The 110,036-nt window shown below is 65.3% G+C and carries 119 protein-coding genes, 2 tRNA genes and 1 pseudogene (2 of these 122 only partly in view); 62 read left to right on the top strand and 60 right to left on the bottom strand.

Annotated features, from left to right (window positions below; genetic code table 11):
* The 7 genes from AC07U1_RS18260 to AC07U1_RS18230 form a co-directional block, all read right to left on the bottom strand.
* On the bottom strand, positions 1–115 hold the 5' portion of the coding sequence (locus AC07U1_RS18260) for a PRC-barrel domain-containing protein (protein ID WP_495178030.1). The gene continues 509 nt to the left of window position 1, outside the view; the window shows 115 of its 624 coding nt (coding positions 1–115); the start codon lies at positions 113–115; its stop codon lies off the left edge, out of view.
* A gap of 79 nt (positions 116–194) precedes the next feature.
* Complete coding sequence (locus AC07U1_RS18255) at positions 195–692, bottom strand: hypothetical protein (RefSeq protein ID WP_495178031.1); 498 nt, start codon at positions 690–692, stop codon at positions 195–197.
* Positions 685–879: a hypothetical protein gene (locus AC07U1_RS18250; RefSeq protein WP_084758192.1), complete on the bottom strand. Its 195-nt coding sequence runs from the start codon at positions 877–879 to the stop codon at positions 685–687. The genes AC07U1_RS18255 and AC07U1_RS18250 overlap by 8 nt, the downstream gene beginning before the upstream one ends.
* The gene (locus tag AC07U1_RS18245) at positions 876–1,625 is read right to left on the bottom strand and encodes a Crp/Fnr family transcriptional regulator (RefSeq protein WP_495178032.1); all 750 of its coding nucleotides are present in this window, start codon (positions 1,623–1,625) and stop codon (positions 876–878) included. The genes AC07U1_RS18250 and AC07U1_RS18245 overlap by 4 nt, the downstream gene beginning before the upstream one ends.
* Positions 1,626–1,811: 186 nt before the next feature.
* Positions 1,812–2,369, bottom strand: coding sequence for a hemerythrin domain-containing protein (locus AC07U1_RS18240; RefSeq protein ID WP_495178033.1), 558 nt, complete (start codon positions 2,367–2,369; stop codon positions 1,812–1,814).
* Positions 2,370–2,654: 285 nt separating this feature from the next.
* On the bottom strand, positions 2,655–3,374 hold the full coding sequence (gntA, locus tag AC07U1_RS18235; protein ID WP_495178034.1) for a guanitoxin biosynthesis heme-dependent pre-guanitoxin N-hydroxylase GntA: 720 nt from the start codon (positions 3,372–3,374) through the stop codon (positions 2,655–2,657).
* 96 nt (positions 3,375–3,470) lie between these two features.
* A complete protein-coding gene (locus tag AC07U1_RS18230) occupies positions 3,471–4,430 on the bottom strand; it encodes a cation diffusion facilitator family transporter (protein ID WP_495178035.1) in 960 nt (319 codons plus the stop codon).
* Positions 4,431–4,589: 159 nt separating this feature from the next.
* On the opposite strand from AC07U1_RS18230, the gene AC07U1_RS18225 reads away from it, so the two are divergent.
* The 5 genes from AC07U1_RS18225 (at position 4,590) to AC07U1_RS18205 (ending at position 6,740) form a co-directional block, all read left to right on the top strand.
* Positions 4,590–4,880, top strand: coding sequence for a hypothetical protein (locus tag AC07U1_RS18225; protein ID WP_495178036.1), 291 nt, complete (start codon positions 4,590–4,592; stop codon positions 4,878–4,880).
* 35 nt (positions 4,881–4,915) lie between these two features.
* Complete coding sequence (locus tag AC07U1_RS18220) at positions 4,916–5,233, top strand: hypothetical protein (RefSeq protein WP_495178037.1); 318 nt, start codon at positions 4,916–4,918, stop codon at positions 5,231–5,233.
* 386 nt (positions 5,234–5,619) lie between these two features.
* Positions 5,620–6,141: a lipocalin family protein gene (locus tag AC07U1_RS18215; RefSeq protein WP_495178038.1), complete on the top strand. Its 522-nt coding sequence runs from the start codon at positions 5,620–5,622 to the stop codon at positions 6,139–6,141.
* 164 nt (positions 6,142–6,305) lie between these two features.
* Positions 6,306–6,458, top strand: coding sequence for a hypothetical protein (locus tag AC07U1_RS18210; RefSeq protein ID WP_166939471.1), 153 nt, complete (start codon positions 6,306–6,308; stop codon positions 6,456–6,458).
* A gap of 87 nt (positions 6,459–6,545) precedes the next feature.
* Positions 6,546–6,740: a DUF3606 domain-containing protein gene (locus AC07U1_RS18205; protein ID WP_495178039.1), complete on the top strand. Its 195-nt coding sequence runs from the start codon at positions 6,546–6,548 to the stop codon at positions 6,738–6,740.
* Positions 6,741–6,899: 159 nt separating this feature from the next.
* Here AC07U1_RS18205 and AC07U1_RS18200 read toward each other — a convergent pair whose 3' ends face one another.
* Positions 6,900–8,237, bottom strand: a complete 1,338-nt coding sequence (locus tag AC07U1_RS18200; RefSeq protein ID WP_495178040.1) for a glycine zipper 2TM domain-containing protein — start codon at positions 8,235–8,237, stop codon at positions 6,900–6,902.
* A gap of 352 nt (positions 8,238–8,589) precedes the next feature.
* On the opposite strand from AC07U1_RS18200, the gene AC07U1_RS18195 reads away from it, so the two are divergent.
* A complete protein-coding gene (locus AC07U1_RS18195; protein WP_331135568.1) occupies positions 8,590–8,796 on the top strand; it encodes a cold-shock protein in 207 nt (68 codons plus the stop codon).
* 107 nt (positions 8,797–8,903) lie between these two features.
* Here the strand turns inward: AC07U1_RS18195 and AC07U1_RS18190 are convergent, their stop codons facing one another.
* The gene (locus tag AC07U1_RS18190) at positions 8,904–9,362 is read right to left on the bottom strand and encodes a hypothetical protein (RefSeq protein ID WP_495197770.1); all 459 of its coding nucleotides are present in this window, start codon (positions 9,360–9,362) and stop codon (positions 8,904–8,906) included.
* Positions 9,359–9,718, bottom strand: a complete 360-nt coding sequence (locus AC07U1_RS18185) for a hypothetical protein (RefSeq protein ID WP_495178043.1) — start codon at positions 9,716–9,718, stop codon at positions 9,359–9,361. The genes AC07U1_RS18190 and AC07U1_RS18185 overlap by 4 nt, the downstream gene beginning before the upstream one ends.
* A gap of 322 nt (positions 9,719–10,040) precedes the next feature.
* Between AC07U1_RS18185 and AC07U1_RS18180 the strand changes: the two genes are divergently transcribed.
* The 9 genes from AC07U1_RS18180 to AC07U1_RS18140 all read left to right on the top strand — a co-directional run bounded on the left by AC07U1_RS18180 (position 10,041) and on the right by AC07U1_RS18140 (position 14,030).
* Positions 10,041–10,496 carry a PA2169 family four-helix-bundle protein gene (locus tag AC07U1_RS18180; RefSeq protein WP_495178044.1) on the top strand — a complete coding sequence of 152 codons (456 nt, stop codon included), beginning with the start codon at positions 10,041–10,043 and terminating at the stop codon, positions 10,494–10,496.
* 127 nt (positions 10,497–10,623) lie between these two features.
* Positions 10,624–10,887 carry a DksA/TraR family C4-type zinc finger protein gene (locus AC07U1_RS18175; protein ID WP_166939459.1) on the top strand — a complete coding sequence of 88 codons (264 nt, stop codon included), beginning with the start codon at positions 10,624–10,626 and terminating at the stop codon, positions 10,885–10,887.
* 259 nt (positions 10,888–11,146) lie between these two features.
* Entirely contained in the window at positions 11,147–11,317 is a 171-nt protein-coding gene (locus AC07U1_RS18170; protein ID WP_084758191.1) for a DUF1328 family protein, read from the top strand.
* A 138-nt stretch (positions 11,318–11,455) separates the two neighbouring features.
* Complete coding sequence (locus AC07U1_RS18165; RefSeq protein ID WP_495178045.1) at positions 11,456–11,635, top strand: hypothetical protein; 180 nt, start codon at positions 11,456–11,458, stop codon at positions 11,633–11,635.
* Between the two features lie 361 nt (positions 11,636–11,996).
* The gene (locus tag AC07U1_RS18160) at positions 11,997–12,401 is read left to right on the top strand and encodes a PRC-barrel domain-containing protein (RefSeq protein WP_495178046.1); all 405 of its coding nucleotides are present in this window, start codon (positions 11,997–11,999) and stop codon (positions 12,399–12,401) included.
* A 6-nt stretch (positions 12,402–12,407) separates the two neighbouring features.
* Positions 12,408–12,737: a hypothetical protein gene (locus AC07U1_RS18155; protein WP_495178047.1), complete on the top strand. Its 330-nt coding sequence runs from the start codon at positions 12,408–12,410 to the stop codon at positions 12,735–12,737.
* A complete protein-coding gene (locus AC07U1_RS18150; protein ID WP_495178048.1) occupies positions 12,737–13,234 on the top strand; it encodes a GFA family protein in 498 nt (165 codons plus the stop codon). Before AC07U1_RS18155 ends, AC07U1_RS18150 begins: the two co-directional genes overlap by 1 nt.
* Before the next feature lie 192 nt (positions 13,235–13,426).
* Entirely contained in the window at positions 13,427–13,558 is a 132-nt protein-coding gene (locus AC07U1_RS18145; RefSeq protein WP_495197769.1) for a hypothetical protein, read from the top strand.
* Entirely contained in the window at positions 13,551–14,030 is a 480-nt protein-coding gene (locus AC07U1_RS18140; protein WP_495178049.1) for a hypothetical protein, read from the top strand. Before AC07U1_RS18145 ends, AC07U1_RS18140 begins: the two co-directional genes overlap by 8 nt.
* Before the next feature lie 24 nt (positions 14,031–14,054).
* Here the strand turns inward: AC07U1_RS18140 and AC07U1_RS18135 are convergent, their stop codons facing one another.
* The 3 genes from AC07U1_RS18135 to AC07U1_RS18125 are packed head-to-tail and all read right to left on the bottom strand — an operon-like array spanning position 14,055 to position 16,730.
* Positions 14,055–14,942 (bottom strand): ATP-grasp fold amidoligase family protein, encoded by an 888-nt coding sequence (locus tag AC07U1_RS18135; RefSeq protein ID WP_495178050.1) that lies wholly within the window; start codon positions 14,940–14,942, stop codon positions 14,055–14,057.
* A gap of 28 nt (positions 14,943–14,970) precedes the next feature.
* Positions 14,971–15,795, bottom strand: coding sequence for a transglutaminase-like domain-containing protein (locus AC07U1_RS18130; protein WP_495178051.1), 825 nt, complete (start codon positions 15,793–15,795; stop codon positions 14,971–14,973).
* Positions 15,789–16,730, bottom strand: coding sequence for a transglutaminase family protein (locus tag AC07U1_RS18125; RefSeq protein WP_495178052.1), 942 nt, complete (start codon positions 16,728–16,730; stop codon positions 15,789–15,791). The genes AC07U1_RS18130 and AC07U1_RS18125 overlap by 7 nt, the downstream gene beginning before the upstream one ends.
* Positions 16,731–16,744: 14 nt before the next feature.
* On the opposite strand from AC07U1_RS18125, the gene AC07U1_RS18120 reads away from it, so the two are divergent.
* Both AC07U1_RS18120 and AC07U1_RS18115 read left to right on the top strand, forming a co-directional pair.
* Positions 16,745–17,521, top strand: coding sequence for an N-formylglutamate amidohydrolase (locus tag AC07U1_RS18120; protein WP_495178471.1), 777 nt, complete (start codon positions 16,745–16,747; stop codon positions 17,519–17,521).
* Positions 17,522–17,614: 93 nt separating this feature from the next.
* The gene (locus AC07U1_RS18115; RefSeq protein ID WP_331136186.1) at positions 17,615–17,854 is read left to right on the top strand and encodes a DUF3606 domain-containing protein; all 240 of its coding nucleotides are present in this window, start codon (positions 17,615–17,617) and stop codon (positions 17,852–17,854) included.
* Between the two features lie 200 nt (positions 17,855–18,054).
* On the opposite strand, the gene AC07U1_RS18110 is transcribed toward AC07U1_RS18115, so the two are convergent.
* On the bottom strand, positions 18,055–18,618 hold the full coding sequence (locus AC07U1_RS18110; RefSeq protein ID WP_495178053.1) for a type 1 glutamine amidotransferase domain-containing protein: 564 nt from the start codon (positions 18,616–18,618) through the stop codon (positions 18,055–18,057).
* Between the two features lie 133 nt (positions 18,619–18,751).
* Here AC07U1_RS18110 and AC07U1_RS18105 point away from each other — a divergent pair, with 133 nt between their 5' ends.
* The 3 genes from AC07U1_RS18105 to AC07U1_RS18095 all read left to right on the top strand — a co-directional run bounded on the left by AC07U1_RS18105 (position 18,752) and on the right by AC07U1_RS18095 (position 20,072).
* Entirely contained in the window at positions 18,752–19,123 is a 372-nt protein-coding gene (locus tag AC07U1_RS18105) for a PRC-barrel domain-containing protein (RefSeq protein WP_166939438.1), read from the top strand.
* Positions 19,124–19,214: 91 nt separating this feature from the next.
* Positions 19,215–19,439: a pepsin/retropepsin-like aspartic protease family protein gene (locus AC07U1_RS18100; protein WP_495197768.1), complete on the top strand. Its 225-nt coding sequence runs from the start codon at positions 19,215–19,217 to the stop codon at positions 19,437–19,439.
* Positions 19,440–19,463: 24 nt separating this feature from the next.
* Positions 19,464–20,072, top strand: coding sequence for a flavodoxin family protein (locus AC07U1_RS18095; RefSeq protein ID WP_495178054.1), 609 nt, complete (start codon positions 19,464–19,466; stop codon positions 20,070–20,072).
* Here the strand turns inward: AC07U1_RS18095 and AC07U1_RS18090 are convergent.
* The gene (locus AC07U1_RS18090) at positions 20,047–20,352 is read right to left on the bottom strand and encodes a hypothetical protein (RefSeq protein ID WP_495197767.1); all 306 of its coding nucleotides are present in this window, start codon (positions 20,350–20,352) and stop codon (positions 20,047–20,049) included. The two genes, AC07U1_RS18095 and AC07U1_RS18090, sit on opposite strands and share 26 nt — an antisense overlap.
* A 17-nt stretch (positions 20,353–20,369) precedes the next feature.
* Between AC07U1_RS18090 and AC07U1_RS18085 the strand changes: the two genes are divergently transcribed.
* Positions 20,370–20,546 carry a hypothetical protein gene (locus tag AC07U1_RS18085; RefSeq protein WP_167346272.1) on the top strand — a complete coding sequence of 59 codons (177 nt, stop codon included), beginning with the start codon at positions 20,370–20,372 and terminating at the stop codon, positions 20,544–20,546.
* A gap of 92 nt (positions 20,547–20,638) precedes the next feature.
* Here AC07U1_RS18085 and AC07U1_RS18080 read toward each other — a convergent pair whose 3' ends face one another.
* On the bottom strand, positions 20,639–20,776 hold the full coding sequence (locus AC07U1_RS18080) for a hypothetical protein (RefSeq protein ID WP_166939429.1): 138 nt from the start codon (positions 20,774–20,776) through the stop codon (positions 20,639–20,641).
* 110 nt (positions 20,777–20,886) lie between these two features.
* On the opposite strand from AC07U1_RS18080, the gene AC07U1_RS18075 reads away from it, so the two are divergent.
* Positions 20,887–21,474: an alpha-ketoglutarate-dependent dioxygenase AlkB gene (locus AC07U1_RS18075; protein WP_495178055.1), complete on the top strand. Its 588-nt coding sequence runs from the start codon at positions 20,887–20,889 to the stop codon at positions 21,472–21,474.
* A gap of 34 nt (positions 21,475–21,508) precedes the next feature.
* Here the strand turns inward: AC07U1_RS18075 and AC07U1_RS18070 are convergent, their stop codons facing one another.
* Together AC07U1_RS18070 and AC07U1_RS18065 are read right to left on the bottom strand one after the other, a co-directional pair.
* On the bottom strand, positions 21,509–21,781 hold the full coding sequence (locus tag AC07U1_RS18070) for a hypothetical protein (RefSeq protein WP_166939424.1): 273 nt from the start codon (positions 21,779–21,781) through the stop codon (positions 21,509–21,511).
* Positions 21,781–21,960, bottom strand: a complete 180-nt coding sequence (locus AC07U1_RS18065; RefSeq protein WP_495178056.1) for a DUF3606 domain-containing protein — start codon at positions 21,958–21,960, stop codon at positions 21,781–21,783. Before AC07U1_RS18065 ends, AC07U1_RS18070 begins: the two co-directional genes overlap by 1 nt.
* A 313-nt stretch (positions 21,961–22,273) precedes the next feature.
* Between AC07U1_RS18065 and xth the strand changes: the two genes are divergently transcribed.
* Positions 22,274–23,080 carry an exodeoxyribonuclease III gene (gene xth / locus AC07U1_RS18060; protein ID WP_495178472.1) on the top strand — a complete coding sequence of 269 codons (807 nt, stop codon included), beginning with the start codon at positions 22,274–22,276 and terminating at the stop codon, positions 23,078–23,080.
* Positions 23,081–23,364: 284 nt separating this feature from the next.
* Entirely contained in the window at positions 23,365–24,159 is a 795-nt protein-coding gene (locus tag AC07U1_RS18055; RefSeq protein WP_495178057.1) for a BON domain-containing protein, read from the top strand.
* 311 nt (positions 24,160–24,470) lie between these two features.
* Here the strand turns inward: AC07U1_RS18055 and AC07U1_RS18050 are convergent, their stop codons facing one another.
* Positions 24,471–25,049, bottom strand: coding sequence for a DUF4142 domain-containing protein (locus AC07U1_RS18050; protein ID WP_495178058.1), 579 nt, complete (start codon positions 25,047–25,049; stop codon positions 24,471–24,473).
* 216 nt (positions 25,050–25,265) lie between these two features.
* Here AC07U1_RS18050 and AC07U1_RS18045 point away from each other — a divergent pair, with 216 nt between their 5' ends.
* From AC07U1_RS18045 to AC07U1_RS18030, 4 genes are all read left to right on the top strand, one after another.
* Positions 25,266–25,910 (top strand): murein L,D-transpeptidase catalytic domain family protein, encoded by a 645-nt coding sequence (locus tag AC07U1_RS18045; RefSeq protein ID WP_495178059.1) that lies wholly within the window; start codon positions 25,266–25,268, stop codon positions 25,908–25,910.
* A 122-nt stretch (positions 25,911–26,032) separates the two neighbouring features.
* Positions 26,033–27,433: a L,D-transpeptidase family protein gene (locus tag AC07U1_RS18040; protein ID WP_495197766.1), complete on the top strand. Its 1,401-nt coding sequence runs from the start codon at positions 26,033–26,035 to the stop codon at positions 27,431–27,433.
* A gap of 364 nt (positions 27,434–27,797) precedes the next feature.
* Entirely contained in the window at positions 27,798–28,589 is a 792-nt protein-coding gene (locus tag AC07U1_RS18035; protein WP_158500048.1) for a Crp/Fnr family transcriptional regulator, read from the top strand.
* A 33-nt stretch (positions 28,590–28,622) separates the two neighbouring features.
* Positions 28,623–28,874 carry a DUF6894 family protein gene (locus AC07U1_RS18030; protein WP_495178061.1) on the top strand — a complete coding sequence of 84 codons (252 nt, stop codon included), beginning with the start codon at positions 28,623–28,625 and terminating at the stop codon, positions 28,872–28,874.
* Between the two features lie 14 nt (positions 28,875–28,888).
* On the opposite strand, the gene AC07U1_RS18025 is transcribed toward AC07U1_RS18030, so the two are convergent.
* Positions 28,889–31,420: an HWE histidine kinase domain-containing protein gene (locus AC07U1_RS18025; RefSeq protein ID WP_495178062.1), complete on the bottom strand. Its 2,532-nt coding sequence runs from the start codon at positions 31,418–31,420 to the stop codon at positions 28,889–28,891.
* On the bottom strand, positions 31,417–31,890 hold the full coding sequence (locus tag AC07U1_RS18020) for a biliverdin-producing heme oxygenase (protein ID WP_495178063.1): 474 nt from the start codon (positions 31,888–31,890) through the stop codon (positions 31,417–31,419). The genes AC07U1_RS18025 and AC07U1_RS18020 overlap by 4 nt, the downstream gene beginning before the upstream one ends.
* A 263-nt stretch (positions 31,891–32,153) precedes the next feature.
* Between AC07U1_RS18020 and AC07U1_RS18015 the strand changes: the two genes are divergently transcribed.
* Entirely contained in the window at positions 32,154–34,172 is a 2,019-nt protein-coding gene (locus AC07U1_RS18015; RefSeq protein WP_495178064.1) for a PAS domain-containing protein, read from the top strand.
* Positions 34,173–34,190: 18 nt separating this feature from the next.
* Here the strand turns inward: AC07U1_RS18015 and AC07U1_RS18010 are convergent, their stop codons facing one another.
* The 6 genes from AC07U1_RS18010 to AC07U1_RS17985 all read right to left on the bottom strand — a co-directional run bounded on the left by AC07U1_RS18010 (position 34,191) and on the right by AC07U1_RS17985 (position 40,169).
* A complete protein-coding gene (locus tag AC07U1_RS18010; protein ID WP_495178065.1) occupies positions 34,191–34,571 on the bottom strand; it encodes a nuclear transport factor 2 family protein in 381 nt (126 codons plus the stop codon).
* A gap of 79 nt (positions 34,572–34,650) precedes the next feature.
* Positions 34,651–34,890, bottom strand: a complete 240-nt coding sequence (locus tag AC07U1_RS18005) for a hypothetical protein (RefSeq protein ID WP_495197765.1) — start codon at positions 34,888–34,890, stop codon at positions 34,651–34,653.
* Between the two features lie 190 nt (positions 34,891–35,080).
* Positions 35,081–36,787 carry a class I adenylate-forming enzyme family protein gene (locus AC07U1_RS18000; protein ID WP_495178473.1) on the bottom strand — a complete coding sequence of 569 codons (1,707 nt, stop codon included), beginning with the start codon at positions 36,785–36,787 and terminating at the stop codon, positions 35,081–35,083.
* Between the two features lie 235 nt (positions 36,788–37,022).
* On the bottom strand, positions 37,023–38,537 hold the full coding sequence (locus tag AC07U1_RS17995; protein ID WP_495178066.1) for an NAD(P)(+) transhydrogenase (Re/Si-specific) subunit beta: 1,515 nt from the start codon (positions 38,535–38,537) through the stop codon (positions 37,023–37,025).
* Between the two features lies 1 nt (position 38,538).
* Positions 38,539–38,820 (bottom strand): proton-translocating transhydrogenase family protein, encoded by a 282-nt coding sequence (locus AC07U1_RS17990; RefSeq protein WP_058803547.1) that lies wholly within the window; start codon positions 38,818–38,820, stop codon positions 38,539–38,541.
* Positions 38,821–39,047: 227 nt separating this feature from the next.
* Positions 39,048–40,169: an NAD(P) transhydrogenase subunit alpha gene (locus AC07U1_RS17985; RefSeq protein ID WP_495178067.1), complete on the bottom strand. Its 1,122-nt coding sequence runs from the start codon at positions 40,167–40,169 to the stop codon at positions 39,048–39,050.
* A 416-nt stretch (positions 40,170–40,585) separates the two neighbouring features.
* Here AC07U1_RS17985 and AC07U1_RS17980 point away from each other — a divergent pair, with 416 nt between their 5' ends.
* From AC07U1_RS17980 to acuI, 3 genes are read left to right on the top strand one after another with little or no spacing between them, the layout of a single operon-like run.
* A complete protein-coding gene (locus AC07U1_RS17980; protein WP_495197764.1) occupies positions 40,586–41,002 on the top strand; it encodes a Rid family hydrolase in 417 nt (138 codons plus the stop codon).
* Positions 40,999–42,027 (top strand): phosphotransferase family protein, encoded by a 1,029-nt coding sequence (locus AC07U1_RS17975; RefSeq protein WP_495178069.1) that lies wholly within the window; start codon positions 40,999–41,001, stop codon positions 42,025–42,027. Before AC07U1_RS17980 ends, AC07U1_RS17975 begins: the two co-directional genes overlap by 4 nt.
* Before the next feature lie 2 nt (positions 42,028–42,029).
* Positions 42,030–43,088: an acrylyl-CoA reductase (NADPH) gene (gene acuI / locus AC07U1_RS17970; protein ID WP_495197763.1), complete on the top strand. Its 1,059-nt coding sequence runs from the start codon at positions 42,030–42,032 to the stop codon at positions 43,086–43,088.
* A 74-nt stretch (positions 43,089–43,162) separates the two neighbouring features.
* Here the strand turns inward: acuI and AC07U1_RS17965 are convergent, their stop codons facing one another.
* The gene (locus AC07U1_RS17965) at positions 43,163–43,522 is read right to left on the bottom strand and encodes a DUF2285 domain-containing protein (protein WP_495197811.1); all 360 of its coding nucleotides are present in this window, start codon (positions 43,520–43,522) and stop codon (positions 43,163–43,165) included.
* A 151-nt stretch (positions 43,523–43,673) separates the two neighbouring features.
* Positions 43,674–43,886, bottom strand: a complete 213-nt coding sequence (locus tag AC07U1_RS17960; RefSeq protein WP_495178072.1) for a transcriptional regulator domain-containing protein — start codon at positions 43,884–43,886, stop codon at positions 43,674–43,676.
* 288 nt (positions 43,887–44,174) lie between these two features.
* On the opposite strand from AC07U1_RS17960, the gene AC07U1_RS17955 reads away from it, so the two are divergent.
* From AC07U1_RS17955 to AC07U1_RS17925, 7 genes are all read left to right on the top strand, one after another.
* On the top strand, positions 44,175–44,927 hold the full coding sequence (locus tag AC07U1_RS17955) for a helix-turn-helix transcriptional regulator (RefSeq protein WP_495178073.1): 753 nt from the start codon (positions 44,175–44,177) through the stop codon (positions 44,925–44,927).
* Positions 44,928–45,005: 78 nt separating this feature from the next.
* The gene (locus tag AC07U1_RS17950) at positions 45,006–45,623 is read left to right on the top strand and encodes an acyl-homoserine-lactone synthase (protein ID WP_495178074.1); all 618 of its coding nucleotides are present in this window, start codon (positions 45,006–45,008) and stop codon (positions 45,621–45,623) included.
* Positions 45,613–46,500: a phytanoyl-CoA dioxygenase family protein gene (locus AC07U1_RS17945; RefSeq protein ID WP_495178075.1), complete on the top strand. Its 888-nt coding sequence runs from the start codon at positions 45,613–45,615 to the stop codon at positions 46,498–46,500. The genes AC07U1_RS17950 and AC07U1_RS17945 overlap by 11 nt, the downstream gene beginning before the upstream one ends.
* Positions 46,497–47,099 carry a GntR family transcriptional regulator gene (locus tag AC07U1_RS17940; protein ID WP_495178076.1) on the top strand — a complete coding sequence of 201 codons (603 nt, stop codon included), beginning with the start codon at positions 46,497–46,499 and terminating at the stop codon, positions 47,097–47,099. Before AC07U1_RS17945 ends, AC07U1_RS17940 begins: the two co-directional genes overlap by 4 nt.
* A gap of 117 nt (positions 47,100–47,216) precedes the next feature.
* Positions 47,217–47,342, top strand: coding sequence for a benenodin family lasso peptide (locus AC07U1_RS17935; protein WP_495178077.1), 126 nt, complete (start codon positions 47,217–47,219; stop codon positions 47,340–47,342).
* Positions 47,343–47,391: 49 nt separating this feature from the next.
* Positions 47,392–48,054 (top strand): lasso peptide biosynthesis B2 protein, encoded by a 663-nt coding sequence (locus AC07U1_RS17930; RefSeq protein ID WP_495178078.1) that lies wholly within the window; start codon positions 47,392–47,394, stop codon positions 48,052–48,054.
* A 113-nt stretch (positions 48,055–48,167) separates the two neighbouring features.
* Complete coding sequence (locus AC07U1_RS17925) at positions 48,168–49,793, top strand: asparagine synthase-related protein (protein ID WP_495178079.1); 1,626 nt, start codon at positions 48,168–48,170, stop codon at positions 49,791–49,793.
* On the opposite strand, the gene AC07U1_RS17920 is transcribed toward AC07U1_RS17925, so the two are convergent.
* From AC07U1_RS17920 to AC07U1_RS17895, 6 genes and pseudogenes are all read right to left on the bottom strand, one after another.
* The gene (locus tag AC07U1_RS17920) at positions 49,785–51,806 is read right to left on the bottom strand and encodes an Atxe2 family lasso peptide isopeptidase (protein ID WP_495178080.1); all 2,022 of its coding nucleotides are present in this window, start codon (positions 51,804–51,806) and stop codon (positions 49,785–49,787) included. The two genes, AC07U1_RS17925 and AC07U1_RS17920, sit on opposite strands and share 9 nt — an antisense overlap.
* The gene (locus AC07U1_RS17915; protein ID WP_495197810.1) at positions 51,800–54,361 is read right to left on the bottom strand and encodes a TonB-dependent receptor plug domain-containing protein; all 2,562 of its coding nucleotides are present in this window, start codon (positions 54,359–54,361) and stop codon (positions 51,800–51,802) included. Before AC07U1_RS17915 ends, AC07U1_RS17920 begins: the two co-directional genes overlap by 7 nt.
* A gap of 69 nt (positions 54,362–54,430) precedes the next feature.
* Positions 54,431–54,556, bottom strand: a pseudogene (locus tag AC07U1_RS17910) (STN domain-containing protein); the annotation flags it as partial.
* Positions 54,557–54,815: 259 nt separating this feature from the next.
* Positions 54,816–55,754, bottom strand: a complete 939-nt coding sequence (locus AC07U1_RS17905) for a FecR family protein (protein ID WP_495178082.1) — start codon at positions 55,752–55,754, stop codon at positions 54,816–54,818.
* A 53-nt stretch (positions 55,755–55,807) separates the two neighbouring features.
* Positions 55,808–56,392, bottom strand: coding sequence for an RNA polymerase sigma factor (locus AC07U1_RS17900; RefSeq protein WP_495178083.1), 585 nt, complete (start codon positions 56,390–56,392; stop codon positions 55,808–55,810).
* A 544-nt stretch (positions 56,393–56,936) separates the two neighbouring features.
* A complete protein-coding gene (locus tag AC07U1_RS17895; protein WP_495178084.1) occupies positions 56,937–58,199 on the bottom strand; it encodes an MFS transporter in 1,263 nt (420 codons plus the stop codon).
* A gap of 360 nt (positions 58,200–58,559) precedes the next feature.
* Here AC07U1_RS17895 and AC07U1_RS17890 point away from each other — a divergent pair, with 360 nt between their 5' ends.
* Complete coding sequence (locus AC07U1_RS17890) at positions 58,560–59,396, top strand: phytanoyl-CoA dioxygenase family protein (RefSeq protein ID WP_495178085.1); 837 nt, start codon at positions 58,560–58,562, stop codon at positions 59,394–59,396.
* 120 nt (positions 59,397–59,516) lie between these two features.
* On the top strand, positions 59,517–60,044 hold the full coding sequence (locus AC07U1_RS17885; protein ID WP_495178086.1) for a thioesterase family protein: 528 nt from the start codon (positions 59,517–59,519) through the stop codon (positions 60,042–60,044).
* A 116-nt stretch (positions 60,045–60,160) separates the two neighbouring features.
* Here AC07U1_RS17885 and AC07U1_RS17880 read toward each other — a convergent pair whose 3' ends face one another.
* From AC07U1_RS17880 to AC07U1_RS17855, 6 genes are all read right to left on the bottom strand, one after another.
* Positions 60,161–61,795 (bottom strand): long-chain-fatty-acid--CoA ligase, encoded by a 1,635-nt coding sequence (locus tag AC07U1_RS17880; RefSeq protein ID WP_495178087.1) that lies wholly within the window; start codon positions 61,793–61,795, stop codon positions 60,161–60,163.
* A 76-nt stretch (positions 61,796–61,871) separates the two neighbouring features.
* Positions 61,872–64,049: a PQQ-dependent dehydrogenase, methanol/ethanol family gene (locus tag AC07U1_RS17875; protein ID WP_495178088.1), complete on the bottom strand. Its 2,178-nt coding sequence runs from the start codon at positions 64,047–64,049 to the stop codon at positions 61,872–61,874.
* Positions 63,976–65,559 carry a flavin-containing monooxygenase gene (locus AC07U1_RS17870; protein ID WP_495178089.1) on the bottom strand — a complete coding sequence of 528 codons (1,584 nt, stop codon included), beginning with the start codon at positions 65,557–65,559 and terminating at the stop codon, positions 63,976–63,978. Before AC07U1_RS17870 ends, AC07U1_RS17875 begins: the two co-directional genes overlap by 74 nt.
* Before the next feature lie 66 nt (positions 65,560–65,625).
* Positions 65,626–66,405: an SDR family NAD(P)-dependent oxidoreductase gene (locus tag AC07U1_RS17865; protein WP_495178090.1), complete on the bottom strand. Its 780-nt coding sequence runs from the start codon at positions 66,403–66,405 to the stop codon at positions 65,626–65,628.
* A 108-nt stretch (positions 66,406–66,513) separates the two neighbouring features.
* Complete coding sequence (locus AC07U1_RS17860; RefSeq protein WP_495178091.1) at positions 66,514–66,927, bottom strand: RidA family protein; 414 nt, start codon at positions 66,925–66,927, stop codon at positions 66,514–66,516.
* Positions 66,928–66,929: 2 nt separating this feature from the next.
* A complete protein-coding gene (locus AC07U1_RS17855; RefSeq protein WP_495178092.1) occupies positions 66,930–67,754 on the bottom strand; it encodes a phytanoyl-CoA dioxygenase family protein in 825 nt (274 codons plus the stop codon).
* A 111-nt stretch (positions 67,755–67,865) separates the two neighbouring features.
* On the opposite strand from AC07U1_RS17855, the gene AC07U1_RS17850 reads away from it, so the two are divergent.
* The 4 genes from AC07U1_RS17850 to AC07U1_RS17835 all read left to right on the top strand — a co-directional run bounded on the left by AC07U1_RS17850 (position 67,866) and on the right by AC07U1_RS17835 (position 73,226).
* On the top strand, positions 67,866–68,537 hold the full coding sequence (locus AC07U1_RS17850; protein WP_495178093.1) for a TetR/AcrR family transcriptional regulator: 672 nt from the start codon (positions 67,866–67,868) through the stop codon (positions 68,535–68,537).
* Between the two features lie 306 nt (positions 68,538–68,843).
* Positions 68,844–70,118, top strand: coding sequence for a hypothetical protein (locus AC07U1_RS17845; RefSeq protein WP_495178094.1), 1,275 nt, complete (start codon positions 68,844–68,846; stop codon positions 70,116–70,118).
* A 156-nt stretch (positions 70,119–70,274) separates the two neighbouring features.
* Entirely contained in the window at positions 70,275–70,565 is a 291-nt protein-coding gene (locus tag AC07U1_RS17840; protein WP_495197762.1) for a hypothetical protein, read from the top strand.
* Positions 70,566–70,727: 162 nt separating this feature from the next.
* Positions 70,728–73,226 carry a TonB-dependent receptor gene (locus tag AC07U1_RS17835; protein ID WP_495178095.1) on the top strand — a complete coding sequence of 833 codons (2,499 nt, stop codon included), beginning with the start codon at positions 70,728–70,730 and terminating at the stop codon, positions 73,224–73,226.
* 70 nt (positions 73,227–73,296) lie between these two features.
* Here the strand turns inward: AC07U1_RS17835 and AC07U1_RS17830 are convergent, their stop codons facing one another.
* Together AC07U1_RS17830 and AC07U1_RS17825 are read right to left on the bottom strand one after the other, a co-directional pair.
* Entirely contained in the window at positions 73,297–74,736 is a 1,440-nt protein-coding gene (locus tag AC07U1_RS17830; protein WP_495178096.1) for a sulfotransferase family protein, read from the bottom strand.
* An 83-nt stretch (positions 74,737–74,819) separates the two neighbouring features.
* Positions 74,820–76,211 (bottom strand): NAD(P)/FAD-dependent oxidoreductase, encoded by a 1,392-nt coding sequence (locus AC07U1_RS17825; protein WP_495178097.1) that lies wholly within the window; start codon positions 76,209–76,211, stop codon positions 74,820–74,822.
* A gap of 343 nt (positions 76,212–76,554) precedes the next feature.
* Here AC07U1_RS17825 and AC07U1_RS17820 point away from each other — a divergent pair, with 343 nt between their 5' ends.
* From AC07U1_RS17820 to AC07U1_RS17810, 3 genes are all read left to right on the top strand, one after another.
* Positions 76,555–77,223, top strand: a complete 669-nt coding sequence (locus AC07U1_RS17820) for a TetR/AcrR family transcriptional regulator (protein WP_495178098.1) — start codon at positions 76,555–76,557, stop codon at positions 77,221–77,223.
* Positions 77,224–77,492: 269 nt separating this feature from the next.
* Positions 77,493–78,965: a flavin monoamine oxidase family protein gene (locus AC07U1_RS17815; RefSeq protein ID WP_495178099.1), complete on the top strand. Its 1,473-nt coding sequence runs from the start codon at positions 77,493–77,495 to the stop codon at positions 78,963–78,965.
* A complete protein-coding gene (locus tag AC07U1_RS17810; protein WP_495178100.1) occupies positions 78,965–79,627 on the top strand; it encodes a TetR/AcrR family transcriptional regulator in 663 nt (220 codons plus the stop codon). The genes AC07U1_RS17815 and AC07U1_RS17810 overlap by 1 nt, the downstream gene beginning before the upstream one ends.
* A gap of 12 nt (positions 79,628–79,639) precedes the next feature.
* Here the strand turns inward: AC07U1_RS17810 and AC07U1_RS17805 are convergent, their stop codons facing one another.
* The 3 genes from AC07U1_RS17805 to AC07U1_RS17795 form a co-directional block, all read right to left on the bottom strand.
* Positions 79,640–80,515: a fatty acid desaturase gene (locus AC07U1_RS17805; RefSeq protein WP_495197761.1), complete on the bottom strand. Its 876-nt coding sequence runs from the start codon at positions 80,513–80,515 to the stop codon at positions 79,640–79,642.
* Between the two features lie 5 nt (positions 80,516–80,520).
* Positions 80,521–80,709: a hypothetical protein gene (locus AC07U1_RS17800; RefSeq protein ID WP_495178102.1), complete on the bottom strand. Its 189-nt coding sequence runs from the start codon at positions 80,707–80,709 to the stop codon at positions 80,521–80,523.
* Between the two features lie 114 nt (positions 80,710–80,823).
* Positions 80,824–82,620 carry an acyl-CoA dehydrogenase gene (locus tag AC07U1_RS17795; protein WP_495178103.1) on the bottom strand — a complete coding sequence of 599 codons (1,797 nt, stop codon included), beginning with the start codon at positions 82,618–82,620 and terminating at the stop codon, positions 80,824–80,826.
* 224 nt (positions 82,621–82,844) lie between these two features.
* Between AC07U1_RS17795 and AC07U1_RS17790 the strand changes: the two genes are divergently transcribed.
* Positions 82,845–84,017, top strand: a complete 1,173-nt coding sequence (locus AC07U1_RS17790) for an alpha-hydroxy-acid oxidizing protein (RefSeq protein ID WP_495178104.1) — start codon at positions 82,845–82,847, stop codon at positions 84,015–84,017.
* Between the two features lie 229 nt (positions 84,018–84,246).
* Here AC07U1_RS17790 and AC07U1_RS17785 read toward each other — a convergent pair whose 3' ends face one another.
* Positions 84,247–85,470 carry a tyrosine-type recombinase/integrase gene (locus AC07U1_RS17785; RefSeq protein WP_495178105.1) on the bottom strand — a complete coding sequence of 408 codons (1,224 nt, stop codon included), beginning with the start codon at positions 85,468–85,470 and terminating at the stop codon, positions 84,247–84,249.
* Positions 85,471–85,666: 196 nt separating this feature from the next.
* Positions 85,667–85,752 (bottom strand) — tRNA-Tyr (locus tag AC07U1_RS17780).
* 78 nt (positions 85,753–85,830) lie between these two features.
* On the opposite strand from AC07U1_RS17780, the gene rlmB reads away from it, so the two are divergent.
* Positions 85,831–86,598 carry a 23S rRNA (guanosine(2251)-2'-O)-methyltransferase RlmB gene (gene rlmB, locus AC07U1_RS17775; protein ID WP_056349858.1) on the top strand — a complete coding sequence of 256 codons (768 nt, stop codon included), beginning with the start codon at positions 85,831–85,833 and terminating at the stop codon, positions 86,596–86,598.
* 113 nt (positions 86,599–86,711) lie between these two features.
* Here the strand turns inward: rlmB and AC07U1_RS17770 are convergent, their stop codons facing one another.
* Positions 86,712–87,026, bottom strand: a complete 315-nt coding sequence (locus AC07U1_RS17770; protein ID WP_056352068.1) for a 2Fe-2S iron-sulfur cluster-binding protein — start codon at positions 87,024–87,026, stop codon at positions 86,712–86,714.
* Between the two features lie 102 nt (positions 87,027–87,128).
* Between AC07U1_RS17770 and AC07U1_RS17765 the strand changes: the two genes are divergently transcribed.
* From AC07U1_RS17765 to AC07U1_RS17755, 3 genes are all read left to right on the top strand, one after another.
* Positions 87,129–87,746: a DNA-3-methyladenine glycosylase family protein gene (locus AC07U1_RS17765; protein WP_495178106.1), complete on the top strand. Its 618-nt coding sequence runs from the start codon at positions 87,129–87,131 to the stop codon at positions 87,744–87,746.
* A gap of 140 nt (positions 87,747–87,886) precedes the next feature.
* The gene (locus AC07U1_RS17760; protein WP_187140457.1) at positions 87,887–88,288 is read left to right on the top strand and encodes a ketosteroid isomerase-related protein; all 402 of its coding nucleotides are present in this window, start codon (positions 87,887–87,889) and stop codon (positions 88,286–88,288) included.
* Positions 88,285–88,869 carry a GNAT family N-acetyltransferase gene (locus AC07U1_RS17755; RefSeq protein ID WP_495178107.1) on the top strand — a complete coding sequence of 195 codons (585 nt, stop codon included), beginning with the start codon at positions 88,285–88,287 and terminating at the stop codon, positions 88,867–88,869. The genes AC07U1_RS17760 and AC07U1_RS17755 overlap by 4 nt, the downstream gene beginning before the upstream one ends.
* 201 nt (positions 88,870–89,070) lie before the next feature.
* Here AC07U1_RS17755 and tig read toward each other — a convergent pair whose 3' ends face one another.
* Positions 89,071–90,639: a trigger factor gene (tig, locus tag AC07U1_RS17750; protein WP_495178108.1), complete on the bottom strand. Its 1,569-nt coding sequence runs from the start codon at positions 90,637–90,639 to the stop codon at positions 89,071–89,073.
* A gap of 88 nt (positions 90,640–90,727) precedes the next feature.
* Positions 90,728–90,812, bottom strand: a tRNA-Leu gene (locus AC07U1_RS17745).
* Positions 90,813–90,971: 159 nt separating this feature from the next.
* Here AC07U1_RS17745 and AC07U1_RS17740 point away from each other — a divergent pair.
* From AC07U1_RS17740 to AC07U1_RS17730, 3 genes are all read left to right on the top strand, one after another.
* Positions 90,972–91,193 carry a hypothetical protein gene (locus AC07U1_RS17740; RefSeq protein WP_056352064.1) on the top strand — a complete coding sequence of 74 codons (222 nt, stop codon included), beginning with the start codon at positions 90,972–90,974 and terminating at the stop codon, positions 91,191–91,193.
* 106 nt (positions 91,194–91,299) lie between these two features.
* On the top strand, positions 91,300–92,985 hold the full coding sequence (locus AC07U1_RS17735; RefSeq protein ID WP_495178110.1) for an amidohydrolase: 1,686 nt from the start codon (positions 91,300–91,302) through the stop codon (positions 92,983–92,985).
* Between the two features lie 101 nt (positions 92,986–93,086).
* Positions 93,087–93,857, top strand: a complete 771-nt coding sequence (locus AC07U1_RS17730; protein ID WP_495178111.1) for a hypothetical protein — start codon at positions 93,087–93,089, stop codon at positions 93,855–93,857.
* A gap of 21 nt (positions 93,858–93,878) precedes the next feature.
* Here AC07U1_RS17730 and AC07U1_RS17725 read toward each other — a convergent pair whose 3' ends face one another.
* From AC07U1_RS17725 to AC07U1_RS17690, 8 genes are all read right to left on the bottom strand, one after another.
* Positions 93,879–94,736 (bottom strand): hypothetical protein, encoded by an 858-nt coding sequence (locus AC07U1_RS17725; RefSeq protein WP_495178112.1) that lies wholly within the window; start codon positions 94,734–94,736, stop codon positions 93,879–93,881.
* A complete protein-coding gene (locus tag AC07U1_RS17720; protein ID WP_495197760.1) occupies positions 94,733–95,413 on the bottom strand; it encodes a hypothetical protein in 681 nt (226 codons plus the stop codon). The genes AC07U1_RS17725 and AC07U1_RS17720 overlap by 4 nt, the downstream gene beginning before the upstream one ends.
* A gap of 9 nt (positions 95,414–95,422) precedes the next feature.
* A complete protein-coding gene (locus AC07U1_RS17715) occupies positions 95,423–96,280 on the bottom strand; it encodes a hypothetical protein (protein ID WP_495178114.1) in 858 nt (285 codons plus the stop codon).
* Positions 96,277–96,708: a hypothetical protein gene (locus AC07U1_RS17710; RefSeq protein WP_495178115.1), complete on the bottom strand. Its 432-nt coding sequence runs from the start codon at positions 96,706–96,708 to the stop codon at positions 96,277–96,279. The genes AC07U1_RS17715 and AC07U1_RS17710 overlap by 4 nt, the downstream gene beginning before the upstream one ends.
* A gap of 173 nt (positions 96,709–96,881) precedes the next feature.
* Entirely contained in the window at positions 96,882–98,348 is a 1,467-nt protein-coding gene (gene gatB / locus AC07U1_RS17705; protein ID WP_495178116.1) for an Asp-tRNA(Asn)/Glu-tRNA(Gln) amidotransferase subunit GatB, read from the bottom strand.
* A 157-nt stretch (positions 98,349–98,505) separates the two neighbouring features.
* Positions 98,506–99,987, bottom strand: coding sequence for an Asp-tRNA(Asn)/Glu-tRNA(Gln) amidotransferase subunit GatA (gene gatA, locus AC07U1_RS17700; protein ID WP_495178117.1), 1,482 nt, complete (start codon positions 99,985–99,987; stop codon positions 98,506–98,508).
* A 121-nt stretch (positions 99,988–100,108) separates the two neighbouring features.
* A complete protein-coding gene (gene gatC, locus AC07U1_RS17695) occupies positions 100,109–100,411 on the bottom strand; it encodes an Asp-tRNA(Asn)/Glu-tRNA(Gln) amidotransferase subunit GatC (RefSeq protein ID WP_056349827.1) in 303 nt (100 codons plus the stop codon).
* A gap of 201 nt (positions 100,412–100,612) precedes the next feature.
* Positions 100,613–102,391 (bottom strand): DUF4153 domain-containing protein, encoded by a 1,779-nt coding sequence (locus tag AC07U1_RS17690; RefSeq protein ID WP_495178118.1) that lies wholly within the window; start codon positions 102,389–102,391, stop codon positions 100,613–100,615.
* Positions 102,392–102,598: 207 nt separating this feature from the next.
* Here AC07U1_RS17690 and AC07U1_RS17685 point away from each other — a divergent pair, with 207 nt between their 5' ends.
* The 6 genes from AC07U1_RS17685 to AC07U1_RS17660 all read left to right on the top strand — a co-directional run bounded on the left by AC07U1_RS17685 (position 102,599) and on the right by AC07U1_RS17660 (position 108,597).
* Positions 102,599–103,921, top strand: a complete 1,323-nt coding sequence (locus tag AC07U1_RS17685; RefSeq protein ID WP_495178119.1) for a DUF3089 domain-containing protein — start codon at positions 102,599–102,601, stop codon at positions 103,919–103,921.
* Positions 103,922–104,036: 115 nt separating this feature from the next.
* Positions 104,037–104,498 carry a Holliday junction resolvase RuvX gene (gene ruvX / locus AC07U1_RS17680; RefSeq protein WP_495178120.1) on the top strand — a complete coding sequence of 154 codons (462 nt, stop codon included), beginning with the start codon at positions 104,037–104,039 and terminating at the stop codon, positions 104,496–104,498.
* Entirely contained in the window at positions 104,495–104,812 is a 318-nt protein-coding gene (locus AC07U1_RS17675) for a DUF1294 domain-containing protein (RefSeq protein WP_156377758.1), read from the top strand. Before ruvX ends, AC07U1_RS17675 begins: the two co-directional genes overlap by 4 nt.
* A gap of 13 nt (positions 104,813–104,825) precedes the next feature.
* Positions 104,826–105,821, top strand: coding sequence for an aspartate carbamoyltransferase catalytic subunit (locus AC07U1_RS17670; protein ID WP_495178121.1), 996 nt, complete (start codon positions 104,826–104,828; stop codon positions 105,819–105,821).
* On the top strand, positions 105,812–107,035 hold the full coding sequence (locus AC07U1_RS17665) for a dihydroorotase (RefSeq protein WP_495178122.1): 1,224 nt from the start codon (positions 105,812–105,814) through the stop codon (positions 107,033–107,035). The genes AC07U1_RS17670 and AC07U1_RS17665 overlap by 10 nt, the downstream gene beginning before the upstream one ends.
* Before the next feature lie 398 nt (positions 107,036–107,433).
* A complete protein-coding gene (locus AC07U1_RS17660) occupies positions 107,434–108,597 on the top strand; it encodes a helix-turn-helix transcriptional regulator (protein WP_495178123.1) in 1,164 nt (387 codons plus the stop codon).
* 223 nt (positions 108,598–108,820) lie between these two features.
* Here AC07U1_RS17660 and AC07U1_RS17655 read toward each other — a convergent pair whose 3' ends face one another.
* Positions 108,821–110,036, bottom strand: the 3' portion of a protein-coding gene (locus AC07U1_RS17655) for an SPOR domain-containing protein (protein ID WP_495178124.1). Its footprint extends 167 nt past the window's final position; the window shows 1,216 of its 1,383 coding nt (coding positions 168–1,383); the start codon falls outside the window, past its right edge; it ends in the stop codon at positions 108,821–108,823.

The raw sequence follows: 110,036 nt of genomic DNA, 5'->3' as shown, positions 1-110,036 counted from the left end.
CGAGCGACCAGCCGATCGAGCCGACCGTGAAGACGACGAACCCCCAGCCGGTGACACGCGCGCCGAGATTGGCGGCGGTCATCATCGCGGCAATCATCGTGGCGACCGGCGCCACCAGCCCAGCAATCTGTTCCAGCCCGTTATCCTTTCGACATGATCGTCATCGCCGCATCCTCGCGGCGCATCGGCGCCAATCAACGCGCCCGCGAGCGCCCTGTTCGACCTGGCTTCCTTTCCGCAACCTTCAACCGGCGGACATTGGCCCGCACCTGACCGCGTACGGGCGCCAGGCTCGCCGAACCGAGCCTTGCACCGGCCTCCACGGAGCGTAACGCGAGAACGGCACTGCGCTGGCCGAGGTCGGCGAGTTCGGCGACGGTGGGTGGTCGTCCGCGCATGGCCATGACGCCAAGGTGCTGCAGATATTTCATCCACAGCGATCCATTGTCCCACCAGACGGTGGCGATCGCGGAGCCGGCAAGCGCGAAGGCTTCCATCTTTTCGGGGATCATGCGCCCGAGCTCGGCATGATCGGCGGTCCAGGGCGATACAAGGGCCTCGCCGACGATCGCGCTGCGCGCCGCGACGACGCGGCTCGCGCCGTCGAGCGTTTCGGCGGCGTGCCGGCCCGTGGCGTGCATCGAATGGCCGGCCGAGAGATAGCGGCTCCACTGGCCGAACGGGTCAAACATCGCCGTTCGCCCTCTGTGCTTCGGCGATCGCCGCCGCGTCGATCAGGCTTTGGCCGGTCCGCGCCGCAGCATCGGCGGTCATCGTCTTGGCGATCCCGTCGGGCCCGTCGAGGAAAACAAGCCCCCCTTCGGCGCTGGCGATGCCGGGTTCGGTTTCGGGCTCGAGTCCGGCTGGGATGGATCTCATGATTTTGGCCTTTGGCGGGAGGAGAGATGCTCGACGTCGTGGTTGTTGTAGAGATAGGCGGGGTTGAACTGGCCGCGCGCCGCCAGACCGGCCGGATCGAGGATTTCGACGAGCGACGAACGGAAGATGCATAATTTCTCTTCGCGAAGCTGACGCATCACGCGGTTCACATGCACCGTCGTGAGCCCGCAGATTTCGGCGAGGTCGGCCTGCGTCAGCCCGAGCGCGAACCTTCGTCCGTCGCTGAGTCCGGCCGAAAACAGCCTTGCGTTCGTCTCGCAGAGGAAGTGGGCAACGCGCCCGGTGGCGTCGAGCCGCCCGAGACGAAAAAGCCAGGCGCGATGAATCGCCGCATCGAGCAATGTCGCGAACCAGAGCTTGCGGACGAGCTGCGGCATTTCCTCGGCGATCGCCTCGAGCTCGGCGTGGGGCACGATTGCGACCGTCGCGGGGGTCAGCGTCGCCACATCGTGATCGAGCACCTTGAGCGGGAAAGCGTGAAGATCGAGAAAATCGCCCGGAAGGTGGATCGCGACCAACTGCCGGAGTCCGTTCCGGTCGTCGAGATAGCGCGACATGATGCCTTCGACGAGCAATGTGCTCTGATCGAGCGGCTCGCCTGCACGCGCGATGATCTTGCGTGCAGCGAAGGTCTTCACCTCGCTGATCGCCGCCTCGAGCCGCGTGCGTTCGGCGGTATCGAGGCTTGCGCCGCGTTTGTCTCTCAGGAAACGTTCGGTGAACATGTCTGACGATCCTCGTTCGGTTTCGGGAAGCATCAGCGGAAGGCCTGTGCTCCCTCGCAACGACCGATATGCGCGAGCGTTGCATCGGGCACCAGCGCATTCATCATGACGGAGATTCGGTTCGCCGCGGCGACCCGCGGGCCGCTCGCTGAAGAGGCGGTCCAACGGGTCGGGCATCGGGGCCGGTTACTTACCGGCCGCAGCCATCAGTTCGGCCTTTCGCGCAGCGAGCTGAACGCCCAGCGCCTTCAGGTCGAGATCGCTGTCGCGCGCCTCGGGGAACATTTCCTCTTCTTCTTCCTCGACATGATGATCGATATATTCGCCGAGCACGATGACCTTGGCGTCGAACAGACGGTCGCCGGCCTTCATCGCCTGGATTTCCGCGATCAACTGCTTCGCGCTGCCATGCTCGACCTCGGCTTCGTCGAAGAGGGCATCGTCGTCGACCGCCGGTCGCGCGGCGGGATAGAAGATTTCCTCCTCGATCTGCGCGTGAACGGTGAGCGCGAGGCAAATTTTGTCGGCGAGCGCCTGCTTGTCGCCCTTCGCCTCGAGTTTTTCATATTCCTTGAACCAGGCCTTCACTTCCTTGTGATCGGCCTTGAGCAGCTTGATCGCGTCGGCAGGGTGCTGCGCGGAAGGGCCGGGCTTGCCGTTGCCCTTCGCTTTCGATGCGCGCTCGGATTGTTTTCCGGCGCCGCTCGAAGCGGCTTTCCGGGAGGCGGATTTGGTTGCAGCCATGATGATTATCCTGTGACGAGGAGCGGAATGTCCCCGTTCAACGAACGAACGCCGGGCGCGGGCAATCGTCGCGCCGCGCGCGCGATTATTAACCTCGCTCAATCTCTTTTGCCGCCGTGCGGACAATCGTCATGGTCCGGATTGCGCTTTGCACGCGCAGGGCGAGGTCATTACCCGAACCTCGGACGGTGCCTCGGCGCAATGCCCATCGGTGGCCGCGATGGCAAATTGCAGACAGTCGACCGTCGCTGACGACAAACCGCGCTGCGGACCGCGCCCATTAGATCAGTCGCCGCGGCCGACCAGGACATTTCGTGGTGCAGGTACGCCGCTCCGCCCCGCGAAAGGACAGACCCAGTCGTTGCCGACCGCCCGTCCCGAATATTGGCGCGCCTCCGACATGGTGCCATGGCGCGCGAGCATCGGATTGACGTCGCCGGCGAGCGCGATATCGCGCGCCAGAATCGTGCTGCGCATCTTGTCATAGACCCCGCTCGCGCGAAGCTGTTCGAACTGGTCGTGCAGGTTGAAGACCAGCGCCGGCCGCTCGAAGCGCCGCGCCGGACGGCTCGCGCGCGGGTGAAGACCGACGACGAAAAAGGCCTCGCCGCCAAAGCTCAGCGAGAAATGCGGGTCGCCGGGATCGGCGCTGACCCGCGGGTCGGCGATCTGGCCGTGGAAGTCGTCCTTCCGGGTCAGCGATTCGAGACGCTCCCACAGGCAGCGTTCGAACCCTTCCTCATCGAGCCCGCTATCCTCCTCGAACACGACCGCGAGCGAATGAAAGAGGCTCGGTTCGCGCGCGTAGGTCCAGGCCAGATCGAGCAGGTTGGGATAGATGCGCAGGTCGTCCCACGCCGACCGCATGTCGCGGCCGACGACGATCCGTATCTGCCCCTTGGCGAGGGCGGATTTGGCACCAACGCAAGGAAAAGCCGGATCGCGCACGAAGGCGTCGAAGCGGCGGGCCAGCGGGTGGTCGCGATCGTCGGTGGGTTGCAGCATGACCGGTAAACCACTGAGAGGGTGGCCAGTTGCGCCCGACTAACTTCGGTTATAGCGATTTGCAGCAATTCGCGTGCCCGCCGATACGGGAAAATCTCAGTTGCGTCGCGGCGGCGGATACGCCACGGCATCGCTCTGTTTCTCGGGACGGATGTAGATCGAGTTGATCCGCGGTTCGGCCATCTTGAGTTCGGTCTCCATCTCCTCGATCAAGCTTTCCGCACGGCCCATCGAGAGAGCGTCGTCGAAGTCGGCGCTGACCGCGACGAAGACGGTGTCGGGCGACGTGTGGATCGTTCGCACATGGTTCACCGCCGTAATCTCGGGGCGGCGATCGACGAGGCGCCAGATCGCGGCGACCAGATCGGGATCGGCGCTCTCGCCGATCAGCAGCCCTTTGGCCTCGCGCGCGAGAAGGGCCGCGACGGCAGCCAGCACGCCGCCGATCGCAACCGACGCGATGCCGTCGATCCGTGCATCGCCGGTCCAGTGGCTCGCCCAGACACCCAGAGCGGCGATCGCAAGCCCGAGCAGCGCGGCGCTGTCTTCGAACAGCACGATGAAGCCTGCCGGGTCCTTCGAGCGTCTGATCGCTTCCCACCACCCCCGATCGCCTCGCGCAGTGTTGAATTCGCGAACCGCGATGCTCCACGACATGCCTTCGAGGAGGAAGGCGATGCCGAGCACCACATAGTTGATCGTCGGATCGCGCAGCGGCTCGGGGTCGAGGATATGGCTCCAGCCTTCATAGATCGACACCCCCGCGCCGATCGCGAAAATCAGGATCGCGACGACAAAGGCCCAGAAATAGAGTTCGCGCCCATAGCCGAAGGGGTGGAAGGCGTCGGCGGGCCGTTTTGCGCGTGACTGGCCATAGAGGAGCAGCAGCTGGTTCCCGCTGTCGACGAGCGAGTGGACCCCCTCGGTCAGCATCGAGGACGAGCCGCTGATGGCGGCGGCGATGAACTTGGCGATGGCGATGCCGAGATTGGCGATCAGCGCGCCGTAGAGCACGATATTCGCTTTCATGTGACGATAGGCGGACGCGCTCTGCATGATTTCTCCGGGGCATCGTCTGGGAAGAAGCCATGGCCCGGCGGTCGGTTCCGCGAGCACGCCGGGCCTTCTGCCGCCCATTCCACAAACGGACTGATCCAGATCAACCCGGCAACCTTGGCCGCAGCGCGCCGTTTCTTCCTCGAAGAGGAGAAGATCATGACCGCAGCAACCCATCAACCCGGAAAATCCTCGGGCATCGGCAAGATCATGAGCGTCGCCGTAATCGGCGCGCTCTATTGGTTCACCCGCAAGAAAGCACCGAAATTTCCGAAAAGCGATACGCATTCGGCGGCTTTCGCCGACAGCGAAACCGATGCTGAAAATTTCGACCAGACGCGTTCGGCCGGACCCGGCGGCATGCGCAGCGATGCGCGTCGCGCCTGGGACGGCGTCGATCAGGCGGCCGACGAATCCTTCCCCGCCAGCGATCCGCCCTCGACATATTGAGCGGCTGAACCTCCACAACCGAAAAGGAGATCGTCATGACCGATAAAGCTTCCACGCCGGGCTCGCTCCCGCCCGAGAATGCCGAGGACCGCGACAATGTCGGAACGGTTCGTCCCGGCGATTACCCGAAAGAGGAACGCGACGACGGCGATATTACCGGCGCCTCGAACCGTGGGCACCGCGCGAACAAGACCGGCAGCGGCCCGGTCACGGGCAGCGGTGCCGGCGCGGGCGGCGGTGGAAATCCGGAGGACTATGATTCGGATACACAGGCCGGCGGAGGCCATAAGCCGGTCCGCACCGACAATGGGCCGAGGACCGGAGCGGATGCTCCGCTTGGCGGGAGCCGCTGATTTGCCTGCATCGTGAGGGGCGCGGGCGCAAGGCCGCCCGCGCCCTTCCCTCTTCCGTCACTGCGCCTTCCGCCTGCCGTGCCGATGAGCGCCATGATCGCTTCCTGTGCCGGCCGGCGCGCAGGCCCGGCCGCTTCGGCGGCGCGATCGCGCGCCGCGCCGATACGCTCACGGCGTCCATCGACCTCATTTGGCCGGCCCGGCCGCTGCGCCGCCGCCTATGCTTCACAGTAGTATCGGCAGGTCGCTGGCACGCGGCCGGCGGTATCGTCGAGGCGGGAGGGTATTGCCCTCCTGGCCGTTCTTCCGGGTGCCGCGCCGACGGAACTATGTGGAAGGAACCGGACGCCGCTCGCGAAGTTTCCTCTTCCGAATGGAAAAAAATCGTGCATCACAATGAAAATACGTCCGTTGTCGCGGTGCCGAACATCGACCTCGCGCGATATTTGGGTCGCTGGTTCGAGATATGCCGCCTGCCTCTGAAATGGGAGGACGCGGCTGCCAGCGATATCACCGCCACCTACAGCCAGACCGCCGATGGTCGCATTCGGGTCGAGAACCGCTGCCTGGACAAGGACGGGAAGCCCGATCGGTCGATCGGGCTCGCGGTTCCCCAGGACGCCAGCAACGCGAAGCTCAAGGTCAGTTTTCTCCCCGAATATCTGCGATGGATTCCGTTCACGCAGGGCGATTACTGGGTTCTCGCGATTGACGCCGATTATACCGTCGCGCTCGTCGGAACACCCGACCGCGAGCATCTCTGGCTGATCGCGCGTACAGCCGCGCTGCCGAGCGAGGTCGTCGAGAATTATCTCGCCGTGGCGAAGACGCAGGGCTTCGACCTTGGCCGGCTGATCACCCCGCGCCAGTCCGGACATATGGTCTCCGATACCGCTTTCGAAGCATGACGGCCAAGGAGCGGACGGGGCCATCCAACGCGCGTATCCGGCGCGCGCCAGCCCCCGTTCAATCGTGATGATGCAGGTTAACTTCCGCGGACACGCCGGAACACGGCCATGGAGCGCCGCGTCTCTTTCATGCCCATTCCGGGCAACGATAGAGGAATTTCAAAATGGCGCAGGACAACAAAAGCTCATCGAGCGGCGGCAAGCAGCAAGGTGGTTCGTCCGACAAGGGCGGCCAGCAGCAGCAGAAGGACAGCAGCAGCGGCCAGCAGGGCGCGGGCAAGCAGAGCGACAAGAAGGATGACGGCAAGAAAAGCTGACATCTGATCAAGCTAAAAAAGCGGGCCGCGACATGCTTCGCGGCCCGCTTTTTCAAAGCCTCTCCACATGCGCGAGGACCACCAGCCATGACTGCCTGCACACACTCGGCACTCCCCGACGGCGGGGTCATCGACCGGAGTTCACCGGCCGCAATGCGGACATGGGTAAGCCTGCTCGGCGTTCACGAAGCCGAGATCATGATTGCGGTCGCGGTCGTCGGCCCCTTTCACAAGGCCGTCCGGCGCTATTTGCTCCGGCCCGCGACTCCCCTTCACCCATAGGGTGAAAACCGGAACTGGTCGCGGGCGCGCGGCAAATCTCGGGCCAGCAGGTTTTTCCCCTCACACGCAAAAACCCCGCGATCACGGCGGACACCATGATCGCGGGGAGGAGTTCATGACACTCGCCGAGCGGCTATTGCGCCGGCACGCCCGAGCCGATCAGTTGGGGTTGATACGCAGGCGAAGGTTCACGCGGTCGATGCGGGCCTGGAGATCGGCCATTTCGCGGTCCGACACATTGCCCATCGGGTCGTGGCGCATCTTTCCTTCGTCGCGGCGGATCGCCGTCAGCTCGCGCTGGACGCCTGCGGCGGTGCGACTGTCGATCCTGCGATCCGACCGCGCGGTGCGAACATATTGATCGAGGTCCGAAAGCTGCGACTGGATCGAGCGGCCTTCGCCGTATCCACCGGAATAAGCTGTGCTGCGGGCAGTAGAAATCCAGCGGCCGCGATTGTCATAATAGCCGCTCGTCGCACCGGCATTCCAGCGGCCATTGGCATCATAATATCCGGGCTGCGGATCGGCGACCCACATGCCGCTGGCATCGCGGCGGCCGCTTGCGACCCCCGCCATCCATCGCCCTTTCGCGTCATAATGGCCGACGGTCGCCCCGGCGACCCAGCGTCCGCGTCGGTCGTAGTAGCCGCTCGCTGCGCCGCCGACCCACTGGTCCTTGTCGTCATAATAGCCGGTCGATGAAGCGGGTACCCACCGGTCCCGGCTATCGTAGCTGCCGTTCGCATTGCCGTCTCCGCTGTGCGGAACCCAGTTGCGATATTCGTCATAATGACCGTTCGGGCTCCCGTTCACCCAGAGATTGTTGCGGTCGTAATATCCGGTGGCGCGGCCGCGTGACGAAGCATTTGCGTGCCAGGCTCCCTGCGCGTCATAATAGCCATAGGCGTCGGCGCGGCGATTGCCGGACGTGTTACCGGCGTCTGCAACCCAGCGCCCGCGATTATCGTATCGACCGGTCGTCGTGCCTGCGACCCATTTGTCGTTGCGATCGTAATAACCGTTCGCCGAGGCCGGAATCCATTCTCCGCCAGACTGATAGTCGCCCTCGCCGCGATTGGAGCCGGTATAGGCGATCCAGCGACCGTCATCGCCATAGCGGCCATTGGGCGGTCCTTCGAACCACGTCCCTTCGCGATCATAATAGCCGCGAGCCTCGGACGAGCTGATACCCGATGCGTGCCAACGGCCTTCCTGATCATAATAGCCATAAGCGTCGCGGCAATCGCGACCCGGTTTGGCAACCTGATTGGCGAGGATCGCGCCGCCGACCGCACCGATCACGGTGCCGAGCCGCTTGTCGCCTTTCCCCGCGACGACATTGCCAAGGACGCCGCCAGCGCCAGCGCCGGCAACCGTTGCAACGACGCGCGTCGAGCGCTGCTGCTCGCAGCTCGCCTGCGACTGGGTGCGCGCCGAAACCGCGGACGGCACGAGGGCGATTGCGGCGATACTCGCCGCGAACATGAATTTGCGCATTCTGGAAGACTCCTGGACCGGCGGTAGCCGCTCTCAAGACCCTAACACCGGATCGGAATAATTGTTCCGGTATGATTCAGAATTAGAAGAAATGTTACGTTATATGTCAAATATAAATATCTTCTCTCAATTTCTGATAATGGAAATTATTTCGATAATTATACGCCATCATCGGCGAGAGATCGCGAGACAATTTATTGACATTTTGAAAGATCGAACTATATATTTTTTTGCTAACGTCGCCTGCGACGGAATTTTGATACCCCTCCGGGGCGATTTTTCCCTTCTCACGCTTCCAGCTCTGTCCCGCACTTTCGCGGACAGGTTCCTGTTTTCGTGAAAGGAAACATCCATGCCGATCGGCAACGTAAAATTCTTCAACAGCGACAAGGGCTATGGCTTCATTTCGAATGAAGACGGCTCGGGCGACAGTTTCGTCCACGCGACCGCCCTCGAACAGGCCGGAATGGCGACACTCGAAAAAAATCAGCGTCTTTCCTACCAGCTGGAAAAAGGCCGCGACGGCAAGATTTCCGCGGTCAATCTCGAAACCGCCTGAGCCGGGCCGTGCCGGCGAGCAGCTTCGCGGCCGTGCGTCGGCACCTCCACGCTTCGCGGCGCATCTCCGCCCGCGACGCATTTCCCGAACATCGGAACCGACATGTTTCAGAACAACGATATCTTCCCGAGCCTCGGCGGTCTCTCGCTCGCCGGCAGGCCGATCCGCTTCACCGGCATGCCGGGCCTCACGAGACGCCGCCGCCAAAAAATACGGTCTTTCATCGCCAAGCTGCTCGGCTGACCAAGGGAAACGCCATGCCCGCTACCATTGACCTTTATCTCGACCATGCCCACCGATGCGAGGCCGATGCGGCGCGCGCCGACCTTGCGCACGTACGCGCGCGTGACCTGCGTTCCGCTGCCGCCTGGCACGCCATGGCCGCTCGCCGGCTCAAGTTCGAGCAAGCGAGCGCGGACAGGGGTCGGCTCGCCAATGACGTTCGCGCGCAATGCCTGGCCTAGGCTGGTTCCCAAAGCCTCTCGTGCCTTGTCTGTTCGCCTTATGGTTTTTTTCTGTCGCAGGCTGCTCCGATAGCCCGATACCCGGCCAAGGCGCCGCGTCACCAGGGCCCGAGCAACGGAGCCCCGATTCCGGCGAAGGAGCCTATCAGGCGGCCGAAGACCAACTCTCCTTTCAAAAAGCCGAAAGCGGCATTCTGCCGCCGGACGTCGTATTGCAGATCAAACCGCGATGCCGCGCGCTGGTCATAGCGCATGAGGCGGCACGATCGCGCGGCATTCCCGCGCCGGTGGAACCCGGCCCGGATATGGATCAAGGCAACGCCGAGCGGAGTGCGATAATATTCGTCGATCGGCCCGCAGCGCCATCGGCAGAAGATATCGCGCAGACCGAGATCGAGCGGCAACGAGCCCTGCGTCGTCTGTGCGAGAAGTTGGGATTTATCCGGCAGGTCGATCATCGATAATCCGGCTCGGCATCGGACCCGTCGGCGCTGTTCATCAAGCCACAGAAGCGGAACCGCAATCCCGTCAGAATGATTGGCCGCGTCTCCTGACATCCTTGAGACGATAGGGCGTCAGGAGACGGGTTGCCAGCAGTACGCGGCACCGCAGCTTAAGTTGCGGCAGTTCGGTTCGAGACTCCGAGACATCGTCAGCCGCCCTATCGTCATGATGCAGGTTAGTTTCCGCCCGCCCTTCGCAACCCTCGCGCGCGATAGTGGTTGGGGATCGTACGGCCCTCGAAACTTCGATGGCGTCCCCTCCCAGAAGGATATCACAATGTTCGATAACAAGAATGTCGCAACGCTCAATTCGCTGATCGCGACAACGCTCGACAGCGTCGATGGCTATCGCAAGGCGGCCGAAGAAGCGAATGCCGCGCAGTTCCGGGACCAGTTTCTGAGCCGCGCCAACGAGCGTCAGACCATCGTCGCGAATTTCCAGGCGAAGGTCCGCGAACTTGGCGGTAACCCCGAGGACGACGGTACCGTGCTCGCGTCGGCGCACCGCGCTTTCCTCGGACTGCGCGACAAGCTGACCGGCGAGCGCGACGATTCGGCGGTCGTCGCCGAGGTCGAGCGCGGCGAGGATCACATCAAGGCGAAGTTCGAAATCGCGCTGAAAGACGACGATCTCGACCCCGCAGTGCGCCAGCTGATTCAGACCGCCTTTACCTCGGTGCGCGAAGGCCATGACCAGATGTCGGCGCTGAAGCACGGGCTCAACGCGAGCTAGTCTCCGCCGTCGAACATCGACATGAAGCGGCGGCCCGGCGAAAGTCGGAGCCGCCGTTTTCACGCCCGCCCGCAAGACGGCCGGGAGCTTCCGCGGCGAGCGCGCGTTTCATCGACGGAGACAGGCCATGGCCAATGGTTGGGCGCGCGACGGCGCCGTGCAGGATCAGATCGACGATACGGTGTCCGACGCGGTAAAGAATGCGCGGGCGCGGCTTCCCGCTGGCAAGGGGACCGATTTTTGCGACGATTGCGGAGCGGAAATACCGGCAGCGCGCCGCGAGGCGTTACCCGGAACGCGAACATGCGTAGCCTGCCAGACGTCACGCGATGCATCGGTCCGACCGGCGGGCATCAACCGCCGCGGCAGCAAGGACAGTCAGCTGCGCTAATCGCCCGAGAGCCGCAACTCCCTGCGCGGCCGTCTCGCAGCGGAGTCGGCCGCGGGCAATCTTCGACCGCCGACGGACACGTGTCCCGTGCGACCTTCCGTTCGATTCCGCCGAAGGCTGCCTGCTCGACGAGACGCCGGAACCTTGGCTCGCGGCTGGCGTTGACCCCATATCCGGACAGGATGATTTGGCGGCGCCGCGAAGCTCGTGCACCCTGACGCGCGGGCAGCAGCTGCGTGCGTCTCGACAGGAGACTTACATGTTCAGATGGGCCATCATTTTCGCGGTCGTTGCACTGGTCGCGGCACTCCTCGGTTTCGGCGGCATTGCCGGGCTCTCGGCCGATTTCGCCAAGATCCTGCTGGTCGTTGCGGTCGTGCTCGTCATCGTCGGCTTTGTTTTCGGCCGCGGGGGACGCAAGCTCCCGTGAATATCCGGGATCGCTTCGCCTCTCTCGGCCGCGGTCCCTGACGATGCCGGCGGTCTCATGCGAGCCCGCCGGCAAGCCGTTGATTCCGGGCATCCAGCAGCAGCGGCCTTACCCTATCCGGAGCGGAATCACCGCGGAATGAACCTTATCAATCTGCTTTTGGTGCCGCTTCTCGGCCTGGCTGGATATTACGCCTTCGCGTCGGGATTGGCATATGTCCGCGCCCGCAAATGGGTGAATGGCGTGTTTGCGATGACCGCCGCGACGCTGCTCGCAGGCTGCGGATCCTATTTGATTGCCAGAGCCATGATCTTATGACGGAGACAGTTCCGACCGCGTTCACGCCGCCTATCTTGGCAAGCCGCTCAATACGCCGGCGATGTCCAGGTTGCTGGCCGGTGCGTCGTAGGCGACCTGCATGGTCGGCGCCGTTCGCTCTCGCGCCGCGCCTCGTGGCCGCCGCGCGGCGAATTTCGATCGAGATGAGCATGGATTGACCCGAGCGGCCACGGCCCTTCCCTCTTTTTGCCCCCGGGCGGTGCCGGGGCCGGCGCCGCAGCGGAACGTCGGGCATCGTGGTTCGTCCGCCCCCCATTTGCATCGCAAGACCCGTCGTTCGCTCGCAACCACGGATGGATCGCACGCGTTGAAGCCGAACCCTTTCCGAAAGGATGACCCGATGCGAACGATCATGCTTGCCGCCCTGTCCGCCACCTTGCTGGCCGCCTGCTCCGATGCGAACGAGGCCGCCGAGGAGAGGCTGGAGAAATCCGCCGAAACGAGCGCGAGCGTCGCGGGGCCGGTCCCCGCAGCCTTCGGCCTGAGCGAGGCCGGGCTTCTCAACGCCGATATCGTCGGTGCGGACGGCAAGGAGGTTGGCGACGTCGCGCAGGTGCTTCGCGCCGCGGACGGCAAGGTGGATCGGCTTCTGGTCGAAGTGGAGGGAAGCAATCCCGACCGCTATGTCGAACTTCCGATTCTCGGCCTGCGCACCGTGGTGAACGGCGACGACACCGATCTTGCCACCTCGTTGACGCGAGCCGACCTCATGGCGATGCCCGAAGTTCCCCTTCCGAAGCCATAGGCCGATATGGCCGATCATCCCGTCACGCCCGATGGCCGCTACCTGGTGGTGCGCGAACGGCTCTGGCGCCGCGCGAACCCCGCGCTCGGCACCAGCGAAAGTGAACGGCTGGTGCAGAGCCTCATGACCGCGCGGCGCGCGGTCGCGGCGGCAAAAATGTCCGGCGATACGCTCGCGCTGCGCAAGGCGCGCGCCGGCGTCGATGCGAGCAAGCAGGCGCTTGGCGAGCGCGGTCCGGTCTGGTGGACCGACGGCGCTCCCGACTATAACCGGCATATGGCGCGCAACACGCCTTATGCCGACTGGTTCGCGGCGCAGTCCGGGGAAGGTCGCTGATGCCGATTACGCTCGAAGGCTCCTGCCATTGCGGCGCAGTGACGTTCACGGTCGAAAGCAATACGCCGGTTCCTTATCAGCGCTGCTATTGTTCGATCTGCCGCAAGCAACAGGGCGGTGGCGGCTATGCCATCAATCTGGGTGCCAATGCGGCCTCGCTCAGGGTCGAAGGCGAGGCGAAACTCGGCACCTATCGCGCACGGATCGCCGATGCGGAGCATGAGCGCTGCGAGCTTTCCGGCGGAAGGCGGCGGTTCTGCAAGGACTGCGGGGCGGCGCTCTGGCTCTACGACCCCGCCTGGCCCGATCTTGTGCATCCGTTCGCGAGCGCGATCGACACGCCCCTGCCGGCGCCTCGATCCTCGGTGCATCTGATGCTCAAATATAAGGCGGACTGGGTCGCGCCCGATATCGCGCCGGCGGACGAGAGCTACGCGCTCTACCCGCGATTATCGATCGCCGAGTGGCACCGGACGAACGGCGTCTGGATCGACTGATCCACCCGGCGCCGCGTGCCGTTTTCCGGATGCCGCCGCACGCGGGACGCGGTCTCGCGCCTGTCCGTCGCAAGGTCGCCGCTTGCCCTTCCTCGCCCGGACCGCGCCGCGCGACGCGATCGCCATCGGGCAAGCAGCTTTTCTTGGCGCCATGCGTAATGTGCCACGAGGCATTTTACCGGAGGCAAGCTCATGGAGACGCCGTGGATGATCGCAGGCGGGCTGGCCGCGGCGGCGATCGCCGCAACAGTGGCGATCGCGAAGCTGCGCGCGCATCGGCGCGCCTCGAACCGACTGATCTGGAGGCAGTGGCGACGTGCTTGATCTCGATTCCACCCCCGCATCGGGCGGTCGCGAGGCCGACTTTCATCCGGCGCTTCGCGTTGCCGAGGCTCCGCCGGCCCGGGATCGGATCGGCGAAATCGCCGACTGGGTGCTGGCGAACGTTCCGTGGACGGTCCCGGTCCCCGACTGGCCATGCTTTCACGATCGCTGGCCGCTGCTGTCGCGGCGCGACCTTGCAGCGGTGGAAGCCGAACTGCAGCGGCGCGGCGCGGCGCTCGATGCCCCGGCCGCCGATCTGGACGCAATGGCCGCGCGGCTGACGGGCCGCACGACCTGTTGCGCCGCCGCAGCCGACTGGCTGACACTGAACCCGGCCGCCGCCATCACCGATCCCGAATTCGTCCGGCGATTCAGCCTGTTGTCGCGCGCCGAACTGATCCTCGCAGCGATCGAGCATCGGCGCCGCATCGTCGAGCGCTTGTCCGGAGGGGAGCCGCGCGCGACCCGGTAGGCGCGCGCTGGCCGGCCGGCGATATCAAGACGTCCCGAGGCCGGACCGATCCTGCATGGCACGCAGCCACAATCGCCCGAGCTCGATATCGATCCAGTCGGCAGCGAACGGATCGAACCCCGATCCGGGGTACAGGCAAAATTCCCCGAACCTGGGCTTTCCGTCGACCTCGTAGAAGTCGACACGCAAAAACGCCGTATCGCGGGCCAGTGCTTCGGCTGCCTCGAGCATCGCGGCAAGCGATGCCGGTGCCGGTGGCCGGTCGGCACATGCCACCAGCTGTCGCCAGCCACGGTCGTGCAGGATCCAGCGGTGGCGGCCGCCGCGATCGAGATGGACCTGCACATGTGTCGCCGTCCCGCCGAACACATAGATCTTATAGTCCACGGGCAGCGGGAGCGCGCCGCCCAACAAGGGCTCGGCGATCAGTCCGCGCGGGACGCCCCGATAGGCCCATTCGTCGAGCCATATCCCGTAAGGCCTTCGCTGCCAGCGCGCAGCCGTGCGCTGGAGGCGGCGCCATTCGCGCGCGCTCGGCAGATCGCACAGCACCGCATATTGATTGCAGCCGTGCCGTGCCTTCAAAATGGCGGGCACGTCGAACGGGAGCGATGCCGGCAGCGCTTGCCCGTGCCACAGCGTCGGGATGATCCACTCCGTCCCGAGGCGCGCGGACACCATGGCCTTCACGCCGAGCTTGTCGAGGAACTGCGACTGTCGCGGCGAGCGATCGGTGAGCTTTCGCCGCTGTACCAGCTCGGTGAAGCGGGTCGGCGCGTCGAGGTCCGGATAGCGGCGGTGCCGCCATAGATAGCTTGCGACGACGCGCCACCGCGCAAGCGACGATCCGGTCTCGGCCGCCGTGCCGTCGGCATCGCCGACGAACGGTATCGCGCGGTCCATCGCCGTCATGGCCGGGCCGCTCCCCGCTGCCGCCCCGTCATGACGCGATATCGTCCGTATCGACCTCGTCGGTATGAACCTGGAAGGATATGACGCGCGCCGGGCCAAAGGCGGTGGTGAGCGCGGTATCGGTTGCGTCGCGCCCGCGCGCCATCAGGATGCGTCCGATGCGCGGCCGGTTATGCCGCGCGTCATATGTATACCAGTCGCCACCGATATAGACATCGAACCAGGCCGAAAAATCCATGGGAGCATCGACCGGCGCGATGCCGATATCGCCCAGATAGCCGGTGCAATAGCGCGCGGGGATATTCATGCAGCGGCATAAAGTTACCGCGAGGTGCGCAAAGTCGCGGCACACGCCCTGCCGCTCCTGATAGGCGTTCCACGCGGTCTTGTCCGGGCGCGCATGTTCGTAGCCGAAGACGATATGGTCGTGGACGAAGGCGACGATCGCATCGACCCGGTCGCGCGCCGAGGCGAGATGCGCGAACTCGGCCCAGGCCACCCCCATGAGCCGGTCGGTCTCGCAGTAGCGGCTGCCGAGCAGATAGATGAGGATGTCGTCGGGCAGATCCTCGACCGGGGTCGGTGCCGCATCGGGCGGGCGCGCGTCGACGAGCCCGCTGTCCTCGATCACGAAATCGGCGGCGAGCGTCACCCCGCCCGCGGGCACCGTCAGGCGCGTGCAGATGTTCCCGAAGCTGTCTTCATAATTGTAAATGGGAATGACGGGAGACGTCTCGATCTGCTGCGGGGTCTTGAGGTCCTTCTGGCGGGACGGATGGATGCTGAGCATCGCCATCATCGGCGTCGGGTTCGCGGTCTCGAAGCGGATCTCGTATCCGGCCCTGATCAACATCTGGCAGCATTCCTTGCAACGTGGGTCCGGCCCGAAGCGGCGATATCGGTCTCGCCCGCGGCGGCATCGCCGAGCTCGACGTCGACGGCGACGTCCATGCCGATGTAACTTGCGGGATAGCCGCTCCAGCTGCCCGAGAGCGGCACGGCCTGGTACGGATCGCGCGCGACCGCGACGCGAACAAGCCCCCGGTTTCCGACAATGCCGTTGGTCGGGTCGAACTCGATCCAGCCCGATCCGGGCAGAAAGACGCGGACCCAGGCGTGGGTATTGCCGCCGCCGACGCGCCCTTCGCTGCGGCCGGGATTGTAGACGTAGCCCGAGACGAAACGCGCGGCGAGACCGAGCGCGCGGACCGCCTCGATCATCAGCACCGCGAAATCGCGGCAGGTTCCCTGCCGGCGAGACAGCGTCTCGATCGGGGACTGCGTGCCTTTTTCATGCCGCGGCACATAAGTGAAGCTGCGCTTGATCGTCGTCGCCATGTCGGTGAGCAGGCCCAGCGTATCGGTCGGACCATGATCGTTCAGAAACCCGTTCGCCCATTTGTCGACGATGCGGCCGACGTCGAGATATCCACGCTCGATCGAGCGAAGCAGGTCGGGCATGTCTTCCGAGGCATAGGTGAAGGGGAAGTGCCGGGCATAGTCCTCGATGTCGATCCGGTCGCTCGCGAGGGGCGCGTGATCGAGTGTCATTTCGCTCACCACGCGCAAGGCGTTCGCGCGCTTGTCGAACAGCGCGATCGCGACCGAATTGCCGAGCACGTCGTGCAACCATCGCAGCTCGCAAGGATGGGGTGAAATGCGAAGATCCGCTTTCACGAGACGCTGGTCGAAACTCTCGCGCGGGCGCATCATGATCCGGTGCTCGCCGAAGGCGACGGGCTGGCGGTATCTATATTCGGTCGTATGGCGGATCGTGAGCCGGGGCATGGGAGACTTTCGTGATGTCGCTGTCGGACAGCCTCTTGCTCGCAGACGAACCGGCGCCCGCTCAGTGGGTCAACGCAGGCGGACGCGCTCCGTTCCTCCTGCTCGGCGATCATGCCGGCAACGCGATTCCCCGCGCGCTCGGCACGCTGGGCCTGTCCGGACAGGATCGCGAGCGCCACATCGCTTGGGATATCGGAGTTCATGCGCTCGGCGTCGCGCTCGCCGAGGCGCTCGACGCGCCCTTCCTCTTCCAACCCTATTCGCGGCTCGTGATCGACTGCAACCGCGACCCGGCGCACCCCGAGACGGCGCCAGCCATATCCGACGGCAGCGCGATCCCGGGCAATCGCCGGCTTCAGGCCCGTGACCTTGCGGCGCGGATCGCGGCCATCCACGCCCCCTATCATGCCGAAATCGCGGCGGAGATCGCGCGGCGCGGCGCGGCGGCGCGGCCGACGATCCTGCTCGCGCTCCACAGCTTCACGCCCGCGCTCGGCGGCCGCGCCCGTCCCTGGCACGCTGGAGTCCTCTACGATCGGGGCGACACACGATTTGCCGAGGCACTGCTCGCGGGACTGCGCGCGCAAGCCGACCTCGTCGTCGGCGATAACGAGCCCTACCGCATGGATGCCACCGACTTTAGCGTCCCGCACCATGCCTATCCGGCCGGCCTCCCTTATGCCGAAATCGAGGTCCGGCAGGACGGTCTCGAAATGTCCGCCGGCGTCGAGCGCTGGTGCAAGATGCTGCACCGCGCCTGCACGGCAGCGCTGCCCTCCGTTATCGCCTGACCGGCTTGTCCGTTCACCGCAGACCCGGGAACGGAGCGCGCCGGACGCGCGTTCAACAGACGGCGGTTTTCGACGCCGACGGGATGGAGCAGGATGCAGGCACAAATCGTACCGGACGGCGGCCGGATCAATCGCAGCAGTGTGGACGCGATGCGCGCTTGGTCGGCGATCCTCGGCGTTACCCAGGTCGAAATCCTTGTCGCGGTCGCCGCGGTCGGTCCCCGATATCAGGATGTGCAGGCTTATCTCGCCGAAGATTTCTGCTTTTCGAGCCGCGAAGGCGAAACCGCGCTGGCCCCCGTCCCGCCCGAGGCGAGCAGTCTCGCCGCCTGACGGCAACGCCCAGGCATTATGATCACACGGCCGTTTCGCGCCGATGTCCACGCGGGGTGCCAAAGGGGACATGAGAGCGCGGCGTTTTCCGGGGCGCCCCCGACGATCGCAACGACCGTCATTGTTTCGCGCCGACGTCGCCGGCGTCCGCGGGAGCGCGCGCCCGGCAGCGCCCCGCGCACGCTGTTCCCGGCGCGCGCTCAGTCGGCGTGCGCCGCTGCGTCGGCGACGGCGGTTATGATCGCGTTGCAGAAGGCATCGAGATCGTCGGGACACCGGCTCGTGATGAGGTTGCCGTCGACGACGACGGCTTCGTCGACCACATCGGCGCCTGCGTTCGCGACATCGGTACGGATCGATTTGTAGCTCGTCATGCGGCGCCCTTTCGCAAGGCCCGCCTCGACGAGAAGCCAGGGTGCATGACAGATGGCGGCGACGGGCTTGTCGGCCGCTGCGAAGCCTTTGATCAGCGCGATCGCCGCCGTCTCGACGCGCAGAAGATCGGGATTGATCTGTCCGCCAGGAAGAACCAGCGCATCATAATCGTCGATGTCGACGTCGGCGATCGCGAGATCGACCTCGATGTCGTCGCCCCAGTCATCTTCGTCCCAGCCGGTGATCTCGGCCGTGTCGAGCGAGGCGATATCGACGGTGGCGCCCGCCTCGCGCAGCCGCGCGAGCGGCACCTCGAGTTCGGACTGTTCGAAGCCATCGGTGGCCATGATCAGGATGCGATGCGCGGAGAGAGGGGTCGAGGCTGCCATGGTAAAACTCCTTGTCTGTTCCTGTGACAATGCGCGGGAGAGTCAGATGTTGCCTCGCTCATCCCGTCTTTGCCCGCCCCGCCGGAACCCCCGCGCGGCTCGCCTGTTGTGAGGATGACCACAAGGAGGCCCGATGACCGATATTGACGAACCGACCCAGCTGCTGTGCCAGTCGAACAAGGCCGACACGATGGGGGTCAAGACGCGTGACGGCGACAAGCTCGGATCGATCCACGCGTTCATGATCAACAAGCGAACCGGCCAGGCGGTCTATGCGGTACTGTCCATCGGCGGCTTCCTCGGCATGGGGAAAGCCTATTATCCCCTGCCCTTCCGCCTGCTCGCATTCGAGGCGACAAGCGATTCCTATGTCGTGACCATCGACCGGCGCGTGCTCGAAGGCGGCCCGAGCTGGGCCGCCAATGCGCCGCTGTTCGATCAGGCCTATGCCGATCGTGTCGCAAGCTATTACGAGGTCGCCAAGGAAGATTTGACGCTCGGCTAGGCCGGCGCGCTCCGTTCTCCGGGCATTTCTCACCCACCCAGTGGAAATCGTGGTTCCACAAGCCTCGGCCTCTATGACCGGAGATCGGTCCGTGCGGGCCGATACCGCAACGCTCGACCGTTTCGAAACCGGGCGCATCGAAGCAAGAAAGCTCAAGGTCGTCATCTCGCGGGCTCTCCGCGATAGTGTCGCGCCCGGCATGAATTTGCTGTCCGCGTTCCAGTCCTGGCGCGTAGAGGGCGGCACCCTCATCCTCGTTCTCCCGCGGAAGACACCGACCGGCCAGTGGAACCGGCACCCGGACCGATCATTGTAGGGAGGGGGCTCAAGGAGACGTCCCGTGCCCTCGCTCACCGCATCCGCCATCAACTGCTCGCTCTCGGCGAAGGGGCGCAAGAGTTCGACCGACGCCATGATCGCGGTCCTTGCCGAGCATTTCGCCGAGCATGACATCGAGGTCGGCGACCCGATCCGCATCGCCGCACACAAGGTCAAATGGGGCGTCTCGTCCGACGAGGGCGACGGCGACGCCTGGCCAGCTATCCGTGAGCGGATCCTCGCCTCCGACATCCTCATCTTCGGCACCCCGATCTGGATGGGGCAGCCATCGAGCGTCGCAAAGCTCGTGCTCGAACGCATGGATGCGTTTCTCGCGGAGACCGACGAGGCCGGCCGCATGCCGAGCTATTCGAAAGTCGCTGTCGCGGCGATCGTCGGCAACGAAGACGGGGCGCATCATGTCTGCGCCGAACTGTTCCAGGCGTTGAACGACGTCGGCTGGACGATCCCGGCGGTCGCGGGGTGCTACTGGGTCGGCGAAGCCATGGGATCGGTCGACTTCAAGGATCTCGACCACCGCCCGCGCATGATCACGAAGACCGCGAAGATGGTGGCGGCAAACGCAGCGCATCTGGCGGGTCTTCTCAAGCGATCGCCCTATCCCGGATGACGCCGTCACGGTGCGGCACCGCAATGGCGGCACGCGAAACGCACGGCCGGGTCTTCTTTGCGGAGATGGAAATCGTGCGCCGCGAGCCCTCCGGCGAGGGGCGCAGGCGGCCCGCGGCGGCACGAGATTGATCGCACATGGCACCGGCAGACCCGGGGATCTCCGCATGACCCGTGCAGGATTTAAACCCCGGAATATCGCGAAAGTTGCGCCGCGAGATGAAGATAAATTCTCCGGCCGGAACGCAACTTTCGATACCGCTCGCCGGTTTTTTCCGCATCAACGAAGGAGATGATCATGAGCGTCAAAGGACAGATCAAAGAAGCCGCCGGTTATGTGAAGGAAGAAGCCTTCGAGAACGGCGACAGCCCCGAGGCCAAGCGCAAGGCGCAGGAAGGCCGCGACCTTCGCAACGAAGGCCGCATCGAAGATGGCAAGCCGCCGAAGACCGGCACGCCGGGTACCGAAAACTAGGAATCCTCCGCCACTCCTACCGTGGCAAACTTGGCCCGCTTCGGCGGGCCTTTTATCGGCCCGCAGACCGCCGTCGCCCCCTCGACGTCGGGTCACATGTCGGTAATGCGGATATCCTCGCGCGCAGGCACATTCGGTACGCCTTCGGGCATATCCACCCTGATATGGAGGTCGTCGAAATTTTCGGCGATCGACGCGACATCGATTTCGAGCCGATAATTTTTACACATCGGCGGTGGTCCGTTGCCCTTGCGACTCCCTACCGTTCCCATTATGTTCCAGACATGGGCATCGCGCCAACGCCTTTCGGGCCGCTGCGCAAGCAAGCCGGACTTCCGCTGTGACCCGGCCCGCCGCAGGGGTACCGCCGCCGCCGCAGGGAGACCTTTTCGGCCCTGCGCTTCTTCCCGGCCTGACATACGCCGACGAGGTCGTGAGCGCGAGCGAAGAGAAGGAGCTTGTCGCGCGCATCGAAACCGCCGGACTGGCGCCATTCCAGTTCCAGCAATGGGAAGGCAAGCGCCTCACCCGCTCGTTCGGCTGGACATACGACTTCCAGACCGGCCGCTTCGCCCCGGGCGAGCCGATCCCCGACTGGCTCGAGGACGTTCGCGGCCGCGCCGCAGGATTTGCGGGTATCGACCCCGCGTCCCTCGAGCAGGCGCTCGTCATTCAATATGGTCCGGGCGCGGGCATCGGATGGCACAAGGACCGCCCGGTCTTCGGGCACGTCATCGGCCTCTCGCTCGGCGCGCCCGCGACCATGCGCTTCCGGCGGAGGGGCGGCACCAAGTTCGAGCGCGCGACGGCCGATCTCGCGCCGCGATCGATTTATCATATGCAGGGCGAAGTCCGCGATGACTGGGAGCATAGCATTGCGGCAATGCATGCGCCGCGCTGGTCGGTTACCTTCCGAAGCCTTCGCTGACCGGCCGCCGCGGCCGGCAAGCGGTGCGGCGCGGTCAGTTGTCGGCGATCGTCTCGTCCTCGATCGCCGCGCGGATCATCCGCTCCCAGACGTCGCCGTCGCCGACCGCGAGCATGCGCCCGCTCGGCTCGCGCAGCGTGCGCAGGACGGCCAGGGCGGCGTCGGTATATTCGGGCCAGAGATCGTTGACGGCTTCGCCTGCCGAGGCGAGGTCGCCTTCGGCATTCCGGCTGAGCGCATGACCCGCGAGCGCGCGCGCGATGCGCTCGACGGGCGCGGTCGCCGCGCGATCATGTTCGCGCGCCATCACGGACACCTCAGATAGGCACGCACGGCGTCGACCGAGTTGCCGACCGCGTCGACCGCCTCGCGCAGTTCGTCCTCGCTCACGCCGAGAGTCGCCATCCAGTCGCGGACCTCATGATCTTCACCAAGGCCGATCCGGTCGCGGTCAGGCGAACCGACGCTGTTCATCTTCACGGTCATGCTGCGCTCCTGATTGATGCCCGGTCAACGCCCGCTGGCATAAAGGGTTGCCGCGCCGGGACGGAACGAAGCACGCCTCTTCGAGTAGTGACGTCATGTCCCGCCCCTCCACCCGGACGTCGGCGCCCGCGCCTGTCCCGTCACCGCGACCGGCGGCCCTGCCCGACGCGGTGGCGAGCTCCGGCATCTTCTCCACGACGGATTTCGACGGTTGCCGCGCGCCGACCATCGTCGGCAAGACAAAGGTGCGTCTGGAGCGCGCCAGCACCGGGCTCGCAGGCCGCGGCGGTGCCGATCGCAAGCTTCCGGACCTGTGAAAATCGCGACCTTCAATGTCAACGGGATCGGCGGCCGCTTGCCCATCCTCCTCAAATGGCTCGCCCTCGCCGAGCCCGACATCGTCGTACTGCAGGAACTCAAGGCGCCGCAGGAAGCCTTTCCGCGCGCGGCCATCGCGGAGGCGGGGTACCAGGCGATCTGGCATGGCCAGCGCCGCTGGAACGGGGTTGCACTCCTCAGCCGCGTCGGCGAAATCCACGAGACCCGCCGCGGCTTGCCCGGCGATCCAGGAGACGAGCAAAGCCGTTATATCGAGGCAGCGGTCGGCGGCGTGCTGATCGCGGGCCTCTATCTCCCCAACGGCAACCCCCGTCCCGGCCCCAAGTTCGACTACAAGCTCGCCTGGATGGAGCGCCTCGACGCGCACCTCGCCACTCTCGTCGACCTCAAGGCGCCGGTCGTTGTCGTCGGCGACTTCAACGTCATCCCGACCGACGAAGATGTCTACAAGCCCGAGCGCTGGAAGGACGACGCCCTCTTCGCACCAGAAGCGAAGGCCGCATTCAAGCGCCTGCTCGATCAGGGCTGGACCGACGCGATCCGCCATCTTCACCCGGATGAGACCCTCTATACGTTCTGGCCTTATTGGCGGAACGCCTTCGCGCGCAACGCCGGAATCCGCATCGATCACCTGCTGCTCAACCCTCTCGCCAAGGCTTTGCTCAAGGCCGCCGAAGTCGATCTTCGCCCGCGCGGGTGGGAGAAAACCAGCGATCACACGCCCGTCTGGATCGAGCTTGCCGAGCCGGCGAAACGCAAACGCGCAAAGCGAGTCGCGTGACCCGAGCCGATGCCATCCGCCACGAGTAGGGCTGCCGCGCGGAGCGATGAACGGCGCCCGCCGCGCGCGACATAGGCAACGTTTCGCTCGCGCGCGGGCTGGTCGCGCGAGGATGCGAGAGCCTGTGCGAGGCGATTTTTCCCGAGGCCGGGCGTATCCGCCGAACGGGCCGTCGCAGGGCGTTCGATTGGGGGAACTTCCGCCAAGCCGACGCGTCAATTCGTCAGGCTTGGGGGTTGCCGCCCCAGGCAACCTGCCCGCCGTCCAAGATGAGGAGACGCAAGATGGACAGGTTTGACGACCGCACCCCGCTCTGGGATTATAGCGACAATCGAAGCCCCGATGACCGCGATGCAGCCCCGCGCTGGGACCGTGCCCGTGCCGAGGAAGCGGCTCGCACCTATGTCGCTGCCGAGGAAGGCGACGATCGTTCGCGCGACCGGTACAGCCAGCAGCGCCGGGATCGCGCAAATTATCGCCGCGAAAGCGGCCAGCGCGAGCGCTATGGCGCCGACTACGCGCGCGAGCCGGGTGGTCGCCGCCAGGACTATTATGGCAGCCGAAGCGACTATGACCGGTATCAGGACGCCGCGGGCGACGCGCGCGGCGGCGCTTGGGATCGTTCGGGTTTCGGCTGGCCCGCCGAACTCGGTTACCCGCCCGCACCCGGCTACTCGCCTTATGGGCGCTCGAACCCGACGCGCGAGCGCGATTATCGCTCCGACGGGCGCGGGTTCCTGGAGCGCGCCGGCGACGAAGTCATGTCCTGGTTCGGCGATCGCGATGCGCAGCGCCGGCGCGAGCTCGACCACCGGGGCCGGGGTCCCAAAAACTACGCACGATCCGACGAGCGCATACGCGAGGATGTCAATGACCGGCTGACCGAAGATGTGTGGATCGATGCTTCCGAGATCGAGGTGAGCGTCGCCGATGGCGAGGTGACCCTCGCCGGCACGGTAGAAGACCGCCGTGGGAAGCGCCGCGCCGAGGATATCGCCGACGGCGTCTCGGGCGTCAAACATGTGCAGAATAATCTGCGCTACACCTCGGGCGTCGTCAGCCCGAAGATCCAGAGCTGAGCTCCAGCCTCGAATGAGGGAGCGGGTGGTGTCCCGCTCCCTTTTTCGGTACGCAAGCGGCCGGGAGCGCGGCACATATGGCTAGCTCCCGACCCGACGCCTCTTCACGATCGAAGGCGCGCGCTGGCGCCCCGCTGCCCCGGCCGTATTGCTTCGACGACTCCGATTATCGGAATGGCAGGGTCGACGGCAAAGCCTCTCCTGCCCGGCGGCAACGCGAGCTGCAATCCGATGAGACGGGGCCGCGGCCCGCGGTCGCGACCCCGCAACCGTCCCGCGCCTGGAGGGAGCCCGAGCGCGAGCCGATCGGATCAGCGCTTCGCGGCAAGCTTGCCAAGTTCGGCGCGGTGCGCCTCGACGACCGGCACGATTTCGGAAGCCGCCTTCTTCAGGCTCGGCGTGTCCCCGCTCGCAGCATAAGCCTTATGAAGCGCGAGCGCGGCATCATGCGCGGCCGTCTGGTTCGCGAGATAAAGCGCGTCGATCGAGGCCGCGTCGGCGGCCTTGATATCATCGAGCATCTTCTGCTGGTCGGCATCGAGCTTTGGCGGGGCGACATCGATCTTCGCCTCGGCCGCCGCGGCCTTCACTTTCGCGGTCGACTTGGCGTGATTGTCGATCATCATCTGCGCGAAGGCCTTCACGTCTGCGTTGGTCGACTTGGCAAGCAGCGCCTTCGAGGTTTCGATTTCCCACATGTCGCCGGCGCCGGCCTTGGCGATATAACCCGCCGCGTCGACCGGGGTCGCCGGCGTGCCGGCGGGCGCGGTCATTTCGGCGGGAGCAGCCTGATCCACCGTTGCCGTTTCGGCGGGAGGCGGTGCGGAGTCGTTGTTCGACCCGCAAGCCGCCAAAAACACGGCGAGGCTGAGAACAGAGGCGTTTTTCATCGGAATTCTCCAAGACAAGTCGCCCGCCCCGCGATGACCCAGCAACGTGGCGCACGGGAGGAGGTTCCCCCGCCGGAGCGGTCGTCCGCGAACGGTTCGGCCATGCGCGCGCACGGTGCGGCGCGTCCGGCGCCTGGCGGGCCTTCAATCGCTCCGCCGGTCGCCTATATGAAGCCAATGACCGACCTGCCCTTTCGACCGGGCCGGCGAACCCTGATGATGTCGGGCGCAGCGGTAGCGGCCAGCCTCCTGACCCGCTCGACCGCGGGACCGCTTTCGAGCGTCTTGCCGGAGCGACCCGTTGCCGTGGCTCCGTCGCCGCGTCCGCGAACGCAGAGCATCAGGGACGCCGCACTCGATCCGCAGCTGCTGCGCAAGGCGCTTGCAGCGCTCGACAGCCACGCCGGCGCGATCCGGCACCGCGACCGCATCGCCATCGTCGATTTTGCGGCGCCTTCGTCCGACGCGCGTTTCCACTTCCTCGACGTGGCGAGCGGCCAGGCGTCGCGGCTGCTCGTGGCGCACGGAAGCGGATCCGATCCGCGGCATACGGGCTGGGCCGAGCGCTTCTCCAACGCGTCGGGATCGAACGCGTCGAGCGAGGGTGCGTTTGTGACCGGCGACTATTATGTCGGCAAGCATGGCCGCTCGCAGCGGCTCGCCGGGCTCGACCCGACCAACGATCATGCGATGGAGCGCGCGATCGTCATTCACGGCGCCTGGTACGCCGATGAGACCATGATTGCGGCGCATGGCAAATTGGGACGCAGCCAAGGCTGCTTCGCGGTGGGCGATGCGTGCCTCGACGCGGTGTTCGACCATCTCGGGACGGGCCGGCTGCTGTACGCGGCCCGCGCCTAGGCAAAATCGCCGACAATATATCACCCGGTTCGCGACCGCGCCGGAACGCCGCCTCCGCTCCCGGGTTATCTCTTCAGGCCGCCGAGGAGATTTGCGTGCGTTATGGTGTGATTGCGTGTTCGTTGCTTGCCCTGTCCCTTACCCTTTCCGGATGCAATTCCTCATCCAGCTCCTCGCCATCGGGCCTGACCGCCGAAAATGCCCGCTGGACCGACGCCACCGCGAAGCAATTGCGCGCCGCGATCGATGGCCGCGCCGCGCATGGCCTCGACCGGATGCGCTTCGAGATGCCCGAAGACACAAGCGACCAGGCCGCGCTCACGCAAAGCGCGCTCCGATATGCGAGCGCCCTGGCGCGCGGTGCGTCGGATCCGGCGAAGCTTAGCGACATCTACTCGGTTCCGCGGCCGAACCCGAATTTGAAGAACGGCCTTGCCGAGGCGCTTGCCAGGGGCAAGGTCGACGACTGGCTCGGAAGCCTCGTACCGCAGGACGATAATTATCGGGCGCTTTCGAAGGCCTATCGCGTGCTGCGCAAGGCGAACGAGGCCCCGGCGACCGCGATTCCCGACGCGGGAAAGCCGCTCGACCCGGGAGCGCGCGACGCGCGCGTTCCTGCCATCGCACGCCAGCTTGTCGCCTCCGGTTATCTCGACGCGGGCGCGGCGCAGGGAGAGACCTACAGCCCCGATATGGTGAAGGCGGTCCAGCGGATGCAGGCCGATTATGGCATCAAGGCCGACGGCGTAATCGGCAGCGACGCGCTTGAAATTCTCAATCTTTCGGACGGCGACCGCGCCCGCACGCTCGCGGTAGCAATGGAGCGACTACGCTGGCTCGACCGCGATCCCCCCGCGACCCGCATCGACGTCAACCTCGCCTCCGCGCGGCTCGCCTATTGGCGCGACGGCAAGCTCGCCGACACGCGCAAGGTTGTGGTCGGCAAGCCCGAGACCGAGACCCCGCAGCTCGGATCGCCGATCTACCGGCTTGTTGCGAACCCGACCTGGACCGTCCCGCGCTCGATCCAGAACAAGGAGATCGCAGGAAAAGGCTCCGCTTATCTCCGCCGCAACAACATGATGTGGAAAGACGGCTGGATCGTCCAGAAGCCCGGGCCGAAGAACTCGCTCGGCCTCGTCAAGTTCGACATGCAGAACGAGCATCAGATCTACCTTCACGACACGCCCGCGAAGCAGTTGTTCAGCGAGGTGCAGCGCCAGCGCAGCCATGGCTGCGTCCGCGTCGAGGATGCGCTGGGCTTCGCCGCGATGCTCGCGAAGGATGAGGGCATTTCGGCCGCGTGGGAGAAGGCGCGCGCCACGGGCAAGGAAAGCTTCGTTCCCCTGCCCCGCCCGATCCCGGTTCGCCTCACATACCAGACGGTCCTGTTCGACGATGCGGGCGAGCTCGTCATCCGCGCCGATCCTTATGGCTGGAACGACCGTGTGGCGGCCGCGCTCGGCTTCCCGGCGAGCGAAGGCCATCGCCTCCGCCCGTCGGGCTCCGATGTCGGACCGTGAACCGATGAAGCGCCCTGACGCGCAGAGCGTTGGACAAGGGCCATCGAACAAGGATTTTGCGCAACCGCATACCGTGCGATCGAAGGATGCAGAGCGGTTTCCCCTGATAAAAAGACACCCGCCCGTTGTCCCGGGCGGGTGTCAGAAGAAGATATCTGTCCTCAAAAGAGGAAGAGCTCTTCAGGGTCGCGCGCCGCATGTACTGCGCACCGGATCGTCGTGATTGTACCGGGGCGCCAAAAGAGACACCGCTCGCTCGACAATGCGTCCCCACGCCGGGCTGCGAAGCCGCTATCGCCTACGGGAACGCTTTTCGAACCGGTCTGTTTGAGCTTCGATGAGTTGCAACGAACCGGAGGGGCATGTGCACAGGGAAATCGACGCGCCGTTTCGCTGGATGGGCGACGCCGTCCAGGCGCACCGACATGGTCGCCTTGGCATCTTCGTTCGCAAGCTGATCAGTCACAGCCGCCTTTCCGCCGACGATCAGGCGGCCATCGCATCGCTACCCTTCAGCATCAAGACCCTCGAACCGAATGATCATATCCTCCGCGAAGGCGAGCGCGCGGAAATCTGTCCGGTGCTGCTGTCGGGCTTCGCCTACCGGCAAAAAATTTCCGCCGATGGCGGCCGGCAGATCGTCGCGCTCAAGATTCCGGGCGATCCGCTCGATTTCCAGTCACTCTATCTCGACCGCGCCGACCACAATCTCCAGGCGCTTACCAAGGTCGAGCTTGCGATCTTCGCGCTGAAGGATCTCGAAAACCTCGTAGCGCCGCGCCCTGGTCTCGCACGCGCGGTGCTCGTCGACATTTTGATCGAAGCTTCGATCGGGCGCGAATGGCTTCTCAACATCGGTCGCCGCAATGCGCTGACCCGCCTCGCGCACCTGCTTTGCGAATTGCTATACCGGGTCGAGCAGATCGCCGGCGAGACGATCGGCAATTTCGAGCTGCCGCTGACGCAGGAACAACTCGCCGACCTGCTCGGCCTGACCCCGGTTCACATCAACCGGACATTGCGGGAACTCGAGAAGGAGGGCGCGATCCGGCGCGTGTCGCGGCGTGTCTCGATCGCCGATATCGCCACGCTGCACAGAATTGCCCAATTTTCCGATATTTACCTGCATCGAAACCAGAGTTCGGCGGTTGTCTGAGCAAGGGCGGGCCATGATTGGAGACGCCTGCCCATGCCCCGCTATTTTTTCCATCTTTTCGACGGCGCCGAGGAGATCGACGCGCAAGGCAGCGAGCTCGACGACGATGCGTCGGCCCTGCGCGAAGCGATCCGCTTCGGCGGCGGCCTGCTGAGCGACGACCCCGACATGCTCGTCCGCGACAAGGGGCTGCGGATCAACGTCACCGATGAAAACGGCGAGTTGAACTGCGCGCTGATCGTGCAGATCGTCGACGCCAAATGGCGACCGCCGCCGGGCGACTAGACGCCTGCGGCCCTTCAGCCCAAGACGAGCCTGAGCTTGTCGAGCAGCGCATCGCGCTCGAAGGGCTTTCGCACAACGGGCACCGCGGCCATGTCGTCGGGGATCGCGCCGTCGTCGCCATAACCCGTGGCGAAGAGAAAGGGAGTGCCACGCTCTGCGAGGAGGCGCGCGATCGGCTCGGACGTCCCCTGCCCGAGGTTGATGTCGAGGATCGCAAAATCGGGAAGACTGCCCGCAAGAAAGTCGAGCGCGTCGCGCGACGAGGTCAGCGTGTTGAGCACGGTTACGCCGACATCTTCCAATATCTGCTCGAGATCGATCGCAATGAGAAGCTGGTCCTCGACGATCAGCGCCGTCTTGCCCTTGAGGTCGAGATTGTCGTGACGGTCGACCATCGGCAGCTCCTCGTTCGTGAACGCCGCCTCGGCCTGACGCAGCGCGACGAAGCGCGACGGCAGGGTGAAGTCGGCCTCGAGCCCATCGGGAAGATATTCGATCGCCGCATCGCCGCCAAGATCGAAGGGTATGCTGCGCTCGATGAGCACCGAGCCGAAACCGCGGCGCGCGGGCGCGGCGACGCGCGGACCGCCCGCCTCGCGCCAGGCGATCCGGCATCCGCCAACGGGGGTCAGCGACCAGGTCACCGAAAGCCGCCCGGCAGGACAGGACAGCGCGCCATATTTGGCGGCATTGGTCGAAAGCTCGTGCAGGACGAGTGCCATGATCGAATAGGCGCGCGCGTCCATCCAGATCGCCGGGCCATCCAGCCTCACCCGCTCGCCATCGCCCCAATAGGGCATGAGTTCGGCGTGCAAAAGATCGCGTAGGGCGCCGCCGCCATCGTTGCGCACGACCTGGTCGTGCGCAAGCGACAAGGCCTGAATGCGGCCGCGCAACGATGCAGCGTAATTTTCGAGCGTCTCGCCATCGGCGGTCGGATGCACAACGAGCGAGCGGATCACGGCGAGGATGTTCTTCACCCGGTGGTTGAGCTCCTCGTTGAGCATGCGCTGGCGAAGCTCGGCCTTGGTACGTTCGTCGGCGAGCCGCTCGCTGTGCTGGAGGATGACCTCGACGAGCGCGATGCGCGTTGCCTCGCCAAAGCGTCGCTCCTGCTCGGTCCAGTGCGCGCTCTCGCTGCGCACGGTTTCCTTCCATATCGCGAAGCTCTTGCGCGGCGTCAGCCGATCGCCAAGCGGCCCCGTCTCATAGGTCTTGTCGGGATTTCCCGCCCAGTCGAGCGTGTGGACGAGCTCCTTGCGGAAAAAGAAGAGGAAGTCCCGAGGCCGCTGCGAAAGCGGCACGACGAGCATGCCGGCCGCCATCGGCGCATAATCTTCGGCGCCCGGCACGACATTGGCGAGTTTGTGGGTTGCCCATATCTGGCCATCGGCGACGGTCTCGGAAAAACGCGCGAGCGCGAGAATGGCCGCCTCGGGCGGCACCGACCCCACGACCGACATCTGTCCGTCGAGCCACATCGCTACGCCGTCGCAAGGAATGAGCCCGGCGAACTGCGACAGCTTGTCGCGGAGCAACCCGTTGATGTCATGCGAGCCGACCGTATCGCGCAGGAAGCTGTCGAGTGCCTCGCGCGCGCGGTGCGCCGCGTCCAGCGTTTGCTTGTGTCGCAGCGCATTAAGATGGAGCGAGAAGAATTCGCCGAACATTTCGGCCGCAACGCGCTCGGCCATCGACAAGGTGCGGGGGCTGTAGTGGTGGCACGCGATCAGCCCCCATAGCTCGCCGTCGACGATGATCGAGATCGACATCGAGGCGCCGACGCCCATGTTGCGCAGATATTCGCAGTGGATCGGCGAGACGCTGCGCAGGTGCGCGAACGAGAGGTCGAGCGGTTCGCCCGATGCGTCGAGCGCCGGCTCGACCGGTATGCGTTCGAAATCGGCGTCCGAGATGATCCGGATCGTGTTCTTGAGATAGAGCGCTCGTGCCTGCTGCGGGATGTCGGTCGCCGGAAAATATTGGCCCAGGAAGCTTTCGAGATCGGCGCGCTTCGCTTCGCTCACCACCTTGCCGGCACCGTCGGGCCCGAACTGGTAGATCATCACCCGGTCGTAACCGAGGGCGGCGCGCACCAGCCGCGCACTGTCCTTCGCCAGCCGTCCGACGCCGTCGATTGCCGCAATGCGCCCGATCATCGCGCGCGCCATTTCGAGCGGCGCGGCGAGATTGGCCTCTGCGGGTTCGAACTCGATGATCGCGCTGCCCTTGAAGCGGTGCACCGCGACATCGAAGCGACGGCCGTTTTCCAGTACGCAATCGAACATCAGCGCCGAGCGTCCGCTGAGCTGGGCGCGTCCGAGCGCGTTCCGAATATCGTGCGCGGTCTTTGCACCGAGGACGGACGCAAGGTCGCGCCCGTTGAGATTGCCCGCCGCACCGAGCATGTTGCCGCAGTTGAGCGAATGCCGCAGGATCGTCGCCGCCCCGGCGTCGCAGGCGACAAGACAGCCGTGCGGCTGGATGCTCCCAGGGATGTGGATGGGCTCGCGGTCGCAGTTGGTCAGGTCGACGCCCGTCGTCATACCGTCTCCACAGTATAGATGCCGAGCGCGAAGTCGAAGGCCGCGACGGCGCCGGCGACCACCGCATCGGCTTGACTGTCCGGGATCGTCTCGAGCAGCGCCAGAAAGCGCCTCCAGCGCGCGATGTCCTCCACCTGCCTCGCGAGATGCCGCGCGCCGTAGCGCGCGCCATAACCGAGTGCGGCCGCGCGGCGGACGAGCAGCCGGGCGCCGAGTGCCGAGCCCTCGAGGACATAGGCGATACCGACCTCGCCGCCCCCCCCAAGCGCCTTCGCGAACACGCCTTCGGGGCGCGGCGCCACGTCAAGGTCGGCCAGATCCTCGCGCATCAGGTCCGCCAGCGGCAGAAGCGGCCACCGGGTGCCGCGCGCAAGCAGCGTCTCGACCGGAGCGCGGAACGCGAGACTGTTCGCGACGAAGCGTCCATAGGCCTCGACCGTCGCAAACGACCCGACGGCATCGTCGAGCAATCGATGTTGTGAAGCCGTTTGCGCTCTGAGCGCGCGGCGTAGCGTTTCGTTGGGCAAGGGTTCGTCCGGTTGCGGGCGAGCACAGCACCCTCGAACATTCTGCCATTACGGCAAAGAAACGACTTATCTTATGTTATAACCGGGCAAATCTTCAATCTCTTCGTCGTGCCGGAACTACGGCCTGCCGTCCTCGTTATCGGTCTGGTTCCGGATTATGCACCGTGCAATATCGCGCAGCGCGGGGCAGAGAGAAAGGGCGTTGCGTGAACGAAGGCGGTAGCGGCGTGGGGCCGATCCTCGCGCATATGTTCGAGCAGGCGCCCAATTTCATGGCGCTCCTTCGCGGGAGCGATCACCGGTTCGAACTCGCCAACCCGGCCTATATCGAACTGGTCGGCGGCCGAGACATCGTCGGCCGCACCGTTGCGGAGGCGTTGCCCGACGCCGCAGCGCAAGGATTTGTCGCCATCCTCGACGAGATCTACCGAACCGGCGAGGCCTATTCCGCGCGCGGCGCCCTCTTCCGGCGCCAGGGTCGGCCCGGCGAGCCGGCAAGCGACCATTATCTCGACTTCGTCTACCAGCCGCTGCTCGGGGCAGACGGCAAGGTCGACGGCGTGTTCGTCCAGGGCGCCGATGTCACCGAGCGCTTCCGTGTCCAGCAAGCGCAGCGCGAGAGCGAAGAACTCTACAAGGGTCTCTTCGATGCGATCGACGAGGGCTTCTGCATCATCGAATTCTTCGACGGCCCGCATGGCCCCGACAGCGACTATATCCACCTCGAGGCCAACGCGGCCTACGCACGGCACGCGGGCATCGAGAATGTCGTCGGCCAGAAGCTGCGCGAAATCGTCGGCGACGAAGCCGAAGCCTGGATCGAGCGTTACGGCAAGGTCCTGCGCACCGGCGAGCCTATCCGCTTCCAGCAGGAGCTGGTCGCGACGGGCCGCTTCCTCGAACTGGCGGCGGTGCGCATCGAGCCGCCGAGCCGCAAGCAGGTCGCGGTGCTCTTCCAGGATATCACCGCACGCCGGCGCGCCGAGCTTGCGCTGGCCGAGCTCAACGCGACGCTCGAGCGACAGGTCGACGAGCGTACCGCTGAACTGATGGCCGCCGAGGAGACACTCCGTCACAGCCAGAAGATGGAAGCCGTCGGCCAACTGACGGGCGGCCTCGCGCACGATTTCAATAATATTCTTGCGGGGATCAGCGGCAGTCTCGAGGTGATGGCGGCGCGGATCGCGCAGGGCCGTGTCGCGGAACTCGACCGTTATATTACGGCTGCGAGCGGCGCGACCCGCCGCGCCGCCAGTCTGACGCAGCGGTTGCTGGCCTTCTCGCGGCGACAGACACTCGAGCCGAAGCCGGTCGCCGCGAACAAGCTCGTCGAGGGCATGCAGGAACTGATCGAACGGAGCGTGGGACCGGCCATCGCGGTCGAGACCGCGGGCGCTGCGGGTCTGTGGACGTGCTTCGTCGATGCCGACCAGCTCGAAAATGCCCTGCTCAACCTCTGCATCAACGCGCGCGACGCGATGCCCGACGGGGGCAAGATTACGATCGAGACGTCGAACCGCTGGATGGATGAGAACAGCGCGCAGCAGCGCGGGCTCACTCCGGGCCAATATGTGTCGATTTGTGTATCGGACACCGGGACGGGGATGACGCCCGAGGTTGCCGCGCGCGCCTTCGACCCCTTCTATACGACAAAGCCCATGGGGCACGGCACGGGGCTCGGCCTCTCGATGGTCTATGGTTTCGCGGGCCAGTCGGGCGGCGCCGCCCGCATCTATTCCGAGCCCGGCCAGGGCAGCATGGTATGCATTTATCTTCCGCGCTACGGAGCCGCCGATGCCGCCGAGCAGGCGCGCGAAATCGAGAAGGGCGAAGCGCCGCGATCCTCGGCGGGCGAGGCCATCCTGCTCGTCGACGACGAGCCGCTGATCCGAATGCTTGCGAGCGAGCAGCTCGAGGCGCTCGGCTATCACGTCGTCGAGGCCGAGGATGGCGCATCGGCGCTCAGGCTGTTCGAGAGCCAGGGCCCGTTCGATCTGCTGATTACCGATGTCGGCTTGCCCGGCGGTATGAACGGCCGTCAGCTTGCCGAATCCATCCGTGCGCTCGCGCCCGATCTCGAGGTGCTCTTCGTCACCGGCTATGCGGAGAATGCCGTGCTCAACCACGGCCATCTCGATTCGGGCATGCACGTCATGACCAAGCCGTTTCAGCTCGACCATTTCGCCCGCCGCGTGAAGGCGCTGATCGCGCGCACGGACGACTGACGCGCGTGCCAGGCCCGGTCACCCCGTTGCGGGAACCGCCGAACAATGCGCTTGCGCAACGCGCCATCCATCCGGCTCGCGCGTCCACACGCGCGAATAGACGAAGCGTCCGAAGAAAGCGGCACCATCGAAGGTTCCTCTGATTTCCGCTGTGACGCAGGTCGCCGCCGCTTCGCCGTAGCAACGAACAAGCATGTCCGGGGCATAATCGAGCGACGCGATTTCGAGACGCCCCGAACGGTGCATCGCAAGATCGGCGGCTTTGGCAATCCGCGCGCCATTCTGGTCGACAAACAGGGCATCGTCGCAGAGCAGCGCGTCGAGCGCGGCGATATCGCGCGCCAGCATGGCGCTGCGCAGCCGTTCCTCGATGGCGATGATTTCGGCGCGCTGCGTCATGTTCCGTTGCTTCGAACCCGCTCGCATCGCCGGCCCGGCGAAAGCCCCGAAGAATGGCCGAAGGGCGCCATCGAACAGCTCAGAGCCCGAGGCGCGCCCAGAACTCTCTTGCGGTCAGCCGCGCGGGCTTTTCTTTCGCCTCCGGCGCTCCGTGGCGCCACGAAGGGTGCGGCAGCGGCGGCGCAACACGATCATATTTTCCGTCGGGCTTTCTGTCACGGCTCATCGTCAACTCCTCGCGGTCCAGAAAACCTGCCGACGACACGCAAGTTCCCTTACCCCAAGGATTTTTTGAGCAGGTCAGCGTCTGGAACGACATGCGGCGGCGAATGCAACGCGCCCGGCGGGCTCACCGGGATCGATAGTCTGCAGGCGTACTAGCTGACGCCGGTGCAGGCCGGGCCAAGGCTGCAATGGCTGTCTTCAATGAGGCCATATCGATGCGAGCACTGGCCCCTTCCAGGCGCGCCCAAGCGATCCTGCAACCATGCTCCCGCCACGCCACCCGCTTAAGCGACCGCGTCGTCCGTCGTCTTGACGAAAAGCGCGCTCAGATCCCTTTTCAAAATCTTGCCATTGGCATTGCGGGGCAGCGTATCGGCCACGAAGCGGATCGCCACCGGCACCTTGAAAGCGGCGAGCCGCGCGCGAACCCAATCCTGCAATTCCGACTCGGTCGCATTCGTCCCGGGCGCCAGATGGACGACCGCGGCGGGTTCCTCGCCGAGCGTGCGATGCGGGATGCCGATGACCGCACAATCGGTGACCGCGGGATGGGCGTAGAGAATATTCTCGACCTCGGACGAGTAGATATTCTCGCCCCCGCGCAGCACCATATCCTTGGCGCGGTCGACGATATAGACGAAGCCCTCGTCGTCGAGACGCGCCAGATCGCCGGTGCGGACCCAGCCATCGACGAAGGTCTCGGCGGTCGCCTCGGGCTTGTTCCAATAGCCCTTTACGATCATCGCGCCGCGCGCCCAGAGCTCGCCCACGGTGCCGGTCGGGAGAACCGTCACACCGTCTTCGGCGCGGATTTCGAGATCGGCCACCGCGACCGGCGGTCCGGCGCTCGTCGGGCGATTGAGATAATCTTCCGCCGAATGATGGGTCACCGTCGCCATCGTCTCGGTCATGCCCCAGCCGTTGCCGGGCAGCGCGCCAAACTCCTCATAGATGCGCTTGACCAGTTCGGGCGCCGACGGCGCGCCGCCATAGGCGATCGCCTCCAGCGAGGAGAGATCGTAATTCGCGCGGTCGGGATGCTCGATCAATTGCCAGGCGATCGTCGGCACGCCGCCGGTGACGTTGACCTTCTCGCGCTCGATAATTTCCATTGCGCGCAGCGGATCCCATTTGCGCATGAAGATCGTCGTATGGCCCGCGGCCATGCTGCCCATCAGGCTCGCCGAACAGGCGGTGACGTGGAACATCGGAATAACGGTCAGCGACGTCCGCGGCCGCGGCTCGGGCAACGCCTCACCGCGTCGCAGGAAGCCGCGCGCCGCCGAGAAGCCGCCGGACAGGATATTGGTGACGAGATTGCGGTGGGTGCCGAGCGCGCCCTTGGGATTGCCGGTCGTGCCGCTCGTGTAGAAAATCGTCGCATCGTCATCGCTGTCGAGCGAAACCGCGGCCCGGTCGGTCGCCGGCAGCCGCGCCCAGTCGGCCGGGGCGCCGACAATATCCTCGAGTAGTGTCGTACCCGCGGGCGCCGTATCGGCGCGCGCCACGATCACGCGTTCGACCGCGGGCATCGCCCCCGCATGGTCAGCGATGCGCGCGTGGCGCTCGGCATCGACGAAGAGGATTTTCGCTCCCGAATCGTTGATGCCATAGGCGAGTTCGGCGCCGGTCCACCAGGCATTGAGCGGCACCGCGATGGCGCCGATCGAGGTGATCGCGAAGAAGATCATCGGCCATTCGGGCAGGTTGCGCATCGCAAGCGCGACGCGGTCGCCCTTTCCCACCCCCAGCGCGTGCAAGGCGTGCCCAAGGGCCGCGACCGCGCGCCAGTTGGCCTCGAAGCTCACGCGCTCCTCATCGAGGATCGTGAAAAGCCGCTCGCCATGGGCGCGCGACACATCGAGCAGCGCGCCGAGGTCGTGCGGCGCGTTCTTCCAGACCCGGGTCGCAATCCCGCCGATGCTGACGGTTTCCATCTCGAAGGGCGCACCCGCCGCGGTCAAAATCGCGGTCGCCTCGGCAATCGACATTTTCGGCCAGGAAGGATCAAGCGGGACCACGGGTTCGCTGCTCGGTTCGGTCGCCACCGGTTCATTCTCTCCGTCAACGATGCGCCGCCGGCTTCGTGGCACGGAGGGCTGATCTGTGTGAGGATCGAGTGCGGCGCCCAAAAAGGCAAGAGGGATCAACGGCGCGAACCGCTTTGCCTGACCTTACAGCCGGGCGCGATCATGAAGACGCAGCTTTTCCGCCTCGCGATACGGCTCAGTGCCCGCTACCGCTCAGCGCCTTGACGATGTCGTCGGCCATCTTCTTGGCATCGCCGAGCAGCATCATCGTCTGGTCCATGTAGAATACGTCGTTGTCGACGCCGGCGTAACCGACCCCACCCATCGAGCGCTTCACGAACAATACGGTCTTCGCCTTTTCGACGTCGAGCACCGGCATGCCATAGATCGGCGAGGTCTTGTCGGTCTTCGCCGCCGGGTTGGTCACGTCGTTGGCGCCGATGACGAAGGCAACGTCGCACTGCGCGAATTCGCCGTTGATGTCCTCGAGCTCGAACACCTCGTCATAGGGGACGTTCGCCTCGGCGAGCAGGACGTTCATATGGCCGGGCATGCGCCCTGCGACCGGGTGGATGGCATATTTGACGTTCACGCCTTCCTTCTTCAGCTGGTCGCCCATTTCGCGCAGCGCATGCTGCGCCTGCGCGACCGCCATGCCGTAGCCGGGGACGATGATGACATTCTCGGCCTGGCTCATCAGGAAGGCGGCGTCTTCGGCGCTGCCGGGTTTCCACGGGCGCTGTTCCCTCGACCCGCCGGCGGCCGCCGCGGCATCGTCGCCGCCGAAACCGCCCGCGATCACGCTGATGAAGCTGCGATTCATCGCGCGGCACATGATGTACGACAGGATCGCACCCGACGAACCCACCAAGGCACCGGTGATGATCATGGCGGTGTTGCCCAGCGTGAACCCCATCGCCGCCGCGGCCCAGCCCGAATAGCTGTTGAGCATCGACACGACGACGGGCATGTCGGCGCCGCCGATCGGGATGATCAGCAGGAAGCCGATCGCAAAGCTGAGGCCCGTGATCGTCCAGAACACCCAAGGCGACTGGTCCTGCGTGAAGTAAGCGGTCAGCGCGACGATCGCGGCGAGCGTGCCGAGGTTGATGACATGCCGCCCGGGCAGCATGATCGGCGAGCCCGACATATTGCCGTTGAGCTTCAGGAAGGCGATGACCGAGCCCGAGAAGGTGATCGCGCCGATCGCGATGCCGAGGCCCATTTCGACGCGGCTGACCGTGAAGATCTGCCCCGCGGCGTCGGCGATGCCGAACGCGACCGGATTGAGGTAGGCAGCGGCGGCAACCGCCACCGCGGCGAGGCCGACGAGGCTGTGGAAGGCGGCGACGAGCTGCGGCATCGCGGTCATCGCGATCTTCCGCGCCATGACGATGCCGATCACGGCACCGATACCGATCGCGACGAGGATTTCGACGAGCGAGATGGTGTCAATGACCGCACCGGGATCATATCCGTCATAACCGACGTCTGCATGTACCAGCGGCAAGTGCGTGAGCATCGTGGTCACGACCGCGATCGTCATGCCGATCATGCCGAAGCGGTTGCCGCTCTGCGCCGTCGCCGGCGACGACAGGCCGCGCAGTGCGAGAATGAAGAGGATGCCCGACACCAGATAGGCGATCGCGGCCCAGGGATTTACCGGGCCATGGCCGCCGGTCGCGGCCGAGAGAATGGCCTGAACGTCCATCTCAGCGCTCCTTCTTCTTGTACATCGCGAGCATGCGCGACGTCACTGCGAAGCCGCCGAAGATATTGATGCTGGCCATCACGACCGCGGCAAGACCGAGCCATTTCGAGGTCGCCGAGCCCGCGGCGGCGCTGGCAATCAGCGCGCCGACGATGATCACCGAGGAGATGGCGTTGGTGACGCTCATCAGCGGCGTGTGCAGCGCCGGGGTCACCGACCACACGACGAAATAGCCGACAAAGCAGGCCAGGACGAAAATCGAGAAGATGGCGATGAAGTCCATAAATTACTCCGACGAATGGCCAGTGGGGGGACCGGCAGGCGTGTCCCGCTGCCGGTCGGCGATTTCCGCGCGCCGCAACATGTCCCGAAAGATTTCGATATTGTCGGACCGGGGCTCTCGGACCAAGCGGGCGCCCGGCCACGGTCTCACCCGCCGGGGCCGCGCGCCGAACAACATCACCAGCGAGACGAAGAGCGCCAGGAGGGCGAGTCCGGCGAGAAGGACGATCATACCAAGAGCCGCTCGTTCACGACCTTGCCGCCCTGCGTCAGCCGCACCGCATTGCCGATTTCCTCGTCAAGCACGGGCTTGCCGGCTTCCTTGTCCCAGAAGGCCGAAAGGAAGTTGAACAGGTTGCGGCTGAACAGCGCGCTCGTGTCGGCGGGCATCAGCGCCGCGATATTCTTTGCGCCGATCACGGTAACGCCGTGGATGCGCTTCGCTTCGCCCGACACCGATCCTTCAACATTGCCGCCGCTTTCGGCCGCCATGTCGACGATCACGCTGCCGCTGCGCATCGTCGCGAGCTGCGCGTCGCTGATGAGCCGCGGCGCCGGTCGCCCCGGAATCAGCGCGGTGGTGATGACAATGTCCTGCTTGGCGATGTGCGACGACACGAGTTCGGCCTGCGCCGCCTTATATTCGTCGGACATTTCGGTAGCATAGCCGCCCGCACCCTCGCCCTCGATCCCCGCGACGCTCTCGACGAAGATCGGCTTGGCACCGAGACTGAGGATCTGTTCCTTGGTCGCCGCGCGCACGTCGGTCGCGCTGACCTGTGCGCCGAGGCGGCGTGCGGTCGCGATCGCCTGCAGCCCCGCAACGCCGACGCCCATCACGAACGCCTTGGCGGCGCTGACGGTGCCCGCGGCGGTCATCATCATTGGAAAGGCGCGGCCATAGGCGTTTGCCGCGATCAGCACCGCCTTGTAGCCCGCGAGGTTCGCTTGGCTCGACAATATGTCCATCGACTGCGCGCGCGTGATGCGCGGCATGAATTCCATCGCGAGCGCCTCGAGCCCTAGCTTCGCATAGGCATCGACGCGTTCGCGCTCGCCGAACGGATTGAGCCCCGCGGCGAGCCAGGCGCCGTCGGCAAAGCCCGAAAGCCCTTTCGGATCGGGTCCCTGGATCGCGAGGATGATGTTCGCGCCCTTCAGCGTGTCGGCGCGGGTGGCGACGCTCGCGCCCGCGGCGGCATAGTCCGCATCGGCGATCGACGCCTGCTCCCCTGCCCCGGCTTCAACGGCAACTTCAGCGCCCAGCCCGATGAATTTCTTCACGGTTTCGGGCGTGGCGGCGACGCGGGTCTCGCCTTCGGCGAGCTCCTTCAGGACGGCGATGCGCATATTCACCTCCAAGGCGAGGGTAAGCGAGGGCAGGAAGCGTCAGATATTCTCGCGGAAGGACCGAACGACGTCGTCTTTGCGGCTGGTCGCAACTTTCTCATGTCCATGGCCCAGCCTGCTCCCCGATCGGAATATGCGCGCCACATGGCATTTAATATAACAGTTGTCATCACAAATAATTCTTGTCGGCAACGCTCGCCTGCTTGGGGGACGCGTAACCATCGGCGCATCGCCGGTAAGGCCCCACCGACGGGTGCCGCGGTGCCAAGCCGATGCCGCCACCGATTAAGAAAACATTTGTTGCGTAAAACAATCGACGTTGATAGCCGGTCACTCGAAGGCGTCGCTTCAAGGCCTCCGACGCCGGCAGACACGGGGACGAATCGCAGGTCTCCTTCAATCGGGAAAGGCAGAACATGGGTGCAGATATGAAGCAGCAGTCGTTCACTCCGCCGGCGATGCAGGTCTCCGCCGACAAATATCATCTGTCGCAAGCGATGCGCGTCGGAAACACCATCTGGGTGTCGGGCCAGGTCGGCATCACCGCAGAGCGGACCGTTCCCGTCGGGCTCGAGGCGCAGACGCGCCAGACCTTCGAAAATCTGAAGACGGTCCTCGAATCGGCGGGCGCGACGCTCGACGACATCGTCGAACTCACGCTGCTCTTCACGGGCAGCATGAGCAAACTCGAGGCGTTCTACAAAGTGAAGGACGAATACATACGCGCGCCTTATCCCGCCATCACCGGCTTCGGCGTGTCCGCGCTTGCTCTGCCCGAATTGTTACTCGAGGTCCGGGCGGTCGCGGTCGCGGGGTCTGCGGCAGCGAAATGAACGACCTCGATGTGGAAGGGCTGTCGCACTGGATGCGCAACGCCCTTCCCGGCACGCCGTCGGCCACGCGGATCGAGAAATTCCCGGGCGGGCAGTCCAATCCCACCTACCGGCTCGACGCCGGCGACCGACGCTATGTGCTTCGGCGCCAGCCGTTCGGCCCGCTGCTTCCTTCGGCGCATGCCGTCGACCGCGAATTCCGTCTGCTCGAAGCACTCGCGCCCATCGGGTTCGCCGTCCCGCGGCCGGTCGCGATCTGCCTCGACGACAAGGTCATCGGATCGAAATTCTATGTCATGGACCGGGTCGATGGCCGGACCTTCTGGGACGGCACCCTCCCCGCTCTCCAGGCGGCCGAGCGGCAGGCGGTTTACCAATCGCTTGTCGATACCATCGCCGCGCTCCATTCGGTCGACCATCGGGCAGCGGGTCTCGGCGACTTCGGCGCGAGCGGCGACTATCTCGAACGGCAGGTTCGCCGGTGGACGAGGCAATATCGCGCAGCGCAGACGGAGGAGATCGCCGAAGTCGAGCATCTGATCGACTGGCTTCCGCTTACGATACCGAAGCAGGAGGGCTCGGCGATCGTCCATGGCGACTATCGGATCGACAATGTGATTTTCGCGCCCGATGCGCCGCGGCCGCTCGCGGTGATCGACTGGGAACTCGCCACGATCGGCGATCCGCTTGCCGATTTCGCCTATTTCGCGATGGCATGGATCATGCCCCACGATGGCGGATCCGGCCTCGGCGGCGTTGATCTCGCCGCGCTCGGAATTCCTTCGCTGGACGAGATCGTCGAGCGCTATTGCCACCGCACCGGCCGTCGGCACGCGCCCGATCTCCACTGGTACTTCGCCTTCAACCTCTTCCGCCTCGTGGGTATCCTGCAGGGCATCCGGCGCCGCATCATCGACGGCAACGCATCGAATGCCTCTGCGGCGGACAGGGTCGCGCAAATCGGCCCGCTCGCGGAACTTGGCTGGCGTCAGGCGCTCCGCGCGTGCGGACGCCGTTGCTATTGAGCATGCAGGACATGCGCGAGGGCGCGGGGTGCGGCAAGCCAGAGACGCATAAGTTCACGAACTCCGAGGAGAAGACGATGTTTTCAGCGATCCTGATCGACAAAGGCGAAGGCGGACAGACCGTCTCGCAGCGTAGCGTGGCGGAGGACGATCTCCCCGATGGCGATGTGTCGGTCGACGTCGCCTATTCGACGCTCAACTTCAAGGACGGGCTTGCCATCACCGGCAGTTCGCCGGTCGTCAGAAAATATCCGATGATCCCCGGAATAGACCTGGCCGGAGTCGTGAGCGAGAGCCGTCACCCCGGCTGGAGCGCCGGCGACGCGGTGATACTGAACGGCTGGGGGATCGGCGAAGTTCACTGGGGCGGACTTGCGCAGAAAGCACGGGTCAAGGGTGAGTGGCTGGTCCCGCTGCCCGCGGCCTTCACCCTCGCGCAGGCGATGGCGATCGGTACCGCGGGATACACAGCAGCCCTTTGCGTCAATGCCCTTGTCGACGCCGGCATCGTCCCGGAGGCAGGTGATATTCTCGTGACCGGCGCAACCGGCGGCGTCGGTTCGGTCGCCATTCCCCTGCTCAAGAAGGCCGGGTTCAGGGTCGCCGCATTGACCGGCAAGACGAGCGAGCGGCCCTATCTCGAGGACCTTGGCGCCGACAGCGTGATCGATCGGACGGCGATGGAGCAGCCCGGCAAGCCCCTGCAGGAAGAGCGCTGGGCGGGCGTGATCGACGCCGCGGGCAGTAACATCCTCGTCAATGCGTGCGCCCAGACGCGCTACGGCGGCGCCGTCGCCGCCTGCGGGCTTGCGCAAGGCATGGATTTTCCCGCGACGGTACTGCCCTTCATCCTGCGCGGCGTTCGCCTGCTGGGTATCGACAGCGTCATGGCGCCAAGGCAGCCGCGGCTCGACGCGTGGGAGCGGCTCGCACGCGATCTCGACCCGAACCTGCTCGACCGGATTGCGCGCGAAATTCCCATGTCGGAGGTTGTCGATACCGCAGCGAGGTTCATGTCGGGAGAAATCAAGGGCCGCTATATCGTCGACGTCAATCGTTGACGCCGGCGGAGGGCGGACAGGGGATATGACGGCGAGACCGCAAGCGTGGAAATGCCGCCCGGACTTTGCCGCGGTCAGTTCGCGTCCCCGCCATCGGCGCGCAGCAATCCCCGGTAGCCGCCCGCCGCCATGCGCCGCGCCTCGCGCGCCAGCCGCCTGACCCGCGAGCGCAGCGAATCCGAAACCGTCCGCCAGTCGGGCGGGATGCGCTCCTCGCCGAACAGGCCGGCAGCAATATCGCGCTGCGAAGCCCCGTCGTCCAGTGCGTCGCCCACGCGCAAGACCGCGATCGAGCGCGCAACCCGGCGCTCGGGCGGGAACAGGGCGGGCAGGAAGCGGCCCGTGCGCAGCAATCCGGCGAGCCGGCGAAGCGGCGCGAGGCCCGCCTCGGTGTCCCGGCCGGCAATGCCTTCGAGCCTATAGCGCAGCAGCACCGGGCTGCCGGCGGCAAGGCTCCCCTCCTCTACCTCGATGCGGATGCGGCGGTAGCCATCCGAAAGCACGGCATGCTCGCGGCCGTCCGCATCGGCGATCACGGCCAGCCAGTGCGCAAAGCGCTCATGGTCGAAGCGGTCGGCGTGGCAGCTATCGACGGGCACCGCCGCGAGACGCAGCGCGTCGGGATCGATGCGCGCATCGAAGATCAGCCGTGCATCGGGCGACGCGCGGGCGGGATCCTCGGCGAAAGTGCAGACCCCAGGAGAGCGCGTCGGCCCGGCCGGCGCCGTGGCGCGTCGCCTTACTCGCCGAGGTATACCAGGCGACATAGCCGGGATCGCGGCGCAGCCATTCCCACATGAGCCCCGCCCGGTCGATGCCGCGGAGGCGCCGATAGGCCGCGGGGTCGCGCCAGTCGGGCCGGGGTAGCGGCGGCGGCAATCAGGCCGACCCCGGCCGCAACGGCCGAACCGACAAATGACGTAGAAACAGAGCCTTGCCTACCCAAGCGAGACGACTATGATCGAGGCTCGTTCCAGCGTCCGGACTCGGCGGGTACGGAAAGCCGCATAAGGGTCCGCATGAGCGGGAAAGGGCGGCCACGAGGGTTTCGGCGGCTTGAGACGCTGCCTCCGGTCGATATCGCGCATGAGAGACATGCGTGCCGAGGTCGAGTGGTTCCTGAACGCTATCGCGCTGGTCGGCGATATCGGGGCGCTCGCCATGATCCTCGGCGAAATGACCGACCGTATGGGTTTTGCGCATTTCGCGCTCACGCATCACGCGAATATTCTCGACGCCCCCCACGCGATCATAAGGCTGCACAACTATCCCGAAGCGTGGGTCGACTATTTCGACCGGCATCGTCTCGGCCTGTCGGATCCCGTCCATCGCGCAAGCCATCGCACAAGCGCTGGGTTTCGCTGGGACGCGGTCCCCGACCTTATCCAGATGACACCCGGCGACCACCGGTTGCTCGACCTCGCGCACGATCACGGGCTTGCCGACGGCTTCACCGTTCCCGCCAATGTCGTCGGCGAAGCGACCGGCTCGTGCAGCTTTGCCATCGCTCCAGGCAGCGAACTGCCCGGGGATGTCCTGCAGTGGGCGCAGCTTGCCGGGCTCGCCGCGTTCGAAGGGGCGCGTCGCATCTGGCTCGCGGGCGCTGCGCCGCCCGGGCCGCGGCCCCGGCTCACCGATCGCCAGCGTGACTGTCTCATCTGGGCGGCGCGCGGGAAGACCGCCTGGGAAAGCGCGCGCATCCTCGGGATCAGCGAAGAGACGGTCGTGCGCCATCTCAAGCAGGCCCGCGAGAGATATGGGGTTGAGAAGCAGACATCTTTGCTGATCCGTGCCCTGTTCGATGGAATAATCAGCTTCTCCGACATTTTCGGTCGTTGATATGCCCATTTCTGGGAATAGCGCGTTCGCGCCCCGAGCCTGACTCTCCCGTGCACACACAGGACGGGAGTTCGAGCCATGCTGCATCTGATGGAGCCGGAATGCTCCGCAACCGAAGACGAGGTGCTGCGCGCGATGTTCGCGGCGCGCAAGGACGTGTTCGTCGACCTGCTCGGGTGGGACGTTCCGGTCCTCGCCGACCGGTTCGAGATCGACCAGTTCGACGACGAGCATGCCATCTACCTCGTCGTCACCGACGCAGGGGGCAAGCATTTCGCCTCGGCGCGGCTGCTGCCGACCACGCGGCCGCATATCCTCGCCGATCTCTACGCGACGCTTTGCGACGGACCGGTTCCACGCGGGCCGCGCATCTACGAAGTGACGCGCTTCTGCCTCGACCGTCACATCGGTGCGAAGGCCCGGCGCTGCGCGCGTAACCGGCTCGTGGCCGGGTTGGCCTCGTTCGGCCTCACCGAGGGGATAGGTCTGTACACGGGCGTCGCCGAGGTGGGCTGGCTCGAGCAGATTCTCGGCTTCGGCTGGCGCGCCTGGCCGCTCGGCGCCGCACGGCCCGTCGGCGGCAGGCGGCTGGGTGCGCTCGCGATCGAGATCGACCCGGACACGCCGCGCCTGCTCGCCGAGGCGGGCATCGGCACGACCCCAGCCCCGACGCGGGAGCCCCACCATGCGCTCTGAGACAGTGCGGGCTGCCGAAGCGCGGCTCGCGGGGTCGGTGGCCGAACTCGCACGCGAGGGCTATGCGATCATCACCGATGCGGTTCCCGAAGCGCTGGTGCGGCAACTCGACGACACGCTTCGGGCGGACTTCGATAAAACGCCTTTTTGCGAGGGCGGCTTTTACGGGTCGCGCACCAAAAGGTTCGGGCGGCTGCTTGCGCGATCGGCGTTCGCCGAGCCTTTCGTCCGTCATCCGCTTATCCTTGCGATGGCGGAGGAGTTGCTCGGGCCGTGGTGCGATACGCTTCAGCTCAACCTCACCCAGGCGATCGCGCTCCACCCCGGCGCGCTGCCGCAGCTACCGCATCGTGACCAGGACATGTGGCGCGGCGCGATCGGCGAAACCGAATATCTCATCAATGTGATGTGGCCGTTTACCGACTATCGTGCCGACAATGGCGCGACGTTGGTCTGGCCGCGCAGCCACGGTGCGGCTGCGCTGGCGCCCGAACCCGACGGCGATCCGATCGTTGCCGAGATGCAGCCCGGATCGGCGCTCGTCTTCCTAGGCTCGACGCTCCACGGCGCCGGTGGAAACGACAGCGGCGACATCCGCCGCGGGATGATCGTGAGCTACTGCCTCGGCTGGCTCAAACCCTATGAGAACCAGTGGCTCGCCTATCCGCCCGAGATCGCGCGCGGCTTCGATCCCGAGCTCGCCGCGCTCGTCGGCTACCGCCAGCATCGCCCCAATCTGGGCAATTTCGAAGGGCAATGTCCCTCGATCCTGCTCGGTGAATCCATCCCCGGGCGGATCGGCGCCACGGATGCGCTCCGACCCGACCAGCAGCTACTCGTCGAGGCCTTTGTCGCGGAGCAGCGGCGCGAAAGATGAACGCCGGAGTGACCTCGGAGCGCGTCTATGACGCGCTCAAGGCCCGCCTGCTCGGCGGCGACGTCCCACCCGGCGAACGGCTCGAGCCCAAGAAACTTGCCGCGATCCTCGCGAGCAGCGTCTCGCCGGTGCGCGATGCTCTGCACCGGCTTGCCGGCGAGCATATCGTCGAGATGCGAACCGCCGAGGGTTTCCAGCTGCCCCTCGTGACCGAGCCCGGCCTTCGCGATCTTCTGCAGTGGAACGGCGAGCTGCTCCGCCTTGCGCTCCGGGGATGGCCCGCCGGCACGCCCGGCAAGATCGAACCGCCGCCAACCGAGGATTATGCGGCTCGTCTCCGGACGCTGTTCGGCCTCGTCGCCGCGCGCTCGGGCCTCGCCGAGCTCGGTCGCCAGGTCGAGGCTGCGAGCGACCGGCTCACCGCCGCCCGCATCGCCGAGAGCCGGGTCGCGCCGGACGCGCAAGGCGACATCGCCGATATCGCCGCGATGATCGAGACAGGCGATGCGCGATCGATCGCGCACCGCATCGCCGCCTATCACCGGCAGCGCATGGCACTTGTGCCCGCCATCGTCGCCGCGATCTACCGGGGCGGCTGACCCGGCCCTTATAGCCCGTCTATATTCGGCATATCACCGGCGTATAAATTTCGGATAGCCGCGCCGCTTTCCTACGCTTCTCGTTGCCGCAATCCCGCGGCATCGAGGAGAAGTCTCATGGCACATGAACCCGAAGAACTGATCGACCTCGGCGCGGCAAGCGTCGAGACGCTCGGCCCCGATGGTCAGCAGCTTGAGCTGTCGGTCATCGGCAAGCCGTTCGGCATCGACAGCGAAGACTGAGCCGATGGGCGGGCGGACTCCGGTCCGTCCGCCAAACGGCAACCGTCGCATGGAACAGTTCAGGCTCCGGCCCGGGATATCCCATCACAGCTTTGGCGATGGCGCCATCATTCTCGATCTCGAGCGCGATCGCTATTGGCGCGTCGGCAGCAGGGCAGCTTTCGTGCTCGACTGGATATGCGGGAGCACGGCGGGCGCGGCTCAACCCGGGGCGATCGAGCAGCTTTGTGGACTGGCTCTGATCGAGCGATCGCGCGAAACCCCCGAGCGCCCGAGGCTTATGTTGCCGCCCGGACGCAGCAGCGCCATCGAGCAACCGGGTCAAGCCAGGTCTATGCGCATCGCGGACCTTGTCGAAGTCGCGGCCTGGCTGGTCGCCGCACGATTTACCGTTCGCCGAGCAGGCATTCGCGGAGTGGTCGATGAGGTGCAGGATGCCCGCTCAAGGACAAGACGCCGCGCGACGGGCGACCTCGACCAACTGGCGCAGCGATTTCACGCGAGCCGCAGCCTGATCCCACTGTCTGCCAAGTGCCTGCCCGACACCCTCGCCTTCTTCAACTATGCTGCCCGACGGGGACATTTGCCCCATCTCGTCTTCGGGGTCGTACCGGTGCCGTTTTCCGCGCATTGCTGGTCGCAGGACGGCGACCGGATTCTGAACGACGCGGTCGGCCATACGCGCGCCTTCGCGCCCATTCTGGTCCTATGACCGAGCCACGTTATCTAGCTGTCCTCGACCCGCTCAAGACCGGCGCGGCCGAGACATTGATGCGGCGAGCCGATGGGTCAACGTCTCTCGCTCCCGCTTATAGCGATGCTCATATGACCGTTCTGGCGGGAGCCGGGACAAGCGTGCTTCGCGGCAAAGGCGCCGAAATCCTGATCGGCCGGCTATTTTCGAAGGCAGCCTCCCATGAGATCCGAACACTGCCATCGTCTTTCGTGCCGGATAATGGTCGGTCGCTCATCGAAGAATATTGGGGCGACTATCTATACATGTACGAGGCGTCCACCGCGCCCGATCTTCGGGCGATCCGCGCTCCATCGGGGACATTGCATGCCTATCGAATCCGACGTGGCGCCGTCACCTATCTGACATCGCATATCGAGATCGCGATCGCCTACGGCCTGGTCCGTCCTGCCATCGACTGGCGGTTCGTCGCCCACCATCTCGCGTTCCTGCATCTGCGGTCCGCGGCGACTGGGCTCGCGGAGGTCGATGAAATCATGCCGGGTGAAATCCTGCAATTGAATGGCGCGACTTCCTCGATGCGCAGTCTGTGGACGCCATGGACGTTTGCCGCTCCGGAACGGCGCATCGACACGATAGACGAGGCAATCAGCCTCGTGTCGCGCGCAGTGCGCCTGGCGATCGAGGCATTGATCCGGCCCACCGACAGAGTCCTTCTAGAGCTGTCAGGCGGCCTGGACTCGTCTGTCATCGCCGCCGCCTTGTCGGAGGCGGGTCGGGAGATTGTCGCGCTCAATCTCGCCACACCGGATCCCGGTGGCGACGAGCGGGACTATGCCCGCATCATATCGGAACATTGCGCGATTTCGCTCCACGAGGCGCAGGTCGAAGAGACTATCGATCTGACCGCCAACGTCCCGTCGCTGACGGCGCGACCGGGCCTGCCCGCCATGCTGCGTTCGGCGGACGCCCTTTTCGACCGCCTGGCCAAGGTGGAGAATGTGACGGCTTATGTCAGCGGCACCGGCGGCGACTGCGTTTTCTGCTCGCTGAGCAGTGCATCGCCCGCCACGGACTATTTCAGGTCGTATGGTCCGCGCCCCGCCCTTGCCGCCATCATACGCGATGTTGCGGCAATCCACCGCACGAACGCCTGGCATGTGACGCGGCTGATGCTGAAACAGCTTTGCCGCCGAAAGCCAGCCCTTTCGTGGACGCGCAACACGCACTTTCTGGATACCGATCGCCTCCCGATTGCCCCGCCTTCGCACCCCTGGATGGATGCACCGGATCGGGCGTTGCCCGGCACCCGCGCGCATGTTCGCGCAATCATCGCGGCGAACGCGCATCTCGACGGTTATGGGCGGCAGGAAACCGCGCCATCGCTCTACCCGCTGCTCGCCCAGCCCGTCGTCGAAACCTGCCTGGCTATCCCGACATGGCTCTGGGTGGAGGGCGGTCATGATCGCGCCGTCGCGCGCCACGCGTTCAGGCGGTCGCTACCCGAAGCGATCGTCACGCGCCGTACAAAAGGCTCGATGGATGCCTTTTGCGCGCGCATTTTCGACAAGAACCGCGATCGGCTCATGGCATTTCTGCTCGACGGTTTGCTTGTCGGCGCCGGGCTGCTCGATCGCACAGCGATCGAAGCCTATCTCACCCGCCCCTTCAGCAATCGAGACGATCTCTTCTATCACCTGTTGCCGATCGCCGACACCGAGGCCTGGGCGCGGGGCGTGCAGGCTCGATCATCGTGATCTCGCCGCTTCCATCGCCTTCCATCGCCGATATTGCTCGGCCTTGGCGGGATCGGGATCGACATGGCCCTGCAGCCAGAAGCGGAACCAGTCGAGGTTGCGTTCATAGACCGCGCGTTTGTGCCGCGGCTGGTACATGATGTGCGTCTCGTAAGGAAAGGCCCAGAGCTCGACGGGCTTGCCGGCGCGTCCTAGCTTCGCGGCGATCTCGACATTGCTGCGGAATTCGCGCTCGGGCAATTGCATGAGGAGCGGCGCGTCGAGCTTGCCGAGCGAATGCGATGCCGAAAGTTGCTTCCAACGCGCGCGATCGACATCGGGCGGACCGATGTTCCACACCTTCTTCAATATGTCGGGCACCTCGCGACCGGCGATCGCGTTGAACCAATAATAGGTTTCTGACAGGAGCGAATTGCTGATCGAGATCGCCGACAGCTTCGACGAATGCGTCGCGATCCACATGGTGACCTCGCCGCCGAAGCTCAGCCCGCCCATGCCGACCCGCGCGGGATCAATCAGCCCCTTGCCCGCCAGCGTGTCGATCGCGGCGCTGATGCCGGCCTGCGCGATCCGATATTGTTCGACCTGATCGCCGAGCCCCGCTTGGGTCGGCACCCGGTTCGCGCACAGCACCGCAATGCCGGCATCGGCGAACTGGCGCAGCGGGAAATCGTCGCCGATACCGCCGCGCAGATAACCGTCGCAGACATAATAGGTCACGAAGAGCGGTACGGCGCGGGGACTGCCCGGCGGCAGCATCAACTGGCCGGTGAAGCTGCGACCCGACGGGTCGACCCAGTTCATCGGCTCGAACCGCGGGGCATCGGCGCGCTCGAGCGCGGCATTGGGTGACGCGAGAATTTTCGTCTCACCCGTGTCGAGATCGATCCTCACGAGCCGCGGCGGCATGTTCGCCGAAGCGGCAACGCAAAAGGCGGCTGACGCACTGACGGCGCATCCGCGCCGGTCGTCGCGGCCGCCGTTGAAGCGCCCGACACCGCCGCCGATGCGGCGAACCTGCCCGTCTGCGACATTCCACAAATAGAGCGTCTGGTTGGTCGCAAGATCGCTCACCGCGAACAGCACGCTGTCCTCGTCCCCGCGCCACGCCAGACCACGGATCAACTGCCTGCATTCGGGTGCATCACAAAAGCGCGGCGCGGCATCCCCGGGACGCTGGACCGCGAGCACCGCATGTTGTTCTTCGCTCAGCGCATAGGCTGTGCCCCGTTCATCGCCCGACGGCTCAGCGGCAAGGATATAGCGGTCACCCAGCTTGTCGAAAGGCTTGGTGCGCGTTTCGATGCGCGCCGCTTCCGATACGCTCGCAGCCCGCGTCACCCCCGTCGCCAGATCGATCGTGCGGTGGCTCGGCGGCGTGTCCGCAAGCAGGCCGCCATGCGCGAACCAGAAGCCGCTGATGCGATCAGTCGCGAAGCGCCCGTCGATCCGCGAGCCCCGATAAAGCTGGCGCGATGGATCGACACGGGCATCGATCAACACGCCCTCGTCATATTCGCGGCGTTCTGCCCTCATAATATCGTCGCGGGTTGCGCCGACCGCATAGGTCAGCGCGCGCGAGTCCCGTGCGAGGGCAAAGGCGCGGACGTTCGCGGCGTCGCTGGTCAACGCCTCGGTGGACGCGCCGTCGGCGCTGCTTCGCCAGATCTGGACCTCTCCGTCCCGGAGCGCGCGATAGACGATCGCCCGCGAGTCCGCCGTCCAAACCGGTGGCTCGGCCGCGAACGTGCCATCGGGCCAATCGCCCTCGCCCGCGTCGGCTATACGGCGAGGTGGAGTACTGCCGTCGGCCGGGACCGCGTACCATTCAAGATCATGGGTGTTGCGCTCGATCGAGGCGGTCTCGGCGCGATAGGCAACAAGCTTGCCATCGGGCGAGACCGCGACGCTCGACAGATCGGTCAATTCGATCATCTCGCGAATGGTCGGCGTCGTCGTGCCGCCACTCGCCGCCGCGAGCAGCGCGGCCCAGCCCACTCCCGCCATCACCATGACGTCACCAGTTGCACGGCGATGAGGCGCCCAACCGCATTGGCGTTTTCCGGGTCGAAGCCCGATGCGGATTGCACCGTCTGGAGGTTTACATAGGGCGGTCGCCGATCGAAGACGTTGGTGGTGCTCAGCGAAATGCGCGTCCCCGCCAACAACTGGTCGAGCTTGTAGCTCAGGCTCAGGTCCACGGTGGTCCAGCTCGAGACGGTCTCGACCGGTTTGACGCCATTGTTCGTGTAGCCGGCCGTGTGATTGACAAAAGCCGCCGCGGACCAAGGCCCCTGCACCACAGCCAGACGGCCGCGCAGCCGCATGTCGACCGGATTGCCGATCGTCGAGAGGATATCAACCTTTGGAGACCCCGCCGTGATCTTCTGCCTGTTGCGCAGAAGCCAGGTCCCGCTGATGCCTACCTCGATCGAACGGCGCGGCCCGGCATGTGTGTAGCCGAGGTCGAAATCGAGCCCTTCGAGATCGACCGACGAGAGGTTGCGGGTCCGGCCATCGATGATCGCCCGGACCTGGCCCGGCGCGATACCGAACGGATTGAAGAAATTCTCGTCGGAGTAATATTTGGCGACGTCGGCGACCGGGGGATTGTCCACGATGAGCTCCCCGTAGACACTCCGGTTGGACAGAAACGACAGATAATTGATGCCGGCGCTGCCGATGCGATCGCGATAGGCGATGTTGAAATATCCGACATCGAGACGCAGGCCGGGAATTTGGTCGGGCGTCAGCGTCGCCCCAACCGTCCAGGTACGAGCCTTTTCGGGCCCGAGATCGGGGATGTTTCCGAACAGCGCGAGAACGGGAGTCGTGCCGGTCGGGGATGCCGGATCGGGCACATAAAGAGGCGCGATAGAGGCGGTCCCCTTGCCGGTCCGGATGTCGAGGAAGCCCGGTGCGCGGAACGACCGGCCGTAATTTGCGCGGAATGCCACGCCGCCACCCGTTCGCCAGCTCAACCCGAACCGGGGATTGAAGGTCGTTCCGAAATCGCTGTAATGCTCGACGCGACCGGCCACCGACAAGTCGAGCGCTTCGACGCCGGTCACGTCCATCTCGGGGCTGACGATCGGCAACGCCAGTTCGGCAAAAGCAGCGGTCACCGAACGGCTGATCGGAAAGCCTGCCGATCCGGCGTCGACGGGCGTCGCCGTCGAGTCATAGTTCGTGCCCGTTCCATTATAGCGCTCGCGCCTGAATTCGGCGCCGACCGCGAGGTTCGCAACGCCTCCGGGCAGACGGATCAATGGACCGTCTGCCTTGAAGGCGGCCGACCAGATGCGCGATTGTCCGATGGTTTCATACCAGCCGCGGACCTTTTCGACCGTCGCCCTCGCCGTGTGCGACCCGTCTCCGAAAAGGTTGTAGGCGGTTGCCGGGTTGGTGTCCGCGAGCGCTTGGGCGAGCCAATAATGATTGGGGACGTTGGTCGTGCGCAGTTCTTCGCGTTGTTTGCCGAAAGAACCCCCTAAACTCAGGCGCCATTTCCCCAGCGTCGCCTCGAAGCCACCGACGCCGCTAAAACTGCGCACGGAAGCGTGATTGGTCTTGATGCCGAGATCGTCGGTGAAATCATAATTGACGGTGACGGGGCGTCCCGTGCCGATCGGGTCGACGTAAAAGGGATTGGTCGTGGGCACGGTAACATTGCCGCGATTGCTCGGCGGCGTCCGGATCACGGACTGCCGGTCGGCGAAAAAGCCTTGCGCGGTAAATCGCAGCCATGAAGCCAGATCCTGGGACAGTGCGCCAACGACCGAATGCCGATCCTGACGGGGAAGGATATCACTTTTCGCGCGGCCATCGGCCTTGTTGGGCTGTCCGGCGAGCAATTGGTCGGCGCTGAGCCTGGTGCCGTCCTGATTTGCCGGAATACCGTAGACCCGCCCGTCGGCGGCGATGATCGTTCCGGGATTGGCGAAGGTCTTGCGATAATCCGGCCCACCGAACGCCCGCAGGTCTTCTGTCACAAAATCCCGGTCCGCCGCGGCGAGATTGCCGCGGTGATAATATTCGTAGCCGAGCATGAGAGTCCCGCTCGACCAGCCGACGCCGGCGAGTTGGCTGACCTGCCATTCGTCGAAACCCTTGGCCGAACCGAAGCGCGCGCGACTCTCCGCGCCCTCGAAGCGATTGCGAAGCTTGACGTTGACGACGCCGCCAACGGCGTCCGAACCGTAAATCGCCGAAGCGCCGTCGGCGAGTACTTCGATGCGTTCGATCGCCGACGACGGGATCAGCGAAAGATCGACGAATGTTCCCGAAACCCCGCCCAAAGCGATGCGGTTGCCATCGATGAGCGTGAGGGTCGAGGTCGTGCCCAGTCCGCGCAGGTTGACGCTCGATCCGAGGCCGAGATTTGCACCCGCATTGTTACGATCGGTGAAGCCGGTTGTACCCTCATTGGGCCCGCCTCCGAAATTCTGCGGCAGCGCCTGCACAATCTGTTGCGTTGTCGCATATCCGCTCCGCTCGATGTCGCCGCGATCGATGGTGACGACACGCGCACCCGCCGGGGATGCACCGCGGATGCGGCTGCCGGTCACGACGATATCCTCGTCGGCCGCCGCTTCCCCATCGCCGCCCGCGTTCGCCGTCGCCGCGCGCCGCACCGCGAGCCCCCGCCCCGCCGGCACGGCGGTCAGGCCGCTGCCGCGCAGCAGCAGAGCGACCGCCTCTTCGAAACTGTAAGCGCCTTCGATAGCGGGAGCGCTCCGGCCGGCCACGAGATCGGACGGCATGCTGACGTTGCGCCCGAACTGGGCACCGATCGTGCGCAGCGACGTGGCGAGCGACTGCGCGGGAATGCGCACCTCCTGCCGCGCCTCTTCGCGTGCGAGCAGCGGCGCGGGTGCGAACACCGCGGCCGAACCCGCCAGAAATAGCATCAATTCCCTGTTTAGCATCGTCGTCTCCCGATCGAGCGGGCACCTGTTGTGCCCCCTTCGACCGGTGAGACGCCCGTCGCGGGATTAACCCTGTGACTTTTTCAACGCCCGCTTATCGCACGCCTGCTGCGCGCGCGCGGAGCACGATGCTGCCGTCCGCCGCGGGCTCGGCGACGAGCCCGAAGCTCGCAGCGAGTGCGTCGGCAAAGCCCTGCGGATCGTCGCGCTTGAACGCGCCCGACACGCGCAGCGAGGCCGGCCCGGCGCCTTCGAGCCGGACTATCTGTCCCCCGCCGCGATTGAACATGGCTACGGCTTCGCCGAGCGGCACCGCATCGAAGCTGATCATCGGCGCAGGCCATGCAAGCGCGGACGCTGGCGCGCGCAACGGTGCGCCCAACGCACCGCTGCGCACCGTCAGCTCTTCGCCCGGGGCGAGCAAGCGCGAGGCAGGCCGGCCGGATTGCGCGCTTTTGCGCTCGCGCACTTCGACCGAGCCCCGGAGAAGCACGACCCGCACCGCCCCGTCTTCGATGCCGACATCGAAGACCGTGCCATGCGCGACGACCCGGCCTTCGCCGGCATCGACGAGGAAGGGTCGTGCGGGCTCGTGTGCGACGTCGAAGCGGGCGCGCCCGCGCTCGAGCACGAAATGCCGCTCGCCGGCCGTGCTGCGGTCGGCAAGCACCGCGCCGCGATCGAGCGTCGCGCGCGAGCCGTCGGACAGCCGGACGGTGCGCAGCTCGCCGGCTGCAGCGATCCGGGTGACCGCGGGCTGCGTCACCGCGGCGGGGCCGAGCCACCCGATTTGCCCCGCCACCAGACCCGCCGAAAGAAGCGTGAGCAGCGCGATCCCGGCCGCGAGCAAGGCGGACGGCGGTATCTTGGCGCGCGCGCGCGACAGGTCCCGGTCCCGCCCGACCGCCGTGTTCGCGAGAAAGCGGCTTTCGTCCCACGTCGCTTCGAGCCGTGCATAGGCATCGGCGTTGACAGCGACGCGTCTCCAGTCCTCGAAGGCCGCGCGGCTCGCTTCGGCATCGGGACCGCGCATGACGGCGAACCATTCCGCCGCACTGCGCGCGCTCGCGCGCGGTAAGCGGTTCGTCATGGCTTCACGCTGGATTGCGCGAGATAGGCGATGGCGCGCGTCATATGCATTTCGACCGTCTTGATGCTCAAGCCCGTCCGGGCGGCGATTTCGGCATAGCTATAACCGTCGATACGGTGCGCGAGGAATATTTCGCGCGTCCGCGGCTTGAGGCGGAGCAGCGCCTGCTCGAGACGTCGCAGGCGATCGCGCGCCTCGAGCGCGTCCCACTGGTCGTTCGCGCGCAGCGCAACCTCTTCATCTCCCAGGTGGAGTGATGCCGATCGCCGTTCGTCCTGCCGCGCGTCGTCGCGCAGCATGTTATGGGCAGCGCGGCGGAGATAGGCCGCGGGCGCCACGATCCCTTGCTGCTCCCTCTCGGAGAGACCGGCCAGCCGGCAGAACACGCGCTGCACCACGTCGTGCGCGCGCTCCCCCTGCACGCGGCGGCGAATGAAGCGGACAAGCCCGTCGTGATGCGTGCGATAGAGCCTCTCGAGAAAGGCGCCGCGGGGGCCGGCACCCCTGTCGTCGGGCGGCAGGGGATCCGCCTCGGCGACGGCCGCAACGCGCGCATGGTCGGGAACGGACTTCAGGTGCATGCGCGTACCGCGCGAGCGCGAACATCGCGCGCGCGCCGGCCGCCCGCGCGGCGCACGATGGGAAAGCCCGAAATCATGGGCGGTTCTCCGGCGGGGAGGCCAGCCGGCGTTACCGGTTGTCAGACGCCGGCCCGGAACATGTGCTGCCGCCTTTAACCGCCGTGTGCGGCCTGGACATTCGCGGCTGCGGCCCGGATACTAGATGATCCGGCCCAATTTCCCGTGTGCGCGGCGATCTCGCCTCGCGCGCCGCATTATCGGGCGCGCAGCATCAGCATAGCCGGACGCCGATGGAATTCAAGGCGATGCGCCGGCCGCCATGCCGGGTGACGGAAACATGCTTGAGCATGTGCCGAGACCTTTAGTCCCCGCGAGGACCTGGACATACGTCTTGGCCACCCGGTCGACGCGATGGCTGGGGTGCTGGCTGACACGCGGAGCGCGTGATCGATGCGGGCGCGGGTCGGGTCGCAGGCCGGACTGTCACGGCCGCCGCATCGTGCCCGGGACAGCAACTTTGCTACTTCATCTCCTTCGGGCGCGTTCACCTTGCCGCGGTCGCGGCCGGGGCACTGCCACCGCTCCTCCCGAGCAGGCGCCAGGCCGAAAACAGCGGCGTCGCGGCATAGGTTACGGCCGCGAACAATATGAATGCGGCGATCCCGAGATTGCCCAGGATCGAGCCGCCGGCAAAACCGCCGACGGCGTAACCGACCTGGATCGCAAAATACCATACGCCGTAGATCATCGCGAAACGTGAGCCGCTGGCCTCGCGCTTCAGGAGGCTGATCCACAGCACTTCGGCCGCGGCGGCGCCGAGACCGATGCACGTCGTTCCCAGCAAGGCGACCGACGCCAGCGGCGAGTGGGTCAGGAAAAGATAGGCGAAGATCCCGCCGAAATAGATCGCGGTCATCCCCACCACGGGCCATCCAAGGCCGAAGCGGTCGGTGAGCCAGCCGATGAGCAGCGCGCCGACCATGGACGCTGCCGCGTTGAACCCGACGATCAGCGCCACGGTGCGCGTATCGATTCCAAAGTCCGCAAGGAGCTGCGGGTTCATGGCGAGAAACGCCACATTGGCGCATCCGAGCCCGATGGTCGCGACGATGATGCCAGCCACGAGCGGCCAGCTCGCGGGCCTTTGCGCGGACGGGCCGGCAACGTCATCCTGCGCGGCGCCCGCATCGCCCTCCCCGGCACCGTCCGACCCAAGATCGCCGCCGGGACGGCGCAGGCGCGCGGCGAACACGGCCATCGCCGCGACCGCGGCGATCCCGCCTGCGAGGGTAAGCGCGGTCGCCTGGAATCCGGCCGTGCGGTTGAGATACTCGACCAGCGGCGCGAAGACGATCCCGCCGGCGCTGCCTCCTGCCCACACGATCGAAATGGCGGTCCCGAAGCGCAGATCGAACCAGCGGGCGACGACCACGGGCACCGAGGTCATGATCGCGACCTTGCCGAAACCCATCAGGATGCGAAGGCCGTAAACCTGCCAGAATTCGGTCGCGAAGGCGAGGCAGGCAAAGGCGATCGCAAGGATCATGAGGCCGCCGATGATGAGCTTCCAGGGACCGAAGCGCTTGATTACCGGCGCGCTCAGCAAGGCGAGCGGCGCGACCAGCCACATCGCCGAAACGATACCGCCGGCCTCGCTCTCGGACCATCCGTGCGCGCGCGCCATGATGTCGGCGACCATGATAAAGCCGTAGATCGACGCGCCCATCAGCGTGCCGACGCACAGGAACAGGACCGCTACGATGATCCAGCCGCGATCGAACCGGGCGGAGGGTGCTGCGTGCATCATTGTGTCCGGCTCCGTTCGCCCGTTTCGCCCGGCCGCCCGCCGATAGCGAACCGGAAGCAGCGCCAAGCGCGTTGACCAAGAGTAAAGATAACAACTGTCATTTTTATAGCAGCGCCGCGCCGTGTCAAGCGGCCTGCGTCATTTGGCTGGCGCGTCTCCCGCGCCGCTTGTGGCGGCGGCGGGTCTGGCGATGCGCGCACCATGGCGATCGGGATGCGGAGCCACTCCGCATGCACGCTTCGTCCCCGGAGTAAATTAAGCTCATGTTTTCAAATCACTTTAATTAAGATAACAATCGTTGCAATAAATTGAATTTTTAGATAAAATCCGATTCGAACACGATGTTGGGAGTAAACGGCGATGGATGAGTCAGTACGCAAGGCGTTTCGGGAAGACGGGGCAGTCGTCATCAGGAATGTGCTCGGCGAATCCCAGCTCGCAGAGTGCCGCGAGCTATACGACTGGATCGTCGCGAACCCCGGCCCCCATGGCCATGCGCTGTACAGGGGCGAGGATCAGGTGATGACCTCGCATGTGGACAATGCCCATCCGGAGGCCAAGGAACGGCTCGAGGAGCTCGTCGCCACCCTCCCCTTCGCCGAGATATTCGCCGATCTGTGGGGCTCCAAGAATGTCTGGTACTTCTCCGAAGAGGTGTTTCTGAAGGCGGGCGGCGTAGGCAGCCGGACCTTCTGGCATCAGGACACATCGTATCTCCCGTGGGCCGGAAACCACTGGGGCAACGCATGGATGAGCTTCGAACCCATTCCCAAGAAGAATGCGCTCGAGATCGTTCGCGGCTCGCACAAGGGCATCCTTTACGACGGCACGACCTTCGAGCCGGGCGATCCGACCGATCCGCTACACGGCGGCGACGCCCTTCCGCGCCTTCCCGACATCGAGAAGGAACGCGCCGCGAATCCCGACGCCTACGATATCCTGTCGTGGGCGACCGAACCGGGCGATGTGGTCTTCCTCCATCCCGGTTCGCTGCACGGCGGCGCGACGATCGACGCCGAGTGCCCCGAACGGCATACCTTCGTGTTTCGCTTCTTCGGCGACGATGCGACCTTCAGCCCGCTCCCGGCGGTCAGCCGGTCGGGATATGAGCGCAACGGCAATCTCTATCGCGACGAGGTCGCGGTGCTGAACGCGGGCGATCCCTTCCGTCTGCCGATCTTTCCCCAGCTGGTGTAACTCGCAGCCGAGAGCCATGAACGGATTGCCGCAAGGGTCCGGTACCGCGCAGCCCGGGCCGCTGACCGGAACGGCCGCCGGCAAGAGCGGCACGGCCGCGAACCAGCAGGAGGTTTGAAAATGACGGAAGCCCCCTACCCGCTCGAAGACTTTCGCAGCGAAGCGCCGTTCCAGGCGAGGACGCGTGTCGTCCCGAAAGATTGGACCGACTGGAACGGCCATATGAACGTCGGATATTATGTCGTGGCGTTCGACCATGCGACGGGCGACATTTTCGACAATTTCGGCCTGCCCTATGAATATACCAAGCTCGAAATCGGGATGTATTTTGTCCTCGAATGCCATGTGAACTACGAGGCCGAGATCAAGGAAGGCGACAGCTTCCGGATCGAAACCCAGATTCTCGACCATGACCACAAGCGCATTCATATCTTCCACAGCATGTATGATGTCAGCGACGGGAAACTGGTCGCCACCAACGAACTCATGTTGATGAACATCGATTTCGAAAGCCGCCGGTCCGCACCCTGGCCGCACTGGGCGATGGAACGTATCGAGAAAATGGCCGCCTCGCATGCCGGCTTGCCCCGCCCGAGGCAGGTGGGCAGCGTGATCGCAATCCGACATTCGCAGCCATCTGCCGGCTGAGACCGGCACTTCACGCACGCGGCTCCGCTCCGGCAAAAACTCTGCCCCTTCGCGCGGATCGGCGCCGGCCGCCGCAAGGTGATCGCCGGTGCCGTAATGCGGCGCCGGCTCGCGCCTCAGCGGGCGATCTCGAACGGCAGGCGATAGCCGTCGAGGCTCGCGCGGATCGCCTTCTTGTCGATCTTCCCGGTCGCGCCGAGCGGTATCCTCTCGACGAACAGGATGTCGTCGGGCATCCACCATTTCGCGATCTTGCCGTCGAGCCAAGCGCGTATCTCGTCGCCGCTCGCGCTTGCTCCCGATTTCAGTTCGCAAACGAGAATCGGCCGTTCATCCCAGCGCGGATGCGCGACGCCGACAACGGCGGCGATGGCGATCGCGGGATGGCCAACGGCGATATTCTCGATCTCGATCGAGCTGATCCACTCGCCGCCCGATTTCACGACATCCTTGGCGCGATCGGTGATCTGCATATAGCCTTCGGCATCGATCGTGCTGACATCGCCGGTATCGAAGAAGCCCTCGTCGTCGAGAATATCGCCGCCCTCGCCGCCGAAATAGGATGCGATGATCGTCGGTCCCTTGATCATCAGGCGTCCGGGGGTAACGCCATCGTGCGGGAGGCGCCTGCCGGCATCGTCGACGATCTTCATCTCGAGACCGCAGAGCAGGCGTCCCTGCTTGCGCTTGAAGGCGATCTGCGCCTCCGCGGGCATGGCGGCGACCGCCGCGTTCGGAACCGATACCGTTCCGAGCGGAGAGGTTTCGGTCATCCCCCAGCCCTGGACGACCTCGACACCGTGGCGGTCCTGGAAGGTTCGGATGATCGACTCCGGGCAGGCCGAGCCCCCGATCATCACCCTTTCGAGCGTCGTGAACCGCTTGTCATTCTCTTCCATATAGTGGAGCAGCGCCTGCCACAGCGTCGGGACGCCCGACGACACGGTGACGCCTTCCTGCTCGATCAGATTATAGACGGACTCTCCATCCATCTGCTGTCCGGGCAGCACGAGCTTCGCGCCGACCGCCGGCGCGGAGTATACGACCCCCCAGGCATTCACATGATACATCGGGACCAGCAGCAGCATCGTGTCGCGGGCGGACAAGCTGATCGCATCGCGTTGCAGCGACATCAGCGCGTGGAGATAGTTGGACCGGTGCGAATAGAGCACACCCTTCGGATTTCCCGTGGTCCCGCTGGTGTAGCAGAGGCCGCAGGCCTGATTTTCGTCGAAGCCGCCCCAGCTATATTCGGCAGCTTGCCCGGCGATCCAGTCGTCGAAGGCGATGGCCGCGAAGCCGGTTTCGGGCATCGACGCCCGATCGCACAGGAAGACGACTTTCTCGATCGACGGGACCTGCGGCAGCAATTGCGCGACGATATCGGCGGTTGCGGGGTCGGCGAGAAGCAGGCGATCGGCCGCATGGTTGGCGATATAGGCGATCTGTTCGAGAAACAGTCGCGGGTTAAGTGTGTGAAGCACCGCCCCCATACCCGCCGCGCCATACCATGCCGCCAGATGCCGCGCGCTGTTCCACCCCAGCGTTGCCACCCGGTCGCCCCGCCCGATGCCTTCGGCCGCGAGTGCGTTTGAGACGCGCTTCGCGTCGGCGTGCAGGCCAGCGTAGCTCGATCGCGCAAGCGCCCCCGACGGCTCGCGCGAGACGATTTCGCGCTTGCCGTGCCAATTGGCGGCATGGTCGAGCAGCCGATCGACCGTCAGCGAGACCTCTTGCATCAAACCTAGCATATTCTATCTCCGGCGCCGCGCGGCGAGGCGCGGCGATCTGTTCAACCTTGGGCGCGGACGCGCGACATCTGCGCCCTCATCGTCCTGCGGGAGCCGCCATCGGCGGCAGGTTCGCCTTCGTCCAGTTCGACCGTTCGGTCACATAGGCGCGGATCGCCTCGGCATCGGCGGGGGTCAGGACGCGGGCAAAACTGACCATCCCGCGGTCCTTGAGCGCGCCGTCGAGGATCACCGATTTCCACGCATCGGCGTTGGTAAGCGCACCCGAGATTCGTAGGTCGGGAGTGACGCCGTTGCCGATCGCGCTATCTCCGTGACAGACCTGGCAATAGCGGCCGAAATGGGCCTTTCCGGCCATCGCTTGTGCTGCGGTGCCGAATTGCGCCGGCGGGTTCCAGGCCAGCGGAGTGCCGGCTACCGCCGGCAACTGGACCGCGCCGCCGACCTTGAGCACGACGAGGCGCGGGAGGTTCGGCACCTTGCGCGTCACGCCGCCGGCGACCCCGGCGACGAGCGGGAAGGCGCCGCCCTTGCTGGTCATGAAGGCGATATATTGGACGCCGCCGACACGGAAGGTCGAGGGCGCGCTGACGATCCCCGACTGCATGTCGAGGTCGAGGAGTTGCTTGCCGGTATCGGCGGCATAGGCGCGGAAGCGGCCGGTGCTCGTTCCCTGGAAGACGAGGTTGCCCGCGGTGGTCATCGTGCCGCCGTTCCACGCGGCGGGATAGTCGACGCCCCACGCGACCTTGCCGGTGCGCGGATCGAAGGCGACGAGGCGACCGGTGGTCGCGGCGACTGCGGCTTTGAACGCCGCCTTGTCGTCGGGAAGCATCGCCCCGATTAACGAAGAACCGGTGTTGAAACCGAGGACCTTCCGCCTGTCGAGTTCATTCATGTCCTCCAGATAGGCTTGGGGAACCTGCTGGGCGGGGATGTAAACGAGGCCGGTCTTCGGGTTGAAGCTCATCGGGTGCCAGTTGTGCGCACCGAGCGCGCCGGGGACCGCGATGAAGGGCTTGCCGGTCTTGTAGAAGCGCGATTCCGGATTCTCGATCGGACGGCCGGTCGCCATGTCGTAGCCGGTCGCCCAGTTGATCCCGTCGACATAGGGCTTGGCATCGATCAGCTTGCCGTTGGTGCGGTCGATGGTGAAGAAGAAGCCGTTCTTGGGTGCGTGGTACAGCACCTTGACCGGCTTCCCGTTCACCGCCTGCTCGGCGAGGATGATCGGCTGCGTCGCGGTATAGTCCCAGGTTTCGGCCGGCGTCTCCTGATAGTGCCATTTATACTTGCCGGTTGTGGCATCCAAAGCCACGACCGACGAGAGGAACCAGTTGTCGCCCTCGCCGTTCGAGCGCGTGCCATGGTTCCACGGATTGCCGTTGCCGACGCCGAGATAGATCTGGTCGAGATCCTTGTCATAGACGATCGCGTCCCAGACGGTGCCGCCGCCGCCCGAGGTCTGCCACTCACCCTTGTCGGACCATGTGGCATTGGCCTTCGATGCGAAAATCTCGTCCGATGCCGCGCCGTCCTTGGCCTTGGTCGGGTTGGGCGCGGTGTAGAAACGCCAGCGTTCCTTGCCGGTGTCGGCGTCATAGGCGGTGACATAGCCGCGTACGCCGAACTCGGCGCCGCCGTTTCCGATCAGCACCATGTCCTTCACGACGCGAGGCGCGCCGGTGATCGTGTAGGGCTTCGAGGTGTCGAAGGTCTGCGTCGACCAGAGCTCCTTGCCGGTCTTGCGATCAAGCGCGATCACGCGGCCGTCGAGCGTTCCGACGAAGAGCTTGTCGCCCCACACCGCGACGCCGCGGTTGACGACGTCGCAGCAGGCCGAGACCGCGCGGTCGCCGGGAACCTTGGGGTCGAAGGACCAGAGCTTCTTGCCCGTCGCGGCGTCCCACGCGTCGACCTTCGACCAGGCATGGCTGACATAGAGCGTACCGTCGACGACGACCGGGGTCGCTTCCTGGCCGCGCGCATCCTCGAGGTCGGCGAACCAGGCGATGCCGAGCTGCCCCACATTCTTGTCGTTGATGTCGGTGAGCGGGCTGAAACGCTGTTCGTCATAGCTGTAACCGATGCCGGCCCAGTTATCGCCGTTACCGCCGGTCTTGAGCAGGGCCTCGCTGGCCTTTTCCGCCTCGTCGAGCGATCCGCCGCCCGAGACGCTGTCATTCTTCGACGCGCTGCACGCCGCCAGTGCCAGTAGTGCGCAGCCCAGCAGCGCCCTCGAAACGATCGTCATTATCTTCTCCCGTGGAACGTTTCCGCCGCGCCATGCCTGCGCGGTCGAAAGTCATGATGCCGTCGTCGACCGGACTGGCTTTCATCCATTTCCGATCGGCAAGGTAATTTTGCGCGAGCCACCATGGCCCCTTCCCCGTGCTCTTCGCCAGCAGGTGGCGCCCGCGCTGAAGATAGCCCGACGACATCGCGAACAGCTCGGCTTCTTCGGGCTCGTCGCCGGGAAGAAGAAGCGGCGTCGCGATATCCGCGCCGACGTCGCGCATCATGTTGAGCAGGCGGCACACATAGTCGGCCACGAGGCTGAGGCGCAGCGTCCAGCTCGCGTTGAGATAGCCGAACGACATCGTAAGGTTCGGCACATTGGAGAGCATGCAGCTCTTGTAATAATAATGATCGGGAAAATTCAGCGGCTTGCCATCGATCGACAAGGCGATCTTTCCAGCCACCGCGAGGCGGAGTCCGGTCGCCGTGACGATGATGTCGGCCTCGAGATAGTCTCCCGAGCGCAGGCGGATACCGCCCGCGTCGATCTCCTCGATCTGGCCGGTGACGACAGCGGCCTTCCCGGCCTTCATCGCTGCAAAGAAATCGCCGTCGGGTACGAGGCACACGCGCTGTTCCCAGGGATCGTAAGGCGGCGTGAAATCGGGCGCGTGATAGGCTTCGCCAAGCGCGGCCGCGATCTTCCCGGAAAGATAGCGCCGGGCATCTTGCGGCCGCTTCCGGAGCCGCCGGAACAACCAGTCCTGAAGACGGATATTCTTGAGGCGCGTGAGCGCGTAGGCCGTCCGGTCGGGCAATATCCTCCGCAGCAGGTTCGCGAAGCCGTCTCGCGACGGGCCGATCGCCAGCCATGTCGGCGTGCGCTGCAGCATGGTGACCCTGGCCGCGGCGGCGGCCATCGAGGGCACGATCGTGACCGCGGTGGCACCCGACCCGACGACGACGACCCGCTTGCCCGCATAATCGAGATCGTCGGGCCAGAACTGGGGGTGAACCAGTTGTCCCGCAAAGCGCTCGCTCCCCGGCAGCGCCGCATCATAGGGCTCGTCATGATCATAATAGCCCGCGCCGAGATGGAGAAAGCGCGTCTTCAGCATTTCGCGTCCCCCATCGGCGTTTTCGACCACCAGCCGCCACCGCGCCTCATGGCCGTCCCAGTCGGCCGACACCACATGATGATGGAAGCGGGTCCGTTCCCGAAGGCCGCGCCCGTCGACGATGCGGCGGAGATAGGCGAGGATCGCCGGCGCCCCGGCGATCGCCTTCTCGTCGGTCCATGGCTCGAAATCGAAGCCGAGCGTATGCATGTCGCTGTCCGACCGGATGCCGGGGTAGCGGAACAAATCCCATGTGCCGCCTATGTCCCCGCGGCGTTCGACGATCATGAAATCGAGATGGGGGCAGGATTCCAGGAGGCGCGCCGCCATGCCGATTCCCGACAGGCCGGCGCCGACAATCACCACATCGACACATGGCACATCGCCGTCCCGCGACCGGTCAGTCATGCGCGAAGCCTCCCTCGCGCTGCGACCCCGGACCGCGTGCCAATAGGCTCAAGGCGGGAGCGGCGCTCAATCGAGGCCCCCGGTGATGGTCATCCCGCCATCGACGACGATCCCCTGCCCGTTCACATATTTCCCCGCATCCGCGGCAAGAAACAGCGCGGTCCCTGCGATGTCGTCGGGCTCGCCGATCCGGCCGAGCGGGACCGCGCGCTGCAGCGCGGCCTCGGCCTTGGGATCCTCCCAGAGCGCCCGCGCGAAATCGGTGCGGATCACCCCGGGGGCGATCGCATTGACGCGGACATTCTGACGCCCAAGTTCCTTGGCAAGATTGCGCACGAGCTGGAAATCCGCCGCTTTGGAAACGTTGTAGGCGCCGATCGTGTCCGATCCGATAAGGCCGCCCACCGACGAGACGATGATGATGGCGCCGTCGCGCCGCGCCGTCATCTCGGGCGCGACCATCGTGATGAGCCAGTGGTTCGACAGGACATTGTTGTCGAAGATCTTGCGGAACTGCTCGTCGCTGATCCCCGCCATCGGGCCATAATAGGGGTTCGAGGCGGCGTTGCAGACGAGAATGTCGATCTTGCCGAAAGCGCCGCGCGTCTGCGTCACGAGATCCTCGAGCGCCTGCTTGTCCGAGATGCTCGCGGCGATCGCGATCGCGCGCGTCTCGCCAGCCTTCGCGTTGATCTGCGCGGCCACGTCTTCGCACGCATCCTGCTTGCGGCTCGAAATGACGACCCGGGCGCCCGCCTCGACGAAAGCTTCGGCAATGGCGCGGCCGATGCCGCGGGTCGAACCGGTGATGATGGCGGTCTTCCCGCTCAGATCGAACAGTCTCATGGAAATCCTTCATGTGAGCGGCACGCATGGGAAGCGTGCGAGGCGGCGTGCCCTGCCGCCTCGCACATGTCCGGGAGGGAGAGTTCCCGGCCTAATGACTGCCGAGGATCAGGCGGCGCCCGACCCGGCCACCGCCACCACGCGTATCTCGACCTTGAACGCCGGGTCGGCGAGCTGGGTGACGCCGACCGCCGACCAACAGGGATAGTCGGCGGGGAAAAACTCGTCCTTCACCTTCGTGAACTCGGCCATTTCACCCCGCAGGTCGGTGTGGAAGGTGACGAGTTCGACGATATCGGCCATCGTCGCACCCGCCGAAGCCAGGGTCGCCTTGATGCCCTCGAACGCAAAGCGCGCCTGCTCCTCCATGTCCTTGCCAGGCGTGAAGCTCGCATTGATACCGACCTGGCCCGACAGCCAGATCAGGTTCCCGACCCGCGTGGCCGGCGCGAAATGATAATTGTCGTAAAGGGGCTCGGTGCCCGGCGGCACGATCCGCTCGCGCTTTTCGCTCGTTGCCATGATCAATTGACCTTCTGAAAGCTCGGCGCACGAAAGGGGTCTCCGTGCTTCAGATGGGCGGTATCCTCGGCGTGGAGAAGGAAACCCGAACGCGTGAACTCGGAATCCGGAAGCGTACGGTAGGTGGCATCGTCGCCGAAGAAGCGGAAGACCAGCGTGTTTCGCGCCGGAAAGTCGCTGTCGACCGCCGCACCGCCGTGGAGCGAGTGCGGATGGAGCAGAATGACGTCACCCGGCTCGGTTGCCCACGACAGCAGGTCATAGGCTTTCGGATCGCGCGCCAGCTCGGCATCGATCGCGGGCAGTCGCGGCAAGAATTCTTCGCCGTGCAGCGGTTCGGTGGGATCGTCGGCATTCATGAACGTCGTGCCGTCGTACTGGATGCCGTGATGCGAGCCGCGGACAATCTCGAGCGCATTCTTCTTCGGAACGGATTCAAAACTGATCCACGCGTTGCCCCAGTGGTTGCCGGCCCAGGGCAAATAGGACGTGTCCTGGTGAAACGAGGTGCGCGCGCTTTTGCCGCCGGCCTTGAGGAAGACCTCCTCGGCGAAATACCAGACATTCTTCGAACCCCAGATCTCGGAGAAAATCTTGCCGAAAGGCAGGTCTTTGACGAGCGCGTCGAGGCGCTCCTTGGCCAACGGATTTGCGTTGTCGACATGCGACTTCAGCTCGCCAGCAAACATCTGCGTCACGTTGGGACCAGGATTTTCCACAGCCCAGTCGAACGCCTCGCGGCATCGAGCAAGTTGCTCCGCGTTCAGCGCATTCTTGATCAGAACCGCCCCGTCTTCCTGGAAACTTCTCCGTAGCGACTCGTCCATTTCGGCATCTCCTCTACCGCATTTGCGACTCGCCATATACGGGTACGGCTTCATTAACGCAACGGTCGTTATTCTAATTGCGTTTGCGAGAAGGATCGGTAGACAAGAGGCATGACCGATAAACCAAGCCGCATGCATGCCATCGAAGAGGACCATGATCAGGATCCGGACGGCTCCGTTCCGGCGCGCCGCGGGCGGCCGGTCGGAGATCGTGAAGCGAAGCGCATCGAACTGCTGCGGGCGGGGATCGCGACCATCGCCGATCTCGGATATAGCGGCGCATCCCTGCGCAAGGTCGCGAGCCGCGCTGGCCACACGACAGGCGCGGTGACCTATTATTTCCAGAACAAGGAGGCGATGGTCAGCGCCATCCTCGAGCATTTGTTCGATATGTGGGACACGCTGGTCGCGGCTGGCGACGAGACGACCGACCTCAAACCGCGTTTCCGGCGCTGGCTCGACATGAACGTCGATTCCGAGCAGTGGATGGCGCAGTTCCAGCTTCTCGCCCAGGCACGCCACGAACCGGCTCTCGCCGAAATCTATCAGCGTCGATATGGCGAATACCGCCGGAAACTCGCTGTCCGGATCGCGCGGCAGCAAGAGTCGGGCGACGTTCGCGACGATATTCCGGCCGACATCCTCGCCGACCAGATCAGCGCGCTCGGAGACGGCTGGAGCATGATGCTTCCGATCGAACCGCAGCGCTTCACGCCCGAGCGCCTGGAAACCCTGCTCGACGCCATCGCGACGTTGATCGCGCCGCCGACAAAAGCGGCCTGACCGGGTCGAAATTTCCGAGTTCTTCGCGAACGGTTTTCGTCGCGGCCCCCCGTTCCTCACTGCTTCGCGGGGATAGCCGGGTCGCGTCGCGATCAGGTTCGACGATGACGCTTCATTGACACAACTGTCGTTATGTTTATTCCTCGGACGTCGGACCTTCGACTCCGGGAGAATATTCCATGCGAACCACAGGTCGAGCCAGTTGAACCGCGGCGTTCGGGGCCATCGGGAACTTTTTCGGCGAGCGGTGGGCCCGGCGCGCCCCTGCCGCGAGCCCCTTTTGGCGCGGTCGACCGGATCAAATCCTTGCTGACGCATGAGGCTGCGAATGCCGCGGCGAGCGACGCCGTCGGCGCGCACGAACCGGTGACGGGCACCCCCGGCGCTGGAACCGCCCGCGCGATCGCCTTCCCCTCACTCGCGCTTTTGCTGTGCGCCGGCGGGATCTGGACCCTCGCGATCCTCTTCACCAATATTCTTCCGACCATCTTGGAAATGCTCCGCGAGACTTTGACGCTCAACGAGAACGAGATGGGTTCGATCGGCTCGGCCTATGTGCTGGGTCATGGCATCGTCGTCGCGTTGGGGCCTTTCTGGGTTCGGCGCGTGCCGGTCGTGGCGATCAGCGTCGGCGCGCTGCTGACCGTCGGAGGGGCCTTGCTATTCATGGCGCTGTCCTCGCACCTGTCGTCACTCATCGCCGGATGGTTCCTGGTCGGTGTCGCCACAGGAACGATCGGAACGCCGACATTCGCTATTCTGGGGGATACGCCCAATCCCACACGGACTTTCAGCCTCGCGCTTTTCGTGGCGACGCTGGTGGCGACACTCGCCTCCTTCGCGCTGCCGCTGATGCCGGTCCAGCACGCCTTTGTCGTACTTGCCGTGCTTTTTGCCCTCGCCGTGCCGTTCGCGAACGGACTGCGTGGCAACCGCATCGCTGCCGCCCCCGATACGGACCTCTCCGCGGGCCCCGGGGGCGCGTCGCCCGGCACGCTCGCTGCCCCCCTCCTGGCAATGGTCGCGGGCGCGATCCTCCTCGGCGTATCCTGGGGCGGCGTCTATAATTTCGTCGGGGTCATTGGCACCGCCAACGGGATGGATGTGGCGGGCGCAAGCTGGCTCGTCGCGTCGGGTCTCATCGGCGCCCTCGTCGGATCGATCGCGCCGGCACTCATCGGCGGTCGCTTCGGTCCTCCCATCGTCATGATCAGCTTCGCGATCGTCGCGATCCTGGTGACCTATCCCGCGCTCGTGCTCGGGCAGCCGGACCTGTTCGTTGCCGCGCTGGCAGCCCAGGGCGCCTTGACGACGGCCGCGCTCGCCTATCTGCTCGGCATCGTACGCGAACTCGATACGACCGGCCGGGCCTACATCGCCTTTCCCGCGATCCAGGCGCTGGGAACGGCTGCGGCGACGAAATTCACGGGCTGGTTCCTCACCCATTGGAGCGCCGCAGCCTTCATCGCCGCGGCCGGGGCGCTGATCCTCCTCTCGTGGATCATTCTGCTGGCGGCGCATCGCTGCCGGGCTGCGCCGCACCCCCCTATGATTGACGATATCGTCACCGAGCGCGCCTGACGAGGAGGCCCGCAAGTCCGCCGGCCGCCTGACGCGACGGCCCCCGCGCGTGCGCCCCTTCCTCCGCCCGGGCTGTCATCGATCGCCGCGAATGCGACTCGAATAGGGGCATGGGCCGGCTTGCGGCAATTTTAGAGAACAATTGTTGTTGCAAATATGTCACGAGCGCCGGATTTGATCGGAGGCCGTTCGCTCCCAACCGCCGGACGCGGATTAGAAAAGCAATTTTATCTCCAATTTTTCAGTAGGATAGTTTTCAACATTCAGAGACCTTATAATCTGATCGCCGCATCTGCGAGGCTGCAAAAAATCCCGCTCGACAATGGCGAAATAATTGACATAACATTAGTGATGCAAACAGCAGTCGATAGCTGTGAAGACCACCTCCCCAGCCGTCAGGGAGAAAGCTTCGATGTCGTCGCCACGCCGGCAAATGCGACCGAATGATCGCGCAGGCGAAGGCTTCGATCATGCCGCCGCCGACCGGCGGCAGGCAAGCTTTCGTGCCCGGGACCGCGGCGCAGGAAACCCTGGGCGAAAGAGCCGAAGCGAGCCGTCGCAAGGGAATAGTTCAAGTCGAACCACAAAGGTCAGAAGGGGAGTAAAGCCGTGATCAAACAACATCGGACCATGCACCGCCGCAAAGCGATGCTTCGCACAGCAAGCTATCTCGTCGGCCTCGCGGCCCTCCTGCCCGCAACGGTGCAGGCGCAGGAAACGGCTCCCGCCGATACGCCGGCGGCGGCGAACGCAGAACCCGAAAACCAGGGCGACATCATCGTGACCGCGAACCGGCGCGAACAGACGGTGACCAGCCTTCCGTTCAATATCTCGGCTTACGGCGGCGAGCAGCTCGAACGCGCGAATATCTCAAGCGTCGCCTCGCTCACCAAGCAGGTTCCCAACTTCAACATCGTCGACAACGGCGCGCGCACCTCGGCCTCGCAGATCCCGATCATCCGCGGCCTCAACGCGTCGCAGCCGGTCGTCGCGGCGGCGCGCTACTTCCAGTCACCCGTCGGCTTCTATCTCGGCAACGCGCCGATCACCGGGGCCTTGCCGATCTACGATATCGCTCGCGTCGAAGTGCTGCGCGGACCGCAGGGCACGCTGTACGGGGCCGGCTCGCTCGCCGGGGCCGTTCGCCTGGTTCCCGAGGAACCGCAGCTCGGCACGTTCGCGGGATCGGTCACCGCATCGGCGGGGATCACCGCGCATTCGAGCGATCCCTCCTATCAGTTCGCAGGGACGCTCAACCTTCCGATCGGCGAGCGCCTCGCGCTGCGCGTCAATGCCCGCTACGATTATCAGGGTGGCTTCATCGATGCACGCGACGTGCTGAAGCGCCAGGGCGACAGCTATCTCGGCAGCCCGCCGCTCCTCGCCGACACGAGCGATGTGGCGAACAGCCCGGGCGTCTACTTCAACAAGAAGGATTATAACTACGCCCGCACCACCTCGGCCCGCGCCGCGCTCCGTTGGGAGCCCGTCGACGATGCCTCGGTCAGCCTGAGCTACAATATCGTGAAGGCTCGCGGCGTCGGCGGCAACATCGACAACAACAGCTATGCGGGGGGGCCCTCACCGCTCGATCCCCGGCGCACGCTCGAGGCGACCGGCAACTATGAACGCTCGGTGCCGACGCTCGAGCCTTGGGAGCGCAAGACGCAGCTCGCGGCGCTCGATATGAGCTATGATCTCGGTTTCGCCACCGTCTCGTCGACGATTGCCTATGGCAAGACCGAGGGTGACCTCATCAACGATTCCACTGTCAACCTGCTGGGCTCGCCGCTCGGTGTCTATTATACCGGGACCCCGGCCAACCCGCGCGCTGTCATTCCGGTTCGCAACGCCGACAACGAGCGCTCATGGACGCAAGAGCTCCGTATCGTGTCCGCCGAGGGCGGACCGATCGACTATACCGCCGGCGTCTTCCTCCAGCAGCACAAACGCCAGATCGGGCTATATGTCTTCGCGCCGGGCGCGAGCGAGCAGAGCTTCGCGGCAACCGGATCGCTCGTGCCGATCCTCCTCGGCGGCGGCTATGTTCCGACGCTCGCCGACGGCTCGGTCTATAATCAGGTTACCGACCAGAAATTCAACGAGGTGTCCTTCTACGGCGACGTGACCTGGCACATCACCGATGCCTGGTCGCTCACCGGCGGCGCCCGCGCGTTCCGTCAAAAATTCTCGTCCGACCTCACCGCGTTCAGCACACTGTTCTTCGTCGATATCGCGGCGGCCAGCTCGAACAAGGTCAAGGACCAGATCTTCAAACTCAACACCTCCTACAAGTGGAGCGACGACGGGCAGGTCTATGCGACCTGGTCGCAGGGCTTCCGCCGCGGCGGCGCCAACGCCTTCGCGCTGACGGGTTTCGCGCTCGAACCCGAGGAGCTGCTGGTCTACGAACCCGACCGCACGAACAATTTCGAGATCGGCGCCAAGGGCAAGGTATCGCGAATCTATTATTCGCTCAGCGCGTTCCTCATCAACTGGGACAATCCGCAGATCGACCTCCAGACGCCGTTCAACCTCTACCCGGTCGTCGTCAACGGCACCAAGGCGCGCTCGAAGGGGTTCGAAGTCGAACTTCAAGGTCCGCTCGGTGGCGGGCTTAGCTTCAATCTCGGCCTCGCCTACGCCCGCGCTCGTTTGACGGGAGACTTCTTCCTCCCGGCGGGGAATGGCGGTGGCGGGATCGTCCAGAACGCCATCCAGGGCCGCGCCGGCGACCGCCTGCCGGGCGCGCCCGACTGGAGCGGCGCGGGCTCGCTGACCTATGCGCACGACTTCGCCGACAACAGCACGATGACCTTCAACTTCGGTTTCGATTTCCGCAGCTCGACGGTCAACCTGCTCAAGAGCCAGAGCCCGAATACGCCGGCGCGTCGCGCGCCCGGATACATCATGTTCAACGGCAGCATCGGCTATGACGTCGACGACTGGACGATCGAGCTCTACGGCTCGAATCTCACCAACAAGCGCGCCAATTACGGCGCCAACGTGCGCAGCCTGTCGTCCTACGCGACCCTGGGCGACTGGGGGAACGCTTTCGCGGTCTCGCGTCCGCGCGAGTTGGGCATCCGCCTGACCAAGAAATGGTGATCCCGCCCGGGATATCGCAGCTCTCTCGCGATATCCCGGGTCCTGCCTCGGGCAGAGAAAGCGATCAGGATCAGGACGAGCGCGCGGGATCGATACCCGCGCGCTCGAGCCGTTCGGTGAGCGGGCGCAATTGGCGTGCATAGTTTCGCCAGCGCCCTTTCGCGCTCGCATAGATCGGCCGCCGCACCTGGGCAGCGCTGGCGGTCGCCGAAGCGGTCGCATTCTTCTCGATGCGCACCATGTCGTCGTCCCAGCCAATATCGAAATGCCGCGCAATGGTGCGGCCGTGGGACAGCGGGTCCGACACGACATCCTCATAGGCCACTTCGAGCATTTGCTCGCCCACCGCGGCGCGCCAATGCGCGGCGAGAGCGTGATAGGCGCCATAATAGTCGGCCAGCTCGTCGAGCGCATAGCTGAACGGGTAGCCGCTGCCGAACAAGGTCGAGAACATGGCGAAGAGATTGTCCGCCGGCGTCCTGCGCACGAGCAGGGTCCGGGCATTGGGCAGCGTTTGCCTGATCGCCCCGGCGTAGAGATAATTGAACGGGAGCTTCTCGAGGATCAGCTGCCCCGGACCGGCGTGCCCCGCCCGCCGCGCATATGCGGGCACAACGAGCGCAGGATCCGCGCCCGCGACGCGATCGAATATGTCGCCTCCGGCGGTCGCTGCGGCCTCACCCAGCGCGCCGAACAGATTGTCGGTCTCTCCGTTGCTGCGCGCCGCCGCGCTCCCGGTGAGGATGCGCTCGATCATCGTCGTCCCCGAGCGGGGCAGTCCGACGATGAACCCATAGTCCGGCGCCGTGAGCGCCGGAGCGCGCGACAGCCGATCGACGCTGAAGGCCTCGGTTATCCGCGCCAGCTTGTGCAAATCCTGGCGGACGTCGTAGTCGAGCGCCAGACGCCGCGCCCCCGCCCCGAGAGAGAAATGACGGAAGGCGGCGTCATAGTCGCCAAGATCGTCGAATTCCTTGCCGAGAGCATAGTGGAGAAAGACATCGTGCCCCTGCCCCGCCGGCGCGCGCGACAGCATCGCGCGCAGATCGTCGATATGATTCTGCTCGGCGGTCCGTGTGTGAAGCTGCGAGCGCAGCAGCGCCGCCTGTGCCATGTCGGGCGCCAAATGCAGCGCCTGGCTGCAGGCCCGTTCGGCATCGTCGAGGCGACCGAGATTACGCTCGCCGCTCGCCAGATTGTACCAGGCCAGCGCGTCGGAGGGCAGCGCCTCGACAACGCGTGCGTAGAAATCGCGGGACGCCTCGTGCCGACCGGCCTGAAACGCGACAAAACCCAAGGCTTCATGATCCGCGGGCAGCCCGGGTGGCAGGGCCATGGCTGCGGCCAGCAGATCCTCGGCGTCGCCGTGTCGTCCGAGTGCGCGAAGGACCTGCACCGCCTTCGCATGCTCCTGCGACGCACAGCCGCGCCCGCCCGCCCGGGCCAGCGCAAGATCGAGCTGCTCAGTCAGTTCGGTATGCCGGGCGTCGGGGTGGTCAGGTGCACGCATCGATACGACCAGCATAGAAGCAGAGCCGGCAATTGCCAGCGGGGCGCACGGCCCCCGTTCCGGCGGGCTCCGACTTCGGCATCTCAGGGTCTTGCGCGGGAGCCTCGCGCATTCAACTTGCGAGCCTTGCGATTGACATGCGCGTCGAGCAGATCCGCGCTCCGGAGCGCGAATTGCATTCCGATCCAGCGGGCGGGCTCCGGCGGGACACGCGGCGTTGTGTGATCCAGAGCGGCGAGCAGCGGATCTTCCACGCCTCCGACCCGGCTCGCGAGCAGGCGGCCCACCAGCGAATGCGTTCCGACGCCATGCCCGTTGCAGCCCGAGGCGTAGAGAATATTCTGGTGCCGCCCTGTCCGGCCGACCACCGGGACCGCGTCCGATGCCAGGCTCATATAGCCGCTCCAGCAGGCATTCAGCGGGATGTCGCCGAGCGTCGGAAATCGCTCGTGCATCGTCCGGACGAGCGCTCGATAGGCGGCGGCGTCAGGCGTGTTGGGAGTCTGCATCCCATAGACATAATCGACCCGCGTGGTCGTGACGACGAGCCGGTTATCGACCGTCAGGCGATGGCTTTCCATCGTCACGTGCGGCGTGACGATGCCCTCGCGTCCTTGCCATCCGAGCTTTTCAAGCTGGCCAGGCGAGAGCGGTTCCGTCTCGATCGCCGACACGCGGATCGGGCTGACGAGATTCCGCAGCAGGCCGAGTCCGGGCGTGTAGGCATTGGTTGCGAGGATGAGAAAGGGAGCGCGGGCGACGCCGTTCGCCGTCTGGCAACGGATCGTCTGCCCTTCGTCATAGGATAGGAGCGCGCTGTCCTCATATATCCGGACGCCCGCGTCGATCGCGGCACGGCGCAGCCCCAGGACATATTTGCCGGGGTGGAGCGTCCCCCCGGTCGATGAATGGACGCCGCAAATGAAGGCCGGCGGGATACCGCGCGCGCGCATGTCCGCAGAGCTCAGGAAGGTCGCCGGTGCGCCGAACTTGGCGCTGAGTTCCATCTTCTCGCGCAAGCCCTTTTCCTGCGACGGATGGATCGCGGCCCGGATCAGCCCGGTCCGCAGATAGTCGCAGTCGATCGCATATTCGTCGAGCTTGCCTTCGACGTAGCGGACCCCCTCTTCATAAAATCGGACGATATCCCTCGCTCGCTCCTCGCCCAGTCGATGAAGAAAGAGACCGAATTTGACACCGCCTCCACCCGCCAGATAGCCAGCGTTGCGACCGCTGGCGCCGAAACCGCAAAAGTCGCGTTCGAGCAGGATCACGCGCGCGCCCATCGCGCGCAGTTCGAGGGCCGAGGAAAGACCGGCAAACCCGCCGCCGACCACGATGACGTCAGCGTCGGCATCACCCGCGAGCGCGGGCTGGCGATCGGCAGGCGGATCGACCCAGCCGCCGATCGGGCGAAATTTCGCGATGGCGGCTTCCGCTCGTTCGCGCGCCGAGGACCCTGCCAAATGCGCCATTGCCTTTTCCTCCTCTGCCCGGACGATTTCGTCCGGCTAGCGCGACCCGTTCCAACATCGCGCACCGGCGCGATGCGGAATCCGACCGCCTCCCGTCCTATGATCTTTTACGAAACACTTGTCATTATAAAATTTGGCAAGCCCTGCCCCTGCTTCAAGGAACCCTCGGCCTGCCGCCGGACCGGGCCCGGCGCATCGTCCGCCGGGTGGGGGATTGGTGGCTATGTCGCCGCCGGACGGCTGCTTCGAAAAGCACCAAAGAGTCGGTCGATCGCCACGAAGCGGATATGACAACAGCCGATACTTTAATTGCATAAGCGGCGAGAATCGCTAGCGTGAGGCTATGGAAAGAAGCAACGCGTGCAACCGCCTGGCCGAAGATAAAGACCATTCACGGTCAGATAACCGTCCCCTGCGGCGAGGCCGCCCGGTCGGCGACCGCGAAGCGAAGCGGAAAGAATTGCTGCGCGCGGGAATTCGAGTGATCGCCGACGTGGGCTTTTCCGGTGCATCGCTGCGCAAGGTCGCAAAGGAAGCTGGCCATACTACGGGAGCGATCAGCTATTATTTCACGGACAAGGAGGCGATGGTCGTTGCGATCATCGAACATATGTTCGACGGTTTCGATACGACGCTCGAACTCGGTGACAGCCTCGAAGGTATAAGAAGGCTGTTCAAGCGATGGCTCGAGCTCAATTCGAACTCGGAGGGCTGGCTCGCCGGTTTCCAACTTCTCGCAAGGGCCCGCCACGAGCCCGCTTTCGCGGCCATCTATCAAGACCGCTATGCGAAGTACCGCAACCGGTTCGCCGCCACGCTCGCCAGATTGCAAGGCATCGGGGTCGTCCGTTCGGATATCGCGGCCGAACTCCTCGCGGACCATCTTGGCTCGATCGCCGACGGCTGGACAATCATGCTGCCCATCGAGCCCGAACGCTTCGCCCCCGAGCGGGTCGACGCGCTGATCGACTCAATCCTCGATATGCTTCGGCCGCTTCCCGGATCCCGGTAGCCGAGGCGCCGCGCCGTACGGACAAGATCTGTCGTCCGCCAAGGCAATTCGCGCGGCGACCGCATCCATGATCCCGGCTTCCTGTTCGGCGGCTCTGCGAGAGCGAAATCGTCGATTCTGCCCGAACCGCGGCAACAGACCGCCATGAAATCCATGCCTGGCGCGCGGGACAAGTCGCTGCGGCGCCGGCCTATTCAGCGCTTGCCACGCAGCCGCTTCACATTTACAAAACTAATGTCATCATAATTTGTGGTGCGGGGAGATTCAGCATGAATGATAGCGAAGGCGACGGGGTGAAGAGACGGTCGCTCCTTGGCGCTATCGGCCTTGGCGCCCTCGCCGGCAGCCTCGGCGTTACCCGGGATGCGAGCGCGGCGACTCCGGGTGACGGCGGCATCATCGACGTTGCGATCATCGGCGCGGGCCTTGCCGGGCTCACGGCGGCGCGCGAACTGGCTCGCGCGGGGTGCGACTCCTTTCTGGTTCTCGAAGCGCGTGATCGCGTCGGAGGTCGCACGGTCAACATCGATCTCGGCGGCGGAGCGATTACCGAGGGCGGCGGCCAGTGGATCGGGCCCGGGCAGGACGAGATTTACAATCTCGCCGCCGAACTCGGCATCCCCACCTTCGACAGCTATCACAAGGGGAAGCCGGTCTATTTCGTCGGCGGACAGATGGTGACGGCAGGCGAAGCCGAGGGCGGCATCGTCCGCGACAGCCCGATTGTCGACAGGATTAACGCCATGGCCCGCGACGTTCCGAGCGCCGCACCATGGACTTCCCCGCATGCGGCCGAATGGGATCGCCTGTCGCTCGCCGACTGGCTCACCGCCCAATCCGCAAGCGACGAGGAGCGGGTCAACTTTTCGCTGTCGGCGATGCTGACCTACGGCGCACCGCCCGAGAAGCTTAGCCTGCTTCACTATCTCACGCTGATCAACGCGTCGGACTGCAGCCTCAAGAAGGTCGAGTCCATGCAAGGCGGCATGCAGGAAAAGCGCATCGTCGGCGGTTCGTGGGCGCTTTGCGCCAGGATGGCCGAGGCGTTGAAAGACCGGGTTCGCCTCGGCTCGCCGGTGACGAGAATCGCCGGCTGGGACCGGGAGATCGTGGAGCTCCACAGCGCGACCGGTATCGTACGCGCAAAAAGGGTCATCTTCACGATGAGCCAGTCGCTGGCGCGCCGTATCGAATTCGTTCCGGCGCTCCCCGCCGACCGCGCCGCCCTCCAGAAGGCCTGGCCGACCAATGCCAAGATGCGCAAGATGGCGCTCGTCTATGCCCGCCCCTTCTGGCGCGATGCCGGATTCAACGGCCAGGTGCTCGAGATCGGCGGACCGCTGCTCTGGTCCGCCGACAATTCACCGCCCGACGCCTCGCTCGGCATCCTCACCGGCTTCATCCGAGAAGGCGCGCTGCCGGCCGAACCCGAACTGGCGAAAGCCGCGATCGTCGCGACCTTCGCGCGGGCCTATGGCGATGCGGCACGCGCGCCGCTGCAATATCATGAGGTCGATTGGGGAAGCATCGATCCCTGGAGCCTCTCGTGCACCTCGCCCTATCCGCCGGGCTTCCTCAGCCGGTGGGGCGGCGTGATGCGCGAGCCGATGGGCCGCATTCTCTGGTCCGGGACCGATATGGCGGAGCGCTTCGCCAGCGCGATGGACGGCGCCATCCGGTCGGGTCGCCGGTCCGCGGCGCAGGCGCTGGCATCGCTCGCCACCGCGTCGCGCAAAGCCTGATGCCCGCCTCACCGGCGCCCGATGCAGCGACGACTGCAACGGTTCGCAAGCGCGGCCGCCCCCAAAGCCGCACCCCCGGCGAAAGCGGTTCCTCGCTCGGCGAAGAACGCCGTCACGAAACGGTGCGCGCGACGCGCCGCCTGATCGCGCGCGAAGGGTTCAAAAAGGCGTCGATGCGCGCGATCGCACGCGAGCTCGGCACGACGACCGGGGTGTTGACGCACCACTTCAAGAACAAGGAAGAAATTCTCGACCTTGTCCTGCACGCGACACGCCACGGCAAATATGACGGACGCTTTCCCCCGGATGCCGAGGTCGACGATCTAATCGACGCGCTCACGACAACGTTGCCACAGGACGACGAGAGCCTCGACAGCTGGAAGGTCTTTTTCGCCTTCCTCGCCTATCTCTTCCCCCAACCGGGCAAAGCCGCGCGCTACGCCGCCGATTTCGAGCGTTGGCGGAAGACCTGGGCAGCGGCGCTCGGGGGGATGGCGGCGAGAGGCCAGATCAGGAGCGATATCGACCCGCAACTGGCGGCCGATACACTGCTGTGCCTGTTCGAAGGCGCGGGCGTCCATGGCACTGTCAGTCCCGACACCTTCGGTTCCGCGAGGCAGAATGCCGTGATCCTCCATTATTTCGAAACTCTCCGCCCCTGACGGCGAAACGCGCTACATCTCGAGCTTGCATCCGCGCGCGACGAGGATCGGCCGCATGTCGTGATACGCCGCCGGCGTCCGCGTCAGCGGGATGTAGGGATGGAGATGATGGACGATGTGGAACTGCATCCCCATCGATCCGATATTGCCGACCTTCGACCGCCAGTTCCGCGTGTCGCGGTAGCGCCCTTCGCTCATTCCCGGATTATGCGGCGCATAGGACAAGAAGAAATTCACATAGGTAAGCGCGATGTGAAAGGGCAGCCACCAGAGGAAAAAGGCTTCGAGCGCATGTCCCGACCAGGCGAGTCCGGCCAGGATCGCGAGGAAGGCCAGCTGATAGACCAGTGTCAGGATCGCGAGATCGTCGCGCTTCGCGCGCGTCAGGCACTTCATATAATCCTCGGCGCGTTTCGAGCCCGGCTGACGGCCGCGGATCGATTCCCAGAGCGCCGATAGCGTTCCGTCGGCATGATTGGTGATGTCGGGGTCGAGGTCGGGATTGTTCGCATAGCGATGGTGATCGAGGTGCGTCACGCGCAGCATCTGGAAGGGATGGACGAACATCCAGGACGTGAGATGACCCACCGCTTCGTTCAACCAGAACCACCGCGTTCCGGGACGGCCGATGATGTGATGCTGGGCTTCGTGCGTCGGCAGATAGACGAGCGAGATATTGATGCTCGCGACAATGAAGCCAAGCCAAAGCGGGACGATATCGAGCATCACGAGCGGCCACAACGCGAGCCAGCACAGCATGTTACCGAACGCCCAGACGACGACTTCCCACGGGAACATGCCGCTGTGCTTTTTCGCGATTTCCAGCTCGAGCCGCCGCAGCTCGGCGCTCGACAGCGCAGAGAGATCGCCGGTCGGCATTTTCGTCATTCTCGTCATAACCACCGTCCCGTAATCGACGCCAGCAGCCCCCACCCGCCCCCGACAGCAAGACCGATCGCGAGGCGGTGTCCAGGCTCGAACAATCCCGCGACGCCGAGGCCCTCGGCGATGACGGGCGCGAGGAAGCCGATCCCGAACAGGAACGGCAACATCTTCACGAGGAAATTGAGTGCGCTTTCCATCTTTCCTGCTCCGACTGTGCGCCACCGCGCACATTCCGCCGTCCTTTGCGAGCAGCAGTCTACGACTGTCTGTCAATTAAAACAACAATCGTTTTCTATATTGCCTCCCGATCGTCAATCGCCCGTGAAATGCTCGGGTTTCAGATCGATACAGGTCGGATCGAGCGCGGCAACGAGGGCGAACCGCGCATGGACGAGCGGAAGTTCGTACCGGAAGAAATAGCGGCACGCGGCGAGCTTGCCCTCGTAGAAGGCCGCTTCTTCGCGCTGAGCCGACAGGGCCGCCGATGCCGTCACGGCCTGACGGAGCCAGAGCCAAGCGACGACCACATGTCCGAAGGCATCGAGATAGGTCGTCGCATTGGCAAGGCTGCGGTCGAGATCGGCGCTTGCAACGAGGGTGCGGGTCGTCTCGTCGAGCGCGGTCATCGCGGCTTCGAGCGCCGCCGCTTCCTCGCGAAGCATTTCGATTGCCGCGGCTTCGGCGACCGTTGCCGCCATCCGCCCGAGCAGGAGGCGCAAGGCCCGTCCGTCCTCCATTCGCACCTTCCGTCCGAGCAGGTCGATCGCCTGGATTCCGAACGTGCCCTCGTGGATATGATTGAGCCGGTTGTCGCGATAATAGCGCTCGACCGGATAGTCGCGGGTATATCCATAACCGCCGAGCACCTGGATCGCCCATTTATTGGCTTCGAGACAATGTTCCGATGGCCAGGATTTGGCGATCGGCGTCAGAAGGTCGAGCAGCAAGCCGAGTTCGGCCCCGTCGGCCGGATCCTCGCTGGCCTTCTGACGGTCGACAAGCAACGCGCAATAGGTGCAGAGCGCCAGCCCTCCCTCGACCGCCGCCTTTTGCGCCATCAGCATCCGCTTGACGTCGGCATGCCCGATGATCGGGACCTGCGGGTCGGTCGGCGACTTCGCCTGCGGCGTGCGGCCTTGCGCACGCGTGCGTGCATAGTCGAGCGAATAGAGAAAGCCGGCGAGCGCGGACATCACCGACGCATGGCCGACACCGATCCGCGCTTCGTTCATCATGTGGAACATGTAGGAGAGGCCCTTGTTCGCCTCGCCCACCAGATAGCCTATACTCTCGCCTTCCTCACCGAAGTTGAGGAGGCAGTTTGTTGTGCCACGATGCCCCATCTTGTGATTGAGGCCCGCGAGCGCGATTCCGTTGCGCTCTCCGACCGCGCCGTCCCCGTCGACGCGATATTTGGGCACGATGAAGAGCGAGATGCCCTTGACCCCCGGCGGCGCTCCGGGAATCCGCGCCAGCACGAGGTGGACGATATTCTCGGCGAGGTCGTGATCGCCGCCCGATATCCACATCTTGTTGCCAGCGATGCTGTAGCTGCCGTCGCCCCGCGGGTCGGCCCGCGTCTTGACGTCCGACAACGACGAGCCCGCCTGGGGCTCGGAGAGACACATCGTACCGAACCAGCGCCCTTCGAGCATCGGCGGCAGAAAGAGCGCCTTTTGCTCTTCGCTCGCGAAGGCAGCGAGGAGATTGGCGTTGGCAATCGTGAGGAAGGAATAGTTGGCGATGCCGAGATTCGCCGCGGTAAACATGCCGTTGATCGCCATCGTCACGACATGCGGCAATTGCATGCCGCCGATATCGTGCCCGGCGCCCGCCGCGAAGAAGCCCGCCTCGGCGTAAGCGCGGAGCGCCTCGCCGACCTCGGGCATGATCTCGACCTTGCCGCCAGCGAAGCGGGGCTCATTCGCATCGAGCGGGCCGGCGAGTGGCAGATATTGCTCTTCGGCGATCGCCTGGGCCGTGTCGAATATGCTGGCGATGGTATCGCGATCGAGATCGCGGAAGCGGTCGGTCGAGAGCAATGCCGCTGCATCGAGGCATTCGAAGAGAAGGAAATCAATATCGCGGCGATTGACGATTGAAGACATGAAGCGGGCCTTTCAGCTCGAGGGGATCGCGACGACAGACAGGGAACGGGGCCCACCGCCGCGCGCCAACCCCGGGTTGCAGCAGCGAAATTATTTTACACAACAACTGTTATATGATTATCGGCGCGTGACAAGTGCTATGTGATGCACGGCAGGCATCCGGCAGCGCCGCCCGGTGATCGCGGTGGGCTGGCGGCTTCGGACAACAGGCTGGGAGACGAGAGATGGCAGGATTCGGGGACTATCAGAACGAAATCTACGGCGCCGGCCTCCAGGGCATTCTTCCTGAAATCCCCGTCGACGCCGCGACGCTCGAAACCCGCGCGGTCGCCGCCATGTCCGCAAGCCTGCGCAATTATGTCCAGGGGGGATGCGGCGACGAGCATACGCAAAACCGGAACGCCGCCGCCTTCCGGCAATGGGGCCTCGTGCCGCGGATGATGGTCGACACGTCCTCGCGCGACCTTGCGATCGACCTTTTCGGTATCGCGCTGCCGACACCATTGTTCATGGCGCCGATCGGCGTCACCGGCATGTGCACGCAAGACGGGCATGGCGACCTCCATGCCGCACGCGCGGCTGCGGCGACCGGCATTCCGATGGTCGCCTCGACCCTCGGCAACGACCCGCTCGAAGACGTTGCCGAGGCGATGGGCGACACACCGGGCCTGTTCCAGCTCTATACGCCGAAGGACAGGGATCTCGCGGAAAGCCTCGTCCGGCGAGCCGAACAGGCGGGCTACCGCGCGATCGTCGTCACGCTCGACACCTGGCTCACCGGCTGGCGCCCGCGCGATCTCAACAGTGGCAATTTTCCGCAGCTGCGCGGTCATGTGCTGCAGAATTACTTCAGCGATCCCGTCTTTCGCAAGCTGCTCGGAAAACCCGTCGAGGAGAATCTGCCCGAAGCGATCCAGCTCTGGGGCCGGTTGTTCGGCAAGGTGCTCACATGGGACGATATGGCGTGGTTTCGCTCGATCACCTCGTTGCCGATCGTCCTCAAAGGCATCTGTCACCCCGACGACGCCCGGCGCGCGGTCGATACCGGGGCGGCCGCCATCTATTGCTCCAATCACGGCGGACGCCAGGCGAATGGCGGGATCGCGGCGATCGACATGCTACCGGGCGTTGTCGCCGCCGCCGGCGATACGCCGGTTCTCTTCGATTCCGGTGTGCGTTCGGGAAGCGACGTCGCCAAGGCGCTGGCGCTCGGCGCCCGTGCCGTCGGCATCGGCCGTCCTTTCGCCTATGGCCTCGCGCTCGGTGGAGCGGAAGGCGCGGCGCATGTGCTGCGCTGCCTTCTCGCCGAGGCCGATCTGCTGATGGCGGTCAACGGCTATCCGACGATCGCCGATTTGCGCGCGGCCGGGATCAGGCGCGAGCCCGCCATCGCCTGACCCGAGCGCCGCGAACCCGGAGCGCCGGTGCCGCCGCGCGCGCGGGAGATATTATCGGCCGCTGGTAGTCGAGAACAAATACATTTTTCCCGACAACGAAATGTTCGAGGCGGCATTCTGGGGTGTCGAGCCGCGTGCCCCCCGCTCCGCTCCGAACGATTTCAAGCAGATTCGCTGGGCCGCGCCGACAAACTCTATCCGGCCGCCGGCGCGAGCCTGCGCTGCCGCATCATTCGGGCGCGGCACCGGTTGGCGGCTCGCGAGCATCCTTCCCCTCGTTTCCAATGCAATAGGCACCCCAAGCGTCCATCAGTTCGACCCGCGCCCCCGGCCTATCCGGCGTCCCGAGATAGGTCGTGCGGCGATAGGCAGCCTGCACGGCATCGGGCGTCTTGTGCGCAAGCGCGGCCTCGACGACGGCATCGGCAAAGCCTTCATTTGCGGCCCAGTCGGTGAAGGTCGATCGAAAGCCATGAACGTGGAAGGGCTCGCTCATATCGCGTAGCACCTTCAGCAAGGTCATGTCGGACATCGGCTTGCCTGCCGAACCCGGAAACACGACTTCGGTGTCCACAAGCCGGAAGGCGCGTGCCTTGGTCAGCACCTCCAGCGCCGCGTCGGAAAGCGGAACCAGATGCGCCTTGCCGCGCTTCATATGATCGGCGGGGACGGTCCACAGGCGCCCTCCCAGGTCGAATTCGGTCCAGCTCGCCAGCCGGACCTCCTGACTGCGCACACCGGTCAGGATGAGCAGTTCAAGCGCGAGCCGGCTGTAGGACGGCTTGCGCTGCAACGCCGTGATGAAGGCCGGCAGAGCTGCATAGGGCATCGCCTTCCGATTCTCGCGGGATTTCACTTGTCTCGGTAGTCCGCGCCCCGCCTTCAGGCTGCTGTTGCCCGATGGCGCTTCGCGCGAGCGCCAGCCCTTGGCATGGGCGAAGTCGAGGACGGTACAGATTCGGTTCCGTACCTGACGCGCGGTTTCCGGGATCTCCTGCCAGATCGGCGTCAGAACGTCGATGATGTCGGCTGCACTGATCGCGCCTGTCGGTTCGTCCCCCAGTTTCGGGAAAGCATAGTTCTCGAGAGCCGCCAGCCATTGACGAGCGTAAACCTCGCTTTTCCAGCCTGCCTCATTCGCGGCGTGATACTGGAGCGCCGCCTCACGGAAGGTCACCTTCGCCGCGGCCTCGTCTTTTCGTTCTGCGAGCACGTCGCGTCGGTCGACCTTGATAGCCTTGCGAAGCTCGCTAGCCTTCTCGCGGACCTCCTTGAGCGTGATCAGTCGTGCACTGCCAAGCCCGATGTCCTGCCGCTTCCCGTCGCGCTGTAATCGCAGAAGCCACGACGCCCCACCCCGCTTGTCGACCTTCAAAAACAGACCGTCGCCGTCCTGATAGGTGCCGGGATTCGCCAAAGCGGCCTTGACCGCGACTGCCGTGAGTTTTCCCATGGGATTACCCCCACATTCTTCCCCCACACTTTGAGGGCACCAATGTGTGGGGGAAAGCGAATCTTCCCCCACACTTCCCCCACACTGTGCTCTGGCTGCAGGCAAATTACGCCGGACGCAGGTGGATACTGCGGGCATAATAACCTAGGTTTTCTGCGATTTCTAGGGATTTCAGCGGACGCCCCCGGAAGGGGGATGGTGGACAGGGCTGGATTCGAACCAGCGTACGGAAACCCGGGCAGATTTACAGTCTGCTGCCTTTAACCACTCGGCCACCTGTCCATGGGGTCCGCTTTGGGAAGTGGCCCAATGGCGAAACGAGGCTTGCCTGTCAATGGCAGTCATGGGAAAGGCGCGGCCATGAGACAATTTTCCCGTCATCGCCGTACGCAGGGCCCGAGCACGCGCGGCCAGCCCATCCGTTTCTGGGGCCGCCACGCCGTCCTCGCCGCGCTCGCCAACCCCGAACGCACCGTCAAGCGCATCTGGGGCACCCGCGAAGCGCTGGGGCAGCTCGACCTGCCGCCGGTGATTCCAATCAGCTATGCCGAGGTCACCGACCTTGCGCGACTCGTCGCGCGCGATGCGCCGCACCAGGGGCTGGTGATCGAGGTCGACCCGCTCGAGAGCATCTATCTTGGCGACCTGCTGCAGGAAGAGATCGATTCGGACAGCCGCCGTCCGATCATCGTCCTCGACCAGGTCACCGACCCGCATAATATCGGCGCGGTGCTGCGTTCGGCCGCCGCCTTCGATGCCGCAGCGATCGTCACGCAGGACCGCCACAGCCCGCCCGAAAGCGGCGTCATCGCGCGCTCGGCGTCGGGCGCGCTCGAAATCGTGCCGTGGATTCGCGTCGTCAACCTGTCGCGCGCGCTGGAGGAGATCGCCGAAGCGCAATATTGGCGCATCGGCCTGATGGGCGACACCGACACGACGCTGGGGTCGGTCTTGGACGGCAGCAAGGTCGCGCTCGTCCTCGGCTCCGAAGGCGACGGCATGCGCCACAATGTCATGGAACATTGCGACGTGCTGGCAAAACTGCCGATCTCGCCGCGCATGGAAAGCCTGAACATCTCGAACGCCGCAGCGGTCGCGCTCTACGCGGTCGCGACGGCGGGAGCGTAGCACCGATAAACCTCGTCATTGCGAGGAGCGAAGCGACGCGGCAATCCAGAGCAGGCGGTAACCGCCCTGGATTGCTTCGCTTCGCTCGCAATGACGAGCGGTATGATTGAAAGTCAGTCTTCCGCCGCGATTCGCACCTTCAGCCCGTCCATCGCCTCGGTAAAGGGCAGCTGGCACGACAGGCGCGAGCTATCGTCACGGTCGGTGGTCGAATCGAGCAGGTCGTTTTCATCCTCGCTCATCGCGGGCATCTCGCCGACCGCCGTCTCGACATGGACGTGGCAGGTCGCGCACGAGCAGCAACCGCCGCACAGCGCGAGCAGTTCGTCGAACCCCGCGTCGCGGATATTTTCCATCACGGTCAGGCCGGTGTCGCCTTCGATCTCATGTTCGGTCCCGTCGCGCGTCACGACAATCAGCTTGGCCATGTGCATCCCCATATCGTTCGATTCGAGTGCGCTATGTCGCGCGTTGCGCGGCAAATCAAGCGCTGCTAGTTAGACAACTCGGAACAAAAGGAGAATATCGGCATGGGCCTGACCCAGCAGCAGCTAAACGCCGGAATCGACGCGCTCGCCGGGATCGAGCCGGGATTCGCGCGCGCGCTCGGCCATGCCGGCTATCCCGAGCCGCGCATCCGCGCCCCCGGCTACACCACCCTGCTGCGCACGATCGTCGGCCAGCAGGTCAGCGTCGCCGCCGCGAACTCGATCTGGAACAAGCTCGAGGCGGCGTTCGGCGAGGGTTGCCCGGTCGAGGTGATGGCGGCCGCCGAATATGACGCGCTGCGCGCCTGCGGCCTGTCGGGACAGAAACAGGGCTATGCCAAGAGCCTCGCGCAACTGATCCTCGACGGCGAGCTGCAATTCGACGCGCTCCCCGCCGACGACGAGGAGGCGATCGCCTTGCTTACCAAGGTCAAGGGCATCGGGCGCTGGTCGGCCGAAATCTACCTGCTCTTCGCCGAAGGACGCCCCGACATCTGGCCCGCGGGCGACCTCGCGGTGCAGGAAGCGGTCGGCCGCATCATGCAGCACGAAACCCGCCCGAGCGAAAAGGCGATCCGCGAGATCGCCGAAGCCTGGCGCCCCCACCGCGGCGCCGCGGCGATCTTCAGCTGGCATTGCTATAATATGGCGGTGATCTGACCCGCCCCTTCACCCATCGTCGTCATTGCGAGGACCCCGGACTTGATCCGGGGGACGCGGCAATCCAGATTTGCGTGGCACCGCCCTGGATTGCTTCGCTTCGTTCGCAATGACGAGCTTGAAATTGGGACCGAATAGCCATGACCACGACCCGCGACATCGTCACCGCTTATTACGCCGCCTTCAACGCGGGCGACACCGACGCCATGCTGGCGCTCGTCGCCGACGATCTGCGCCACGACGTCAACCAGGGCGAACCGCGCCACGGCAAGGCGCTGTTCGCCGACTTCAACGCGCATATGACACGCTGCTACAGCGAACGGCTCACCGACATGCTGATCTTTGCCGAGGGCGAGCGCGCCGCCGCCGAGTTCATGGTCAATGGCACCTATCTCGCCACCGACGACGGCCTGCCCGAAGCGACGGGCCAGACCTACCGCCTGCCCGCCGGCGCCTTCCTGTCGGTGAATGCCGAGGGGCGGATCGACCGCATCACCACCTATTATAACCTCTCCGACTGGCTGAAACAGGTCGGCGCATGACGGTCACCGTCGCGCCGGTCACGGGCGGCGCCCTCGTCGAGGTGCTGCCCGCGCTCGCGCGTTTGCGCATCGCGGTGTTCCGCGACTTCCCCTATCTCTACGATGGCGACCCCGCCTATGAAGCCGCCTATCTCGCCGATTTCGCGGCCGCTGCGGGCGCCGTGATCGTCGTCGCGCGAGACGGCAGCGAAATCGTCGGCGCCGCCACCGCGGCCCCGCTGGCGACGCAGGACACCGCCTGGCGCTCGCCGCTCGCCGCCGCCGGCTTCGACATCACCCGCACCTTCCATTTCGGCGAATCGGTGCTGCTCGACGCCTATCGCGGCCGGGGCATCGGTCACGCCTTCTTCGACCACCGCGAGGCGCAGGCCCGCACGTGCGGCGCCACCGCCGCCGCCTTCTGCAGCGTCATCCGCGCCGCGGATCACCCTGCCCGCCCTGCCGATCACCGCCCGCTCGACACCTTCTGGCACCGCCGCGGCTACGCGCCGCTGGCGGGCGTCACCGCATCATTCGACTGGAAGACGATCGGCGGCAGGGAAGAGCGGCACGAACTGCAATATTGGACGCGGGCGTTCTGACTTCCCGTCTCCCCCGCGAAGGCGGGGGGCCGCTGGCGGCTTAAGGAGCGATGCCTGAGCAAGCAGCTCACGGCCCCCGCCTTCGCGGGGGCGACGATTTAGGACCGATCGCCGACAGGCAGCCCCTTCAACACCGCCCAAAAAGAAAAAGGCCGGATGGATCGCTCCACCCGGCCTTTTGCCATTCGCTAAGCGCGAAGCTTATTTCTTCGCCGGTGCCTTCTTCGCGGCCGGCTTCTTGGCAGCCGGCTTTTCCTCGGCTTCAGCCTTCGGAGCAGCGGCCTTCTTCGCCGGAGCCTTCTTCGCCGGCGCCTCGGCAGCGGCTTCTTCGGTCACCGCGTCCTTCTTGGCGGCGGGCTTTTTCGCCGCCGCCTTCTTGGCCGGCTTGGCGTCGTGATCATGGTCGTGACCACAGCCCGGGCCGTGGACGTGGCCGCCATCGTCGTCGGCTTCGATCGCCGCTTCGATTTCTTCGCGGGTCACTTCGCGATCGCTGATCTCTGCCTTTTCGAACAGGAAGTCGACGACCTTGTCCTCATAGAGCGGCGCGCGGAGCTGGGCCGCGGCGAGCGCGTCCTGCTGCACATATTCCAGGAAGCGCTGGCGGTCTTCGGGGCGATACTGCTGGGCCGCCTGGCTGACCAGGCGCTGCATTTCCTGCTGGCTGACCTGGACGCCATGCGCCTGGCCGATTTCCGAGAGGAGCAGGCCGAGGCGGACGCGGCGGACGGCGATCGAACGATATTCGTCCTTGTCCTTTTCGAGCTCGGCCTTCGCCGCCTCGACGTCTTCCTCGTGGCTCGCTTCATGCTCGAGCTGCTGCCAGATCTGGCCGAATTCGGCCTCGACCATCGTCGGCGGCACGTCGAAGTCATGGCTCGCGGCGAGCTGGTCGAGCAGCTTGCGCTTCATATGGGTGCGGGTCAGGCCGTTCAGTTCCTGCTCGACCTGGTCCTTCATGATCTCCTTGAGCTTGTCGAGGCTCTCGAGACCCAGCGATTTGGCGAACTCGTCGTCGATCTTCGACGCGGCGGGAACCTTCACTTCCTTCACCGTGACGGCGAATTCGGCGTTGGCGCCCTTGAGGTCCGCGACCGGATAATCGGCGGGGAAGGTCACCTTGACGATCTTGTCGTCGCCGACCTTCACGCCGACCAGCTGGTCTTCGAAGCCGGGGATGAGCTGACCCGAACCGATTTCGACCGCCATGTCCTCGCCGGTGCCGCCGTCGAAGGCGACGCCGTCGACCGATCCTGCGAAGTCGATGATGACCTGGTCGCCGGTTGCGGCTTTCTTGGTCTTCGGCGCCTCTTCGAAGCGCTTCATCTGGGTGGCGAATTCCTCGATCTTGGCCATGACCGCGGCATCATCCGCGGGCACCGTCAGGCGCTCGAGCTTCAGCCCGTCGATCGACGGGGTCTCGATGACCGGCAGCACTTCGAGCGCGACGGTGATCTCGGCGTCCTTGCCGGTCTCATACCCCTCGTCGAGCGTGACCGCGGGCTGCAGCGCGGGGCGCAGCTTTTCGCTGGTCATCAGGTCGCGAACGCCGGCTTCGATCGCCTTGTTCAGCGCGTCGGCCGACAGTGCGGCGCCGTGCATCTTGCGGATCAGGTTCGCCGGCACCTTGCCGGGGCGAAAGCCGGGCATGCGCACCGTCGGGGCAATGCTCTTCACTTCGTCATCGACGCGGGCATCGATATCCTTGGCGGTGATGGTCACGCGATATTCGCGCTTCAGGCCTTCGTTCAGCGTTTCGACGGTCTTCATTGCCTTGGTCTTATCCTTGCTCAAAATCTCTATCCGAACCCCGTCTCGACGACGGCGTTCCCCATTTCCGTGCCTCTGCTCGCGAAGATGGTGCGGGCGAAGGGACTCGAACCCCCACATCTTGCGATACTGGTACCTAAAACCAGCGCGTCTACCAATTCCGCCACGCCCGCTTGAGAAGCTTCGGCCGGATGCACGAATACGCGCGAAAAAGCCGCGCACGCCCGTGCGGGCCGCGCGGCGCTATAGCAGACGGACGGATGAGGGCAAGGCCCGCAACGCAGCCGGAACGTCGGGGCGTGCCGGACGTTGGTCGGCTAAGGAGACGAATGATGACAAGCTATAGCGCCAGCCTGCACGTCCATGCGGCCGACCCGCTGCCGAAGCCCAAGCCCGATACGATCGAACCGATGGCGCCGCCCGAACATCCGGTCCAGCCGACCCCGCAGGAGGACCCCGCCGGCCAGCCGCTCGAAATTCCCGGGAGCCCCGGTGGCGGCGATATCGACCAGCCGGGGCGCGGCCCCAGCGAAGTGCCACCGCAGCAGATATAGAGGCCACCCCCGCCTGTTGCACAGCGATCGGGCGGAGAGAAAATTAGCAAGCGAACCACTTGACCCACCCCCTCTCCCGCCGCCACGATGCGGGCGGGGAGAGACGATGATGAAAATATCGACCGGGGCATTTGCCCTGATGCTCGCGGCGCTGGCGGCACCCGCCATTGCGCAGGACGCCACGATTTACCGTGGCGGCCCGATCCTGACGATGGACGGCGATACACCGCAGACAGTGGAGGCCGTCGTGACCAAAGACGGCAAGATCGCCTTTGCCGGGTCGGAAGCGGAAGCGCGCCAGGTCGCCGGGCCTGCTCCCGCGGTCCATGACCTCAACGGCGCGACCATGCTCCCCGGCTTCATCGACGCCCATTCGCATTTCACGGCGGCGACGATGAGCGCGGGCGGACTCGACCTGCGCGACAAGGCGCACGCGGGCGTCACCGACATTCCCGCATTGCAGGCCGCGATACGCGACTATGCGAAATCGTTTCCCGCCGACCGATGGATCGTCGTCTGGCAATATGATCATGAAACCCTCGCCGAAAAGCGCCACATTACCCGCGCCGAACTCGACGCGGTCGCCGCCGACCGGCCGATCGTCGTGCTGCATGTCTCACTCCATGGCGCCGTGGCGAACAGCGCCGCGCTGAAGGCTGCGGGGATCGACGAAGCGACCCCCGTCCCGCCCGGCGGCATCATGCTCCGCGACGACGCGGGCAAGCTCAACGGCGTTCTCCTCGAAAAGGCGATGTATCTGCTGTTCGCCAAAATGCCGCAGCCGACGGCGGAACAGAAGCTCGCGGCGCTCGACGCCGCGCAAAATGCCTATTTCGCCGAAGGCTACACCCATGCGCAGGACGGCGCGACCCAGCCCCCCGACATCGCCTTCCTGACCAGCCCCGCCGCGCGCGAGCGGCTGAAAATCGACCTTGCCCTCCTGCCCTTCTCGACCGGCCTCGATGCGCTGCTCGCCGATCCGGCGGTCAAATTCGGCGTCTATCAGGACCATGTGAAGCTGCAGGGGATCAAATTCGTCCTCGACGGATCGGTCCAGGCACGCACCGGCTATTTCACCCGCGACTATCAGCGCGGCAGCCCCGACGGCTCGCACCCCTGGCACGGCCAGCCCGTCCTTTCCGAGGAGGAATTCTGCCCCCAGGCGCGCAAGGTCCACGATCGCGGCTGGCAGATCTTCGCCCATGCCAATGGCGACGCGGCGATCGACATGGCGATCCGCTGCTTCGACGCGCTCGGCATCAAGGCCGCCGACGATCGCCGCCCGATCGTCATCCATTCGCAGTTCCAGCGTCCCGACCAGCTCGCCGCCTACAAGCGAATCGGCGTCGGTCCCGCCTATTTCTCGAACCACACCTGGTATTGGGCCGATGTCCACCGCACCAATTTCCCGAAAGAGGTCGTCGATTTCATCAGCCCCTTCCGCTCGGCGCGTGCGGCGGGCCTGACGCCATCGAACCACAGCGACTACAGCGTCACCCCGCTCGACACGCGCTTCATGCTCTGGACCTCGATGGCGCGCGTCTCGCCGACCGGCGTCGTCAGCGGCCCCGACGAGCGGCTGGGCGCCTATGAAGCGCTGCAGGCGCTCACCACCGCCCCCGCCTGGCAGGTCTTCGAGGAGAAGCGCAAGGGCCGCATCAAAGCCGGCCTGCTCGCCGACTTCGTCGTCCTCGATCGCAACCCGCTGACCACGCCCGTGGACGGCATCAAAGCCATCAAGGTCCTGGAAACCATCAAGGAAGGCCGCAGCGTGTGGAAGGCGGAAAAATGATGCCAGAACGGGAGTTTAATTTCGGCATAGCCGCTCGGGCTTGATTGGAGCTGGCGCCGGTTTCTGATAGGATCGGGGCATCTCGCGACTGGAGAGTCCCTATGCGTTTCCCGCTCGCTATCCTCCTCCTCGCTTCCGCCGCCGTCCCGCTCGCCGCCTCGGCCCAGCCGGCATCCGATGTCGCCGACCTCATCGGCGCGCGCGCCGCGGGCGGCGAAACCCAGTTGCTCGCGCGCGGTTATGAATCGCGCTATTCGACCACCGTCGGCGAACAGCGCTACACCTTCTGGTGGAACCAGCGCACCGGCCGCTGCCTGTCGGTATCGACCGTCGACGGCCGCTATGGCGCGCTGATCGCGGTGCCCCCCGAAAATTGCGATAACGGCCCGCCGCGCGATGCCCATATGCCGCAACCGCACGCCTATGACCGGCCCGCCGAAAGCGGCTATCGCGACCCCGGCTCGCTCGTCCTCGTCTGTTACGGCGCCGGCACCCGCCCCACCGTCGATGTCAAACCGACCTACAAGTGGAACCCGTGGGATCATAAGTGGGAGTGGAGCAACCAGGTCGGCAATAGCGCGCAGGGCTTCACCAGCGATGTCCAGATCGAACTCTACGGCGATCAGGGGCGTATCCACCTCGGCCCGAAGCTCGTCGCGCCGATCCACAGCGGCGACGATCATGGCTGGTGGGACCTCGACAATCTCGTCGTCACCCCCGACCGCATCACCGCCAGCTATCGCATCAACGGGCTCAACAAGCCGAAGCTGACCGTCGACCGCCGCTCGGGCCGGATCACGATCGACGCGATCACCAATTTTTCGGGCCAGTGCGACAGCGGCGACTGGGGCGCGGGCCAGCGGCGCTTCTAGGGTCCAAGCCCCCTTGGCAGCTTAGCCTTCGACACCCGTCGCCGCGACGGGTGTCGTTTCGACCGCTCCGGCATCCGGCGTCGCGACTGCGGCAGCCTCGGCCTGCGCCTTCAGGTCGATAACCCTGTCGCGGTCATAGGCGAGGATGCCGGCGACCCGTGGCATGCGGCCGATGGCAAGGCCGAAAAAATTGTCGAGCTTCCCATGGGCGCGGAAGTCCGCCTGTTCGTTGGGATAGGATTGCAGGGAAACGGGCAGGCCAAAGGCGAGCATCCCACCGGGAAAAAATTTCCCGGTGTCGGTGATCCTTCCCGCCTTCACCTCGAACGAGACCGTGCCCATGCAATAACAGGTTCCGCTCAAGCCGTCCCGCCCCTTGGAAACCGGGCCATAATAGGCATAGCGCCCCGGCTCCACGCGCAACAAATAGCTGTAGCTCTGCGGGCTTTCGGTCGAGGCCGAGATATGCAGACCATAGAAAACCGGATTGCGTTCTTCGATGGGTCCGATCGAGAAATTCTCCGGCGTCGGCTCGATCGGCTTTTCCGGCAACTTTTGCCCCTTGCCGTGGGCGAGGCGGGTGCGAAACTCCCAATCCTCCAGCTTGGCGGGATATTTCTGCTGAACAACAGCCAGCGCCGCCGCCCATTCCGCTTCGTATCGGGCGATCGCCGCCTCATCGGGCAAAAGCAGCAGCACGCCGCCTTGCGGAATCGGACTGCGAATATAGACATAACCGCTCTCCGGCTCGATCTTTTCCTTGCCCGACAACAGGTCCCGCTCCTGGATCGTGTCGGCATAGCCGGCCGGCTTCGCGCAGGCGATCGACGAGACGGCGACCGCCACAAACGCCAGCGCGGGCGTCACCATACGGATCATCGTATCAGAACCTCCGCCGTCGGCTTGGGACCGGACGCCACCCGCGCCTGTTTCATCAGATAGGCGGTACGCTTGTCGTCATCGACGCGATTGAAGCCTTCCTCGAAATGAAAGGCTTGCCAGCGCTCCCTTTCCAGGCCGTAGCGGTCATATCCCTTATATCCCATGCAATTGCGCATATTGAGCCGCCGAATCTTGCGACGTTCGGTCGACCCAAGGATCGCGTCGTCGATTGGCGAGGCGATCACGGCGCCCAAAGCACCGGCAAGTCCATATTGGGTGACATAGTAGTTCGCCATGAGCGGATCCTGCCTCGCATAGTAGCTGAGCCCGCTGGCCAGCGCATCGCATTCGCTCAGATCGTTGAAGGCGGTATCGAAATCGGTGCCGTCGCGATGGAAATAGAAATATTTGTCATATGTCTTGATATCGTCGGGCGTTGCCGCGAACGCAGTGTCCGGCATGGCGATCGCCGCGACTTCCTCGGCGGAGAAGGCCCGCATCGGCGGCGGCGGCTTGATCGCCTGCGCGTAACCCGCCGATGGCAGAATCGTCAGACAGATCGCCGCGATCGCGACCGATAGATGGAAATTCCGCATTTCACCCCCACATGCGCACCGATCATCGACCCCCACCGGTCCGCTGAGCGCCTTCCCGGCCTCATCGACCAACTGCAAAGGCCTTGGCTATTTGGCCGCCGCTGCCGACGCAGCCTTCTGCGCGGCGCGTTTGCGCGCGGCTTCGACCCGGTCGGGCGGGTTCATCTTGTCGATGGCGGCCAGGGCTTCGGCTTGCGTCATCGGCGGCGCGCTTTCCATCGGGGGCAGGCTTGCCGCACGATTGATCAAGCCCTGGCACCGGTTTTCCATGCGGAAATCGGGCGACAGAGCCGCCTTGGACACCGGAAAACTGGCGAGTTCGGCGGGCAGCGCCGGCGTGCCGTCGGCGGGCGCGGCGAACAGCGCGGTCGACATGACGATATTCATCATCGTCCCGAATTCGACGAGATCCTGGGACAATGTGACGCCGGCAAGTTGCGGAACGGCAGACTTTCCATCTTCGCGAGCCGTCCACAGGCTCCCGATATCGGCGACTTCGCCCTGCTTGACCTCGAATTGATAGGTGCCGAGCGACAGGCAGGTTTCACCGACGTTCGAAATGATCCACTGACCGGGATAGGCCGACAGCAAATAGACCGACTGGCCATCGACTTCCCCGAAACTGCGTCCGGCGTTCACGACAACCAGCACCGTCCGGTCGAAATTGGGCGCGGCGGCTTCTTCGTCGCCCGGTTCGAACGGCTTGCCGGTGGCGGCGTTGATCCGGACGAACGCGACGGGAGTGGGCTTTTCGCTGGCGTTGCTCGGACCCATGCGAACGAGGATATAGCCCAATCGCGGATCGAGCTTGATCTTTCCGGGCTTCAGCGGCTCCAGCTTGATCTTCGGAACCTTCGCCGGCTTCTCGGCGGCGGAGGCCGTCGTCACCAGCGGACCAAATAGCATCGCGGCGACGGCGAGGCCGATTGCACTTTTCCTGATCATCGCGACAGTTTCTCCGTCGCGGGCACCGGCCCGCTGGCATAGGCGGCCATGCGCTCGACGACTTCGGCGCTCACCAGCCCATCATTGTCGAGGACGATATCGCCCTCGTTGACGAGCGTTTTCCACTGTTCCTGCGGCATGGCGTAACGATCGTAATTCATCATCCCCATGCATTTACGCATGGCGGCATTGCGCATCCGGAACCGGTCGATCTCGGCCATCCGGCCATTGATCATCGCGCCCAACAGCCCGCCGCTGCCGCCGTAACGGTCGCGGAACGACAGGATCGGTCGCGCCTGACCGATGCAATAGATCAGGTCGCCTCGCGCCTGATCGATGGAAACCCCGGCCTTGTGAAACAGAAAGAATTTCGCGCCATCGTCGCCCGTATCGGCTTGCTCGGCCTCGGACTCCGGGGCGGCGGCCAAGGCCACCCCCGACCACGCCGGACATGACGATAAAAGCAGCAGCAAAGCTGCCGCACCCGTTTTGCGACCCACTGAAAACCCCCGTTTTTCCCCAATAACGGCTTGCTATGACAGTTTTTGCGGGGAAACAAGGGCCTTTGCGGCCACTTTGCAACGAACCCTGGACCCTCGCGTCAGCCGAGCGCTTTTTTCAGCAACTCGTTGACCACCTGCGGGTTCGCCTTGCCCTGCATCGCCTTCATCGTCTGCCCGACGAAGAAGCCGAACAGTGCTTCCTTGCCGCCCTTATACTGCTCGACCTTGTCGGCATTGGCGGCCAGGATTTTCGCGATTTCACCCTCGATCGCGCCGGTGTCGCTCGTCTGCTTCAGCCCGTCGCGCTCGACGATCGCGCCCGCACCGTCGCCGCTTTCGAGCATCTTCTCGAACACCGTCTTGGCGATCGTCCCCGAAATCGTGCCATCGGCGACCAGGCCGAGCAATTCGCCCGCCTGCGCCGGGCCGACCGGGCAATCCTCGAAGCTCTTGCCGAGCCGGTTGAGCGCCCCGAACAATTCGCTCGTCACCCAGTTCGCCGCTGGGGCCGGCTTCGCGCCCGTCGCCAGCAGCGTATCGAACCACAGCGCGCTCTCGACCTCGGCGGTCAGCACATCGGCGTTATACGGCGAAATCCCGGCCGCCAGATAGCGCGCGCGCTTGGCGTCGGGCAGTTCGGGCAGGCTGTCGCGGCACTCGGTCAGGAAATCCTCGTCGAGGATCAGCGGCAACAGGTCGGGATCGGGGAAGTAGCGGTAATCATGCGCATCTTCCTTCGACCGCATCGAGCGCGTCTCGTTGCGGTCGGGATCGTAGAGCCGCGTTTCCTGCACCACCGTGCCGCCGCTTTCGATCAGCGCGACCTGGCGCTTCGCCTCGCCCTCGATCACCGCCATCACGAAACGCACCGAATTGACGTTCTTCGTCTCGGTCCGCGTCCCGAATTCGTCGCCAGGCTTGCGCACGCTGACGTTGACGTCGGCGCGCATCGAGCCTTCCTCCATATTGCCGTCGCACGACCCGACATAGCGCAGGATCGAACGCAGCTTGCGCACATAGGCCCCCGCCTCGGCGGGCGAGCGCATATCGGGGCGCGAGACGATCTCCATCAGCGCGACGCCCGAGCGGTTGAGGTCGACATAGGACATCGTCGGATGCTGGTCGTGCATCAGCTTGCCGGCGTCCTGCTCGACATGGATACGCTCGACCCCGATCACCTTGGGTTCGGGGATGCCCGCCTTTTCATCGGCCTCGATCGTCAGCAAACCTTCGCCGACAATCGGATGATAAAGCTGCGAAATCTGGTAACCCTGCGGCAGATCGGCATAGAAATAATTCTTGCGGTCGAACCGCGAATATTTGTTGATCTGCGCCTCGATCGCCATGCCGGTGCGCACCGCCTGGCGGATGCACTCGCGGTTCGGCACCGGCAGCATGCCGGGCATCGCGGCGTCGACCAGCGACACCTGCGTGTTCGGCTCGGCCCCAAACGCCGTCGCGGCGCCCGAGAACAGCTTGGCGTTGGTGGTGATCTGGGCGTGGACCTCAAGGCCGATCACGACCTCCCATTCGCCGGTTTCACCCTTGATGCGATAATCGCTCATCTCTCGTCTCTTCGATTTGAACGGATAATCTCGCGCCAAACCTTCCGCTTGTGCCGGGCACAATCCTGGTCGGTTAGCTGAGAATCCTTCTTTCCAGGTCCCGATAGGAGTTCGCCAATGGCCTGAATAGCCGCTTCGACGATTTCTCCTAATGCGCTCACCACCACTTCTCCGCCCGCGCTGTAAACCCAGCCCGCTCTTCGATCGCCAGCCCGGCGTTCAGCACGCCTTGCTCGTCGAACGCCTTGCCGATGATCTGCAGCCCCAGCGGCAGCCCTTCGCGGTTCAGCGCTGCGGGGACCGACATCGCGGGCAGCCCCGCGAGGCTCGCGGGCACCGCGAACACGTCGTTGAGGTACATCGCCAGCGGATCGGCCATCTTCTCGCCCAGACCGAACGCAGCCGACGGCGCGGTCGGCGCGAGGATCACGTCGCACGCCGCAAACGCCGCGTCGAAATCGCGCGCGATCAGCGTCCGCACCTTCTGCGCCTGCGTGTAGTACGCGTCGTAGAAACCCGCCGACAGCACATAGGTACCGATCATGATGCGGCGCTTCACTTCCGGGCCAAAGCCGTCGGCGCGCGTCGCGGCGTACATATCCTGCAACCCCGCCCCATCGGGCAGGTCACGCAAACCATAACGCACGCCGTCATAGCGCGCGAGATTCGACGAGGCCTCGGCGGGCGCGATGATATAATAAGCGGGCAGCGCGTACTTCGTGTGCGGCAGGCTGATCTCGACGACCTCGGCCCCCGCGTCCTTCAGCATCGCGATCCCCGCATCCCACATCGCGTCGATGTCGGGATCGATGCCCTCCAGCCGATATTCCTTGGGAATACCGACCTTCTTGCCCTTGAGATCGCCCGACAAAGCCGCTTCCCAAGCGGGTACCGCCAAATCGAGGCTCGTCGAATCCTTGGGATCGAAACCCGCCATATTTTCGAGCATGATCGCACAGTCGCGCACGTCGCGCGCCATCGGTCCCGCCTGGTCGAGCGAGCTCGCGAACGCGACGATTCCCCAGCGCGAGCAGCGGCCATAGGTCGGCTTGATCCCCGAAATGCCGGTGAAGGCCGCAGGCTGGCGGATCGATCCGCCGGTGTCGGTCCCCGTCGCCGCGGGGCACAGCCGCGCCGCGATCGCGGTCGAGCTGCCACCCGACGACCCGCCCGGCGCGAGCGCCGCATTGCCGCCGTCCTTGCGCTTCCACGGGCTGATCACATTGCCGAAATAGCTCGTCTCGTTCGACGACCCCATCGCGAACTGGTCGAGGTTGAGCTTGCCAAGCATCCCCGCGCCCGCGTCCCACAATTTCGCCGACACCGTCGACTCATAACGCGGCACAAAGCCTTCGAGCATATGGCTCGCCGCCGTCGTCTGCACCCCGTCGGTGCAGAACAAATCCTTCATCCCGATCGGCACCCCCGAAAGCGGCTTCAGCGCCCCCGCCGCGCGATCGGCATCGGCGGTTTTCGCCGCCGCCAACGCATGCTCGGGGGTCTCGACGATAAACGCATTCAATGCCTTCGCGCCCGCCACATTGGCGCTGAACGCCTCGGCGACCTCGACGGCGCTGAAATCGCCCGCGCGATGCCCGTCGCGGATCTGCGCTACTGTTAGATTCGTAAGATCAGTCATTTATCTCACCGTTCCCCGGCGAAGGCCGGGGTCCAGAGCGTCACAGCGCCCAATTTTTCGTTTCTGGATCCCGGATCGGTCGCGGCTACGCCACTGTCCGGGATGATCGAATGATGGACCATCATTCGATCACCTTGGGCACGCCAAAGAAGCCGTGCATCGCCGCCGGCGCGTTCGCCAGCACATCGTCGCGGCGGTTGCCGCCGGTCAGCGGGTCGGCGTCGATCACATCGTCGCGCAGCCGCAGCGTGTTCGGGATCACCGCGGTCATCGGCTCGACCCCGGTCACATCGACCTCGCCGAGTTGCTCGACCCATCCGAGGATGCCGTTCAATTCGCCTTCCATCGCGGCGGCTTCCGCATCGCTGATCGCGATGCGCGCCAGCGACGCGATTTTCCTTACCGTTGCCTGATCGATTGCCATTCATCTTGCCTTTGCGGGAGAAGCTGCGCCGCTAGCATCACCGCCGAAATGCTTCAACCATGATCCTCCCTGTGGCGAAGCCATGGGGAGGTGGCAGCGCGAAGCGCTGACGGAGGGGCATTGGCGCGACGTTGCGGCCCCTCCACCATCCGCTTCGCGGACGGTCCCCCTCCCCATCGCTGCGCGACGGGGAGGATCAAATCACTCGAAATCCTCACCGACCGGCTTGCCGTCGACAAAGACCTGCTGCCGCGTCACCGGCCGCACCTCGACGACCGCCTTCTCCAGTTCGTCGATCGTCAGCCCGCGGGTCGTGTCCCCCGACCGGAACGCGTCATAATTCTCGGACCATTGCTGCGTCTTCGCATCGCGCACCAGCAGCCCGACATTGCCGCCGCGGCTGACCACCGCGATGCGGCTGTCGCCCAGCACATAGGCGATGCACGGCGCGGTCTTGCACTGGCCCTGCGCCGCCAACGCGGCATAGGCCTCCGCCGGCAAACTACGGCCCGCGGGGAAAATCCGGATCTTCTGCTCGATCGGCTTCGCGCCATAGACCATGTCGCTTTCGTCGATCTCACTGCCCGACCCATTGAGTTCCCAGCGGTCCTTCGCCTTCAGCGCCCATTCGGCGAGGCCGGCGCGCGTCTTGTCGACCGACTTCGCCAGATCCTTCAGCGCCGCGCGCCCATCGGGTCCGAAATCGAACGCCAGCGCCGCCCAGTCGAATTTTTCCGACGCCACCGCGCCCGATTTCAACCGCGCCACTTGGTCGCGCGTCGAAATCGCGCCGAAATCGACGATCGGCAGCGCGAGGAACAGCGCGAGCAACGTCAGCCCGATCGCCAGCTTCTGTTGCAACGGCCGCAGCACATCGTCGAAGCCCCGGCGCCCCTTCGCCACCGACCACAATCCCGCGACGCCATAGGCCAGCGCAATCATCGCCGCGACGACGCCCCAGATCCGCTCGGGGGTCCAGCCGTACTGGATCACCCGCAAATGCATCGAATAATAAGCGATCACCGCGAGCGGCAGCACCGCGACGACCAGCACCGCCGCCGCCACGCGCAACAGGCTATTGTTCGCGCGGTCGTCGGTGCCATTGCCGATCACCGCATTGGCGAGCAGCACCGCGAACGCCGCCACCGCCATCATCAGCGCCGCGGTCGAGAACCCCGAATCCCACAGCTTGGTCAGCCCGGTGCCGAGCAGCGACAACAGGAAAATCACGAGCGCCGCCGCCAGCACCGGCGCGAGCACCGCCAGCACGATCATCACCAGCCGCTGGAGCGTCGACACCAATTTGTCGCGCTCGCGCAGCAAACCCACCGCGCCGCCGAACGCCGCCCCCGCCAGCATCCACGGGAACCAGCCCTTTTCGAACAGCGTCATGACCAGGTCGATCCCGATCAACTGGAACATCTGCCCGATCAACAGCACCAGCAGGAAGGTCAGCCCGGTGAACGCCAGCGCCGCGGCGCCGATCACCGCGTCGGTCCATGCATGGCTGTGCAGCCGCTCGTAAGGCATCTCCCACAATTTCCAGAACCGCCAGTCGGGCGCGACGTCGCGCCGTGTCTGGAACAAGGGCGTCGCGATCAGCACCGCGAGCAGCCCCGACCAGAAGGGCCATTCGAACGGCGACGCATCGACATTATAGGCCGCCGACGTCCACACGATCAGCGCGATCACCGCGCCCCACAACAACGAAAAACCCAGCGCCCAGTGCCAGCGGCGCAGCTCGACCCCGAGCACGAAGACCAGCGTCGAAACCGTGATGAACGCCGCGAACGCGTTGCGCCCCGGATCGAGGTTGGGTTCGTACCGCCAGTCGATCGTCAGGTGAAAGACCAGCCCGGCGACCGCACAGATCGCCGCCATGATCCACGGCCGCTGCGGCCAGGGCGCGTCGCTGTCGTCCAGACGGTGCGACGGATGGGGCGAATCGGGCGCGGGCGCGCTTGCGGGGATGTCGGTCATTCCCCACATCTGGGCTTGTTTAAGCCGCGCGCGCAAGCCAGATAGCACGCGATGGCGCCGGACGACCGGACTGTTGTTTCCGTTCGTGTCGAGCGAAGTCGAGGCACCCCGCAAGCGCGCGTCGCCGATGGGCATCTCGACTTCAAACGATCCGAACGGGTAAAGAGGCGCCGAACCCCATCTCTCCCCGTCCCCAATGGAGCCCAAATGGCCCGCAAGTTCCTCTACCTCATCGCCGCCGTCATCTTCCTCATCCTCGGCGTCGGTCTTGCCTATCAATTCGCGCCGGGCTGGTTCGCGCGCACCGCGCTGGTGCCCAGCGCCGAATTCGTCGAACAGACCGCGGCGGCGCCCAATGCCTATGACGATCCGAAAATGTGGTTCTCGCGCCCCGGTCTCGAAAACGACCCGTCGGACTGGCGCCCGCCCGCCGATGGCGGCGAAGCCCGCGCCCCCGACAGCGCCAAGGCGGCGACCGACAAGCTGATCCCGCCCGCCAGGGCCGCCACAGCGGCCACACCGGCCGAAACCGCGTCGGCGGACACAGCCCCGCCAAAGGGCGACGCAGCGATCTTCTTTGTCCACCCGACCAGCTATTACAGCCGGTCGAGCTGGAACGCCCCGCTCGACGACCGCGACGCCAATTACCGCGCGACTTTGTTCATGCAGGGCATGGCGAGCGCGTTCGGCGATGCCGGCGAGGTTTGGGCTCCGCGTTATCGCCAGGCGACGCTCGGCGCCTTCCTCGCCGAGGACCGCGTCACCGCGGGCAAGGCGATCGATGCCGCCTATCGCGACGTCGAACAGGCGTTCGACGCGTTTCTGGAAAACATCCCCAAGGACAAGCCGATCATCCTTGCGGGCCACAGCCAGGGCGCGCTCCACCTCACCACCCTGCTCAAGAACCGCATCGCGGGCACTCCGCTCGCCAAGCGCATCGTCGCCGCCTACATCATCGGCTGGCCGGTCAGCGTCGACACCGACCTCGCCGGGCTCGGCCTGCCCGCCTGCGAGACCCCCGAACAAAAGGGCTGTATCCTCAGCTGGGCGAGCTTCGCCGAACCCGCCGATCCGTCGATGGTGCTGGGCGCCTATGACGGCACCGTCGGCTTCGACGGCCGCCCGCGCCGCGACACGCGCATGCTCTGCACCAACCCGATCACCGGCATCCCCGACACGACGGCGAAAGCAAAGGCCAACATCGGTACGCTCAAGCCGATCGACGGGTTCAAGGGCGGCTCGCTGATCGCGGGCAAGATCGGTGCCCGATGCGACGACACGCGCGGGCTGCTGATGGTCGGCAACGCCGATATCGCCAAGGACTATGCGCCGAGCTATGTGCTGCCGGGCAACAACTACCACGTCTTCGACATCACCCTGTTCTGGGCGAATGTCCGCGCCGATGTGCTGCGGCGGCTGGCAACCTATGAAGGCAAACCCTCGCCGGTGCCGCCGGCGGCGGAGCCTGTAGCGGTGCCCGCGGCGGCGACGCCCAAAACAGCTGTGGCCGAAGAGAAAGCCAGGTCCTGACCCAAGGCGCCCGCCGCTAATCCCGTTGGTGTCGAGCGAAGTCGAGACACGCCTGGGACACGGAACGCCTCGGCGTGTCTCGACTTCGCTCGACACCAACGGGTAAAGGGGGGCGATGATCACCACCGCCGCCCCCGATTTCGCCGCCACGCTGCCGAACGGCGGCCGCCTCATGGGCCTCGACGTTGGCACCAAGACCATCGGCGTCGCCGTCTGCGACGCCGGCTGGTCCTTCGCGACCCCCGACAAGACGATCATCCGCAAGAAGTTCACCGCCGACCTCGCGACGATCCGTGCCTTCGTCATTACGCAATCGGTCGTCGGCCTCGTCGTCGGCCTGCCGCTCAACATGGACGGCAGCGACAGCCCGCGCACCCAGTCGACCCGCGCCTTCGCGCGCAACCTCCTCCCCCTCGCCCTGCCGATCCTGCTCTGGGACGAACGCTGGTCGACCGCCGCTGTCGAACGCGCGATGATCGCCGCCGACGTCAGCCGCGCCAAGCGCGCCGAACGCGTCGACAGCGCCGCCGCGGCCTTCATCCTGCAGGGCGCAATCGACGCGCTCACGCGCGGATGACGCAATATATCGTCTACTGGCTGATCGCGGCCAACCTTATCGCCTTTGTCCTGATGGTGCTCGACAAGCAGAAGGCAGAGGCCGGCGACCGGCGCATTCCCGAAGCGACGCTCCTCCTCTGGGCCTTCCTTGGCGGGGCGTTCGGCACGGTCCTTGCCGCACGCCTCGTGCGCCACAAGACGCGCAAACAGCCCTTCGCAACCTGGATGCTGATCTGGCTCTGGCTCGACATCGCGCTGCTCCTGCTGTGGGCGACCGGATTCTTGCAGCCATGGGCGGCCACAGCGCTTGCCTATTGGCGCGCCGCCTCTTAAACGCTCGGCTTTAATGACAACCTCCACCACCCGACCCGCCAGCGACTATCCGCCCGGCGGCGATGCCTTTCGCCATCGCCACCTGATCGGCATCGCGCAGCTGACCCCGTGGGAGATCAGCTATGTCCTCGACGCCGCCGAGCAATGGGTCGAACTCAATCGCAGCGGCGCCGCGAAGCACGACGACCGGCTCGCGGGCCTCACGATTATCAACGCCTTTTTCGAGAACTCCACGCGCACCCTGCTGTCGTTCGAAATCGCCGGCAAACGCCTCGGCGCCGACGTCGTCAACATGCACGCCGCGCAGTCGAGTGTGAAAAAGGGCGAGACGCTGATCGACACCGCGATGACGCTGAACGCGATGCGCGCCGACGCGATGGTGATCCGTCACGGCAGTTCGGGCGCGGTCCAGCTCATCGCCGACAAGGTCGACTGCCCGGTCCTCAACGCCGGCGACGGTCGCCACGAACATCCGACGCAGGCGCTGCTCGACGCGCTCACCATCCGCCGCCGCAAGGGCAAGGTCGAGGGGCTGACGATCGCGATCTGCGGCGACGTGCTACACAGCCGCGTCGCGCGCTCGAACATCCTCGCGCTCACCCTGCTCGGCAACGAGGTGCGCATCGTCGCCCCGCCGACGCTGACCCCGCCCGCGATCGAGCGCATGCACGTCACCAGCTTCACCGACATGGACGAAGGCATAAGGGACGCCGACGTCGTGATGATGCTCCGCCTTCAGAACGAGCGCATGGACGGCGCCTATCTGCCGTCGGCACGCGAATATCACGCGCTCTACGGCCTCACCCCCAAACGCCTCGAGAAAGCGAAACCCGATGCGATCGTCATGCACCCCGGCCCGATGAATCGCGGGGTCGAGATCGACAGCAATGTCGCCGACGATCCCGTCCGCTCGACGATCACCGAACAGGTCGAAATGGGGGTCGCGGTGCGCATGGCGTGCCTCGACATCCTCACGCGCCGCAAGCGGGGAGTGGAAGGATGGGCGTGACCCCGCTTCACATCGTCAACGCGCTGCTGGTCGACGGCGACACGCCGCGCCCGGGCAGCCTGCTCGCGGCGGGTGGCCGCATCGCCGCGATCGACCCGACCGAGCTTCCCGATGGCACCGAAACCGTCGATGCCAGGGGCCAGTGGCTCGCCCCCGGGATCATCGACCTCGGCGTCTTCGCGACCGACAAGCCCGCCTTCCATTTCGGCGGCATCACCCGCGCCGCGCTGATGCCCGACAGCGGCCCGCTCGACGGCGCCGGCCTTGTCGAGCGCGCCGCCAAGGGCGGCAAGCCCGACCTCTGGGTCCATCCGATCGCCGCCGCGACCAAGGGCCTCGAGGGCCGGGAACTCGCCGAAATCGGCCTGATGAAACAGGCCGGCGCGCGCGCCATCGCCACCGGCCGCGCGCGCATCGCCGACAGCGGCGTCATGCGCCGCGTGCTGAGCTATGCCGCCGCGCTCGGTCTCGTCACGATCATCCACGCCGAGGACGAGGGCCTCACCGCCGGCGCCGTCGCCACCGATGGCGAGATGGCAACCCGCCTCGGCCTCGCCTCCGCCCCCGCCATCGCCGAGGCGATCGCGATCGCCCGCGACCTCGCGCTCGTCGAGGAAACCGGCGCCCCCGTCCATTTCCGCCAGGTCACCACCGCGCGCGGGCTCGCGCTTGTTCGCGAAGCCAAGGCGAAGGGCGTCCCCGTCACCTGCGGCATCACCCCGGCGCACCTGCTGCTCTCCGACACCGCGATCGGCGATTTCCGCACCTTCGCGCGCCTGTCGCCGCCGCTCCGGTCGGAAGACGACCGCCACGCCTGCCTCGCCGCGATCGCCGACGGCACGATCGACATCCTCGCCTCGGGCCACGACCCGCGCGGCCCCGAGGACAAGCGCCTCCCCTTCGCCGAGGCCCAGCCCGGCATGGCGGGCGCCGAAACGCTGCTCGCGCTCGGCCTGAATCTCGTCCGCGACGGCCATGTCACGCCCGGCCGCCTGTTCGAACTGCTCGCAGCCACCCCCGCCTGTCTGCTCGGCGTCGACGCCGGAACACTCGCGACAGGCAAGGAAGCCGACCTCATCCTCATCGACGCCGACACGCCCTGGCAGGTCGATGCGAAGAAAATGGCGGCATGGGCCGGCAACACCCCCTTCGACGGCATGCCGGTCCAGGGCCGCGCGACGATGATGTGGAAGGGCGGCCAGCGCATCCGCTGACCAACGACAATCCTCCCTGTGGCGCAGCCATGGGGAGGTGGCAGCGCGAAGCGCTGACGGAGGGGCCATGGCGCAACCGCTGCCGCCCCTCCACCATTCGCTTCGCGAACGGTCCCCCTCCCCATCGCTACGCGACAGGGAGGATTTCGCACGCCCCCAACACATCACAAAAAGAAGCCCGCCGGGAAACCGACGGGCTTCAAGAAAAACAGGATGGCCGTTTCCGGCCATCCTGTGCTTGGGTCGCCCCCATGGAATGACCCATTTGACCCCCGCTCGCGCTACCCATATGGGTAGGATCGAAACTTTTTTGCAGGATATGATTATCCGCTGATAAATGGGGACATTCTTCCCCATCCGACCGTCCCGCCCACCGCTGTCGTCTTTTGGGGAAGCCGATGCCGAACGATCAGGTCCAGATTGCGCCGTCCGGCCATAATGCGTCGGCCGAATGGGAGGTCCTCAACGGGCTGATCGGCGAGATTTACGATTCGGTGCTGCACCCCGAACGCTGGAACGAAACCCTCGCCAACATCAGCAACGCGCTCTGCCCGCTGAGCTGGGACGCCGCCTTCATCCTGTGGGAAAGCAGCAATCCGCCCGGCGCCCGTTTCGTCGCCGCGACCGGGCTCGCCGCCGGGGTGCAGGAAATCTATGCCGCGGTCTATGCCGGGCGCCATGAATGGTCGCACAAGATGATGCGCTACGGCAATGGCAGCGTCATCGACAGCAACGACATCATGACCCGCGAAGAGTTTGCCGAGACCGAATTTTCGCGCAATTTCCTGGCGCCTTGGGGAATCGACCGCCTGATCGCGGTGCTGCTCGACCGCCGCGGCGGCGAGCGTCTGGGGCTCTTGCTCCCCGGCCCCGGCGACCGCGACGTCGACCGGCTGAAGCGCGGCCTGCGCACGCTCGCCCCGCACATCCAGCGCGCCATGCGGATCAGCGACCGGCTCGCCACGCTCGAACTCGCGGCGGGCGCCGCACGCGCCGCCGCCGACGTCGCGCCCTTCGCGATCTTCAGCCTCGACGACCAGCTCAACATCCTCGCCGTCAACAGCCGCGCCGGGCAATATGAAAAGGCGGGCTTCATCCACATCGCGGGCGACCGCTTCGCCTTCGCCCATCCCGCCAGCCAGAAACGACTGCACGACCTCTTGCGCAGCCCCAATCCGGCCGGGCTCGCCTTTCAGGCGCTCGGCAAGGACGACCGCGAATGCCCCGTGCTCGTCGCGCGCATCACCCGGCAATCGGCGCCGCAGATCGGCGGCGTCGTGCTCGGCGCGTCGCTGATCGTCACGTTGGGCAGCGCGCCGGGGGAAACCCCGGTGGTCGAGGTCGACCGCGTCGCGCAATGGTTCGGCCTCACCCCGTCCGAAGCGCGCCTCGCGGTCGCGCTCGTTGCCGGCCAATCGGTGCAGGACTATGCCGCGCAGCGTGCGATCAGCGTCAACGCCGCGCGTTTCCTGTTGAAGGGCGTGTTCCGCAAGACCGGCGCGACCAGCCAGGCCCAGCTCGTCGCCACCCTCGCGCGGCTGCCGGCGGCGAAAGAGGGTTGAGCGATATCCTCCCTGTCGCGAAGCGATGGGGAGGGGGACCGCCGCGAAGCGGTGGTGGAGGGGCCGAAACCTTACACGACGCCTGACGGCGTCGGCCCCTCCGTCAGCGCTTCGCGCTGCCACCTCCCCATGGCTTCGCCACAGGGAGGATGATCAAAAAGCAAAAGGGGAGCAGCCTCGCGGCCACGCCCCCTCGTCTCTCCCAAAACCGGAAAGCGCTATATCAGCGCGACGCCAGCCGCACCGGGGTGCCGCGCGCGGCCCACTGGATGCTCTCGCTGCCGCCCATCTGGCGGATGAAACATTTCTGGCCGTCGGCGCGCAACTGGCCGCACAGCCTGTCGGCGTCGGCGCGCGTCTTGATGCCGTTGACGGTCAGACGATAGAAGGTGCGGCCCTTGACGGTCGCGGCGTGGCTCGACGCCGGGAAATTCGCCAGCATCGCGTTGCGCGACTTCAGCGAACCCCATTTTTCCTTGGCGATGCCCAGGCTGTCATAAGCGCCCAGTTGCACCGCCCAGCCCGACGGCTTTTTGGCGTCGAAGGCGAGCTGCGGCAGGAATTTGGTCGCCAGCGCGCGCGCCTCTTCGTGGAACGGACGCGCGGCGGCGGCTTCGCCCGCGACGCGCGGCGCGGCGCGATAGGGCGCGGCGTCGGCCATGATTACGGGGGCGGCGGCGGGCACCGGCAGTTCGGTGACCGGGACGACGCCATTGGCGTCGCGCTGCGGCATCGGCAGTTCGACAGTACGGATCGCGGCGGCTTCGACCGCCGGCGGCGGCGGCGCGAAGCTGTCGACCGGCGCCGGATCGGCGCTCGCCAGCACCATCGGCGCGTCGGCGGTGGCCATCTGCGTGCCGGTGAAATTGCTGAGAGCGAGGCGCACCGGCATCCCGCCATCGGCCTGCGCGGTCACGCCGATCAGGCTCGCGACGCGCAGCGCGCTGTTGTTGTCATTGGCGAGCTTCGACCATTCGGCCATCCGCCCCTCGACCTTGTCGAGCGACAGGTCCTGCGATGCCAGGATGCGCGCCTGCGCCCAGCGGCCCGACAGCGCGAGCGCGAGCGCGAGATTCTGGCGCGTGCGCGCGGTGGCGCCTTCGGCACGGGCCGCTTCGCTCAGCACATAGATCGCCGACTCGCTGTCGCCCGCCAGCGCCAGCGCCAGCCCCATGTCGGGTGCGGGCAAGATATCGCGATGCGCGTTGAGCAGCGCCATCGCTTCGCTCGTCTTGTTCTGCGCGAGGTTGGCGAGCGTCAGCGCGATCACCGTATTGGCATCGGTGGTGCCCAATTCCATCGCTTCGGTCAGCGCGGCGGAGGCCGAGGCGAACCGTCCGTCGCTGAGGTAAGCTTGGCCGAGCAGCGCGCGATAGGCGCCGTCGCGCGGGCTCGCCGCGACCGCGGCTTCGGCGTAGGCGACCGCCTTGCTGACCTTG

The organism is Sphingopyxis sp. GW821-FHT02C12 (assembly GCF_059421785.1).
Note: the sequence above shows the minus strand (reverse complement) of the source record. Positions and strands in the feature narration are given on the sequence as shown.

Coding starts and splice junctions, on each gene's coding strand:
- AC07U1_RS18225 (WP_495178036.1), top strand. CDS start 4,590: ATGACCGCAGCAACCCATCAACCCGGAAAATCCTCGGGCATCGGCAAG.
- AC07U1_RS18005 (WP_495197765.1), bottom strand. CDS start 34,890: ATGTCGTTCCAGACGCTGACCTGCTCAAAAAATCCTTGGGGTAAGGGA.
- AC07U1_RS17885 (WP_495178086.1), top strand. CDS start 59,517: ATGACGGAAGCCCCCTACCCGCTCGAAGACTTTCGCAGCGAAGCGCCG.
- AC07U1_RS17810 (WP_495178100.1), top strand. CDS start 78,965: ATGCCCGCCTCACCGGCGCCCGATGCAGCGACGACTGCAACGGTTCGC.
- AC07U1_RS17985 (WP_495178067.1), bottom strand. CDS start 40,169: ATGCGCATCGCCGTCCTGAAGGAGCTCGCCGAAGGCGAGACCCGCGTC.
- AC07U1_RS17960 (WP_495178072.1), bottom strand. CDS start 43,886: ATGTGGGAATGGCTGCGCCGCGATCCCGGCTATGTCGCCTGGTATACC.
- AC07U1_RS17870 (WP_495178089.1), bottom strand. CDS start 65,559: ATGACTGACCGGTCGCGGGACGGCGATGTGCCATGTGTCGATGTGGTG.
- AC07U1_RS17730 (WP_495178111.1), top strand. CDS start 93,087: ATGCGTTTCCCGCTCGCTATCCTCCTCCTCGCTTCCGCCGCCGTCCCG.
- AC07U1_RS17815 (WP_495178099.1), top strand. CDS start 77,493: ATGAATGATAGCGAAGGCGACGGGGTGAAGAGACGGTCGCTCCTTGGC.
- AC07U1_RS17795 (WP_495178103.1), bottom strand. CDS start 82,620: ATGTCTTCAATCGTCAATCGCCGCGATATTGATTTCCTTCTCTTCGAA.
- AC07U1_RS18045 (WP_495178059.1), top strand. CDS start 25,266: ATGATGTCGGGCGCAGCGGTAGCGGCCAGCCTCCTGACCCGCTCGACC.
- AC07U1_RS17920 (WP_495178080.1), bottom strand. CDS start 51,806: ATGGTGATGGCGGGAGTGGGCTGGGCCGCGCTGCTCGCGGCGGCGAGT.
- AC07U1_RS18065 (WP_495178056.1), bottom strand. CDS start 21,960: ATGACCGTGAAGATGAACAGCGTCGGTTCGCCTGACCGCGACCGGATC.
- AC07U1_RS17690 (WP_495178118.1), bottom strand. CDS start 102,391: ATGACCGACATCCCCGCAAGCGCGCCCGCGCCCGATTCGCCCCATCCG.
- AC07U1_RS17945 (WP_495178075.1), top strand. CDS start 45,613: ATGCGCTCTGAGACAGTGCGGGCTGCCGAAGCGCGGCTCGCGGGGTCG.
- gatA (WP_495178117.1), bottom strand. CDS start 99,987: ATGACTGATCTTACGAATCTAACAGTAGCGCAGATCCGCGACGGGCAT.
- AC07U1_RS18240 (WP_495178033.1), bottom strand. CDS start 2,369: ATGGCTGCAACCAAATCCGCCTCCCGGAAAGCCGCTTCGAGCGGCGCC.
- AC07U1_RS18255 (WP_495178031.1), bottom strand. CDS start 692: ATGTTTGACCCGTTCGGCCAGTGGAGCCGCTATCTCTCGGCCGGCCAT.
- AC07U1_RS17980 (WP_495197764.1), top strand. CDS start 40,586: ATGGGTGCAGATATGAAGCAGCAGTCGTTCACTCCGCCGGCGATGCAG.
- AC07U1_RS17765 (WP_495178106.1), top strand. CDS start 87,129: ATGGGCCTGACCCAGCAGCAGCTAAACGCCGGAATCGACGCGCTCGCC.
- AC07U1_RS18055 (WP_495178057.1), top strand. CDS start 23,365: ATGGACAGGTTTGACGACCGCACCCCGCTCTGGGATTATAGCGACAAT.
- AC07U1_RS17935 (WP_495178077.1), top strand. CDS start 47,217: ATGGCACATGAACCCGAAGAACTGATCGACCTCGGCGCGGCAAGCGTC.
- AC07U1_RS17755 (WP_495178107.1), top strand. CDS start 88,285: ATGACGGTCACCGTCGCGCCGGTCACGGGCGGCGCCCTCGTCGAGGTG.
- gntA (WP_495178034.1), bottom strand. CDS start 3,374: ATGCTGCAACCCACCGACGATCGCGACCACCCGCTGGCCCGCCGCTTC.
- AC07U1_RS18180 (WP_495178044.1), top strand. CDS start 10,041: ATGTTCGATAACAAGAATGTCGCAACGCTCAATTCGCTGATCGCGACA.
- AC07U1_RS17880 (WP_495178087.1), bottom strand. CDS start 61,795: ATGCTAGGTTTGATGCAAGAGGTCTCGCTGACGGTCGATCGGCTGCTC.
- AC07U1_RS18050 (WP_495178058.1), bottom strand. CDS start 25,049: ATGAAAAACGCCTCTGTTCTCAGCCTCGCCGTGTTTTTGGCGGCTTGC.
- AC07U1_RS17685 (WP_495178119.1), top strand. CDS start 102,599: ATGGCCCGCAAGTTCCTCTACCTCATCGCCGCCGTCATCTTCCTCATC.
- gatC (WP_056349827.1), bottom strand. CDS start 100,411: ATGGCAATCGATCAGGCAACGGTAAGGAAAATCGCGTCGCTGGCGCGC.
- AC07U1_RS18000 (WP_495178473.1), bottom strand. CDS start 36,787: ATGTCGATTGCCGAGGCGACCGCGATTTTGACCGCGGCGGGTGCGCCC.
- AC07U1_RS17670 (WP_495178121.1), top strand. CDS start 104,826: ATGACAACCTCCACCACCCGACCCGCCAGCGACTATCCGCCCGGCGGC.
- AC07U1_RS18230 (WP_495178035.1), bottom strand. CDS start 4,430: ATGCAGAGCGCGTCCGCCTATCGTCACATGAAAGCGAATATCGTGCTC.
- acuI (WP_495197763.1), top strand. CDS start 42,030: ATGCAGGACATGCGCGAGGGCGCGGGGTGCGGCAAGCCAGAGACGCAT.
- AC07U1_RS17735 (WP_495178110.1), top strand. CDS start 91,300: ATGATGAAAATATCGACCGGGGCATTTGCCCTGATGCTCGCGGCGCTG.
- AC07U1_RS17840 (WP_495197762.1), top strand. CDS start 70,275: ATGTCACGAGCGCCGGATTTGATCGGAGGCCGTTCGCTCCCAACCGCC.
- AC07U1_RS17715 (WP_495178114.1), bottom strand. CDS start 96,280: ATGATCAGGAAAAGTGCAATCGGCCTCGCCGTCGCCGCGATGCTATTT.
- AC07U1_RS18150 (WP_495178048.1), top strand. CDS start 12,737: ATGCCGATTACGCTCGAAGGCTCCTGCCATTGCGGCGCAGTGACGTTC.
- AC07U1_RS17790 (WP_495178104.1), top strand. CDS start 82,845: ATGGCAGGATTCGGGGACTATCAGAACGAAATCTACGGCGCCGGCCTC.
- AC07U1_RS18185 (WP_495178043.1), bottom strand. CDS start 9,718: ATGATCGACCTGCCGGATAAATCCCAACTTCTCGCACAGACGACGCAG.
- AC07U1_RS17995 (WP_495178066.1), bottom strand. CDS start 38,537: ATGGACGTTCAGGCCATTCTCTCGGCCGCGACCGGCGGCCATGGCCCG.
- AC07U1_RS17860 (WP_495178091.1), bottom strand. CDS start 66,927: ATGGCAACGAGCGAAAAGCGCGAGCGGATCGTGCCGCCGGGCACCGAG.
- tig (WP_495178108.1), bottom strand. CDS start 90,639: ATGAAGACCGTCGAAACGCTGAACGAAGGCCTGAAGCGCGAATATCGC.
- AC07U1_RS17760 (WP_187140457.1), top strand. CDS start 87,887: ATGACCACGACCCGCGACATCGTCACCGCTTATTACGCCGCCTTCAAC.
- AC07U1_RS17820 (WP_495178098.1), top strand. CDS start 76,555: ATGGAAAGAAGCAACGCGTGCAACCGCCTGGCCGAAGATAAAGACCAT.
- AC07U1_RS17925 (WP_495178079.1), top strand. CDS start 48,168: ATGACCGTTCTGGCGGGAGCCGGGACAAGCGTGCTTCGCGGCAAAGGC.
- AC07U1_RS17665 (WP_495178122.1), top strand. CDS start 105,812: ATGGGCGTGACCCCGCTTCACATCGTCAACGCGCTGCTGGTCGACGGC.
- ruvX (WP_495178120.1), top strand. CDS start 104,037: ATGATCACCACCGCCGCCCCCGATTTCGCCGCCACGCTGCCGAACGGC.
- AC07U1_RS18130 (WP_495178051.1), bottom strand. CDS start 15,795: ATGTTGATCAGGGCCGGATACGAGATCCGCTTCGAGACCGCGAACCCG.
- AC07U1_RS18090 (WP_495197767.1), bottom strand. CDS start 20,352: ATGCGGAAAAAACCGGCGAGCGGTATCGAAAGTTGCGTTCCGGCCGGA.
- AC07U1_RS18210 (WP_166939471.1), top strand. CDS start 6,306: ATGGCGCAGGACAACAAAAGCTCATCGAGCGGCGGCAAGCAGCAAGGT.
- AC07U1_RS18205 (WP_495178039.1), top strand. CDS start 6,546: ATGACTGCCTGCACACACTCGGCACTCCCCGACGGCGGGGTCATCGAC.
- gatB (WP_495178116.1), bottom strand. CDS start 98,348: ATGAGCGATTATCGCATCAAGGGTGAAACCGGCGAATGGGAGGTCGTG.
- AC07U1_RS18110 (WP_495178053.1), bottom strand. CDS start 18,618: ATGGCAGCCTCGACCCCTCTCTCCGCGCATCGCATCCTGATCATGGCC.
- AC07U1_RS18010 (WP_495178065.1), bottom strand. CDS start 34,571: ATGACGCAGCGCGCCGAAATCATCGCCATCGAGGAACGGCTGCGCAGC.
- AC07U1_RS17825 (WP_495178097.1), bottom strand. CDS start 76,211: ATGGCGCATTTGGCAGGGTCCTCGGCGCGCGAACGAGCGGAAGCCGCC.
- AC07U1_RS17740 (WP_056352064.1), top strand. CDS start 90,972: ATGACAAGCTATAGCGCCAGCCTGCACGTCCATGCGGCCGACCCGCTG.
- AC07U1_RS18195 (WP_331135568.1), top strand. CDS start 8,590: ATGCCGATCGGCAACGTAAAATTCTTCAACAGCGACAAGGGCTATGGC.
- AC07U1_RS18085 (WP_167346272.1), top strand. CDS start 20,370: ATGAGCGTCAAAGGACAGATCAAAGAAGCCGCCGGTTATGTGAAGGAA.
- AC07U1_RS18070 (WP_166939424.1), bottom strand. CDS start 21,781: ATGGCGCGCGAACATGATCGCGCGGCGACCGCGCCCGTCGAGCGCATC.
- AC07U1_RS17905 (WP_495178082.1), bottom strand. CDS start 55,754: ATGCGCGGTCCCGATGCCGAAGCGAGCCGCGCGGCCTTCGAGGACTGG.
- AC07U1_RS18155 (WP_495178047.1), top strand. CDS start 12,408: ATGGCCGATCATCCCGTCACGCCCGATGGCCGCTACCTGGTGGTGCGC.
- AC07U1_RS17895 (WP_495178084.1), bottom strand. CDS start 58,199: ATGATGCACGCAGCACCCTCCGCCCGGTTCGATCGCGGCTGGATCATC.
- AC07U1_RS18220 (WP_495178037.1), top strand. CDS start 4,916: ATGACCGATAAAGCTTCCACGCCGGGCTCGCTCCCGCCCGAGAATGCC.
- AC07U1_RS18250 (WP_084758192.1), bottom strand. CDS start 879: ATGAGATCCATCCCAGCCGGACTCGAGCCCGAAACCGAACCCGGCATC.
- AC07U1_RS18245 (WP_495178032.1), bottom strand. CDS start 1,625: ATGTTCACCGAACGTTTCCTGAGAGACAAACGCGGCGCAAGCCTCGAT.
- AC07U1_RS18080 (WP_166939429.1), bottom strand. CDS start 20,776: ATGTGTAAAAATTATCGGCTCGAAATCGATGTCGCGTCGATCGCCGAA.
- AC07U1_RS17660 (WP_495178123.1), top strand. CDS start 107,434: ATGCCGAACGATCAGGTCCAGATTGCGCCGTCCGGCCATAATGCGTCG.
- AC07U1_RS17955 (WP_495178073.1), top strand. CDS start 44,175: ATGAGAGACATGCGTGCCGAGGTCGAGTGGTTCCTGAACGCTATCGCG.
- AC07U1_RS17785 (WP_495178105.1), bottom strand. CDS start 85,470: ATGGGAAAACTCACGGCAGTCGCGGTCAAGGCCGCTTTGGCGAATCCC.
- AC07U1_RS18135 (WP_495178050.1), bottom strand. CDS start 14,942: ATGACGGCGATGGACCGCGCGATACCGTTCGTCGGCGATGCCGACGGC.
- AC07U1_RS17725 (WP_495178112.1), bottom strand. CDS start 94,736: ATGATCCGTATGGTGACGCCCGCGCTGGCGTTTGTGGCGGTCGCCGTC.
- AC07U1_RS17830 (WP_495178096.1), bottom strand. CDS start 74,736: ATGCGTGCACCTGACCACCCCGACGCCCGGCATACCGAACTGACTGAG.
- AC07U1_RS18125 (WP_495178052.1), bottom strand. CDS start 16,730: ATGCCCCGGCTCACGATCCGCCATACGACCGAATATAGATACCGCCAG.
- AC07U1_RS17850 (WP_495178093.1), top strand. CDS start 67,866: ATGACCGATAAACCAAGCCGCATGCATGCCATCGAAGAGGACCATGAT.
- AC07U1_RS18025 (WP_495178062.1), bottom strand. CDS start 31,420: ATGACGACGGGCGTCGACCTGACCAACTGCGACCGCGAGCCCATCCAC.
- AC07U1_RS17855 (WP_495178092.1), bottom strand. CDS start 67,754: ATGGACGAGTCGCTACGGAGAAGTTTCCAGGAAGACGGGGCGGTTCTG.
- AC07U1_RS18160 (WP_495178046.1), top strand. CDS start 11,997: ATGCGAACGATCATGCTTGCCGCCCTGTCCGCCACCTTGCTGGCCGCC.
- AC07U1_RS18170 (WP_084758191.1), top strand. CDS start 11,147: ATGTTCAGATGGGCCATCATTTTCGCGGTCGTTGCACTGGTCGCGGCA.
- AC07U1_RS17800 (WP_495178102.1), bottom strand. CDS start 80,709: ATGGAAAGCGCACTCAATTTCCTCGTGAAGATGTTGCCGTTCCTGTTC.
- AC07U1_RS18200 (WP_495178040.1), bottom strand. CDS start 8,237: ATGCGCAAATTCATGTTCGCGGCGAGTATCGCCGCAATCGCCCTCGTG.
- AC07U1_RS17940 (WP_495178076.1), top strand. CDS start 46,497: ATGAACGCCGGAGTGACCTCGGAGCGCGTCTATGACGCGCTCAAGGCC.
- AC07U1_RS18105 (WP_166939438.1), top strand. CDS start 18,752: ATGACCGATATTGACGAACCGACCCAGCTGCTGTGCCAGTCGAACAAG.
- AC07U1_RS17875 (WP_495178088.1), bottom strand. CDS start 64,049: ATGACGATCGTTTCGAGGGCGCTGCTGGGCTGCGCACTACTGGCACTG.
- AC07U1_RS17990 (WP_058803547.1), bottom strand. CDS start 38,820: ATGGACTTCATCGCCATCTTCTCGATTTTCGTCCTGGCCTGCTTTGTC.
- AC07U1_RS17890 (WP_495178085.1), top strand. CDS start 58,560: ATGGATGAGTCAGTACGCAAGGCGTTTCGGGAAGACGGGGCAGTCGTC.
- AC07U1_RS18175 (WP_166939459.1), top strand. CDS start 10,624: ATGGCCAATGGTTGGGCGCGCGACGGCGCCGTGCAGGATCAGATCGAC.
- AC07U1_RS18145 (WP_495197769.1), top strand. CDS start 13,427: ATGGAGACGCCGTGGATGATCGCAGGCGGGCTGGCCGCGGCGGCGATC.
- AC07U1_RS17930 (WP_495178078.1), top strand. CDS start 47,392: ATGGAACAGTTCAGGCTCCGGCCCGGGATATCCCATCACAGCTTTGGC.
- AC07U1_RS18030 (WP_495178061.1), top strand. CDS start 28,623: ATGCCCCGCTATTTTTTCCATCTTTTCGACGGCGCCGAGGAGATCGAC.
- AC07U1_RS17975 (WP_495178069.1), top strand. CDS start 40,999: ATGAACGACCTCGATGTGGAAGGGCTGTCGCACTGGATGCGCAACGCC.
- AC07U1_RS17805 (WP_495197761.1), bottom strand. CDS start 80,515: ATGACGAAAATGCCGACCGGCGATCTCTCTGCGCTGTCGAGCGCCGAG.
- AC07U1_RS17900 (WP_495178083.1), bottom strand. CDS start 56,392: ATGCACCTGAAGTCCGTTCCCGACCATGCGCGCGTTGCGGCCGTCGCC.
- AC07U1_RS17770 (WP_056352068.1), bottom strand. CDS start 87,026: ATGGCCAAGCTGATTGTCGTGACGCGCGACGGGACCGAACATGAGATC.
- AC07U1_RS18120 (WP_495178471.1), top strand. CDS start 16,745: ATGTCGCTGTCGGACAGCCTCTTGCTCGCAGACGAACCGGCGCCCGCT.
- rlmB (WP_056349858.1), top strand. CDS start 85,831: ATGAGACAATTTTCCCGTCATCGCCGTACGCAGGGCCCGAGCACGCGC.
- AC07U1_RS17950 (WP_495178074.1), top strand. CDS start 45,006: ATGCTGCATCTGATGGAGCCGGAATGCTCCGCAACCGAAGACGAGGTG.
- AC07U1_RS18115 (WP_331136186.1), top strand. CDS start 17,615: ATGCAGGCACAAATCGTACCGGACGGCGGCCGGATCAATCGCAGCAGT.
- AC07U1_RS18165 (WP_495178045.1), top strand. CDS start 11,456: ATGAACCTTATCAATCTGCTTTTGGTGCCGCTTCTCGGCCTGGCTGGA.
- AC07U1_RS17865 (WP_495178090.1), bottom strand. CDS start 66,405: ATGAGACTGTTCGATCTGAGCGGGAAGACCGCCATCATCACCGGTTCG.
- AC07U1_RS17675 (WP_156377758.1), top strand. CDS start 104,495: ATGACGCAATATATCGTCTACTGGCTGATCGCGGCCAACCTTATCGCC.